At 67.1% G+C, this 111,307-nt stretch carries 111 protein-coding genes and 1 pseudogene (2 of these 112 cut by a window edge); 50 read left to right on the forward strand and 62 right to left on the reverse strand.

Annotated elements, in window-relative coordinates; all coding sequences use genetic code 11:
- From J3A72_RS12455 to J3A72_RS12465, 3 genes are all read left to right on the forward strand, one after another.
- On the forward strand, positions 1–121 hold the end of the coding sequence (locus J3A72_RS12455) for a hypothetical protein (protein ID WP_075076992.1). It extends 626 nt beyond the left edge of the window; only the last 121 of its 747 coding nucleotides appear in the window; its start codon lies off the left edge, out of view; it ends in the stop codon at positions 119–121.
- Between the two features lie 150 nt (positions 122–271).
- The gene (locus J3A72_RS12460; RefSeq protein WP_075076991.1) at positions 272–1,804 is read left to right on the forward strand and encodes an MFS transporter; all 1,533 of its coding nucleotides are present in this window, start codon (positions 272–274) and stop codon (positions 1,802–1,804) included.
- 4 nt (positions 1,805–1,808) lie between these two features.
- Complete coding sequence (locus J3A72_RS12465; protein WP_032962647.1) at positions 1,809–2,366, forward strand: TetR family transcriptional regulator; 558 nt, start codon at positions 1,809–1,811, stop codon at positions 2,364–2,366.
- Positions 2,367–2,683: 317 nt separating this feature from the next.
- On the opposite strand, the gene J3A72_RS12470 is transcribed toward J3A72_RS12465, so the two are convergent.
- The gene (locus J3A72_RS12470) at positions 2,684–3,565 is read right to left on the reverse strand and encodes an AraC family transcriptional regulator (RefSeq protein ID WP_075076990.1); all 882 of its coding nucleotides are present in this window, start codon (positions 3,563–3,565) and stop codon (positions 2,684–2,686) included.
- A 106-nt stretch (positions 3,566–3,671) separates the two neighbouring features.
- On the opposite strand from J3A72_RS12470, the gene J3A72_RS12475 reads away from it, so the two are divergent.
- A complete protein-coding gene (locus J3A72_RS12475; protein WP_075076989.1) occupies positions 3,672–4,208 on the forward strand; it encodes a peroxidase-related enzyme in 537 nt (178 codons plus the stop codon).
- Positions 4,209–4,247: 39 nt separating this feature from the next.
- Here J3A72_RS12475 and fdhD read toward each other — a convergent pair whose 3' ends face one another.
- Complete coding sequence (fdhD, locus tag J3A72_RS12480) at positions 4,248–5,096, reverse strand: formate dehydrogenase accessory sulfurtransferase FdhD (RefSeq protein WP_075076988.1); 849 nt, start codon at positions 5,094–5,096, stop codon at positions 4,248–4,250.
- 244 nt (positions 5,097–5,340) lie between these two features.
- On the opposite strand from fdhD, the gene J3A72_RS12485 reads away from it, so the two are divergent.
- Positions 5,341–7,626 (forward strand): FdhF/YdeP family oxidoreductase, encoded by a 2,286-nt coding sequence (locus J3A72_RS12485; RefSeq protein ID WP_209572024.1) that lies wholly within the window; start codon positions 5,341–5,343, stop codon positions 7,624–7,626.
- 481 nt (positions 7,627–8,107) lie between these two features.
- Positions 8,108–8,647, forward strand: coding sequence for a DUF411 domain-containing protein (locus J3A72_RS12490; RefSeq protein ID WP_080469301.1), 540 nt, complete (start codon positions 8,108–8,110; stop codon positions 8,645–8,647).
- Between the two features lie 116 nt (positions 8,648–8,763).
- Here the strand turns inward: J3A72_RS12490 and blaL1 are convergent, their stop codons facing one another.
- Positions 8,764–9,633 (reverse strand): L1 family subclass B3 metallo-beta-lactamase, encoded by an 870-nt coding sequence (gene blaL1 / locus J3A72_RS12495; RefSeq protein WP_075076986.1) that lies wholly within the window; start codon positions 9,631–9,633, stop codon positions 8,764–8,766.
- Positions 9,634–9,836: 203 nt separating this feature from the next.
- Here blaL1 and J3A72_RS12500 point away from each other — a divergent pair, with 203 nt between their 5' ends.
- Together J3A72_RS12500 and J3A72_RS12505 are read left to right on the forward strand one after the other, a co-directional pair.
- A complete protein-coding gene (locus J3A72_RS12500) occupies positions 9,837–10,103 on the forward strand; it encodes a hypothetical protein (RefSeq protein ID WP_014647303.1) in 267 nt (88 codons plus the stop codon).
- A gap of 9 nt (positions 10,104–10,112) precedes the next feature.
- Positions 10,113–11,291: a low temperature requirement protein A gene (locus tag J3A72_RS12505; protein WP_046430856.1), complete on the forward strand. Its 1,179-nt coding sequence runs from the start codon at positions 10,113–10,115 to the stop codon at positions 11,289–11,291.
- On the opposite strand, the gene J3A72_RS12510 is transcribed toward J3A72_RS12505, so the two are convergent.
- From J3A72_RS12510 to J3A72_RS12520, 3 genes are read right to left on the reverse strand one after another with little or no spacing between them, the layout of a single operon-like run.
- Complete coding sequence (locus tag J3A72_RS12510) at positions 11,288–12,715, reverse strand: hypothetical protein (protein WP_140222848.1); 1,428 nt, start codon at positions 12,713–12,715, stop codon at positions 11,288–11,290. The two genes, J3A72_RS12505 and J3A72_RS12510, sit on opposite strands and share 4 nt — an antisense overlap.
- A 16-nt stretch (positions 12,716–12,731) precedes the next feature.
- A complete protein-coding gene (locus tag J3A72_RS12515; RefSeq protein WP_075076983.1) occupies positions 12,732–14,219 on the reverse strand; it encodes a DUF6384 family protein in 1,488 nt (495 codons plus the stop codon).
- A 13-nt stretch (positions 14,220–14,232) separates the two neighbouring features.
- Entirely contained in the window at positions 14,233–15,429 is a 1,197-nt protein-coding gene (locus J3A72_RS12520) for a cell surface protein (RefSeq protein ID WP_075076982.1), read from the reverse strand.
- Between the two features lie 303 nt (positions 15,430–15,732).
- Here J3A72_RS12520 and J3A72_RS12525 point away from each other — a divergent pair, with 303 nt between their 5' ends.
- Positions 15,733–16,167, forward strand: coding sequence for an EamA family transporter (locus J3A72_RS12525; RefSeq protein ID WP_075076981.1), 435 nt, complete (start codon positions 15,733–15,735; stop codon positions 16,165–16,167).
- A gap of 31 nt (positions 16,168–16,198) precedes the next feature.
- On the forward strand, positions 16,199–16,591 hold the full coding sequence (locus J3A72_RS12530; RefSeq protein ID WP_075076980.1) for a DUF3224 domain-containing protein: 393 nt from the start codon (positions 16,199–16,201) through the stop codon (positions 16,589–16,591).
- Here J3A72_RS12530 and J3A72_RS12535 read toward each other — a convergent pair.
- The 7 genes from J3A72_RS12535 to J3A72_RS12565 all read right to left on the reverse strand — a co-directional run bounded on the left by J3A72_RS12535 (position 16,588) and on the right by J3A72_RS12565 (position 23,568).
- Positions 16,588–17,103, reverse strand: coding sequence for a DUF1697 domain-containing protein (locus J3A72_RS12535; protein WP_075076979.1), 516 nt, complete (start codon positions 17,101–17,103; stop codon positions 16,588–16,590). The genes J3A72_RS12530 and J3A72_RS12535 overlap by 4 nt on opposite strands.
- On the reverse strand, positions 17,100–17,741 hold the full coding sequence (locus tag J3A72_RS12540) for a response regulator (protein WP_075076978.1): 642 nt from the start codon (positions 17,739–17,741) through the stop codon (positions 17,100–17,102). The genes J3A72_RS12535 and J3A72_RS12540 overlap by 4 nt, the downstream gene beginning before the upstream one ends.
- Positions 17,734–18,789 carry an ATP-binding protein gene (locus tag J3A72_RS12545; RefSeq protein ID WP_075077016.1) on the reverse strand — a complete coding sequence of 352 codons (1,056 nt, stop codon included), beginning with the start codon at positions 18,787–18,789 and terminating at the stop codon, positions 17,734–17,736. Before J3A72_RS12545 ends, J3A72_RS12540 begins: the two co-directional genes overlap by 8 nt.
- Positions 18,790–19,083: 294 nt before the next feature.
- Positions 19,084–19,821: an MgtC/SapB family protein gene (locus J3A72_RS12550; RefSeq protein ID WP_075076977.1), complete on the reverse strand. Its 738-nt coding sequence runs from the start codon at positions 19,819–19,821 to the stop codon at positions 19,084–19,086.
- Positions 19,822–19,851: 30 nt separating this feature from the next.
- Entirely contained in the window at positions 19,852–22,611 is a 2,760-nt protein-coding gene (gene mgtA, locus J3A72_RS12555; RefSeq protein ID WP_075076976.1) for a magnesium-translocating P-type ATPase, read from the reverse strand.
- Positions 22,612–22,674: 63 nt separating this feature from the next.
- On the reverse strand, positions 22,675–22,974 hold the full coding sequence (locus J3A72_RS12560; protein ID WP_005413574.1) for a hypothetical protein: 300 nt from the start codon (positions 22,972–22,974) through the stop codon (positions 22,675–22,677).
- Between the two features lie 294 nt (positions 22,975–23,268).
- On the reverse strand, positions 23,269–23,568 hold the full coding sequence (locus tag J3A72_RS12565; RefSeq protein WP_075076975.1) for a hypothetical protein: 300 nt from the start codon (positions 23,566–23,568) through the stop codon (positions 23,269–23,271).
- Between the two features lie 355 nt (positions 23,569–23,923).
- Between J3A72_RS12565 and J3A72_RS12570 the strand changes: the two genes are divergently transcribed.
- From J3A72_RS12570 to J3A72_RS12585, 4 genes are all read left to right on the forward strand, one after another.
- Positions 23,924–24,658, forward strand: a complete 735-nt coding sequence (locus J3A72_RS12570) for a CS1 fimbrial subunit B flags: Precursor (RefSeq protein ID WP_075076974.1) — start codon at positions 23,924–23,926, stop codon at positions 24,656–24,658.
- A gap of 125 nt (positions 24,659–24,783) precedes the next feature.
- Positions 24,784–25,284 (forward strand): CS1 type fimbrial major subunit, encoded by a 501-nt coding sequence (locus J3A72_RS12575; RefSeq protein WP_049408751.1) that lies wholly within the window; start codon positions 24,784–24,786, stop codon positions 25,282–25,284.
- Between the two features lie 58 nt (positions 25,285–25,342).
- The gene (locus J3A72_RS12580; protein ID WP_075076973.1) at positions 25,343–27,862 is read left to right on the forward strand and encodes a TcfC E-set like domain-containing protein; all 2,520 of its coding nucleotides are present in this window, start codon (positions 25,343–25,345) and stop codon (positions 27,860–27,862) included.
- Entirely contained in the window at positions 27,859–29,061 is a 1,203-nt protein-coding gene (locus J3A72_RS12585) for a hypothetical protein (protein ID WP_140222849.1), read from the forward strand. The genes J3A72_RS12580 and J3A72_RS12585 overlap by 4 nt, the downstream gene beginning before the upstream one ends.
- Positions 29,062–29,119: 58 nt before the next feature.
- Here J3A72_RS12585 and pip read toward each other — a convergent pair whose 3' ends face one another.
- The gene (pip, locus tag J3A72_RS12590) at positions 29,120–30,067 is read right to left on the reverse strand and encodes a prolyl aminopeptidase (protein WP_075077015.1); all 948 of its coding nucleotides are present in this window, start codon (positions 30,065–30,067) and stop codon (positions 29,120–29,122) included.
- 114 nt (positions 30,068–30,181) lie between these two features.
- Here pip and J3A72_RS12595 point away from each other — a divergent pair, with 114 nt between their 5' ends.
- Positions 30,182–30,847: a TraX family protein gene (locus tag J3A72_RS12595; RefSeq protein ID WP_075076971.1), complete on the forward strand. Its 666-nt coding sequence runs from the start codon at positions 30,182–30,184 to the stop codon at positions 30,845–30,847.
- Between the two features lie 463 nt (positions 30,848–31,310).
- A complete protein-coding gene (locus J3A72_RS12600; protein WP_075076970.1) occupies positions 31,311–31,673 on the forward strand; it encodes a hypothetical protein in 363 nt (120 codons plus the stop codon).
- A 124-nt stretch (positions 31,674–31,797) separates the two neighbouring features.
- Here the strand turns inward: J3A72_RS12600 and J3A72_RS12605 are convergent, their stop codons facing one another.
- Positions 31,798–33,993, reverse strand: coding sequence for a TonB-dependent siderophore receptor (locus tag J3A72_RS12605; RefSeq protein ID WP_075076969.1), 2,196 nt, complete (start codon positions 33,991–33,993; stop codon positions 31,798–31,800).
- Positions 33,994–34,251: 258 nt separating this feature from the next.
- Between J3A72_RS12605 and J3A72_RS12610 the strand changes: the two genes are divergently transcribed.
- Positions 34,252–34,836, forward strand: a complete 585-nt coding sequence (locus J3A72_RS12610; protein ID WP_075076968.1) for a TetR/AcrR family transcriptional regulator — start codon at positions 34,252–34,254, stop codon at positions 34,834–34,836.
- A gap of 104 nt (positions 34,837–34,940) precedes the next feature.
- Complete coding sequence (locus tag J3A72_RS12615; RefSeq protein WP_075076967.1) at positions 34,941–36,029, forward strand: crosslink repair DNA glycosylase YcaQ family protein; 1,089 nt, start codon at positions 34,941–34,943, stop codon at positions 36,027–36,029.
- A gap of 842 nt (positions 36,030–36,871) precedes the next feature.
- Here the strand turns inward: J3A72_RS12615 and J3A72_RS12620 are convergent.
- The 4 genes from J3A72_RS12620 to J3A72_RS12635 form a co-directional block, all read right to left on the reverse strand.
- Positions 36,872–37,798 carry an ABC transporter six-transmembrane domain-containing protein gene (locus tag J3A72_RS12620; protein WP_075076966.1) on the reverse strand — a complete coding sequence of 309 codons (927 nt, stop codon included), beginning with the start codon at positions 37,796–37,798 and terminating at the stop codon, positions 36,872–36,874.
- Positions 37,799–37,988: 190 nt separating this feature from the next.
- A complete protein-coding gene (locus J3A72_RS12625; RefSeq protein ID WP_049406889.1) occupies positions 37,989–39,065 on the reverse strand; it encodes an ATP-binding protein in 1,077 nt (358 codons plus the stop codon).
- A gap of 3 nt (positions 39,066–39,068) precedes the next feature.
- Complete coding sequence (locus J3A72_RS12630) at positions 39,069–39,785, reverse strand: response regulator (protein ID WP_075076965.1); 717 nt, start codon at positions 39,783–39,785, stop codon at positions 39,069–39,071.
- Positions 39,786–39,837: 52 nt separating this feature from the next.
- Positions 39,838–40,404 carry a hypothetical protein gene (locus J3A72_RS12635; protein WP_080469300.1) on the reverse strand — a complete coding sequence of 189 codons (567 nt, stop codon included), beginning with the start codon at positions 40,402–40,404 and terminating at the stop codon, positions 39,838–39,840.
- A gap of 237 nt (positions 40,405–40,641) precedes the next feature.
- On the opposite strand from J3A72_RS12635, the gene J3A72_RS12640 reads away from it, so the two are divergent.
- On the forward strand, positions 40,642–41,823 hold the full coding sequence (locus J3A72_RS12640; protein ID WP_075076964.1) for an efflux RND transporter periplasmic adaptor subunit: 1,182 nt from the start codon (positions 40,642–40,644) through the stop codon (positions 41,821–41,823).
- A gap of 2 nt (positions 41,824–41,825) precedes the next feature.
- Positions 41,826–43,769 carry a MacB family efflux pump subunit gene (locus J3A72_RS12645; RefSeq protein ID WP_209572026.1) on the forward strand — a complete coding sequence of 648 codons (1,944 nt, stop codon included), beginning with the start codon at positions 41,826–41,828 and terminating at the stop codon, positions 43,767–43,769.
- Between the two features lie 116 nt (positions 43,770–43,885).
- Here J3A72_RS12645 and J3A72_RS12650 read toward each other — a convergent pair whose 3' ends face one another.
- The 3 genes from J3A72_RS12650 to J3A72_RS12660 form a co-directional block, all read right to left on the reverse strand.
- The gene (locus tag J3A72_RS12650; protein ID WP_230374608.1) at positions 43,886–44,389 is read right to left on the reverse strand and encodes a mechanosensitive ion channel family protein; all 504 of its coding nucleotides are present in this window, start codon (positions 44,387–44,389) and stop codon (positions 43,886–43,888) included.
- Positions 44,390–44,485: 96 nt separating this feature from the next.
- The gene (locus J3A72_RS12655; protein WP_012480369.1) at positions 44,486–45,352 is read right to left on the reverse strand and encodes a glucose 1-dehydrogenase; all 867 of its coding nucleotides are present in this window, start codon (positions 45,350–45,352) and stop codon (positions 44,486–44,488) included.
- A 101-nt stretch (positions 45,353–45,453) separates the two neighbouring features.
- A complete protein-coding gene (locus tag J3A72_RS12660; protein ID WP_014647273.1) occupies positions 45,454–45,837 on the reverse strand; it encodes a sensory rhodopsin transducer in 384 nt (127 codons plus the stop codon).
- 59 nt (positions 45,838–45,896) lie between these two features.
- On the opposite strand from J3A72_RS12660, the gene J3A72_RS12665 reads away from it, so the two are divergent.
- Positions 45,897–46,883, forward strand: coding sequence for a TIGR03885 family FMN-dependent LLM class oxidoreductase (locus J3A72_RS12665; protein ID WP_075076962.1), 987 nt, complete (start codon positions 45,897–45,899; stop codon positions 46,881–46,883).
- On the opposite strand, the gene J3A72_RS12670 is transcribed toward J3A72_RS12665, so the two are convergent.
- Complete coding sequence (locus tag J3A72_RS12670) at positions 46,853–48,439, reverse strand: alpha-amylase family protein (RefSeq protein WP_075076961.1); 1,587 nt, start codon at positions 48,437–48,439, stop codon at positions 46,853–46,855. The two genes, J3A72_RS12665 and J3A72_RS12670, sit on opposite strands and share 31 nt — an antisense overlap.
- A gap of 159 nt (positions 48,440–48,598) precedes the next feature.
- Between J3A72_RS12670 and xth the strand changes: the two genes are divergently transcribed.
- Entirely contained in the window at positions 48,599–49,390 is a 792-nt protein-coding gene (xth, locus tag J3A72_RS12675; protein WP_075076960.1) for an exodeoxyribonuclease III, read from the forward strand.
- On the opposite strand, the gene J3A72_RS12680 is transcribed toward xth, so the two are convergent.
- The 9 genes from J3A72_RS12680 to J3A72_RS12720 form a co-directional block, all read right to left on the reverse strand.
- Positions 49,391–51,109, reverse strand: coding sequence for a diguanylate cyclase (locus J3A72_RS12680; protein WP_209572027.1), 1,719 nt, complete (start codon positions 51,107–51,109; stop codon positions 49,391–49,393).
- A gap of 120 nt (positions 51,110–51,229) precedes the next feature.
- A complete protein-coding gene (locus J3A72_RS12685) occupies positions 51,230–51,424 on the reverse strand; it encodes a hypothetical protein (RefSeq protein ID WP_014647268.1) in 195 nt (64 codons plus the stop codon).
- A complete protein-coding gene (locus J3A72_RS12690) occupies positions 51,424–52,059 on the reverse strand; it encodes a DNA-3-methyladenine glycosylase (RefSeq protein WP_075077013.1) in 636 nt (211 codons plus the stop codon). The genes J3A72_RS12685 and J3A72_RS12690 overlap by 1 nt, the downstream gene beginning before the upstream one ends.
- 72 nt (positions 52,060–52,131) lie before the next feature.
- A complete protein-coding gene (locus J3A72_RS12695) occupies positions 52,132–53,091 on the reverse strand; it encodes a cation diffusion facilitator family transporter (protein WP_075076959.1) in 960 nt (319 codons plus the stop codon).
- A gap of 69 nt (positions 53,092–53,160) precedes the next feature.
- Positions 53,161–53,745 carry an AprI/Inh family metalloprotease inhibitor gene (locus tag J3A72_RS12700; RefSeq protein ID WP_075076958.1) on the reverse strand — a complete coding sequence of 195 codons (585 nt, stop codon included), beginning with the start codon at positions 53,743–53,745 and terminating at the stop codon, positions 53,161–53,163.
- Between the two features lie 189 nt (positions 53,746–53,934).
- On the reverse strand, positions 53,935–54,192 hold the full coding sequence (locus tag J3A72_RS12705; RefSeq protein WP_014647264.1) for a hypothetical protein: 258 nt from the start codon (positions 54,190–54,192) through the stop codon (positions 53,935–53,937).
- Complete coding sequence (locus J3A72_RS12710) at positions 54,189–55,541, reverse strand: hypothetical protein (protein ID WP_075076957.1); 1,353 nt, start codon at positions 55,539–55,541, stop codon at positions 54,189–54,191. The genes J3A72_RS12705 and J3A72_RS12710 overlap by 4 nt, the downstream gene beginning before the upstream one ends.
- A gap of 20 nt (positions 55,542–55,561) precedes the next feature.
- On the reverse strand, positions 55,562–56,701 hold the full coding sequence (locus J3A72_RS12715) for an SPFH domain-containing protein (protein ID WP_075076956.1): 1,140 nt from the start codon (positions 56,699–56,701) through the stop codon (positions 55,562–55,564).
- A gap of 132 nt (positions 56,702–56,833) precedes the next feature.
- Positions 56,834–57,097, reverse strand: coding sequence for a CD225/dispanin family protein (locus tag J3A72_RS12720; RefSeq protein ID WP_032956532.1), 264 nt, complete (start codon positions 57,095–57,097; stop codon positions 56,834–56,836).
- Positions 57,098–57,756: 659 nt separating this feature from the next.
- On the opposite strand from J3A72_RS12720, the gene J3A72_RS12725 reads away from it, so the two are divergent.
- The gene (locus tag J3A72_RS12725; protein ID WP_075076955.1) at positions 57,757–59,244 is read left to right on the forward strand and encodes an AraC family transcriptional regulator; all 1,488 of its coding nucleotides are present in this window, start codon (positions 57,757–57,759) and stop codon (positions 59,242–59,244) included.
- Between the two features lie 59 nt (positions 59,245–59,303).
- On the opposite strand, the gene J3A72_RS12730 is transcribed toward J3A72_RS12725, so the two are convergent.
- The 15 genes from J3A72_RS12730 to J3A72_RS12800 form a co-directional block, all read right to left on the reverse strand.
- Positions 59,304–59,750: a hypothetical protein gene (locus J3A72_RS12730; protein ID WP_229653700.1), complete on the reverse strand. Its 447-nt coding sequence runs from the start codon at positions 59,748–59,750 to the stop codon at positions 59,304–59,306.
- The gene (locus tag J3A72_RS12735; protein WP_075076954.1) at positions 59,747–60,826 is read right to left on the reverse strand and encodes a hypothetical protein; all 1,080 of its coding nucleotides are present in this window, start codon (positions 60,824–60,826) and stop codon (positions 59,747–59,749) included. Before J3A72_RS12735 ends, J3A72_RS12730 begins: the two co-directional genes overlap by 4 nt.
- A gap of 20 nt (positions 60,827–60,846) precedes the next feature.
- The gene (locus J3A72_RS12740) at positions 60,847–61,194 is read right to left on the reverse strand and encodes a hypothetical protein (RefSeq protein ID WP_014647257.1); all 348 of its coding nucleotides are present in this window, start codon (positions 61,192–61,194) and stop codon (positions 60,847–60,849) included.
- A 47-nt stretch (positions 61,195–61,241) separates the two neighbouring features.
- Entirely contained in the window at positions 61,242–61,832 is a 591-nt protein-coding gene (locus tag J3A72_RS12745; protein WP_075076953.1) for a RebB family R body protein, read from the reverse strand.
- Positions 61,829–62,065 carry a RebB family R body protein gene (locus tag J3A72_RS12750; protein WP_075076952.1) on the reverse strand — a complete coding sequence of 79 codons (237 nt, stop codon included), beginning with the start codon at positions 62,063–62,065 and terminating at the stop codon, positions 61,829–61,831. Before J3A72_RS12750 ends, J3A72_RS12745 begins: the two co-directional genes overlap by 4 nt.
- 70 nt (positions 62,066–62,135) lie before the next feature.
- Positions 62,136–62,408 carry a RebB family R body protein gene (locus J3A72_RS12755; RefSeq protein WP_005416651.1) on the reverse strand — a complete coding sequence of 91 codons (273 nt, stop codon included), beginning with the start codon at positions 62,406–62,408 and terminating at the stop codon, positions 62,136–62,138.
- Positions 62,409–62,468: 60 nt separating this feature from the next.
- The gene (locus J3A72_RS12760) at positions 62,469–62,735 is read right to left on the reverse strand and encodes a RebB family R body protein (protein WP_006446865.1); all 267 of its coding nucleotides are present in this window, start codon (positions 62,733–62,735) and stop codon (positions 62,469–62,471) included.
- Positions 62,736–62,761: 26 nt separating this feature from the next.
- Positions 62,762–63,031: a RebB family R body protein gene (locus J3A72_RS12765; protein ID WP_005416649.1), complete on the reverse strand. Its 270-nt coding sequence runs from the start codon at positions 63,029–63,031 to the stop codon at positions 62,762–62,764.
- A 43-nt stretch (positions 63,032–63,074) separates the two neighbouring features.
- A complete protein-coding gene (locus tag J3A72_RS12770; RefSeq protein WP_005416648.1) occupies positions 63,075–63,365 on the reverse strand; it encodes a RebB family R body protein in 291 nt (96 codons plus the stop codon).
- A gap of 301 nt (positions 63,366–63,666) precedes the next feature.
- The gene (locus J3A72_RS12775) at positions 63,667–64,959 is read right to left on the reverse strand and encodes a transporter (RefSeq protein ID WP_046430801.1); all 1,293 of its coding nucleotides are present in this window, start codon (positions 64,957–64,959) and stop codon (positions 63,667–63,669) included.
- A 49-nt stretch (positions 64,960–65,008) separates the two neighbouring features.
- Positions 65,009–65,758, reverse strand: a complete 750-nt coding sequence (locus J3A72_RS12780) for a hypothetical protein (RefSeq protein WP_075076951.1) — start codon at positions 65,756–65,758, stop codon at positions 65,009–65,011.
- A 13-nt stretch (positions 65,759–65,771) separates the two neighbouring features.
- Positions 65,772–66,476: a C39 family peptidase gene (locus tag J3A72_RS12785; RefSeq protein ID WP_014647252.1), complete on the reverse strand. Its 705-nt coding sequence runs from the start codon at positions 66,474–66,476 to the stop codon at positions 65,772–65,774.
- Between the two features lie 99 nt (positions 66,477–66,575).
- Positions 66,576–67,892 (reverse strand): adhesin, encoded by a 1,317-nt coding sequence (locus J3A72_RS12790; RefSeq protein WP_069116688.1) that lies wholly within the window; start codon positions 67,890–67,892, stop codon positions 66,576–66,578.
- Positions 67,893–67,935: 43 nt separating this feature from the next.
- Complete coding sequence (locus J3A72_RS12795; protein ID WP_075077012.1) at positions 67,936–68,505, reverse strand: hypothetical protein; 570 nt, start codon at positions 68,503–68,505, stop codon at positions 67,936–67,938.
- A 44-nt stretch (positions 68,506–68,549) separates the two neighbouring features.
- On the reverse strand, positions 68,550–69,080 hold the full coding sequence (locus tag J3A72_RS12800; RefSeq protein ID WP_075076950.1) for a hypothetical protein: 531 nt from the start codon (positions 69,078–69,080) through the stop codon (positions 68,550–68,552).
- 397 nt (positions 69,081–69,477) lie between these two features.
- On the opposite strand from J3A72_RS12800, the gene J3A72_RS12805 reads away from it, so the two are divergent.
- Entirely contained in the window at positions 69,478–70,833 is a 1,356-nt protein-coding gene (locus tag J3A72_RS12805) for a sigma-54 dependent transcriptional regulator (protein WP_075076949.1), read from the forward strand.
- On the opposite strand, the gene J3A72_RS12810 is transcribed toward J3A72_RS12805, so the two are convergent.
- The 4 genes from J3A72_RS12810 to J3A72_RS12825 form a co-directional block, all read right to left on the reverse strand.
- Positions 70,834–71,142, reverse strand: coding sequence for a hypothetical protein (locus tag J3A72_RS12810; RefSeq protein ID WP_075076948.1), 309 nt, complete (start codon positions 71,140–71,142; stop codon positions 70,834–70,836).
- Positions 71,135–71,545, reverse strand: coding sequence for a hypothetical protein (locus J3A72_RS12815; RefSeq protein WP_230374607.1), 411 nt, complete (start codon positions 71,543–71,545; stop codon positions 71,135–71,137). Before J3A72_RS12815 ends, J3A72_RS12810 begins: the two co-directional genes overlap by 8 nt.
- 194 nt (positions 71,546–71,739) lie before the next feature.
- A complete protein-coding gene (locus J3A72_RS12820; protein ID WP_075076946.1) occupies positions 71,740–72,621 on the reverse strand; it encodes a PD40 domain-containing protein in 882 nt (293 codons plus the stop codon).
- Positions 72,618–73,658, reverse strand: a complete 1,041-nt coding sequence (locus J3A72_RS12825) for a hypothetical protein (protein ID WP_046430789.1) — start codon at positions 73,656–73,658, stop codon at positions 72,618–72,620. Before J3A72_RS12825 ends, J3A72_RS12820 begins: the two co-directional genes overlap by 4 nt.
- Before the next feature lie 91 nt (positions 73,659–73,749).
- Between J3A72_RS12825 and J3A72_RS12830 the strand changes: the two genes are divergently transcribed.
- The 4 genes from J3A72_RS12830 to J3A72_RS12845 are packed head-to-tail and all read left to right on the forward strand — an operon-like array spanning position 73,750 to position 75,797.
- Entirely contained in the window at positions 73,750–74,676 is a 927-nt protein-coding gene (locus J3A72_RS12830) for a LysR substrate-binding domain-containing protein (protein ID WP_075076945.1), read from the forward strand.
- A complete protein-coding gene (locus J3A72_RS12835) occupies positions 74,673–75,134 on the forward strand; it encodes an AraC family transcriptional regulator (RefSeq protein ID WP_014647242.1) in 462 nt (153 codons plus the stop codon). The genes J3A72_RS12830 and J3A72_RS12835 overlap by 4 nt, the downstream gene beginning before the upstream one ends.
- Before the next feature lie 10 nt (positions 75,135–75,144).
- Entirely contained in the window at positions 75,145–75,570 is a 426-nt protein-coding gene (locus J3A72_RS12840) for a VOC family protein (RefSeq protein ID WP_075076944.1), read from the forward strand.
- Complete coding sequence (locus tag J3A72_RS12845; RefSeq protein ID WP_032957563.1) at positions 75,567–75,797, forward strand: hypothetical protein; 231 nt, start codon at positions 75,567–75,569, stop codon at positions 75,795–75,797. The genes J3A72_RS12840 and J3A72_RS12845 overlap by 4 nt, the downstream gene beginning before the upstream one ends.
- A 7-nt stretch (positions 75,798–75,804) precedes the next feature.
- On the opposite strand, the gene J3A72_RS12850 is transcribed toward J3A72_RS12845, so the two are convergent.
- Positions 75,805–76,500, reverse strand: a complete 696-nt coding sequence (locus J3A72_RS12850) for an HAD family phosphatase (RefSeq protein ID WP_075076943.1) — start codon at positions 76,498–76,500, stop codon at positions 75,805–75,807.
- 131 nt (positions 76,501–76,631) lie between these two features.
- Here J3A72_RS12850 and J3A72_RS12855 point away from each other — a divergent pair, with 131 nt between their 5' ends.
- A complete protein-coding gene (locus tag J3A72_RS12855) occupies positions 76,632–77,537 on the forward strand; it encodes a hypothetical protein (RefSeq protein ID WP_230374606.1) in 906 nt (301 codons plus the stop codon).
- A gap of 18 nt (positions 77,538–77,555) precedes the next feature.
- Here the strand turns inward: J3A72_RS12855 and J3A72_RS12860 are convergent, their stop codons facing one another.
- Complete coding sequence (locus J3A72_RS12860; RefSeq protein WP_032957559.1) at positions 77,556–78,296, reverse strand: DNA/RNA non-specific endonuclease; 741 nt, start codon at positions 78,294–78,296, stop codon at positions 77,556–77,558.
- Positions 78,297–78,630: 334 nt separating this feature from the next.
- On the reverse strand, positions 78,631–79,644 hold the full coding sequence (locus tag J3A72_RS12865) for a DUF4034 domain-containing protein (RefSeq protein ID WP_049406583.1): 1,014 nt from the start codon (positions 79,642–79,644) through the stop codon (positions 78,631–78,633).
- A gap of 160 nt (positions 79,645–79,804) precedes the next feature.
- Here J3A72_RS12865 and J3A72_RS12870 point away from each other — a divergent pair, with 160 nt between their 5' ends.
- Both J3A72_RS12870 and J3A72_RS23235 read left to right on the forward strand, forming a co-directional pair.
- Positions 79,805–81,379 carry a CocE/NonD family hydrolase gene (locus J3A72_RS12870; RefSeq protein WP_075076942.1) on the forward strand — a complete coding sequence of 525 codons (1,575 nt, stop codon included), beginning with the start codon at positions 79,805–79,807 and terminating at the stop codon, positions 81,377–81,379.
- Positions 81,380–81,466: 87 nt separating this feature from the next.
- A pseudogene (locus J3A72_RS23235) lies at positions 81,467–82,921 on the forward strand (S41 family peptidase).
- A 45-nt stretch (positions 82,922–82,966) separates the two neighbouring features.
- Here J3A72_RS23235 and J3A72_RS12880 read toward each other — a convergent pair.
- Both J3A72_RS12880 and J3A72_RS12885 read right to left on the reverse strand, forming a co-directional pair.
- On the reverse strand, positions 82,967–84,814 hold the full coding sequence (locus tag J3A72_RS12880) for a hypothetical protein (protein ID WP_075076941.1): 1,848 nt from the start codon (positions 84,812–84,814) through the stop codon (positions 82,967–82,969).
- 51 nt (positions 84,815–84,865) lie between these two features.
- The gene (locus tag J3A72_RS12885; protein ID WP_046430775.1) at positions 84,866–85,867 is read right to left on the reverse strand and encodes an NUDIX hydrolase; all 1,002 of its coding nucleotides are present in this window, start codon (positions 85,865–85,867) and stop codon (positions 84,866–84,868) included.
- A 528-nt stretch (positions 85,868–86,395) separates the two neighbouring features.
- Between J3A72_RS12885 and J3A72_RS23170 the strand changes: the two genes are divergently transcribed.
- The 3 genes from J3A72_RS23170 (at position 86,396) to J3A72_RS12900 (ending at position 88,359) form a co-directional block, all read left to right on the forward strand.
- On the forward strand, positions 86,396–86,707 hold the full coding sequence (locus J3A72_RS23170) for an excalibur calcium-binding domain-containing protein (RefSeq protein WP_075076940.1): 312 nt from the start codon (positions 86,396–86,398) through the stop codon (positions 86,705–86,707).
- 135 nt (positions 86,708–86,842) lie between these two features.
- Complete coding sequence (locus J3A72_RS12895; protein WP_075077010.1) at positions 86,843–87,658, forward strand: trypsin-like serine protease; 816 nt, start codon at positions 86,843–86,845, stop codon at positions 87,656–87,658.
- A gap of 65 nt (positions 87,659–87,723) precedes the next feature.
- Positions 87,724–88,359 carry a hypothetical protein gene (locus J3A72_RS12900; protein ID WP_075076939.1) on the forward strand — a complete coding sequence of 212 codons (636 nt, stop codon included), beginning with the start codon at positions 87,724–87,726 and terminating at the stop codon, positions 88,357–88,359.
- On the opposite strand, the gene J3A72_RS12905 is transcribed toward J3A72_RS12900, so the two are convergent.
- Genes J3A72_RS12905 through msuE form a run of 3 tightly spaced genes read right to left on the reverse strand, consistent with a single transcriptional unit; the run spans position 88,316 to position 91,007 of the window.
- Positions 88,316–89,350, reverse strand: coding sequence for a methionine synthase (locus J3A72_RS12905; protein WP_014647229.1), 1,035 nt, complete (start codon positions 89,348–89,350; stop codon positions 88,316–88,318). The two genes, J3A72_RS12900 and J3A72_RS12905, sit on opposite strands and share 44 nt — an antisense overlap.
- A gap of 38 nt (positions 89,351–89,388) precedes the next feature.
- Positions 89,389–90,366 (reverse strand): DUF1852 domain-containing protein, encoded by a 978-nt coding sequence (locus J3A72_RS12910; protein WP_014647228.1) that lies wholly within the window; start codon positions 90,364–90,366, stop codon positions 89,389–89,391.
- A 56-nt stretch (positions 90,367–90,422) separates the two neighbouring features.
- Complete coding sequence (gene msuE / locus J3A72_RS12915) at positions 90,423–91,007, reverse strand: FMN reductase (protein ID WP_041863466.1); 585 nt, start codon at positions 91,005–91,007, stop codon at positions 90,423–90,425.
- Between the two features lie 176 nt (positions 91,008–91,183).
- Between msuE and J3A72_RS12920 the strand changes: the two genes are divergently transcribed.
- Positions 91,184–92,098, forward strand: a complete 915-nt coding sequence (locus J3A72_RS12920) for a LysR family transcriptional regulator (RefSeq protein WP_014647226.1) — start codon at positions 91,184–91,186, stop codon at positions 92,096–92,098.
- Positions 92,098–92,970 (forward strand): methylenetetrahydrofolate reductase, encoded by an 873-nt coding sequence (locus J3A72_RS12925; protein ID WP_075076938.1) that lies wholly within the window; start codon positions 92,098–92,100, stop codon positions 92,968–92,970. The genes J3A72_RS12920 and J3A72_RS12925 overlap by 1 nt, the downstream gene beginning before the upstream one ends.
- Positions 92,971–92,976: 6 nt before the next feature.
- Here the strand turns inward: J3A72_RS12925 and J3A72_RS12930 are convergent, their stop codons facing one another.
- Entirely contained in the window at positions 92,977–94,128 is a 1,152-nt protein-coding gene (locus J3A72_RS12930) for a serine hydrolase domain-containing protein (RefSeq protein ID WP_075076937.1), read from the reverse strand.
- Between the two features lie 234 nt (positions 94,129–94,362).
- On the opposite strand from J3A72_RS12930, the gene J3A72_RS12935 reads away from it, so the two are divergent.
- The 3 genes from J3A72_RS12935 to J3A72_RS12945 all read left to right on the forward strand — a co-directional run bounded on the left by J3A72_RS12935 (position 94,363) and on the right by J3A72_RS12945 (position 96,124).
- Complete coding sequence (locus J3A72_RS12935) at positions 94,363–94,890, forward strand: DUF6622 family protein (protein ID WP_075076936.1); 528 nt, start codon at positions 94,363–94,365, stop codon at positions 94,888–94,890.
- Positions 94,891–95,019: 129 nt separating this feature from the next.
- Entirely contained in the window at positions 95,020–95,547 is a 528-nt protein-coding gene (locus J3A72_RS12940) for a hypothetical protein (protein ID WP_181160698.1), read from the forward strand.
- Positions 95,548–95,557: 10 nt separating this feature from the next.
- Complete coding sequence (locus J3A72_RS12945; protein ID WP_032958916.1) at positions 95,558–96,124, forward strand: hypothetical protein; 567 nt, start codon at positions 95,558–95,560, stop codon at positions 96,122–96,124.
- 13 nt (positions 96,125–96,137) lie between these two features.
- Here the strand turns inward: J3A72_RS12945 and J3A72_RS12950 are convergent, their stop codons facing one another.
- Positions 96,138–97,040 carry a LysR family transcriptional regulator gene (locus J3A72_RS12950; RefSeq protein ID WP_010485668.1) on the reverse strand — a complete coding sequence of 301 codons (903 nt, stop codon included), beginning with the start codon at positions 97,038–97,040 and terminating at the stop codon, positions 96,138–96,140.
- Positions 97,041–97,149: 109 nt separating this feature from the next.
- Here J3A72_RS12950 and J3A72_RS12955 point away from each other — a divergent pair, with 109 nt between their 5' ends.
- From J3A72_RS12955 to J3A72_RS12975, 5 genes are all read left to right on the forward strand, one after another.
- Positions 97,150–98,271 carry a 4-oxalomesaconate tautomerase gene (locus tag J3A72_RS12955; protein ID WP_075076935.1) on the forward strand — a complete coding sequence of 374 codons (1,122 nt, stop codon included), beginning with the start codon at positions 97,150–97,152 and terminating at the stop codon, positions 98,269–98,271.
- Between the two features lie 75 nt (positions 98,272–98,346).
- Positions 98,347–99,405, forward strand: coding sequence for an ABC transporter substrate-binding protein (locus tag J3A72_RS12960; RefSeq protein ID WP_041864185.1), 1,059 nt, complete (start codon positions 98,347–98,349; stop codon positions 99,403–99,405).
- A 13-nt stretch (positions 99,406–99,418) separates the two neighbouring features.
- Entirely contained in the window at positions 99,419–100,252 is an 834-nt protein-coding gene (locus J3A72_RS12965; protein WP_046430758.1) for an ABC transporter ATP-binding protein, read from the forward strand.
- Positions 100,236–101,012, forward strand: coding sequence for an ABC transporter permease (locus J3A72_RS12970; protein WP_005409726.1), 777 nt, complete (start codon positions 100,236–100,238; stop codon positions 101,010–101,012). The genes J3A72_RS12965 and J3A72_RS12970 overlap by 17 nt, the downstream gene beginning before the upstream one ends.
- A 132-nt stretch (positions 101,013–101,144) precedes the next feature.
- Positions 101,145–102,578, forward strand: a complete 1,434-nt coding sequence (locus tag J3A72_RS12975) for a porin (protein WP_075076934.1) — start codon at positions 101,145–101,147, stop codon at positions 102,576–102,578.
- 25 nt (positions 102,579–102,603) lie between these two features.
- On the opposite strand, the gene J3A72_RS12980 is transcribed toward J3A72_RS12975, so the two are convergent.
- Positions 102,604–103,851 carry an arsenic transporter gene (locus J3A72_RS12980; protein ID WP_075076933.1) on the reverse strand — a complete coding sequence of 416 codons (1,248 nt, stop codon included), beginning with the start codon at positions 103,849–103,851 and terminating at the stop codon, positions 102,604–102,606.
- Between the two features lie 275 nt (positions 103,852–104,126).
- On the opposite strand from J3A72_RS12980, the gene J3A72_RS12985 reads away from it, so the two are divergent.
- From J3A72_RS12985 to J3A72_RS13010, 6 genes are all read left to right on the forward strand, one after another.
- Positions 104,127–105,326 carry a serine hydrolase domain-containing protein gene (locus J3A72_RS12985; RefSeq protein ID WP_230374603.1) on the forward strand — a complete coding sequence of 400 codons (1,200 nt, stop codon included), beginning with the start codon at positions 104,127–104,129 and terminating at the stop codon, positions 105,324–105,326.
- 106 nt (positions 105,327–105,432) lie between these two features.
- Positions 105,433–105,645 (forward strand): hypothetical protein, encoded by a 213-nt coding sequence (locus tag J3A72_RS12990; RefSeq protein ID WP_032957243.1) that lies wholly within the window; start codon positions 105,433–105,435, stop codon positions 105,643–105,645.
- A gap of 575 nt (positions 105,646–106,220) precedes the next feature.
- Positions 106,221–109,349 carry a TonB-dependent receptor gene (locus J3A72_RS12995; RefSeq protein WP_014647213.1) on the forward strand — a complete coding sequence of 1,043 codons (3,129 nt, stop codon included), beginning with the start codon at positions 106,221–106,223 and terminating at the stop codon, positions 109,347–109,349.
- 130 nt (positions 109,350–109,479) lie between these two features.
- Entirely contained in the window at positions 109,480–110,238 is a 759-nt protein-coding gene (locus J3A72_RS13000) for a SapC family protein (protein ID WP_075076931.1), read from the forward strand.
- Positions 110,239–110,241: 3 nt separating this feature from the next.
- Positions 110,242–111,264, forward strand: a complete 1,023-nt coding sequence (locus tag J3A72_RS13005; protein ID WP_075076930.1) for a cupin-like domain-containing protein — start codon at positions 110,242–110,244, stop codon at positions 111,262–111,264.
- A gap of 11 nt (positions 111,265–111,275) precedes the next feature.
- Positions 111,276–111,307: the 5' end (the start) of a tryptophan halogenase family protein gene (locus J3A72_RS13010; protein ID WP_075076929.1), read on the forward strand. It continues 1,501 nt past the right edge of the window; 32 of the gene's 1,533 nt are visible here — the first part of the coding sequence; the start codon lies at positions 111,276–111,278; its stop codon lies beyond the right edge, outside the window.

Genomic DNA, 111,307 nt, shown 5'->3' on the forward strand with positions numbered 1-111,307 from the left:
CGAGGACGAGCTGCGGCGCCAGCACGGGGCAACGGGCGGGGAGCTGGACATGGCCGTGGGGCAGGGCATGCAGGCGGCGGTGGCAGCGGCGATTGCTGCGCTGCCGGAAGACTGCCGGTGATGATCCCGGACACCAGCCAAGACCCGGCATGAGGGGCACGGCAACATGAACATTGCCCGGACCGCAATCTGAGCCGCTGTCGCCGCCTTCATAACTATACAGGACATCCGGTATAGTTATGATCGTAATCCACCCCCATCAGGTTCTCCCATGGCTTTGTCCCAGCCCTTGGCCGGTGCTCCGGCCCTGTCGCGTGCCCGTCGCTGGGCACTGCTGTTCACTGTTGCCGCCGGCCTGCTGCTGGTCACGCTCGACAACTCCGTGCTCTACACCGCCCTGCCCACGCTGACCGAAGAACTCTCGGCCAGTGCCGGCCAGGCGCTGTGGATCATCAACGCCTATCCGCTGGTGATGGCCGGCCTGCTGCTGGGCGCGGGTACGCTGGGCGACCGCATCGGCCACCGCCGCATGTTCCTGATCGGCCTGGTGGTGTTCGGCGTGGCATCGTTGGCAGCGGCGTTCGCCGACACCGCAGGGCTGCTGATTGCCGCGCGCGCCTTGCTGGCGGTCGGCGCGGCCGCGATGATGCCGGCCACGCTGGCGCTGATCGGCCTGAGCTTCCACGAAGCGCGCGAACGCAACATCGCCATCGCGATCTGGGGTTCGGTGGCCATCGTCGGCGCGGCACTCGGCCCGATCATCGGTGGCTGGCTGCTGCAGCATTTCTGGTGGGGCTCGGTGTTCCTGATCAACGTGCCGGTGGTGGTGGTCGCGTTCGTGGCCACGCTGCTGCTGGCACCGGAAGGCCAGCGCGACACCTCGCGACCGTGGGACCTGATTTCGTCGCTGCTGGCTCTGGCTGCACTGTCCGGCCTGGTGCTGGCGATCAAGTCACTGATCGCTACGCCGCCGTCGTATGCGCTGGGTGCAGGCGCGCTGCTGCTGGCCGCCATCAGTGGTGCGGCGTTCGCGCGCCGCCAGCAGCAGCTGCCGTACCCGCTGCTGGACTTCGCGATCTTCCGCAATCCGGCGTTCCTGGCCGGCACGTTGTCGGCGGTGTTCACCCTGTTTGCGATGGCCGGCCTGCAGCTGGTCACCACCCAGCGCTTCCAGCTGGTGGCGGGCCTTTCGCCGCTGCAGGCGGGCCTGCTGGTGTCGGTGGCCGCGCTGGGCAGCCTGCCCAGTGCGCTGCTGGGCGGCAGCATCCTGCACCGGGTGGGCCTGCGCCCGCTGATCTGTGGCGGCCTGGCCGCAGGTGCGCTGGGTGTCGGCGTGGTGGCATTCGGCTTCCCGCACGGCCTCGGCTGGGTGGTCGCCGGCATGGCGATCACCGGCTTCGGCATGGGTTCGGCCATCTCGGTGGCGTCCACCGCCATCCTCAACAACGTACCGGCGCACCGTGCGGGCATGGCCTCGTCGGTGGAAGAGGTGTCCTACGAGTTCGGCGGCCTGCTGGCGGTGGCGATGCTGGGCAGCTTGAGCGCGGCGATGTATGGCGCATTCCTGCCGGTCTCGGCCGACATGCCCGCGCTTGCACGGGAAGGCTTCACCCAGGCGCTGCACGTGGCACGTGAAAGCGGGCAGGGCGAGTGGTTCGCACTGGCCACGGCCGCGTATGACCGCGGCTACCAGATCGTGCTGCTGGTGATCACGGTGGTGCTGGCGCTGGGCGCGTCGATCATCGCGCGCCTGCTGCGCGGGCGCGTCGGCAGCCGCGAGGGTGCGGCCGATCGCGTAAAATGACGCGATGAGAACCAGCAAGCGCGACCGCATCCTCGACGCCGCCGTCAACGTGATCAATCGTGATGGCGTGCGCGCAGTGACCTTCGAGTCGGTGGCGGCCGAGGCCAAGCTGACCCGCGGCGGCCTGCTGTACCACTTCCCGTCGCGCGAGGCGCTGCTGCGCGGCATCGACGAGCACCTGGTGCAGGCCTGGGAGACGTCGATGGAAACGCTGCTGGGCAAGCGTGCAGACGAAGCCTCGGCGCTGGAGCGTTACCAGACCTTCGTGCGCGTCTCGGCGCAGAGCGCTACCCGTGCCGAGCTGATGTTCATGCTCGAATCGGCCGACCCGGACGCCGATGAGCGCCCGTGGGGGCCGGCGGTACGGCGTTGGGCGCCGTTGCCGCCGTCGACCGGGCAGAGCGACCCGGCCGCGCTCGACAATTTCGTGGCACGGCTGGCCGCCGACGGCCTGTGGATCTACGAGGCGATGTACGAGGGGCAGCTGGATGAAAGCGTGCGCGCCCAGGTGGCCGAACGGATCGCCGGGCTGCTGGCGAAGCCCGATGGAACGTCCAGTTGAGCGGGCAGCCGGCGCGCCGACTTCGCCCGTGGTAGAGCCGACCGCCGGTCGGCTGTCCTTCGGTCAGGCCACGGAAATGCCGCTTCGATCGCCCGTGGTAGAGCCGACCGCTGGTCGGCTGCTCTTCGGTCAGGCCACGGAAATGCCGCTTCGATCGTCCGTGGTAGAGCCGACCGCTGGTCGGCTGCTCTTCGGTCAGATCACGAAAATGCCGCATCGGTAGAGTCGATCGTTAGTCGACTGCCCTTCGGTCGGACAACGAAAATCCCGCGCGTCGCGCGATAGTCGACCAGCGGTCGACTCTACCCCTCATCCATTTACCCAGCCTGCGCGGCGCCCGCGGCCAGCCACGCCCTCGGCGAAGCCCCCAACCGCTTGCGGAACGCCTTCGACAACGATGCGGTATCGGCAAACCCCACCTCGATCGCCACCTGCTTGACCGCCACGCCGGCCCTCAGCTGCGCGCAGGCCAGGCTCAGCCGCCAGTCCAGCAGGTAGCTGGCTGGCGTTGCCTGCATCACGTCCTTGAACACGGCCGCGAACGCGCTGCGCGACATGCCGGCGGTCGCGGCCATGCGCGGCAGCGTCCATTCGTCCTGCGGTGCCTGGTGCATCGCCACCAGCGTGCGTGCCAGCCGCGCATCGGACAGCCCCCGCATCAACCCGTGGCTGACGCCGGCTGCATCCGGGTGGTCGACCACCCAGCGCAGGATCTGGATCAGCGCCACCTCGAACAGGCGGTTGGTCAGCAGCCGTGACCCGCAGCGCTGGCGATCGGCTTCGGCGAACAGCAGCTGCAGGGTGTCATCTAGTTCGGTGATCGCGGCCAGCGGCACCACCATCACCGGTGGCAGCGACTGCACGATCGGATTGCGCGCGCCGCCATCGAAGTCCAGCGTGGCGCAGGTGAAATCCGGGCCATCCAGCGGTGCGTTGAAGAACACATGGTGCAGCGGCTGCGGATACAGCAGCAGGCTGGGTGTGTCGATCTTCAACCGGGGCAGCGCGATATCACCCCCGGGATGACGGACCTCCATTTCACCCTGGCGCAGGATGTGCAGGAAGGCACGACCGGGCTGCGGCTCGAAGACGTGGCGCCCGCACAGCGGACCACTGTGGAACAGCGCGGCCTGCACCCGGAAGCGTTCAAGCAGGGAGGAGAGGCGGTCGGGTGCGGAAGTGTCGGCGAACACGTTCATGGATGAATGGACAACATGTGTGGTTTATTGCGCCTGATTCGTCCGGGGAGTCTACCTAGGATGAGCGGGTCGTCCAATTCCGGGCGCTTTCCCAAGGAGATCCACCATGTCCCGTGTCCCACTGATCGATGCCGCCAACACCACCGCCGACCGTCAGGCCCTGCTGGGCCAGGTCCACGCCGCCTTCGGCGCCACCCCGGCCATGTTCCGCGCCGTGGCCAACTCGCCGGCTGCCCTGCAGAGCATGTGGGGTTCGTTCGGCGCGCTGGGCGGCGGTCGCGTGTCGCCGCTGCTGGGCGAGCAGATCGCCGTGGCCATCGCCAACCGCAACGCCTGCGAGTACTGCCTGGCCGCGCACACGGCATTGGGCCGCAAGGCCGGCGCCAGCGGTGAGCAGATGGCTGCCGCGCAGATCGGCCAGTCCAGCGACCCGGCCACTGCGGCGGCGCTCGACTTCGCGTTGAAGGTGGTCGAGCAGCGTGCGCAGATCGCCGACGGCGACGTGCAGGCGCTGCGCGCGGCCGGCTTCGATGATGAGCAGGTCGTCGAGATCCTCGCGCATGTGGCGCTCAACCTGTTCACCAACTACGTCAACGTGGCGTTCGACGTGCCGGTGGACTTCCCGAAGGTCGCGCTGCGCTGAGGCGTACCGGGCCGGGGGACGCAGTGCTCCCGGCCATCCTCAGCGGGCGTGGCCGTCGTGCGCCTGCAGCCGCTCTGGATGCGTATACACATTGAACCCGCTTTCCCGCGCGAACCCGACCAGGCACAGGCCGGCGCTGCGGGCCAGATCGATCGCCAGCGCGGTCGGCGCGGACACTGCCGCCAGCACGCTGGCGCCGGCGCGCACTGCCTTGCTCACCATCTCGTAGCTGGCCCGGCTGGAAATCACCAGCAGGCCGCCTTCGATGGCGTGTTCGTTGTGGTGCAGGGCGCCGATCAGCTTGTCCAGTGCATTGTGGCGGCCGACGTCCTCGCGTACCCAGCCGATGCGCCCACTGGCGTCGGCCCAGGCCGCGGCATGGATCGAGCCGCTTGCCGCATTCATCGGCTGGTGCTGCGCCAGGCTGGCCAACGCCCGCTGCAGGGCGGTGGCGGAATAGCTGCGGCGTTCGCGGATCTGCGGCAGTGGGCGCAGCACTTCTTCCAGCTGGCGCGTGCCGCACAGGCCACAGCCACCACGGCCGGGCAGCAGGCGCCCCTTGTCGGGGTCGAGGTTTGCGCCGGGCGCAGCCTCGTCCACGGTCATCTGCAGCTCGATGCCTTCCAGCTGTGGGTGGATATCGATCGACAGCAGCTGCGAGGGCGCGCTGATCAGGCCTTCGCTGAGCGAAAATCCGAGTGCGAAGTCCTCCAGATCACAGGGTGTGGCCATCATCACGGCAAAGGCGGCACCGTTGTAGCGCAGCGCCACCGGCACTTCCTCGGCCACCACGTCGACCTGCTGCTGTTGCGTGCCGCCGCACCAGCGCTGCAACGGGCGTTGGGCGGTGCCGGCAGGCGGGGTGTGCGGCGGGATCGAATCAGGCATGCAGCGCGTCCGGACAAGGGAGAAACGCGGGCGGGCCACCGCCTGCGGTTTCGAGGATAGCGCAGTGGTCGCGCGCAGACGCGGCTGTAACCGTTGCCATGGCAGGTTGTGCTGAAATCAGCCTGTGCCCTCTGGCGAAGCGCCGTGGGCCGTGCTTGACTGTGCGGCTGGTCGTGCCACTGAATGCACCGCCGGACCGCGTTGTGCCGTTCGTTGCTGCGTTCCTTCCGCCAGGTTCCCGAACATGTCCGAGCAGAAACCGCCGCGTTACAAGCCCTACAACCAGCCCGCCGGAGGCTGGGGTGCCGCCGGCGCCACGGCCAAGGTGCTGCTGCAGCAGAGTGTGATCGGCAAGGGATCGAAGGCATTGCTGGCGATGAACCAGCCCGGTGGCTTCAAGTGCCCCAGCTGCGCGTTCCCCGATGCCGACGAACGCAAGAAGCTGGAGTTCTGCGAGAACGGCGCGAAGGCACTGGCCTGGGAAGCCACCCAGTTCCGCGCCGGCCGCGAACTGTTCGCCCGGTACACCGTGACCGAACTGATGGCGCAGACCGACTACTGGCTGGAGATGCAGGGCCGGCTGACCGAGCCGATGCGCTACGACGCAGCCACCGACCACTACGTGCCGTGCAGCTGGGACGATGCCTTCGCGCTGATCGGCCGCCACCTGCAGGCGCTGGACAGCCCGCACCAGGCCGAGTTCTATACCTCCGGACGCACGCCCAACGAAGCGGCGTTTCTGTATTCGATCTTCGTGCGCGAGTTCGGCACCAATAATTTTCCGGACTGCTCGAACATGTGCCACGAGCCGACCAGCCGGGGCCTGCCGCCGGCCATCGGGGTGGGCAAGGGCACCATCGTGCTGCAGGACTTCGAGCACGCCGAGGCGATCTTCGTGATTGGCCAGAACACCGGCACCAATTCACCGCGGATGATGAGCAACCTGGTCGAGGCGCGCAAACGTGGCATTCCGATCGTGGCGGTCAACCCGATGCCCGAGCGTGCGCTGATCCGCTTCGCCGAGCCGCAGGACGTGGTGCAGATGGCCACGTTCGGTTCGACCGAGATCACCAGCGAGTTCGTGCATATCCGCATCGGCGGCGACCTGGCCCTGATCAAGGGCATGATGAAGGTGATGTTCGAGCGTGAGGCACAGGGCGAGCGCGTGCTCGACCATGATTTCCTGTCGGAACACACGGTGGGCCTGGAGGCGCTGCGCGAAGACGTGATGGCGCAGGACTGGGAGCAGATCGTGCAGGTGTCCGGCATTTCGCAGGCGCAGATCCGCCGCTGTGCGGAGATCTACATCCGTTCCAAGGCCACCGTGATCTGCTACGGCATGGGGCTGACCCAGCACCAGTACGGCTCGCGCCTGCTGCAGCAGGTCGCCAACCTGCTGTTGCTGCGTGGCAACTTCGGCAAGCCCGGCGCCGGCATCGGACCGATCCGTGGGCATTCCAATGTGCAGGGCGACCGCACCGTCGGCATCGACGAGAAGCCCAAGCCGGCCTATCTGGACCGCGTGCAGCAGGTGTTCGGTTTCGACCCGCCGCGTGAGCACGGCCATCACGTGGTCGAATCCATCGAGGCGATGCTGGACGGCAGCGCCAAGGTGTTCATCGGCCTGGGTGGCAACTTCATCCATGCCGTGCCCGATACGCCGCGTGCGTATGAGGCGATGCGCGGCCTGGAGCTCACCGTGGGCATCGCCACCAAGCTCAACCGCGGGCATCTGGTCCATGGCCGCGATGCACTGATCCTGCCGGTGGTGGCGCGCTCGGAACGCATCGTTACGCCGGCCGGCGAGCAGTTCGTCACCATCGAAGACGCGATGTCGAATGTCACCGCGTCGCGCGGGGTACTGGAGCCGGTCAGTGCCGAGGTGTTGCCCGAGGTAGAGATCGTCTGCCGGATGGCACTGGCCACGCTGCCGGACAGCAGGGTTGACTGGGCCGGCTGCATGCACGACTACGCGCCCATCCGCGAGCTGATTGCCGCGGTGTATCCGGAGATCTACACCGGCTTCAACGAGCGCATCCAGCAGCCACACGGTTTCCATCTGGACATTCCGCCGCGCCGCCAGGTGTGGCCCACGCCCAATGGCAAGGCCAACATCCTGGTGATGCCTGGCCTGGACGTGGACGATCCGGTGCACGATCCGGACATGCTGCGGTTGGCCACGGTACGCTCGCATGATCAGTACAACACCACCATCTACAGCTACAACGACCGCTATCGCGGCGTGTACAACGATCGCATGGTGCTGTTCATGAACATCGAGGACCGGCTGGCGCGCGGGCTGGAGAAGGAGGCGCTGGTCAGCCTGGAGACGATCAGCGGCGATGGCGTGCAGCGCCGCATCGAGGGCCTGACGGTGCTGGACTACCCGATGCCGCGCGGCGCGCTGGCCGGTTACTACCCGGAACTGAACCCGTTGCTGCCGCTGGACTACTACGACAGGATCAGCGGCACACCCGCAGCGAAGTCGATCCCGGTGCGGATGCGGGCAATGGCGGCGGCGATTGCGTGACGCGCATCGGCTATCATCGGCGGGTGAACCTGCCTGGCCTGCTGCTGCGATGGATGCTGCTCGTTGCCCTGGTGCTGAATGCACCGGCGCTGGCGCTTGCCTCGTCTTCGTACGGCGGGTCGGCCAACCAGGATCACTGCGCTCCACCGCACGCGGCTGCGCTGGCGGCAGCCGGCTGCTGCGATGATGCGGCCCGGGCGGCCTGCCAGAGCGGTGAGTGCGAATGCCCGCCGGCCTGCCTTGGCATGCTGGCCACGTTGAGTGGAACGCCCGCCTCGCCGTGGCGTGAGGCGCCTGTAGCTGCCCGTTCCCAGCAACGCGCATTGCCGCCGATGCCGGACCCGTTGCGTCCCCCCATCGTGTGATGTCCTGCAGGCGCTCAAGCGCCTGCCATGACTGTTCGGCTCTTTCTCGCCTCTGCCTGCGCCTTCGATGCGCGGGCGGCGGGCCGCGTTGCCCGCCTCAGCAAAGGAATCACTCAATGAACCGTTCTCTCTCCCTCGGCCTGCTGCTGGGCACCGTGCTGGCCACCACCGCCTGTGCACGTGCCGCCGAAGAATCCGCCGCCGCACCGGTCGCCAGCAAGGCTCCGGTGGCACCGATCCAGGCCAGCCCGGCCAAGGTCGATCCGGCCCTGCCGGTGGCCATCGTGCACAAGACCGCCAGCTGTGGCTGTTGCGGTATCTGGGTCGACCATCTGAAGGCCGCGGGCTTCCAGGTGGACGTGCGCGATACCGATGACATGAATCCGATCAAGGTCCGCCTGGGCGTGCCGGTCGGCAAGGCCTCCTGCCATACCGCCGAGATCGGCGGTTATGTGGTCGAAGGCCACATCCCGGCCGAGGACATCAAGCGACTGCTGGCCGAACTCCCGGCCGCACGCGGGCTGGTGCTGCCCGGCATGCCGGCCGGTTCGCCGGGCATGGAAATGCCGGATGGTTACGTGCAGCCGTACACCGTCGAGCTGGTGCGGACCGACGGCAGCACCGAGCCGTTTGCCCAGCACGGGCAGGGTGGCTGATGGAAGGCGGGTGCCGGTCGTCCTGACCGGCACCCTTCGACGCGTCTTGTGTAGGGCTGAGCCTATGCTCGGCTGTGTTTGGCCGGCAAGCCGAGCATGGGCTCGGCTCTACAGGATCAGCGTGCCGTGGCTGTTTCCCTGGCCAGCTGTGCGTCGAACTTCTTCTCGGCCGCATCCGCGTAGGCCTTGCAGGTCAGGGCGTTGGCTCCGGCCTCTGCACCCGCGGCATAGTTCCAGTTGCTGGCGCCCGGATGCGGCGTCAGCAGCAGGTCGCAGGGCAGGGCGCGCACCGTAGCGAAGCTGCGCCGGTAGTCCTCGACCAGGCGTGGATAACGGGCGTTGCCCTGCAGCTGGTAGCCCGGCGCACTCAGGCTGTCGGCGTAGGCGATGCGCACCGGCTGGCCATCGCGGGTATCGGTCCAGGTCCAGGCGGTGCTGCCTGGGGTGTGCCCCGGCATGAAGTGCGCGGTGAACGCGATGCCGCCTACGGTGACCCCTTCGCCATCCATGAGGATGCGGTCGGCGCTGGCCGGCGGAAAGGTGATGCTGTCGCCAAAGTGCAGGTCGTTGCTGCCGCCGCGCGCCAGCAGCACCGCCGATTCGGCGTTGGCCGCTACGCTGGCGCCGGTACGGCGCTTCAGCTCCGCCACCGGGCCGGCATGGTCGGCATGCGCATGGCTGAGCAGGATCAGCCGTAGATCCTGTGCTGCCACCCCGCGTGCCTTCATGTTGTCCAGCAGGTGACCGGCCATCTGCGGCATGCCGCCGTCGAGCAGTACCGCACCGTCGGCGGTCTGCACCAGCAGCGCGGTCAGGTCCTCGGTGCCGATCTGCCAGGTGTGGTCGGCAATCTGCAGCGGTGCCATCGGCTGCAGCCATGAGGCGTCCACGGTGTAGGCCTGCAGCTGCGGCAGCGGTGCGTCGGCGGCAGTCACATCAAAGGCAAGTGTGGCAGTCAGGGCAAGGGTCGTCAGGCAAAGGCGCATGGCGGAGAGGTGTCTGGGCAGGGTCGGATGAAACTAGCACGCGGGCGGGGCGGACCGTTTCGCGAATAATTCATGGCTGCAATAAGGTGCGCCGCAGCCTGCCCAGGGATTGTTCGCTGGCCATGGATTGTGAATCCACCTCCACGGGCTGGAGCGCAGAATCGGCCGGGGCTAGCCTGCTACCAGGCTCAAGGAGGTGGACCATGCACGTGCTCATGGTGATGCTGGGTGGCGTACTGCTGCTGGGGGTATTCGTGCTGTTTGGCCATCTCTGGAGCACGGGCACCTCGCAGCTGCCCACGGCGCTGATCGCCTTCATCGCCACCTGGCTGCTGGTGGCCGTGGCCAACATGTGGGTAGGGGTCAGCAAGGCCGGCTACGCGGTACGCGAGGAGCTGCCGATCCTGTTGCTGGTATTCGCCGTGCCGGCGCTACTTGCCGGTTTCCTGTACTGGCGCCTGGCGCGCTGAAGGAGTTCCATGAGTACCCGACTGCGCCTGCCCGCGCTGCGCCACCGCGATGGCCATCATGCCCGCGTGACCTACGAAGAACTGTTCTTCGACCTGGTCTACGTGTTTGCGGTCACCCAGCTCAGCCACCATCTGCTGCACCACCTGGACCTGGCCGGCGTGCTGCAGACCCTGGTGCTGTGGTTCGCGGTCTGGCTCGGCTGGCAGTACGCGTGCTGGGTCAGCAACTGGTTCGACCCGGAGGCGCCGCGCATCCGGGGCCTGATGTTCGCCACCATGCTGCTGGCGTTGTTGATGTCCTCGTCCATTCCCGAGGCGTTCGCCGATCGTGCGTGGATCTTCGCCGGGGCGTACGCCACGATGCAGGTCGGACGCACCGCGTTCGTGCTGCTGGAAGTCGGCCGCAACCATACGTTGGCGCCGAACTTCCGCCGCATGCTGGCCTGGGTCAGCGTGTCGGCCTGCTTCTGGCTGGCCGGCGCGGCGGCCGAGGGCCACCTGCGGCTGGCACTGTGGGCGATGGCGGCGGCCTGCGAATACATCTCGCCGATGTTCGGCTTCGCGTTCCCGGGCATGGGCCGGTCGCACACCCGCGACTGGACCATCGAGGGCGGTCACCTGGCCGAACGCTGCCAGCTGTTCGTCATCGTCGCACTGGGCGAGACGTTGCTGGCCACCGGGGGCGTGCTAAGCGATGTCGAGCACTGGAGCCTGCAGGTGATCTCGGCGGTGCTGGCCACCTTCGCTGGCACGATTGCCATGTGGTGGCTGTACTTCGGCATCTCCAGCCGCGATGCCACAGAGGCCATCACCCACGCCGAAGACCCGGGCCGGATGGGCGCCAATTTCCATTACGTGCATGCCCTGCTGATCGCCGGCATCATCGCCACCGCGGTGGGCAACGATCTGGTCATGGACCATCCGGCGGCGGCCGTCACCACGGTGTACGCCACGGTGATGGTGGCGGGCCCGCTGATCTATCTGCTGGGCAGTGCCCTGTACAAGCACGTGGTCTATGGGCGCGCGCCGCGCTCGCACCTGCTGGGCGCCGCCGCACTACTGATGCTGGGCCTGGTGTTGCCCTGGATGCACCTGCTGGCCGCCGGATGGCTGACCAGCCTGGTGCTGCTGGGCGTGGGGTTGCTGGATGCGCGGCTGAAGCGGCGCACCCGGCCGTTGCCGGGCTAGAACCCGCCGCCGGTCTTGAAGTCACCGCCGCCGCTGATACCACCGCCGCTGTGGAAGCTGCTGCCGCTGGAACTGGAGCTGGAGCTGGAGCTGGAGCTCGAACTGGAGCTCGAACCCGAGCCGGAACTGCTGGAACCGCCCGAAAGCAGGTCGAACAGGCCGCCAGAGGAGCGGGTGGTGCTTCGGCTGCTGGTGGTGCTGAAGAAGGATGCGGCGACGGTGGCCGGCGCGGCGGCCCGGTAGCTCGGCGCCTCGTAGGCCTGGCGCTCGATGTCTGCTGCCGCCTGGTAGCTCCTCCGCGCCGCCTGCAGGCTGTCCAAGCGCTTTTTCAGCACGGCCATTTCGCGGGTGTGCTCGCCTACCATCCCATCGATCTCGCCCAGGCGCAGGCGACTGCGATGGATGCGCTCGAGCACGGCATCGTCCTCGCCGGAGGCGGTGGCGGCCACGCGCCGGTACAGGTCGTCCATGCTCTTGGCCGACAGCGTGCGCGCCAGCGCGGTGAGCAGGGCGCTGCCTTCGGCATCGGTCCAACTGCGGAAGCCGTCGATCTGTGCCTGCTTGGCATCCACGGTCTGACGATGCAGCTGCTCGGCCAGCAGCGCCTGCGCTACTGCGCCCTGTGCCGTCTGCAGCTGCTGGCGCAGCGGGTCGCCACCGGCGCGGGCGAGGGCGGCATCGCGGGCCTGCTGTACCGGTTGGCGGGCCGCCTCCAGGTCGTCGCGGGCGCGTCGGGCATGTTCCTGCAGATAGGGCGGAAGCTCGACCAGCGTGGCGTACTCGCGACGGGCACGGTCAAAGCCGCACAGTTCGGCCAGCCAGCCGTCGACGGTGCGCACCAGTGGCCAGCCGCGGTAGGCCGTGCTGCCGTAGCTGCGCCGGTGCAGGTACATGAAGATCGGGTCGGCCTGATAGGCGCCGGCCTTGGCGTCATGCTCCGATTGGGCAGAGGAAGCCATGCGCTCGACCGTGTCGGCGCGTGCCACGGCCAGCTGCAGGTCGTCCTGCAGCACCCTGTAGGTGGGTTCCGCTTCCAGCGTGGTGTCCACCTGGTCCTGCAGGGCCTGCCAGCGTTCGCCGGCGGCGTCGCGTGCGGCAACGGCCTCCTGCGACCGCTGCTGCAAGGACTGCTCGATGTCCAGCAGCGCCTGCAGTTCGTCGTCCAGTACCGCCGCTTTGCGGTCACGGCGCTGCAGATCGGCGCTGGACTGCTGCAGCAGGTCCCGGGCCAGCATCGGCGGCGCATCGTTTGCGGCCTCGGCCTGCAGGCGCGCCAGGGCGTTGAAGTCGTCGCGGACCCGCCCGTGCAGCGCTTCCTGTTCCTTGATCAGCTCCCGGCACTGGTCGCCACGCGCGGCCAGTTGTGCCTGCACCTGGCCGATATCGGTTTCGACATCGGCAATCGCGTCGTTCAGGTCTCTCATGTCAGTTCCTTACCCATCACCATTGGGTGATGTAGCCACCGGTGGCGGGCATGCGGAACCGCGGCGACAGGCTGCCGCGCGGCTTGCTGCCGATCTGGTCGTCTTCGATGATGCCGTTGTCCTGCTTGTCGGCGGCAACCCGGTTGTAGGTGGCCTCGGGCACGCGTACGGCAAACACCGAGACCCGTTCCTCCTTGCCGGTTTCCTCGTTGCGGATCGGCAGTTCGGCAGCATTGCCGGCCTCGTCCAGCGCTTCGGTCACCAGATAGTAGTTGCGGCCACCATTGGCCTTCTCGTTGTAGCGCCAGACGCCGGTGCGTTCATCGTCACGGTTGACGATGCGGTAGACCAGGGTCTGCGACAGCAGCCCCACCAGCTGGCTGACCTCGTCCAGGGCCGGCCCGGCTTCGGCCAGCGTCTCGACCCGGATCAGGCGGGCGGCCTGCTCCAGCGCACGTTCGAAGCGCTTGCGGTCTTCGCCGGCGACACCGGTGGCGAGGCCGTCGGCCTTGAGCTGGGCCAACCGCTCGTTGAGCGCGGCCAGCGTGTCGGCGCTGCCGATCAGCTCCTTCAGGGTCGCTACCGCCTGGCCGGCCGCGGCGATGTCGCCCGCGCGCAGTGCCACGTCGCCGCCGGTGTAGGCGCGTGCGCGCGCCTGCTCTGCATCCGGCGCGAGGCGTGCCGCCTTTGCGGCGGCGTTGGTGGTATCCAGCAGCTCGCTGGCCTCGATCGCCTGGCCGAGAATGTTCACCCGCTCGGTCAGCGGCGGCAGGGTTTCCCTGGCATTCGCCAGCAGCTGCGCGGCGGCCTGCCGATGCTGCTCAACCTGCGCGGCCGCCTGCTCGCCGGTGGCACTGCCACCACTGCTGAGCCGGGTGAGCTTGTCCTTGCGCACAAGGGTCGGCTGTGCGGCCAGTGCGGCGGGAACCCCGGCGAAGCGCCGCTGTGCTTCGGCCAGCGCGGCCTGTGCGCCTTCGGCCAGTGGCTGCAGGCGCCCACCGCTGGCCGTGGCACGTGGCAGCAGCCCCTGCAGGGCCTGTTCCTGTGCCGCCAGCAGGGCGCGCGCTGCAGCAGCCTCCTGTTGCTGCGCGGCCACCTTGTCGTTCAGCACCTGCACGTTCTTCTGCACGTTGCTCTCGTGCACGAACGCTCCGAAGCTGCGCGCCATGACCAGCAGCATGCCGAGCACCAGCAGCAGGAAGGCCGCCAGCAGCGCCCACTTCAACAGGCGGGCCCGATCGATCCAGCGCCGCGCCAGCCACGCCTTCCAGCCACGCGGCGCGGTGTAGAGGTAGCGCTGCTCGCGCTGGGCCTGGATGCCGGCCTCAAGGATCTCGTCGGAGACCTCGATACCCTGCGAGCGGTACAGCTCAAGCAGGCGCTGCTTCAGCGTCGCCTTGTCGTGGCCGCTGTCGGCCAGCGCCTTCATTTCGGCGTTGCGGTAGCGCAGCTGGTCGACCACATCCATGGTCAGCAGCGCATCCTGCAGCTCGGCAGGGGCCATCGTCGCACTCACCTCAGCGCGGCTCCGGGCTCGGCGGCGCCTGCAGCAGGGCGGCGAAGCGCTGCTTGCCCTGTTCGACATACTCGGCGATCTCGGCCGAGTCGCGGGTCGCCTGGCCGCGCAGCTGCTCGATCTCCTGCAGCGAGGTCTCCTGGAAGCGCACCACCGCATCGACCAGCTTGCGCACCGAATCGACGCCGATGGTGGCGCCGTAGCCGGCCTTCAGGCCCTCGTGCAGCACGTCATCGCCGATGTTGGCCACCGCTTCCAGGCCCTTGGAGGTGCCCTCGGTCATCGCATTGAGCGCCTGCGTGGACTCATGCAGGCCCATCTGCGTGGTGAAGGCCAGGTTCAAGGCGGTGAAGCTGGTTTCATTGGTGGAGAAGAACACCACCGAGCGCTCGTTGACGCGGCGCTTGATCTCGTGCGACTGGTGCACGCGCAGCATGATCGCCTCGGAGGTGGCGTAATTCACCTGCAGGTTCTCGGCCAGGTCCTTGGCCAGCTGGTAGCGCGACTCCTCGGCCTGGTTGTTGCGCAGGGCCTCATCGCGGGCCATGACCAGGCGGCCGGTGTCGGCGGCATCGGCGGCCGGATCGGCCGACTCCACGCGCTGCTGCGCCTGCTTCAGCGCCTCGCGGGCATCGGCCAGCGCCTGCTCCTGCAGCTTCAAGAGCTCATGGGCCTGGATCTCGGCATCCTTGATCGACAGGCGGAAGTCGCCGTACATCTCCAGCACGCGCGACTCGCGCTGCAGCTGCTCGGCCGAATCGCGGCTGACTTCCAGAAATGTGCGGCGGATCTTCTCGAACCGGCTCGGGATGTCGCCGCGGGTGACCTTCATCCACAGGTTTTGCAGGCGCTCGCCCATGTCGATCCTGCCGTCGCGCACCTGTTCGACCATGGTGCTGGCATCGTCACGAATGCTGTCGAAGGCGCGGATGATCTCGGTATAGCGGTCGGACACCTTCGCCGAGCTGATTTCATCACGCATCACGGCATTGAAATGCCCGGACTGCTGCAGCACGCGGGCAATGGCCACCACGCGGCCCTGGTCAAGGGTGGACAGCTGCGAGACCAGCGCGATGGCCGGTGCGTTGTTGTCCTGGGGAGCGGCCAGGCCCAGGCTGCGCAGCGTGGCCATGGCGCGGTCGAGGTACTTGATCGGCGCGGTAGCAGCCGGCGTGGCAAGGAGGGTGTTCTCGGACATTTCGACGGCTCCGGTCAGGGCAGGCAATGAGGAACCTGCCGCGCGGAACGGGCAGGTTGCTGCGAAACGAAGGGGAAGGGGAGCGACAGCCGTGCGCTGCACGGCAGACGGGCCCGGTAAAGGGCCGACGGCCCGGTATGGGCGAGGGTGGTGTCCTGTTCAAGCATGGCGCATTCCCTGCAGATCGCCCCCCTGGCGATTCCGTCCCCATTGTAGCGGCGGTGATGGGCAGGTGAAGCCCCACCGATGGCAGGGTGGAGTAGCGTTGGCGCACGCTCATCGGTTCCGGCAAGCGAGGGCTTCGTGCAGAACGTACCGCAATGGTTGCTCTGGGCTGGACTGTCCGCCGTGTTCGCAGCGCTGACCGCGCTGTTCGCCAAGGTCGGCGTCAAGGGCGTCGACCCGGACCTGGCCATGGCCATCCGTACCCTGGTGGTGGCGGCGGTGATCCTGCCGCTGGTGATGGTCACCGGCAAATGGTCCAATCCATTGCTGCTGCCGGGGCGGACCCAGCTGTTCCTGGTGTTGTCGGCGCTGGCCACCGGTGCGTCGTGGCTGTTCTACTTCCGCGCACTACAGAGCGGTGAGCTGGCCAAGGTGGCCGTGGTGGACAAGTTCAGCGTGGTGCTGGTGATCGTGCTGGCCTATCTTCTGCTGGGCGAGCGGCCCAGCCTGCGGGAGTGGAGCGGCATCGGCCTGGTGCTGGCCGGGGTGATCGTGCTGGCCACGAAGAAGTAGCAGCGTTGAACCGACCAGAGGGGAGAGCAGGATGCAGGGCGAAGCACACGGTACGTTTGAAGTGGATCTGCGGCCGATCGGTGGCAATGATGGCCCGATTGCGGTGATGTCGATCAACAAGACCTTCGCCGGCGACCTGCACGGCAGCAGCGTCGGCCAGATGCTGGCCTTCCGCACGCCGGTGCAGGGCTCGGCCGGCTACGTGGCGATGGAGCGGGTAGCGGCCACGCTGGCCGGGCGCCAGGGTGGGTTCACCCTGCAGCACAACGGGTTGATGACCCGTGGCACGCCGCAGCTGAGCGTGGTGGTGGTGCCCGATTCGGGCAGTGAAGGACTGCTCGGCCTGAGCGGCACGCTGGAGATCACCATCAGCGAGGGCCGCCATGACTACCGGCTGGTCTACAGCCTGCCGGAAGAACCCTAGCGGAGTTCCGCTGCCATCGCCGCTAGCCTAGCGACGGTGTTGAGGTTGCGCGCCGTGCCCTGTGCCGAGCCGGGAATGCGCAGGCGCGAGTCGGCCATGCCGGCGCCGTAGTGGATGAAGATCTCGCGCGTGCCGAGTGCAAGCTGTTCGTCGCGCCGGCCGGTCACGCCATCAAGCGGGTCGGCAGGCAGGCTGCCGTCGAGGAACAGGGCGACCGCACGGTTGCCGACGGCCTGCGGAAACGGATTGCGTGCCACCACGCCTGCGATCTCGCTGGCCGAGCGCACCAGTACGCCTACCGGCTTGCCGGCATATTCCTGGAGCCGCTGGCCGAGGGCCTGGCGCACGCCCGCCTCGTCGAGCGAGCTGCGCAACACCACGTTGCCGCTGGCGATGTACGTGCGGACATCGGCGAAGCCTGCGTCCTCGCACATCGCCACCAGTTCGCGCATCGGCAGCCTGCCGGTGCCGCCGACGTTGACCGCGCGCAGCAAGGCGACGTGGATGTTCATGGCGTCCCCGCCTGCAGGCGGTCGTACATGCGCACCAGGTCGACCAGGGTGCGCGCGCCCATCTTGCGCATCACCTGTGCGCGGCGCACCTTCACCGTGATCTCACTGACGCCGAGGTCGCCGGCGATCTGCTTGTTGAGGCGGCCACGCACCACGCCATCGACCACCTCGCGCTCACCCGCGTTGAGCGTGTTCCAGCGCTGCTGCAGGGCATCGAGCGCCTCGCCGTCGCGGCGGCGCTGGCGGTCGATCTCGATGCCCTTGTGGATCGCATCCAGCAGTTCCTGGTCGCGAAAGGGCTTGGTCAGGAATTCGATGGCACCGTCCTTGATCGCGTTGACACCCATCGCGATGTCGCCGTGGCCGGTGATGAACACCACGGGGAGCTGCAGGCCATGGCTGCCCATCGTGCGATGGAATTCAAGACCGCTCTGGCCGGGCATGCGCACGTCCAGCACCAGGCAGGCCGGCGCGTCTTCCAGGTCGTGTTCGAGGAAGGCCTGGGTGGAGGCGAAGGCCCGCACCTGCTGGCCCATCGAGGCCAGCAGGTCTTCCAGCGCCGCGCGCACCGACGGATCGTCGTCGACCACATAGACAATGGGCGCCGGATCGGCGATGGGTGCAGTGGGCTTACGCATGGCGGACATCCGTGGCGACGGGCAGGTCGAAGACGAAGCAGGCACCGCCGCCTGCCGGTCGTTCGGCGCGGATCTGGCCGTCGTTGGCCTCGATCATGGAGCGGCTCAGGCTGAGGCCCAGCCCCAACCCGTGTGACTTGGTGGTCCAGAACGCGTCGAACACGCGCTCGGGATGCTCGGCGGGCAGGCCGACGCCACGATCGCGTACGCTGAGGCTGACCCGTTGGCCCTCACGCCGGGTCAGCAGCGACAGACGCCGGTCGCCTGCGGGTACGGCTTCCATTGCATCCACCGCATTGAGGATCAGGTTGCCGATCACCTGCTGCACCTGTACGCGATCGGCCTGCACCGGCGGCAGGTCGGCGTCCAGCAGCAGGGCCACGGCCACGCCATGCTGGTCCAGTTCGCTGCGCGACAACGCCAGCATTTCCTCCACCGCCTGGTTCAGGTCGAAGGCGCGCCGTTCCGGTGCCGCGCCCTGGGTCAGGCCGCGGATGCGGGCGATCACGTCACCGGCGCGGTGCGCGTCTGCCAGGATGCGGGCTACGGTCTGCCGGGCCTTGTCCACGTTCGGCGGGTCCTGCGCCAGCCAGCGTTGGCAGGCTTCGGCGCTGCTGGCGATGGCCGCCAGCGGCTGGTTCACTTCGTGGGCGATGGAGGTGGTCAGCTCGCCTACGGTGGAGGCGCGCGCTACCCGCAGCAGACGGCCCTGTGCTTCCTGCACGGCGGCCTTGGCCGCTTCCATGTTCAGGGCGAGGTAGGTGGTGATGCCGATCACCAGCATGCCGATCACCGAATTGACCAGGCCGATGCGGTAGGTGCCGAAGCGGGTCAGGAAGAAACTCAGCCCGGTCAGCGCGATGCAGGCGATGGCCAGCGTGATCAGGCCGCGGGCGGCCAGCACGCGCGATGCCGCGAGGATGACCGCTGCGTAGAAGCAGGCAGCAGCAACCGCGTAATCGGTGACGGTGTCGATCAGGAAGATCGCGGCCATCACGACGATCAGGGCCAGCAGCACCAGCGGGCGGCGGGGCGACAGCGATGGCATCGGGACGGCTCCCTGGCGTGGGGTGAAAGGATAGCAAAGCCGCCATCGGCAGATGCCGATCTTGGTCGGCAGGCTCTTTTGCTGTGGGTGCCGACCGTTGGTCGGCACAAGCCAGAACGATGCCTGGTAGTGCCGGCCGCTGGCCGGCAACTGCACGGTGTTGCCGGAGCTCATGAGGTTGCCGGCCAGCGGCCGGCACTACCGCAGGGATGGACACGGTCTCTGAAGGTTCTCTGCCGACCAAGGTCGGCACCTACCAAAGCGGTGCACGGTGTTGCCGGCCAGCGGCCGGCACTACTCCTCCAGGCTGGCGTTCCAGAATCCCTGCAGCACACCGGGCGTGGTCGCCAGCGTCGCAAGTACGGCGTCCAGTTCGCCGGCATCCACCGTGGTGGCATACAGCACCGCTTCGATCTCCACATCGCGCTCACCGAACGGGCGCTGGTCCACCGCGCGCACCGGGTACTGCGCCTGCTCAAGCAGCAGCAACAGCTGGTCCAGCACCTCGGCCTGCTGCTCGCGCTGGCAGACCACGTTGATCGCATAGGTCGCCTCGCTGAACGCTTCCGACAGCGGCTGCCGCTGGATGCGGTTCACCACCGGCCGCAGCAGGGTATTGGCGGCCAGCACGAACACCGCTGCGAGCACTGCTTCGGGCAGCAGCTTGATACCCGCGCAGGCTCCCACCGCTGCCGATCCCCACAGGGTGGCGGCGGTGTTCAGGCCGGACACCTGGGCGCCGTCCTTCATGATCGCGCCGGCGCCGAGGAAGCCGACGCCGGAGATCACATAGGCCACCACATGCAGCGGCGAGGGTGGTCCGCCGTACAGGTCATGGAAGCGCACCGCCAGATCGACGAACACTGCCGCACCCACCGCCACCAGCGTATTGGTACGCAGGCCGGCGGTGCGTTGCCGCAGCTGCCGCTCCAGGCCGATGACCGTGCCCAGCACGAATGCCACCGACAGGCTGATCAGCGAGCTGAGCGTGGCGCCGGCGTTGAACGCCGGCAGGTTCGGATTGATGTCCATTGCGTTTCTCCCTGGACAAGCGGCGGGTGCTTACTGCCAGCCGTAACGACGGATGTAGAACTTCTTCAGCGCGGTGGTCAGCACCGCATAGCCGAACAGGATCGCCACCAGGAACGGCCAATAGCCAACCGGCAGCGCCTGCAGCTTGAAGTAGCCGGCCAGCGGGCTCATCGGCAGGGCCACGCCGATGGCCATGATCAGGCCGGTCATCAGCAGCAGTGGCGGCGCGGCGATGCTCTGCAGGAACGGCACCTTTGGCGTGCGGATCATGTGCACGATCAGGGTCTGGGTCAGCAGGCCGACCACGAACCAGCCGGACTGGAACAGGCCCTGGTCGGCCGGCGTGCGTGCATCGAACACGTACCACATCAGCGCGAAACAGCTCAGGTCGAAGAGCGAGCTGATCGGCCCGAAGAACACCATGAAGCGGCCGATGTCCGCCGGGTTCCACTTCAGCGGCTTGCGTACCAGTTCCTCATCCACGTTGTCGAACGGAATGGCGATCTGCGAGATGTCATACAGCAGGTTCTGCACCAGCAGCTGCAGCGGCAGCATCGGCAGGAACGGCAGGAAGGCCGAGGCCACCAGCACCGAGAACACATTGCCGAAGTTGGAGCTGGCGGTCATGCGGATGTACTTCAGCATGTTGTTGAACGTACGCCGGCCCTGGATGACGCCTTCTTCCAGCACCATCAGGTTCTTTTCCAGCAGGATGATGTCGGCCGCCTCCTTGGCGATGTCCACCGCGCTGTCCACGCTGATGCCGATATCGGCTGCGCGCAGCGCCGGCGCATCGTTGATGCCGTCACCGAGGAAGCCGACCACCTTGCCCTGCGCCCGCAGCTCGCGTACCAGCCGCTCCTTGTGCAGCGGCGTCAGCCGGGCAAACACGCGATGGTGGTGCAGCGCCCGCGACAGCGCGCCGTCGTCCATGCGCTCGATCTGCGGGCCGGTCAGGATGGTGTCCGCGTCCAGCCCCACCTGTGCGCAGACACGGGCGGTCACCAGTTCGTTGTCGCCAGTGAAGACCTTGACCTCGACACCGTGTGCGGCCAGCGCCTGCAGCGCCTGCGCAGCCGACTCCTTCGGCGGGTCCAGGAAGGCCACGTAGCCGACCAGGGTCAACCCGCACTCGTCCGCTTGCGAGTAGGCGCTCTGACTGGCCGCGGTCTCCTTCATCGCCACCGCCACCACGCGCAGGCCCTGTTCGTTCAGTTCCTCGGTGGTCTGCCGCACCCGCGCCAGGCGGCGCTCGTCCAGTGGCATGTCCTGGCCGTTCTCGCGCACGGTGCTGCACACCGCCAGCATCTCTTCCACCGCGCCCTTGCAGATCAGCTCATGGTGGTCCTCGCGCTCGGACACCACCACCGACATGCGGCGGCGCTCGAAGTCGAACGGAATCTCGTCCACCTTGTGGTAGTCCTGCGACAGCCGCAGCGAACTCTGCAGCTCCACGTGCTCCAGCACCGCGCGGTCCAGCAGGTTGATCAGCCCGGTCTGGAAGTGGCTGTTGAGGTAAGCGAACTTCAGCACGTCTTCCGAATCGTGACCGAACACATCGGTGTGGCGCTCCAGCGCGATCCTGTCCTGGGTGAGCGTGCCGGTCTTGTCGGTGCACAGCACTTCCATCGCGCCGAAGTTCTGGATCGCATCCAGGCGCTTGACGATCACCTTGCGCCGCGACAGCAGCACCGCGCCCTTGGCCAGGGTGGAGGTGACGATCATCGGCAGCATCTCCGGCGTCAAGCCCACCGCCACCGACAGCGCGAACAGGAACGCCTCGGTCCAGTCACCCTTGGTCCAGCCGTTGATCAGCAGCACGAACGGCACCATCACCAGCGCGAAGCGGATCAGCAGCCAGCTGACACTGTTGACGCCGGCCTGGAACGCGGTGGGCGCACGGTCGGTGGCGGTGCTGCGCTGGGCCAGCGTGCCGAAGTAGGTGCGGTTGCCGGTGGCCAGCACCACGGCGGTGGCGGTGCCTGACACCACGTTGGTGCCCATGAACAGCAGGTTGTGCTGCTCCAGCAGGCCAGCCAGGCCGTCGCCGGGGTGCGCGAACTTTTCCACCGGCAGCGACTCGCCGGTCATTGCGGCCTGCGCCACGAACAGGTCCTTGGCGGTCAGTACGCGGCAATCGGCCGGAATCATGTCGCCGGCCGACAGCACGATGTGGTCACCGGGCACCAGCTCACGGATCGGCAGGTCCAGCAGGCGAGCCGGACGACGGCTGTGCAGGTGCGCGCCGAAGTACTGGTCGGCCACATCGGCGGCCTCGGTGCCCGGATTGCGGCGCAGCACGCGCGCGGTGTTGCCGACCAGCGCCTTCAGCCGCTCGGCGGCACGGTTGGAGCGGCCTTCCTGCACGAAGCGGATCAGCGTGGACAGCAGCACCATCGCACCAATCACGATCGTGGCCTTGATGTCCTCGGTCAGCCAGGACACCGCGGCCAGTACGGTCAGCAGCAGGTTGAACGGATTGCGGTAGCACTGCCACAGGTGCCGCCACCACGGCAGCGGCTTTTCGTGATCCACCTCGTTGGGGCCGAGCGTGGCCAGCCGCGCCTCGGCTTCATGCGGGCTCAGGCCATCGGCATGCGACTCCAGCGTTGCAAGCAGCTCGGCTTCTTCCTGCTGGGCAAGGGTGACCAGACCGGTGGTAAGCGCGAACGGCGCCGCTTCGGCGCTGCCCGGGCCAAAGCCGGCTTCGGGCATCGCACGACGGCGGAACAGGTTGCCTGCGCGACGGCTGCGCAGGAAGGCGTTGAACCAGGCGTTGAGCAGGCTCATGGGACGCTCCTCGAATGTCAGAGCCGGCCGCAGCCGGAACACGAACGGAATGGGTGAGACAGATCAGGCGTGGCGCATCGCCAGCACCGCCGGCGACCACGGCTGCATGTGCAGGCGCTGGCTGCCGCCGATGCATAGCGGCTTCATCGCATCGCGCAGCGGGTAGGGCAGATGGCGCAGCACGGTGATCCGCTCGCTGATCGGCAGCAGCGACAGCGCGTCGGCCACCACGCGCGGCGAACCGAGCGACAGCGAACGGGCGAACATGACCGGGCCGTGCTGCAGCAGCTGGCTGCGGAGGGCGGCAACATCGCGCTCGCCAATCAGGCGGCGCAGGGTGATGTAGAGGATCTTGTAGGACATGGGGGTGATCTCCAGGCAGGCGGCACCTGGCGGTCCCCCCGTCACTCAGGCAGGCAGGGACCGGCGGGCAGGCGCCAGGAACAGGCAACAAGCGGGCATCCGGGGCGCGGTGCGCCCGGCAGGGTCGGGGTCCATCTGCGTCTCCATGAGGGGAGGGGGCCGGCCAGGGTTGCCCTGGCCAGTGGCGCTATTGTCCGCCCCTGAATGGGGTAGTCCTAGAGGCCCGTGGGTTAGCCCGGCTATACCTAGGTATAGCCGGGCGTATGCGGTGCCGATCGAGGGTTCAGTGGTGGGTCAATGCGCGCCGCTGGTCTGCTTGCAGACGTCGTACTCGCCACGGGTCAACGTCTTGTCACGGTCGGTATCGCAGGCATGCAGGCGCTCGGCCCAGTCGGGTGCCACGGCATCCACTTCGGCCAGCGTGACGATGCCGTCCTTGTCCTTGTCCAGCGACTCATACGGCGGTATCAGCTTCACTTCGGTGACGTCCTCGGCGGCGGTGGCCTTGCTCGCCTCCTGGGTTCTGGAACAGGCGCCCAGCAGCAGGCCGATGGTGATGAGGAGGACAGCAGGAACGCAGCGAATACCGGTCATGACAGGCTCCAGAAGTGGGGGCGCGGGCCATGGGGGTGGATGGCCACGGCCGGATCTTCGGCCCGGGGCCGTAAGCGAGCTGCGAAGAACCGGCGGGGTCGCCATGCAGCGGTGGGCGCCCGTTCACCCGCACACCCCATGCGTGTGCCAGCCGCCGATGCTGATCCAGGGCGTGCCGTCGCGATGTGCAACGGGCCAGACCGCCGCGGCCGAGTGCGCGGACAGGATTTCCGGGTTGACCTGGGCGGAGCCACTTTGCGAGGTCGGAAATATCTGACCTTTTTGCAAGTTGTTGCATGGCCTGATTGTAAAGATGCCGTGAAACTAATCGCTCGCCTCTCCCCGCGGGTTCGTCATGCAACGCGCACTCCTTCTCCTCCTGCTGGCCCTGTTCGCCAGCAGTGCCCAAGCCACGACACCACAGATCAATGTGGGCCTCCTGTTCGATCATCTTGCGCCAGCGCACAGCAACCTGCTCAAGCGCATACGCAATACCGGTGGTGTGACCGCATACCTGCGCGTTGAGGTCACCGAGATGCACTTCGATGCAGACGGCAAGGTTGTCGAAACGCCAGTGGACACCGTGGCGCTGGTACGCAATGCACCTGGCGCGCACGGGGTGATCGCCAGCCCCAGCCGCCTGATCATTGCCGCCAATGGCCAACAGGCGACGCGCCTGGTCTATCGCGGTGACCGCGATGAGGAGCGCTACTACCGACTGCGCTTCATTCCGGTGGTGCCGAGCGCCGAGGAGTTTTCGCTCAGTGATGCGCAGGTGCAGGAGATCACCGGGCTGACTTCGGCAGTTCGCGTGTTCACCGGCTACGGCACCATCCTGTTCGTGGCACCGCGGAACACGCGCTATGACACCCGTGTGCAGGACGGTCACGTGCACAACGGTGGCAACGCCACGGTGGTGCTGGACAACCTGCGTTACTGCGAGCGAAGCAGTCCGGATGCCTGCACGCCCGGCATCATCGTCCATGTCCGGCCCGGGCGAACCTATGCGCTGCAGGCCGACGACAGCCGGTTCGCCCGCTACGACCTGAGGGAGGGCGACGACCGCCGCAGCATCGACTCGCGCCGCTGATCGTCCGCCCATCTCCCCTTTCTGCAACGTCCCCACCGGGTTCGCCAGGCGCCCGGCGGGGAGGCTGTGTCTTCGTCCTGGCGTCGTATCCCATCGTATCCATCCACCGATCCCGGAGCATTTCCATGTCCCTGAAGAAGTACGCCCTGGCTGCAGCCGCTGCAGCCCTCATCGCACCGGCTGTCAGCCTGGCAGCCACCGAATCCAAGTCGATCACCGTCAACGTGACCGCCGACGTCCCGAACACCGCTGGCCTGCAGGTGTCCACGCCTGACGGCTGGGAAGGCCTGCCGCAGAACCTGCCGTGGGACACCGCGCGCGAAACGCTGGGCGAACTGACCGGGCGCGTCATCAACATCAAGTCGCCGGCTGCCATCACCGCCTACCTGACGTCGCCGGCACAGATGGCGTCGGCCGCAGACGTCGTGGACCTGGTGGTGAAGCTGGACAACGTGGAGGTTCCGGCAACCGCCGCCGCCAAGATCACCGTTGCCAACGCGGCCCAGGCCGCCGCGGGCAAGTCGCTGGCCTTCGCCATTGCGCCGACTGCGCCGACGGGCGGCTACAAGCAGGGCAGCTACGGCGGCCAGTTCCACATGATCTTCGAAAGCGACATCACCCCCTGAGTCCTTTCAGGCGCCCCGTCGCATCCAATGATGCGGCGGGGACGCCGGAACAGCGCCCATGCTCTCGTCCTCCAACCACCGTCGATTCCGACTGGCCCGGCTCGCGACCGCGATCGGTGCCGTGGTCCTTGCCACCTCAGCGCATGCGGCCGGCCTCGCGCCGGGCGAGCTGCCCAGCCTGCTGCAGCAGCGCGAACGCATGCCGGCCGAGTTCCGCGAGCACCTGTTTGGCAACCCGCTCACCGTGCGCGCGGAGCTGGACGGCCAGTATCTGGGTGACGCCGAGGTTCTGCTGCACGAAGACAACCGGGTGCAGGTGATCGGCTTTGGTGACAGCCACGAAAGCCGGCTGGCACAGACCGAGCGTGCCCGTTGGGGCGAGCAGCTCGCTGAACCGATGGCGCTGGGCGTATGCAGGCAGCAGTGCCGGGGCATGGCAGCGCTGCACTACAGTCTGTCCAACTCGCTGCTGAGCGTGCTGACGCCTGCCGGCGCGCAGAAGGAGGGGCGCCACATCGCCTTGCCGGACGCGGGCAGCCGGGGGCTGATCGTGCGTAACAGTCTTGCCGTGCACGGTGGCCAGGAACAGCAGGCCACTGTGCGCTACAGCGCTGAACTGCGCGGCAGTGCCGGCCACTGGAGCACGGTTGGCAGCTACCAGTACTACGCCCAGCCCGGCAGCAGCGAGCACTACCTCAGTGCCCTGTATGCCCAGCGCGAACTGGGCGATCACTTCGTTCGCGCCGGCTACTTCCTGCCCACCTTCGAGGGCATTGTGCGCCAGCCCCGCGCGCCGGGTACGCAGAACGATACGGCGCTGGGCCTGATGTTCGGATCCTCGGACGTGCTGCTGGCCGATACGCGAAGCCCCAGTGTCTATCCCGTCTATGTCACCGCCAGCGGCGAAGGCGTGGTGGAGATCTATCGCGACGGGAACCTGCTGTCCACGCAGGCCGTCAAGCCCGGCATCCAGGAAGTCGATACGCGCCGGCTACCCGGCGGGATCTACGATGTGGAACTGCGGGTGGTCCAGGACGGCCGCGAAGCGTCCCGCGAAAGCGCGTCCATCCACAAGCCCAGCCGCTGGCAGGATCCCAGCCGCCGCTGGCGCTACAGCGCATTCGCAGGGCAGCAGCGCGGGCTGCTGGCCAGCGCCGGAAGCACCCGCGAGGGCGGTGCCGCGGCGGGTGCCGTGGTCAATTACCTGTTGCATTCCCGTGCGGTGGCCGGGGCCACCGTGCAGCGGATCGGCGCGCGGCATGCGGCGGGTGTGTCGATGGACTGGCAGGCCAGTGACCGCCTCAGCACCTACACCAATGTCTATACCTCCAGCGACGCCGGGCGCGGCGTGGACCTGCAGGGCCTGTACCGCTATCGTGCCGGCTCGGTGGTGGCCAACCATGCGCGCGGTTGGGTGGAACAGCGCGAGCGCGTCGTGGCGGATGCCGGCAGCGCACCACGCTGGGAGACCCGCGGCGGCTGGCAGGACACAACGGCCGTCTCGATCACGCATCGTTTCGGGCACCGTGATACCGCCAGCGTGCGCGTGGCCCGCAGTTCGGGCTTCACGCGCGGGACCGGCATCGATGTCTCTTACGGGCGCCGGGAGACGGTGTTCGGCAAGCACGATGTCAACTGGCGCGTTTCCGCCTATGACCGCCCTGGCGCCCGCTACACAGGCTACCGGCGGCAACGCGGCATCGACCTGACGGTGAGCGTCTCGCTGGGCAGCGATCAACGCAGCTACAGCGGCAGCCTGGGCAGCCGCACCGGCGATGCCGGTCGCCGCGATACCTATGTGACCGCCTCCTCCACACAGCGCGTGGACGGCGCCGTACTGCAGAGCGTGAATGGCACGGTCACCGCCGAACGGGGCGGGCTGGGCGCAGGCGCGGGTGCCTCGCTGCAGAGCGCGTTTGTGGAGGGTGACATGCAGGTCTACCGCGGCGCGGCGTCGGGCCGCATCAGCGGCACCGCCAACCTCGACAGCACCGTGGTCATTGGCGGTGGGCGCGCCACCGTGCTGGGGCAGGGGCGCGGCAGAAGCGCCGACACCGGGCTGATTGTCGATGTCCGCAGCGATTATCCCGATCTTGCCCTGCGTGCGGACGACAGCCACGGCGGCGGCGTTGCGCTGCGCCCGGGCCGCAACTTCGTTCCGGTGGCCGCGTATCGCGCAGGCCACGTGCAGTTCGACTTCCAGGGGCGGCATGCGCCGTCGGCAACGCTGCAGCCCTCGGTCGTCAGCTATCACCTCAACAAGGGGGGCGTGATGCATGCCACGCTGGACGTGCTGCGCACCTTCACCGTCATGGGCCAGGTACTGGATGCAGACGGCAACGGTGTGCGCGGCGTGCAGGTGATCAACCACGCCGGCCGCAGCGTCAGCCAGGAGGATGGCTTCTTTACCCTGGAACTGAGCGCCCGTGCCCCGGTGGTGGAGTTGCGTTACCCCAAGATGGTCAGCTGCACGCTGACGATGGAGGAGGGGCGCTACCCCACGGAAGGGGATGTGTTGATGGTGGGGGCGACGGGATGCCCGCCGTCGATCGCGAGAACCGAGGAGCCTGCGAAATGAGAATCCGCTCGCTGATGGCGGCGCTGCGAGGCGCGGCGCTGGTCGCGCTTGGGATGGGGTCAGCAACGCAGGCGCCTGCGGCAGAAGTGCTGGTCACGGCAGAGTTTGCCCCGTCAGCCCTGGACCCGGGCCGGATGGTCTTCCGGAATACGACGCCGCGCGGCACCTACTGCTCGTGGCGCCCAGAGTTCTGCACTGACGATGGTGCCTACTCTGTCGATGTTCCGCTGCAGTGGAGCAAGACCTACGTGCACAATGGTGACGTTCGTCAGCGCTTCTATCTTGGATTGCCCGCTGCTCGGTCGGTCATGCTACGGAACACCACCACGGGTTCTGAAGCTGAAGTACGAATCGCGATAGCCACCGTCAGCGGTCATATGACGCCTGGGGGTGGAACCAATCCCGTATACACACGATCAGTACGCGGAGGCTGTCGCTACGTTTATACGGCTGGCGTCGGATCATTTGTCAGGTTCGGATGGATCGTCAGCAATCCAGAGACGCCGGTGCCGTGCAACTCGCAAGGAGATGCAGCACTTCCACACCCGGCCGATTATGCGATGTCTTGGTTCGGCTTGGGTCTTCTCATAACTGCACCTTCGCCCCTGTCCCTGAGCGATGGTATCTATGAAGGTGCGTTGACCTACACTGCAGGAGGCGCGGGCAGCGACATCGACTTTGGCGATGATGTCACCACCGAGCCGATCACGTTGAAGTTCCGCTTCACGGTATCCCACCAGTTCCAGGTACGTTTCCCCAGCGACAATCCGCAGGTGCACCTGGCGCCGGAGGACGGTTGGGCGCAGTGGACCGATCAGGGCCGTGCCCCGGCACGCCTCTTTCAGGAGCTGCCATTCCATCTGACCAGCTCGATGGACTTCAGCATGAAGCTGCGCTGTGAGCACGACGCAGGCAATCGCTGCGGCATTCGCAACCACGCGCTTGGGGAGGTTGTACCGGTGGATGTGGACGTCACCCTGCCCGGCATGCGCAATCTGCGCGATGGGCGCCCGGCGCAGGATACACCGCTGTCGCCCGACGACGCACAGGCGCCGCGCTTCACACCGGATGGCTATCTGATGCAGCGGCGGTCGACCTTGCGGTTCACCGCAGGACGGGACGCCGTAACAGAGATGCTGAAGGCGCCAGGCTCGCATTGGGAAGGCAACATGACCGTGGTGTTTGACGCCAACCCGTAGTCGCACGCAGGAGTGTGTTGCGGGGGTGCCGGCCAGCGGCCGGCACTACCCCAGGCGTTCAGAACCGGTCGGCAAAGGCATCCGTCGCCCGCACCAGCGCATCGACCGTGGCCGGCTCGTTGGCGCTGTGGCCGGAGGTCACCATCTCCAGGCGCGCTTCCGGCCAGGCCTTCGCCAGGTCCCACGCGCTGCGCGGCGGGCAGATGATGTCGTAGCGCCCCTGCACGATCACGCCGGGCAGGTGGCGGATGCGATCGATGTTGCGCAGCAGCTGGTCCGGCTCCAGGAAGATGCCGTTGCGGAAGTAGTGCGCTTCGATGCGGGCCTTCGCCAGGGTATCCAGCGGATCATCGGTGGATTCGGCATCCACGTCGTGCTGCAGGGTGGCCGCATTGTCTTCCCAGCCCAACCAGGCCTGCGCGGCTTCGATGCGGGTTGATTGATCCGGGCCATCCATGCGCGTCCAGTAGGCGGCGATCATGTCGCCACGCTCGGCTTCCGGGATATAGGCCTCGTAGCGGTCCCAGCGCTCCGGGAAGATCCAGCGCGCACCGCCATCGGCCTCGGCGAACCAGCGGTTCTCGATCTCACGACCGAGGAACACGCCACGCACGATCAGGCCGGTGGCGCGTTCCGGATGCGCCTGCGCGTAGGCCAGCGACAGCGTGGAGCCCCAGGAGCCGCCATAGACCAGCCAGCGCTCGATGCCCAGGTGCTCACGCACCTTTTCGATGTCCGCCACCAGGTCCTGCGTGGTGTTGTCGCGCAGCTCGCCGAACGGCGTGGAACGGCCGCTGCCGCGCTGGTCGATCAGCACGATGCGGTAGCGCGCCGGGGCGAAGAAGCGCCGATGGGTCGGCGAGATACCGGCGCCCGGGCCACCGTGCAGGTACACCACCGGAATGCCCTCCGGCGTGCCGCACTCTTCGATATGCAGCGTGTGCAGATCGCTCACCGGCAGGGTGAATTCGCGGTAGGGCTCGATGGCCGGGTACAGGGTGCGCATGGCGGGTGACTCACAGGCAGGGGCGGCCAGCATAGCGCCGCCATCTACGGCTTGCAGTGGCGGGCTCCTGCGCGGCGCTGGAAATGCGCTGGCCGATGCGCATAAGCTTCCGCGATGCAAGCGACCACGACCGGGACGTCCACGTTCAACCTCAGCCTCGGCAGCGGCGCGCGCGAGCTGTTGAAGTGGATCGCGCTGCTGGCCATGACCGGCGACCACGTGGCCAAGGTGGTTTTCGGGGGCTACGTGCCGGTGGTCAGCGAACTGGGGCGTATCGCCTTCCCGCTGTTCGCGCTGGTGATGGCCTGCAACCTGGCCCAGCCGGGCGCCGACCTGCGCAAATCGATGCGCCGGCTCGCGCTATGGGGGCTGATCGCGCAGCCGTTGCACGCACTTGCGTTCGGTTCCTGGCTGCCGCTCAACATCCTGCTCACCTTCACCCTGGCGGCGGTGGCCGTGCATGCGCTTGCGAGCCATCGGCCTGTGCTGCTGTTGCTGGCTGCCGGCGTGCTGCCGATGTTCGTGGACTACCAGTGGGCCGGCGTTGGCGCCGTGCTGCTGGCCTGGATCGCGTTCCGGCATCGGGCGTGGTGGCCGCTGCTGGTCGCGCTTGCGGCGGTGTGCTGGGCCAACCACAACGGCTGGGCACTGCTGGCCGTTCCGGTGGTCGTGCTGGCGACGCGGGTGCCGTGGCAACTGCCGCGCTGGCGCTGGATGTTCTATGGGTACTACGTGGGACATCTGGCGGTGCTGGCGTTGATTGCCCATCTGCTTGTGTAATGTCGGAACTGGCGTGTCGCGCGTCTTGAAAGCCGGATGCGGTCAAGGAACGCGTGGTGCCGATGCGGGCGGGGAACGCCGCCGTTGGCGTGGCGCAAGTTGTTGAATCTTCGGCTCGATTGTCGATATGCGACAATGCGGGCACTGCGTGAACGTTGCTGTCTTTGCACTTGGGTTGTTGGCGCCTGCCACCCCGTTGTGCACATGATGGGGTGCCGCCGAAAAAGGGTGGCCGGGGCCTGGAAACCCCGTTGAGTAAGTGCTGTTTACGCTTGCCAGCCGGCGTCGCCTTGCGCGGCGTCGGCTGGCATTCCGTTCGTGTTCCATGGCGGGCGGTGCGTGGAGGTGGGCGCAAGCCCACCGCCCGGGTATAGCACTGACTCACGGGATTTCCAGCCACGCACCGTCCGCCGCCTTGATTGTTAAGGGTGGTGGTCCCGCATGCCTTGCACGGAGACCTGCCATGAACGCATCGGAGTTTCCCCATCAGCGCGCCCCGGCCAATGCCGATGAGGGGCACGACATCCCGCCCGATCCCAACAACCTGACGGCCCTGCTGCATCGCATCGGGTTGGGCGCGGCTGCCGACGGCCAGCCCTGGCCCGAGCGCCATCAGCTGCCGGGCCGGTGCCTGGCGTTGGCCGACGCCGACGGTGCACTGGCCGGGCTGCGTATCGTGCAGGAGATCCTGCTGGCGGCCGAACGCGCCCGCCAGAAAGGCGGCCCGGAACAGTACGTGGGCGATCGCGTAATGGAAGGGCTGAAGCTGGCGGCATTGGCGTTGACCAGCCACGCCATCTATCGCCTGCATCCGAATGACACGTAGATCCACGCCATGCGTGGATGCCGTTCGCGGATTGCCCGACGTCCTGTAGAGCCGAGCCTATGCTCGGCTCAGCGGACGAAACGGAGCCGAGCATGGCTCGGCTCTACAGGGGTTCCACGCCAGCTTAGAAATCCATCGTTGCCGACACCAGCACCGTCCTCGGTGCACCCAGCGCCAGGCTCGACAACAACGGCATGCCCCAATACGACTTGTTGGTCACGTTGTTCACGCTGGCCCGCAGCGCAAGCGGTCGACCCGCCACGGTGGTGCTGTAGCGCGCCCCCACGTCGAACAACGTACGCCCCGGCACCGACAGGCTATTGTCGGTACTGATGTACTGCCTCGACATCGCCGTGGCATTGCCGGTCAGGGTCAGGCCCTGCAAGGTCGGCACATCCCATTCCACGCCCAGCTTGGCCTGCCGCTGCGCCACGGCGGTGGCGATGCGTCCTTCATTCACGCCACCGGCCGTGCGGGCCAGCTTCGGCTGCACATAGGCCACTCCACCGAGCAGGCGCACGCCGTCCATTGGTGCGCCGAAGAAGCCCCATTCCACGCCCCGGTTACGTTGCTCGCCGCCAAACGAGAAGATATTCGTGACCGGGTCGGTGTAGCTGTTCGGTCGCTTGATCTCGTACACGCTGAAGGTGTGCGCGAAGCTGCCCAGGTCCAGCTTCAGGCCCAGCTCCTTCTGCCTGGTGCGGAACGGTGCGAACACATCGCCGGCATTGGCGGCGGTCATCGGCGCGGTGGCGCCCTGGCTGAGGCCTTCGATGTAGTTGGTGTAGAGGGAGATCGCGTCGGTGGCTTTCACCAGCAGGGCCGCTGCCGGCGTGGTGGCGCTCTCGTCGTAGCGCGAGGTGCGTGCACCCGTGGACACGTTGAAGGTCTCGCTGACCACCTGCTGGCGGCGCACGCCCAGCGTCAGCTGCACGCGGTCATCGGCGAAGGCGAGGGTGTCGGCGAAGCCGAGGCTGTCCAGCGTCAGCTCGGTATGCGAGATGTGCGGTGCCACGAACGGCGCCGCCGGGCCCCACACTGGGTTGTACAGATTGGTGGTCCAGTCCCAGCCGGGTACGCTGCGCCGGCCGTAGTCGTTCTGGGTGTGCTGGTAGTGGGTCACGTTGGCGGCCCACTGGTGGCCGACGTTGCCGGTGTGGAACGAACCGCGCAGGCCGGCATCTGCGGACTGCTTCTTGATATCGAAGGCGAGCTGGCCGATCACCGTGGTGAAGTCGCCGGCTGGATTGAGGATCTGCGCGCTGATCGAACCGTTGTAGCGGTAGTCGGTCCTGCTGGTGCCGTACGCGAGGTAGGCCATCAGGCTATCGTTGACATCCAGCTCGCCGCGCACCATCGCGCCCTTGTCCTGGCTGTCCACGTAGGCCCAATCCGGGTTGATCAGCGTATCCCCGCGTGGCGGGCGTGGAATGGCCACACCCGGTGCCAGGCCGACGCCACGCGCCGGGCCGTCAACGCGGTCGTCGGCGCCGTACAGATCGGCCGACAGCCGCATACGTTCGCCGCGCCAGTCCAGTGCCAGCGAACCGAGCTGTACCTTCTTGCGCTGCTTGCCGACGGCGCCGTCACCATCACGGTAGGCACCGTTGAAGCGGATGCCGAACTGCCTGTCGGCGCCGAGGCGACGGCCCATATCCACGTGGGTGCCGAACTGCGCATCGGAGGCGAAGTTGGCACTGACCCGCAGCAGCGGTTGCTCGCTTGCGCGCTTGGGCACCAGGTTGACGCTGCCACCGACCGAGCCGCCCGGCGGCATGCCGTTGAGCAGCGCAGACGGTCCCTTCAGCACCTCGATGCGCTCGAACATTTCCGGCGAGGTGCGGTAGTAGGGCGCCATGCCGCTGAGGCCATTGAACGTGGTGTCGCTGGTGTTGGAGGCAAAGCCGCGGATCGCGTAGTTCTCGCTCCATGCACCGGTGACGCCGTTGCTGAACACCGTGGGGTCGGTGGCGGCAATGACGTCGGTCAGGTCCTTGGCCTGGCGATCGCGGATGAAGGACTCGGTGTAGCTGATCGTATTGAACGGCGTGTCCATGAAATCCTTGTCGCCGAGCAGGCCGACGCGGCTGCCGGCAGCCACTTGCCCGCCCGCATAGTCTGCAGTGACCCGGCGTTGTTCCTGCACCTGTACCGACGGAAGGGTGGACGGCGCGGCGTCGGCCAGCGCGGCGAACGAGGCCAGCAGCCCCAGCGCGAGGGCGGACACCCGGTAGCGCCGGACCATGCCCGGCGAATACATCAGGCCGGAGGATGCGGCGGCAGCGCGATGCTGTGCAGAAGTGAAGTTGAAAACGGTCATGCCAGAGTCCTGTGAATCGCAGGCGCGAGCGCGCCTGGCGCGCTGCCGACGGCAAGCACGGGGAAAGGGCGCAGCGCAGGGTTGTTGGCTGGGTGGGGACCTGGCGGGAGGTGAGCCATGGGCTCGGTTACGGGTGCGCGGCGGACGCATTCCGAATTAGTTGAGTAAAGTAAACTAAATCAGTCGAAGCGGACAAGAGGGTCCCTTTGCTGGCACCCTCAGCAGGGTATGGACGCGCACCGTAAGAGCAGGCACCGTATGAGCACGCACCCCGATCCAACGGCGCCGACCCGTGGCCGCCCGCCCACCATCACCCCGGAGCGTCTGGCCGACATCGGCATCCGCCTGGGCCTGCCCAACCTGACCATGGCCAACGTGGCCGCCGAACTGGCGGTGACCCAGGCAGCGCTGTACAAGCGCGTGGCCAACCTGGAGGCGTTGAAGCGCCTGGTGGCGGAGGCGGTGTTCCAGCGCTGGCAGATTCCGCGCGCGTCGGTCGACGCACCGAGTGGGCTGGAGGCCTATCTGATGGGGTTCGTGGAGTCGCTGTGCGAAGTGGTGAAGGCGCATCCCGGGCTACCGCCCTACCTGCTGCGGCGCACGGTGGCGACCGCGCCGATGCTGGAAAAGATCGCCTCGCACCAGGCGCACGTGGCCGAGGTGTTCGGCCTGCCGGTGGACAAGGCGCGCTGGCTGCTGGCCACGATCGCGTTCTACTGCATCGCCGGTGCCGACACCATCTACGCGATTGCGGATGACGAAGAAGGGCAGGTGATCACCGAGTTCAAGCAGGGCATGCGGGCCCTGGTGATCGGTTCGCTGGAGGTATCGCGGCTTCGGTAGATGCACGCCATGCGTGGATGATCGCGGCCGTTCACCATGACGCCAGCCAGGCGTGGCCTGGCTCTACTGGACGGATCGCGTAGTGTCGAGAATACAATGCGGCCATGCCTGCCACGCCCACTCTCGATGACCTTCGCCGCTACGCGGTGGCGCGCACCCTGTTCAAGCCGACCACGCTGCTGACCGCGATCCGGCGGTTGGGCTTCGTGCAGGCCGACCCGATCCGCGCACCCGCTCGCGCGCAGGACCTGACCCTGCGCCACCGGGTGAAGGACTACCGCGCGGGCGATCTTGAGCGCCGCTACACGCGTCTGCCGGTGGAAGAGGATTGCCTGGTGAACTACGGCTTCCTGCCGCGCGAGCATCTGGCGCTGATGCACCCACGGGTTTCCAAGCGCGAGTGGGATGCCGAGACCCATCGCCGTGCGGCCGATGTGCTGGCCTTTGTGCGCGAGCGTGGCAGCGTGCACCCGCGCGAGGTCGACCAGGCGTTCGCGCATGGGCGGGTGACCAACTACTGGGGCGGCACCAGCAACGCCAGCACGCATCTGCTGGATGGCATGCACTACCGCGGCCTGCTGCGGGTGCAGCGGCGCGACAGCGGTACGCGCATCTATGCGGTGGCCGATCATGCCGAGCCCGACTCCAGCGAACAGGCGCAGATCGAACGTGCCGCCGCCCTGATCGACCTGGTGGTGCGCAAGTACGCGCCGCTGCCCTCGGCCAGCCTGACCTATCTGGTGCGCCTGCTGGGCTATGGCGCGCCGCACCTGGCCGAGCAGACCCGCAAGGCATTGGCGCTGGCCAAGCAACAACTGGCCAGCTGCACGCTGGAAGGCACCACCTGGTACTGGCCGGCGGACGAGAATCCGCGCTCGCGCCGCCATGCACCGGATGAGCAGGTGCGCCTGCTCGCGCCGTTCGACCCGGTGGTGTGGGACCGCCGCCGCTTCGAGCTGTTGTGGGATTGGGTGTACAAGTTCGAGGCGTACACGCCTGCACCGAAACGCCAGTATGGCTACTACGCACTGCCGGTGTTGTGGGATGAGCAGGTGGTGGGCTGGGCCAACTTGAGCGTGCGCGAGGGTGAGTTGGTGTCGAGCGTGGGCTATGCCGGCAAGTCGCTGGCCCGCGACAAGGTATTTCTTGGCGCGCTGGACGACGAGCTGCAGCGCATGGCGGAGTTCCTGTAGCGCCAAGCGGCGCATAGGTATCTATCGATCCCGGCAGCCGCCAACCTCGGTGGGCGCTGGCTTCCATCGGTGCCCACCAAGGTGGGCAGCTACCAGAGCAACGCTGCTCAGGCCCGGCAGCCGCCAACCTTGGTTGGCGCGGGCTTCCATCGGTGCCCACCAAGGAGGGCAGCTACCAGAGCAACACCGCTCAGGCCCGGTAGCCGCCAACCTGGGTTGGCGCTGGCTTCCGTCGGTGCCCACCAAGGTGGGCAGCTACCAGAGCAACACCGCTCAGGCCTGGTAGCCGCCAACCTCGGTTGGCGCTGGCTTCCATCGGTGCCCACCAAGGTGGGCAGCTACCAGAGCAACGCCGCTCAGGCCCGGTAGCCGCCAACCTTGGTTGGCGCTGGCTTCCGTCGGTGCCCACCAGGGTGGGCAGCTACCAGAGCAACACCGCTCAGGCCCGGTAGCCGCCCACCTTGGTTGGCGCTGGCTTCCATCGGTGCCCACCAGGGTGGGCAGCTACCAGGGCAACACCGCTCAGGCCTGGTAGCCGCCAACCTTGGTTGGCGCTGCTCTCGTCGGTGCCCACCAAGGTGGGCAGCTACCAGGGCAACACTGCTCAGGCCTGGTAGCCGCCAACCTTGGTTGGCGCTGGCTTCCATCGGTGCCCACCAAGGTGGGCAGCTACCAGAGCAACACCGCTCAGGCCCGGTAGCCGCCAACCTTGGTTGGCGCTGGCTTCCGTCGGTGCCCACCAAGGTGGGCAGCTACCAGAGCAACGCTGCTCAGGCCCGGTAGCAGCCAACCTTGGTTGGCGCTGGCTTCCATCGGTGCCCACCAAGGTGGGCAGCGACCGGTCAAGCGGCGCCCTTGTGGTCCGCATCGTCCATGCCGGGGCTGACACGGCGGCCGATATCCTTCAGCCGCGCAAGCTGATCCACCATTGACGGCGCATCGTCCAGGCTGCCGACGAAGGTCCACAGGTAGGTCATCACCGCGTAGACGTGGCCCGGTGTAACGCCTTCACTGGTGGCAAGGCGACCGATGGTCAGCGCGAACAATGCCGCGGCAGCCAGGCCGATCACCACATAGGCGCCGGCTTCGCGGTCGGACAGCAGGATGCGCAGGCGCGACAGCGTGGTGTAGTGGCGGCGCAGCACCGAGGGGCTGACCCGGTCGACCAGCCGGATTTCGTGTTCCAGGCGGTTGTTCAGTCGGCCGTGCAACTGCTCGTTGCGGCGTGCGAACGAGGGCAGCACCAGCAGGGCGCCGAGCAGGGTGGCCAGGCCAGCGGCACCGACCATCGGCTCGATCGCCAGCAGCATGGCCACTGCACCGAACATCGATGCCAGCGCGGTGGCGATGATCGGCACGTGCTTTTCAAAGAAGTCGACGAACTCGCGGGCCAGCACCACGCGTGCCGCCGAAGTGGACGTCGCCTGGCCCAACCGGCGCTGCGCCTGCACCACGCTCACTGCCAGATCGGCATAGATGCGGGTGAAGGTGCGCGTATCCACCGCCCGACGGGCGGCACCCACCAGCCAGAACAGCAGTACCACGCCGGCATAGGAGATGGCATGGCCGATGTTGCCGCTGATGATCGCGTCTACCGCGAAGCCGGCGAACAACGGATAGGCCAGCAACAGGGTGTTCTCCAGCGCCACCAGCGAGAACGTGCCGGTCAGCTGCCAGGGGTAGGTGCGCAGGATGGACTTGAGCGTGGCGGCCGCATTCTGCTGGCCGATGCTGCCGGCGGCGGCCGCCGGATCGTGGGGGAGTTCCATGGGATGCCTGGGGGGGTCGGGGACAGGGCAGGGGACGGATGCCTGCCATCTGCCGGGTCGCGCCCAGTATCTGCAGCCCTTTGGAGCGGGCATGGAGGGATGATGGAGATTGCGTGGAGAAATCGGCGGCGTTCAGCCACGCGCGTGGTGCCCACCAAGGTGGGCCGCTACCAGGGCAGCGTCTACCGCCTCAACGGCGCACGTGCACCGGCCAGCGGATCTCGAACGAACTGCCGCCACGCTCGGTAGCTCGGCACTGCGCCGTTCCGTGATGTGCCACGGCAATCGCACGCACGACCGCCAGGCCGAGACCTGAGCCCCCACTCTGCCGTGAGCGCGACACATCGGTGCGCTGGAAGGCTTCGAAAATGCTGTCGCGCAGGTCGTCCGGCACGCCGGGGCCACCATCTTCCACGGCCACCGCGCAGTGCCCCTCAGCGAGGGTGACGCGCACCCGCAGCGGGCAGGGGATGGCATGGCGACGGGCGTTCTCCAGCAATGCCAGCACCGCCTGGCGGATGCGGGCCGGATCGCAGTCCGCCAGGGACGGCCGCGCGTCCAGGCTCACCGAGAAGCCACTTTCGGTCAGCGCCTCGGACATCGCCTCCACCACCGCCGCCACCTGCACGCTGACGTCGCTGCGTTGCAGGCGCAGATCCAGGTGGCCACTCTCGGCCAGGCTGACCACGCGCAGGTCCTCGATGATGCGGGTCAGTCCCTCCAGCTGGGTGAGCATGCTGTTGAACTGCTCGGGGCCCGGCTCGAATACACCTTCGGCGATGCCTTGCAGGCGGCCACGCAGGATGGTCATCGGCGTGCGCAGTTCGTGTGCGATGGCCGCGTTCCAGAACACGCGGTTCTCGGACATCCGGCTGAGCCGCTCGGCCATGGAATTGAAGTCGTTGACCAGCGTGGCGGCCTCGGCCATCGAGGTGTCGCCGCCGCGTGCGCGCGCCTCCAGGTCACCGCTGGCCACGCGACGCAGGCTTGCGGCCACCGAATTCAACGGGGTGATGATGCGCCGGGTCAGGCGAGACGCGATCAGGGTGGCCAACGCCACCACAACGGTGGCGGTCAGGCCGATCCACAGCCACTCCAGCCCGGACGGCATCATGGACTTCGGCTCGTCATACCAGCGCGGATAGAACACCTCCAGCAGGTAGTAGAACAGGTAGAAGCCGCTGATCGACAGCACCGTCGAACACAGCGAGGCCACGGTGATCGACAGGCTGATCTGGCGGCCGATGCTCTTGCCTTTCGCAGTCATCATTCAGTTCAGGAAGCGGTAGCCGACGCCACGGATGGTGGCGGGAATGCCGATCACGCCGACATCCTCGAGCTTGCGCCGCAGCTTGCTGACATGGCTGTCGACGGTGCGCTCCTGCGCATCGCCCTCGGGCAGGCAGGCGTGCAGCAGGTCCACCCGCGCATGCACCTGGCGCGGCGCGCGCGCCATGTGCACCAACAGCCGGAATTCGGTGAGGGTGAAGTTCAGTGCGTGCGCCTGCTCGCCGTTGCGGACCGTCACTTCGTGGCTGCGCAGGTCGATCTCGAATGGGCCCTGGCGGATCAGCCCGGTGGGTTCTTCGGCCACGCTGCGGGCACTGCGGCGCAGCACGGCCTGGATGCGCGCAACGATCTCAGCGGGATTGAATGGTTTGGCCACGTAGTCGTCAGCGCCCACGCGCAGGCCGGTCAGCTTGTCCACGTCCTGGTCGAGCGCGGTGAGCATGATCACCGGCGTGTTGCCGCGACGCCGCAGTTCGCTCAGCACCTGCCAGCCATCCAGCTTGGGCATCTGCACATCCAGCAGTACCAGGTCCGGGCGCAGCTGGCGATGGCTGGCAAGCGCCGCCTCGCCGTCGGCGGCGCGTGCGCTGCGCAGGCCCGAACGGGCCAGGTAGGCACCGAGGATGTCGGCGATCTCGCCCTCATCTTCGGCAATCAGCACCAAGGGCGGCTGTCGGTTACGGAGTTGGTGTTTCATTGCGAGCGGCAGGTTCGAGGCCAAGGGCGGGCAGGGCGGGACAGGGGCGGGGTCATCGTCGGCGTTCCCTGGCCTGCGCCTCTTCGTTGGCCGCCCAGGCCAGCGTGGCCAGCACCAGCGAGCGCTGCAGGCTGGGGTCCACCGAACCCGCGCTGCGCAGCTGCCGCAGCGTCAGGGTAGACACCGCGGCAGGCAGCGCGTTCCAGCGCGAGGCCATGGGGGTGGCGTTCACCCGGGCCTGCAGCCGCGAGGCCATGCCCACGATGGCGCGCAGGCGCACTGCCAGCAGGGCGGCGACCACGGCGGTGGCGGGCGCAAGCAGCAGATGCAGGTTGACGTTGGCGGCCGGAGGTGTTGCCGACCAGAACGCCAGGCCGATCAAGGCCAGCGATGCGAGCGACCCGGAGCGGCGGGTGCGTCCGGGCCCGTCACTGCGGAACCCCAGCAGGGCGGCGGCCCCGAAGCCGGCCAGCAACGGCAGTAGCGGAGACGGTGCGACCCACATCCATGTGCTGGTCGATGCCAGCACCAGTGCGATCAACCACGGCGAAGGCGCGCACCACGCCAGGTAGGCACGGCGCACATCGAGGGGTGGCAGGTCCGGGTAGGAAAGGGGCACGGCAGGCTGGCAGTCGGCGAGGCCGCCGAGGCTAGCGACCGTTGATGGAGACTTGGTCGAGATTGTGTCGAGATTGCGTGGAGCCGCGCCATGGATTCAGCGGCCGACGCGGTGCCTGAACGGCGGTCGCGTCTCCATCCAATCTCCACAGCCGCTCCAAGAAACATCCACCTGGGGCTTCCAGACTGCGGCCCTGGCGGTCGCACCGGGCGACTGCACGCACCCCCGGAAGTTTCGATGAACAACCGCAGGACCTGGATCATTGCCGCAACGCTGGCCGTTCTTGCCGGCGGCGGTTGCTGGTGGGCGTTTGCCGATGGCGAGGATGCCGCGTTGATCACCGCACCGGCAAGGGTCGCCCGTCTGGAAAAGACCGTGCAGGCGGTCGGTCGGGTCAATCCGAAAGAACTGGTGGCCGTGGGCGCGCAGGTCTCCGGGCAGGTCACGCGCCTGCATGTGGTGCTGGGCCAGCACGTGCAGGCCGGCGACCTGATTGCCGAAGTGGATTCACAACCGCAGCGCATTGCCCTGCGCAGTGCCGAAGCCGCCGCCAACGCGCTGCGTGCGCAACATGCGGCCAGCCAGGCGCGCTACCGCCAGGCCCTTCGCACGTACGATCGCCAATCGCAGCTGGTGGCGTCGCGGCTGGTCTCGCAGGAAGGCTTCGAAGCGGTACGTGTGGCGCGCGATGCGGCGCGCGCGGATGCCGCTGCGTTGCAGGCGCAGATCGACCAGGCGGTGACCCAGGTGGAAACCGCCCGCATCAACCTGGGCTACACCCGTATCGTGTCGCCGTCCGAGGGCTACATCGTGGCCATCGTCACCAAGGCGGGGCAGACGCTGAACTCGATGCAGACCACGCCGACCATCGTGATGCTGGCACAGATGGACACGATGACGGTGCGCGCCGAGATCGCCGAGGCTGACGTGGAACTGATCGCACCCGGCCAACCGTTGTGGTTCTCGACGCTGGGACCGAGCGGGCGCCGCTATGAATCGCACCTGCAGCAGCTTGAGCCAGCGCCGTCGTCGATTGCCGACGCGTCCAGCGGCAACAGCGGCGGATCGGCGCAGACGCCGAAAGCGGTGTACTACGCGGGGCTGTTCGACGTGGCCAATCCGGGCTTGATGCTGAAGCCCTCGATGACGGTGAAGGTGACGATCCAGCTGGCACGCGTGGCCAATGCACTGCAGGTGCCGCTGACCGCCCTGAGCGAGTCCGACGACAAGAACGGCAACGCCGCAACCGTGCGGGTGGTCGATGCGAAAGGCCGCGCCCACGAGCGCGCTGTGACCACCGGCCTGCGCACCGCCACCGCGGTGCAGATCCTCTCTGGCCTGGAAGCGGGCGAGAACGTGGTGGTCGGCCAGGCGCCCAGCGGTGGCGATGCCGAACCCACCAGCCTGCTGGGGATGTGAGCATGGCCGACGCACTGCTGGAATTGAAGGGCGTATCGCGCGCCTATCGCTCGGCCGCCGGCGAGGTGGTGGTGCTGAAGGAGGTCTCGTTGCGCATCGATGCCGGCGAGTTCATCGCCATCATCGGCCCCTCGGGTTCGGGCAAGTCCACGCTGATGAACATCCTGGGCTGCCTGGATCGGCCGACCGAAGGCAGCTACCGCGTGGAGGGGGCTGCGACCGAGCAGATGTCGCCTGACCAGCTGGCGCGCCTGCGCCGCGAGCACTTCGGCTTCATCTTCCAGCGCTACAACCTGATGGAGAACCTCAGTGCCACCGAGAACGTGGCCTTGCCCGCCGTCTATGCCGGGGTGGAGGCCCATGCGCGCACCACGCGTGCCCGCCTGCTGCTGGAAACGCTCGGCCTGGGCGAGCGGACCGCGAACCGGCCCAGCCAGTTGTCCGGCGGCCAGCAGCAGCGCGTCTCCATCGCACGCTCGCTGATGAACGGCGGCGCGATCGTGCTGGCCGATGAGCCGACCGGCGCGCTGGATCATGCCAGTGGCAGGCAGGTGATGGCGGAGCTCAAGCGCCTGCATGCGCAGGGCCATACCGTGATCCTGGTCACCCATGATGCGGCGATTGCTGCCCACGCGTCACGGGTGATCGAGATCGCCGATGGGCGTGTGGTGGCGGATCGCCAGGAGCGAGGCCCTTCGGTGCGGCAGCGTTCGGACGCACCGGCGCGCACATCCACGGCGGCTACCGAGCGGCGCGCCCGCATCGATGCCGTGCGCGAGGCGACGCGCATGGCAGTGCGTTCGATGCTGGCCCATCGCCTGCGCACCCTGCTGACCATGCTCGGCATCATCATCGGCGTGGCCGCGGTGGTGACCGTGGTTGCGCTGGGCAAAGGCGCGCAGGCGCAGGTCGAGGCGCAGATAAACGAGCTGGGCGCCAGCACGCTGGAGATCTTCCCGGGCGCCGATTTCGGTGACCCGCGCTCGGCGGAGATCGAGACGCTGGTGGTAGGCGATGCCGATCACCTGGCCGCCCTGAGTTACGTGGACAGTGTCAGCCCCAACCTCAGCGGTTCGGTAGCAGCACTGCAGGGCGGCCGACGAGCCAATACGCAGGTGCTGGGCGCCGGTGCCGATCTGCCGCGCGTGCGCGGGCTGCGCCTGAAGGCCGGCCGGTTTTTCACCGATGCCGAGGTGGAGGCGCATCGGGCAGTGGGCGTGGTCGACCAGAAGGCAGCGAAGGCACTGTTCACTGGCAACCCCGTCGGCAGCACGGTGCTGCTGGGCGGCATGCCGGTCGAGGTGATCGGCGTGGTGGGTGCCAATGCATTCGCCGGTGGGGCCACGCCAACCGTCTACGTTCCCTATACGTCGGCTGCCTCCCGGCTGCTGGGCAGCCAGCGCCTGGAGAGCATCACCGTGCGCGTACGCGACAACGTACCCACCAATGCCGCCGAGGCCTCGCTGGGCGCCGAGCTGGAGCGCCTGCATGGTCGTCGCGATTTCTTCATCTACAACTCGGACCAGATCCGCAAGGCGGTGATGAAATCCAGCCAGACCATGGCGGCGCTGGTTTCGGCGATCGCGGCGGTGGCGCTGGTGGTTGGCGGCGTGGGCGTGATGAACATCATGCTGGTGTCGGTGAAGGAGCGCGTGCGCGAGATCGGCGTGCGGCTGGCGGTGGGGGCGAGGCAGGGCGACATCCTGCGCGAGTTCCTGATCGAGGCGGTGCTGATCTGCCTGTCCGGTGGCGTGCTGGGCGTACTGCTGGCCTTCGCCGTGGGTGCGCTGTCCAGCCTGCTGTCGCTGGGGGTGCCGTTCCTGTTCACGCCAGGGCCGGTGCTCGCCGCGCTGGCATGTTCGTCTGCGATCGGGCTCGGTTTCGGCTACTTCCCGGCACGCAATGCCGCACAGTTGGACCCGATCCAGGCATTGGCAGCGGAGTAGGGTCGCCCGCTGTGGCACCTGTTGAGCCGAGCCCACGCTCGGCTGCGCTCCGTTCGGCCGCGACGCACCCTGCGCTGCGCGCAGCGAGCCGAGCATGGGCTCGGCTCTACAGCTGCTCAGCGCACCTTGCCCTTTATCGGCAGGCTGCCCGGCAGCTGCGAATAGCCGCTGTCACCCCAGTGCCGGGTGATGCGCTGGAAGAACAACGAGTTCGGCACGCGCAGCAGGCAACCGCGCGCGCCTTCGCCACGGTCACTCAGCGTGGTGTAGATCAGGTTGATGTCCACCACCTGGCCGCACAGGCCCGGCTTGTCCACGCTTTCCAGCACTTCGATCGTGTCGTTGATGCGGAACGGGCGCGTAGCCACGATCAGGAACGAACAGAACAGGTTGGACAACACGCTCCATGCGGCGAAGAACGCCACCGCACCGACCGCCATGAACCCGGTCAGCGCGGTCCACAGCACCGAGCGCGAAACGCCAAGTCGCTCCAGTATCAGCAGCGCAGCCGCCAGATACAGCAGCAAAGCACCGCCGCGGCGCAGGCCCACATGAAGCTCTGGAGCCAGCCTGCCGCGCTGCCGGGCCTGCACGAGCAGCCACGCCAGTGCACGCACCATCAGTCAGGCCACCCCGAGAATGACCAGCACCTCGGCCACCGGTACCACCACCAGCAGCCAATCCGCGATCCGGGCAGGCATTCCGGCCATGGGCGGTCACAGCGTTGCCGCGCCGCCGGAGATGGTCAGCAAGGCACCGGAGGTATAACTGGCGCTGTCCGAAGCCAGCATCACGTAGGCCGAGGCCAGTTCCGCGGGCTGCCCGGGGCGGCCAAACGGCGTCTGCGAGCCGAATTGCTCGACCTCTTCGGCGGCCATGCCTGCCGGAATGAACGGTGTCCAGATCGGGCCGGGCAGCACGGCGTTGACGCGTATCTGGTGCTCGGCCAGCAGGCCCGCCAGCCCCAGCGTCAGGTTGGCGACGGCGCCCTTGGTCGCAGAGTACGGAAGGATGTTCGGGGTCGGTCGCTTGGAATTGACCGATGCGGTGTTGATGATCGCGCCGCCACCGCGCAGGTGTGGCACGCACAACCGCGTCAGATTGAACACGGCATGGACATTGGTATCGAACGTCCGCTTCCAGTCATCCAGGGTGATGTCGTCGAAGTGCTCGTAGTAGCGCTGGTAGGCCGCGTTGTTGACCAGGATGTCGAGACCGTCCAGCTCGCTGGCCACGCGGTCGACGAGCGAGCGCGCCTGCGCCGGGTCGCTGATGTCACAGGGTACCAGCACGGCCTTGCGCCCGGCCTGTTCGATCTGCTGCTGCACATGGCGGGCGTCGTCCTGCTCGCCATCAAGAAAGGCGATGGCGACGTCGGCACCCTCGCGCGCGAAAGCGATGGCCACCGCTGCGCCGATGCCGCTGTCACCGCCGGTGATCAGTGCCTTCTTGCCCTGCAGCAGGCCATGGCCGCGGTAGCTGTCCTCGCCGTGGTCCGGCCGCGGCTGCATCTGCGCGGTCTTGCCGGGGAAGGATTGCTGCTGCGCCGGGAAGGGCGGACGTGGGTAGTCGGGCAGGGCCATCGTCACTCTCCGAAAGGGAACCTGGCGGCAGTCTCGCTCGGAGCGGGTAAACGGCCGGAGGGCGCGGTGTCGTGGCAGCGTGGACGACTGCGCACGGTGCTTCACAACGGATGGGCGATCGTGGTCATGATGCTGTTGGCCGGCTGCCGTGAATCCAGCCGCGTGTGCTGCACGATGATCGGCTGGTCGGATTCGATGAGGGTGGCGAAGCCGGTGCCGCGTGGTACCGGCGCCGGATCCTGCAGGTCGTTGAAGCGCAGGTGGCAGGTGCGTCGTGCTGGCACGGTGATCCGGTAGGGACCGACAGGATCGCGGTCCTCGAAGTAGAGGGTCAGCGTGACATGCGCGTCCTCGTTGCCCGCATTGAGGACGCAGCAGGTCTCGTGACTCTGCATCTCCGGCGACGGGCCGTTGCTCCAGGCTGGAATGTAGCCTTCGGCGATAGCCCAGCGTCGATGCCCGATGCAGGAAGTGTTCGTTTCCATGACGCCGTTTTAGCTGGAGGGGTGTTGCCATCGTGTCCAGTCCCCGCACGGAATCCGTGATGACCATCGGCTACCACGCATCGCATGAGCAGTTCCCGCCCGCCACCTTGCTGGGCCTGGCGCTGCGCGCCGAACAGGCGGGATTCGAGGCTTTGATGTGCTCGGACCATTTCCACCCGTGGACGGCCGCGCAAGGGCAGTCCGGCCACAGCTGGGTATGGGCCGGCGCGCTGGCGGTGCAGAGCGCATTGACCTTGGGCATGGTGACCTGCCCGATGCTGCGCCAGCACCCGGCATTGGTGGCACAGGCAGCGGCGACGCTGGAGCAGTTGGCGCCGGGCCGGATCTGGCTGGCGCTGGGTACCGGCGAGGCCCTGAACGAGCGCATCACCGGCCAGCCGTGGCCAGCCAAGCGCGAGCGGCAGAAGGCATTACGCGATGCGGCCGAGGTGATGCGGCGGCTGTGGGGCGGCGAGCAGGTCGACCACGACGGTGGCTTCCGGGTGCGCCAGGCACGGCTCTACAGTCGCCCGGCGCTTCCCCTGCCGCTGCTGGGGGCGGCCGTCACCGAGGAAACCGCACGCTGGATGGGGGGCTGGGCCGATGGCCTGATCACCATCAGCCAGCCACTGGCGCAGTTGCGGCGTGTGGTGGCGGCGTTCGAGGACGGCGGCGGCAGGGGCAAGCCGATGTACCTGCAGGCCAAGCTCTCCTACGCGCGCGCCGAACAGGCGGCGCTGGAAGGCGCGATGGAGCAGTGGAGCGCCAACGTGCTGCCGCCGGAACTGGCCGAAGGCCTGGACCAGCCCGAACAGTTCGAAGCACAGGCCCGATCGGTCGGCGCCGAGGTGGTGCGCGAGCACGTGCATGTCTCGGCAGACCTGGGCCAGCATCGGGCCTGGCTGCAGGAGCTGCAGTCCCTGGGGTTCGATCGCATCTACCTGCACAACGTGAACCGCGAGCAGGAACGCTTCATCGACGACTTCGCCGAACACGTACTGCCCGCGCTGCGCACTCAGGCACCCTCGGCAGCCAGCCACGTATAGCCATGGCCCTGCAGGTAACAGCGGCGATCCTGCAGCCTGGCGCCGTGGCCCACCAGCGTGTGCAGCGGGCCGTGCAGGGGTACGTCCACCTCAACCGGGTTGTCGCCGAAGTTGATCAGTGCCAGTGCCTGATGGGGTGCCTCACCGAAGCGGAGCATCAGCAGCGCGGGTGAGGGTGGGTCGAGCGTGTGTGGCCCCTGCTGCAGCACGGGATGGGCATTGCGTTGCTGCAGCAGCTCGCGCACCCGCAGCAGCAGTGAGCCCGGCGTCGCGCGTTGCGCCTCGACATTCACCGTGCGGTAACCGTAGGGGCCGTCCGCCGGTGGCGCGCGCCACGCATGCCGCGGTTGGTCGGTGAACCCAGCCCCTGGGCCGTCATGCCAGTGCATCGGCATGCGCACAGCATTGCGTTCGGGCAGCTCCAGGCAATCACCGAGGCCGATCTCTTCGCCATAGCGGATCACCGGCACCTGGCCCAGCGACAGCAGCGCCGCCCAGGCCATTGCCTGCCATGCGATGTCGCCGTCCAGCATCGGTGCCAGGCGGCGGCGGACGCCACGGCCATAGATGCGCATGCCACGCTCAGGAGCGAAGCGTTCCATCACCGCTTCGCGCTCATCCGGCTCCAGCTGCTCCAGGTCCAGTTCATCATTGTTGCGCAGCCAGGCAATGCGTGTGTCCGGCGGCGCGTGCGAGCCGTACTCGGCCATGACCCGCGCCACTTCGCTGGCATCGCCGCGTGCCAGTGCCAGGAAGAAGTGATTGTTGAGGTGGAAATCGAGCAGGTGCGAAAGCCGCCGCCCGTGGCACAGGAAGTCACCGTAGTGGGACGCGCGGACATCCGCTTCGCCGATCAGTGGCAGCCCTGGTTGCTGCGCGTCTGCCGTGGCGCGCATCGCCTCCAGCAGCCACAGCCCGTCGTCGCGCGGGTCCGCGTGGCGCGCGCGCTCGACCATGTACGGAACGGCGTCCACGCGGAAGCCGGCCACGCCGCGCTGCAGCCAGAACGTCATTAACCGCAGCAGTTCCTCGCGTACCGGCGCATGGGCCAGGTCGAGGTCTGGCTCGTGCCGGTAGAACATGTGCCGGTTGAACGCGCCGGCCTCGGCATCCCAGGTCCAGACAGAGGCCTCGATCGGCGGGAACATCGGCTGCAGGCCGTCGTCAGGCATGTGGTCGCTCCACAGGTACCAGCGGCGCCAGGCCGGGTCACCCTGCTGCGCGGCGACGAACCACGGGTGCGCGCTGGCGGTGTGCTGCATCACCAGTTCGACGATGATGCCGATGCCACGTGCGTCGGCGGCATCGACCAGGCGCTGGAACGCGGCCTGGTCGCCCAGGCGTGGATCGATACGGTAGTGATCGGTGACATCGTAGCCACCATCGCGGCCGGCGTTGCAGTAGAACGGCAGCAGCCAGACATGGCTGATGCCAAGCCCCTGCAGGTAGTCCAGCTTTTCCGTGATGCCATCCAGCGTGCCCCAGCCGCGGCCGTCGCTGTCGCGGAACAGGTAGGGGTCGATCTGGTAGATGGCGCGCAGCGGACGCACCGCCATGGGCTTCTCCGGCACTGTTCACGGGTGACCAGCCTGCTGTCGCGCGTGGCAGCGGTTCGTGAAACGAATGGCACCGCATCATGACGTGGCATCCACGGCCCGTGCATGCCCGGGCGCGCAGAGTGAATGCTCATTCCCGGCACCGAGGAGGCTTCCTGCATGGCCCGACGCAAGACGCTTCGTATTGCCACGTTCAACGTCAACGGCATCGGCACGCGCCTGCCACAGCTGCTGGACTGGCTGCACAGGGAATCGCCGGACGTGGTTGCCCTGCAGGAACTGAAGGCGACCGACGCGGCGTTTCCGGCTGCGTCATTGGAGGAGGCTGGGTACGGTGCGCTCTGGCAAGGTGAGGCGCGCTGGAACGGCGTGGCGCTGCTGGCCCGGGGGACCATGCCGGTCGAGAGCCGCCGCCGATTGCCGGGCGAACCCAAGGATACGCAGAGTCGCTACCTGGAGGCGGCGGTGCACGGCGTCATCGTGGGTGCCCTCTACCTGCCCAACGGCAACCCGCAGCCCGGACCCAAGTTCGACTACAAGCTGCGCTGGATGGAACGCCTGATCCGGCATGCACGCAGCCTGGTCGAGCTGCCGCACCCGGCGCTGCTGCTGGGTGATTTCAACGTGATTCCCACAGACGCCGATGTCTATGATCCCAAGGCCTGGCGGCGCGATGCGCTGTTCCAGCCCGAGGTTCGCGATGCCTTCGAGCGGCTGCTCGCGCAGGGCTGGACCGATGCGCTGCGGAAGGTGCACGGCGATGCCACGATCTATACCTTCTGGGACTATTTCCGCCAGCACGCCGAGCGCGACCGTGGGCTGCGCATCGATCATCTGCTGTTGAATCCCGTACTGGCGGAGCGACTGAAGGATGCGGGCGTCGACCGTTGGGTGCGGCTGCAGGAAAAGGCCAGCGACCACGCGCCGACGTGGGTGACGGTGCGGGCTTGATCAACGCGCGGCAGGGTCTTCGCGTCGCTCCCGACGCACGCGCGCGCGGGTCCGGTAGAGGCGGCTGTCGGCCTTCTGGATGGTGTCGGCCACGGGCTCACCGGCCGTGTTGATGGCTGCACCCATCGAGAATGCGCTGGGCGACAGCGCAGCGTGGTCCTGGTACCAGTGCTCCAGTTCGCTCAACCGGCCATCCGCGGGCGCGACCAGTACCACCATGAATTCGTCGCCGCCCAGCCGCACCACCGTCTCCTCCTTGCCCAGCGGCGAGCGCAGGAAGGTGGCGAACTCGACCAGGACGGCGTCGCCGCGGCGGTGGCCCTGGGTGTCGTTGATGTGCTTGAAGTGGTCCAGATCGAACATCACGCAGGCCCAGCGCTCATCAATCAGTTCATCCAGCCGGTGCAGGTAACGCCGGTTGTAGCACTGCGTGAGCGGATCCTTGAAGGACATTTCGCGCAGCTGCTGCTCCTGCATCCTCAGCGCGGTGACGTCCTGTGCATGCCCCAGCACGTAGGGCGGGCTGGCCTCGCTGTCGAGCACGTTGTGGTACGCCCAGTAGTGGCGCGTACCGTCGGCGGCAATCAGCTCGATCACGCCAGCGTCGGTGTGGTTTGCCTGGATCCGAGCGAGGTAGGCCTTGAAGCCCTCGCGTTTTTCCGGTGGCATCAGGTCGCACAGGCTGCGCCCGACCATCTGGCTTTCCTCGAAGCCCAGCGACTGCACCGCCGCGGGATTCACCGAGGTCAATGTCCCGTCCAGCGTGTGGGAGCAGATCAGGCCCAGGCTGTAGTGGAACAGCCGCCGGTAGCGGGTCTCGCTCGCTTCCAGCGCGTCGAGCGCGGCTCGCTCGTCCGTGATGTCCTGGATCGCCCCGACCAGGCGCGGATGGCCGTCGACCTGTTGCCGGCTGCCGACCACCCGGGTCCAGATCGCGCGCCCGTCGGCGGTGGTCATTGGCAGCTGCACCTCCCAGGACGTGCCTTCGTCGATGCAACGCTGCACGGCCGCGCGGATGATGTTGCGGCTGTCTTCGCGGTAGAACGACAGCGCGGTGTCGAGCGTCGGTTCAAAGTTGCTGCGCACGCCGTGCAGCTGCTTGGTCTCGCGGGTCCAGCGCACTTCGTTGGTGACCAGGTCCATCTCCCAGCCGCCCACCCGGGCGGCGCGGTTGGTCCGCTCCAGGAAGTCTTCGCTGCGTTTCAGCTCGCGATGCAGCGCTTTCGCCTGGCCAACCTGCGCCATCAGGGTACTGCGCTGTTCCAGCACCTGGGTGGTGACCCGCGCCAGATGCACCATCAGTTCGCGCTGGGAGGGGGACAGCACGCCGGGCATCGGGTCGAGCAGGCACAGCGTGCCAATGCGTGCACCATGGGCCGAGCCCAGCGGGATGCCGGCGTAATGCCGGATGCGCGGCCCGGCGGTCACCAGGGGATTGGTCGAGAAGCGAGGGTCCTGGCGCGCGTCGGGTATCTCGAACAGCTCGTCGTGGCGGATCGCATGCGTGCAGAAGGAGATCTCGCGGGCCGTTTCGGTGACGCCCTCCAGCCCGATATTGGCCTTGAACCACTGCCGGTCTTCGGCCACCACGGTGATCAGTCCCATGGTCATGCCGGTCGCGGCACGGGCGGCGGCGACGATGGCATCGAACACCGGCTCGGGGGGCGTATCCAGCAGGTGCAGTCGTTCGATTTCGAGCAGACGTTCGGCTTCGTCCATGGCGCTTTTCAGGGCTGGGTGGCGAGGGCGGTTGCGGCGGCTGGCTGGCGCTACGCTAGTGCGCACGGCGTTATGTATCGCCATGGCGGAGTGATGCCGATGTGAGGTGGCCGCGCCCGCTCAGTGTTGCTGGAGCGATGCCTGCAGGGCGGTGGCCAGTGCGGCATCACCGGATACCAGGTCCTGCCAGCGTAGCGTGATGCCCTTGCGTCGCCCCTTTTCGACCAGCTTGAGGCCTTCGGGGTCCACGGTGAGGGTATGGGGCCGGCCATCGATGTCCAGTTCGCGTCGCAGTGGTTTGTCGAGCGGGGTCATCATCGTTTCCTCGCAGGGGCGGCAGTACGACGTGGCTGAATCGATACGTGACGATTGTCACGGATGTGCCAGCGCCAAGGGAAATCGACAGCGCGGGTGATGCCGATGCGTGGACCAATTACCGGGTCGGACGGAGGTGGGGTCCCATCGCTTGCGATCACGATGCCATGGCTGCCAGTCACCAGGTCGGCGCCGTCGAAACTGCGGTCCAGCCCGAATGCCTGCGAGAGCTTGCCGGGGCCGCTGGCCAGGTCGTGGTCCCGGCGCGCGGCGGGGCGCAGCTCGTGCATGCGCTCAAGGCCCGCCAATGGCTCGACAGCCCGCAGCAGCACCGCCACGCCTTCACCGACCTCTCCGCAGACCACGTTGCTGCCCCAGTGCATGCCGTAGGTGAAGTAGACATACAGGTGGCCGGCCTCACCGAACATGCTGGCCGTGCGCGGCGTCTGCCCGCGATAGGAGTGCGCCGCCGGATCGACGCTGCCCGCGTACGCTTCGACTTCAACGATGCGACCCGTTCGGCCATCGTCATGGACCAGAAGTTTGTTGAGCAGCTCGGGCGCAACCTCGACGGGCGGGCGCCGGTAGAAGCTGCGCGGGAGGATCTGAAGAGAGGCGGGCAACCAATCCGGCACGGTAGAGGCAGGCTCGGGCAGATGTTGGTGGCACTGTGGCATTGGACTGGTGAAACGGGCGCAGACGCAGCGTCATTCCGGCGCGGACGGTGCCGCCAGCGTGGCGCGCCGGGCGGCGTAGACCTCGGGCGTCTGCGGCTTGATGAACAGTGCCACCAGCTCCGGATACTCGCGCTTTACCGCCGTTTCGATGCGGGTGATGCAGGCTTCAATCTGTGGGGTCTGCCGATCGTCCTCGAACTCGGCGCTGAGCATGGCCACGACCTGTTCCGGTCCCATCTGCATGGTGGTCACGCCGTTCGCGCGACGCAGGTCCGGATCGGTTTCGGCCACCGCCATGATCCGCTCGGCCACCGCAGGGTGGGCAGGCTCTCCAACCAGCAGGCCCTTGGTTTCACGGGCCAGGAGGAAGGCGGTTGCGGCCAGCACGCCGGCGATGCACAGCGACGCCACGCCATCAAGCACCGGCATATCCAGCACCTGCGCGGCCACCAGGCCGATCAACGCGAAGCCCAGCCCGAGCAACGCAGCGCTGTCTTCCAGCAGTACGGTGAAGGTGGACGGATCCTTGCTGCGGCGGAAGGCTTCGAAGTAGCCAAGTTTGCCTTTGGTACGCCGGAACTCGCGCAGCGCCACCCACCAGGAGGCCCCCTCGAACAGGATGGAAATGCCCAGCACGCTGTAGCTCAACGCGTGGTTGGTAGCCGGTTCCGGCCGGCGGATGTGCTGGATGCCCTCGTACGCCGAGACGCCGGCGCCAGCGGCGAACACCAGCAGGGCGACGATGAAGCTCCAGAAGTACAGCTCGCGGCCATAGCCGAATGGATGTACCGGGTCTGGCGCCTTGCCGGCACGGCGCAGCCCGTACAGCAGCAGGAGTTCATTCAATGTGTCGACCAGCGAATGCACGCCCTCACTGAGCATGGCCGAGCTGCCGGAGATGCCGGCAGCGATGAACTTGGCGATGGCAATGGCCAGGTTGCCCGCGAGGGCGGCATAGATGACCAGACGGGAACCGGTGGGAGCGGACATTTCGGCGGCGGGGCGGGGCGGACGCCTGATCTTCCCGATCAGCGCGTGCCCATTGCGTGCACGGCGCGATCAGTGCCCCTTGGGATTGAGGTACAAACGCGCCCCATCCGATTCACGGTAGCCCGTCCAGCGCCCACCGCCTGACGCGCGGAAGCGCCCGAACACGGTGTTGCTGGTGTCGGTGAGCAGCAGCTGGTTGCCCGACAGTACCCAACGGTTGGCCGAGAAGCAGCCATCCGGGCAGCCGGCGGGCACGTAGGCACTGTAGCCGCCGAACCACTCGATGTTCTTCAGCTCGATGGAGCAGGTGTTGCCGTTCTCCTGGCCCAGCGTCCAGCTGCCGAACAGATCGCTGTCGCGCACATCGCGGCCGCCACGGTGGCGGTCGTGGCCCCAGTCGTCGTTGTCGTCGTGGAAACCGAAGCCCACGTCGATCTCTTTGCTTTCGCTGCGTGACCCGGACTGCGAGCTCCCGCTGGTGGTGGTCTGGGTGGTCACCGCGCCACTGCTCTGGGTCCGGGTGCTGCTGGATTGCGTGGTCTGGTCGGTGTGGGTGGTCTGTTCGCCGAAGCCGAACGAGGCGTCCTGGGCCAGGGCGGGCAGGGCCAGGCAGCACAACGCGGACAGGCAGGTACGGCCGAGCACGGCAGCCATTGCAGCATCCTCGGAAGGGTGGACCGCGCGAGTATCGAACCGGTGGGGCGGGAGACGGTGTGAGGGTGTGCGCTGGGGCAGCCCAGCGAAGGGTAGTGCCGGCCGCTGGCCGGCTCCCTCTTGGCGCCCAGGAACCGAAGGAATGCCGGCCAGTGGCCGGCACTACCCGCAGCCAGGCAGGGCCTGGCGCTACGGGTCGGGCTTTACCCGCACCACCCGTTTCCGGTACTCATACACATTGTCACCGCGGATACGCTTTTCCTCGGTGCCGGTAACCCGGCCTACCTGCTGGTCCGAGCCGGTGACCGGCTTGGCCTCGATGGCGGTCTCGTGCTCGAAGGAGTGCGATTTGTCGGTGTTGCGGTAATAGCGGTACAGCGCCCAGTACAGCGCGGTTGCGCCGGCCGGACCTGCCGCCAACAGCCAGAGGCCACTGTCGTCGCTCATGTCGATGCCACCAGGAAGGCAATTGCGAGGGCTTCAATGACGGTGCCGGTGGCCAGTGCCGCCAGCAGCATCTTCCATTGCTGCACGGGCACGCTGCCCATGGTTTCGCCGGTACGGCCGTTCACCGCGATGTAGTGCAGCATGCCGCCGTTCTTGCCGGGCTGGTGGTAGGAGTACAACCACACCGGCAGGTACATCGACACCCAGCGGGTGCCATGCACCTCCAGCTGCTCCTGTTCCCAGCGCACGCCACGGTTGTAGCGCTTTACCGAACCTTCCAGCTGTGCGCGGGCGATCGACAGCAGCTGGTCTTCCAGCCGCGGCCGCAGCTTTTCCACATCCAGGTTGCGCTTTTCGGAGGTGAAGCCGGCCAGGTACGAGGCGTTCCATTTCACCGCGTTCTTGGTATCGAACGGCAGGATGGTGTTGATGATGTTGTTGGTGTTGGCGCGGGTATCGAGATTCCCGCGCTCGGCGGAGGATTCCAGTGGCAGGTCATCGACCGTGAAGTCGACCTGGCGCTCGACCTGGTAGACATCGGCGTCGTACAGGGTGCGCTTGTTCTTCTCGCTGCCCACGGTGTACTGCCGGGTCTGGATCTCACCCTTGCCGGCCACGGCCGCGCTGACATTGCTGTCGACGATCATGTAGGGCAGGAACACGCCCACCACGTTTTCCGGGGTGAACTGGTCCTTGAATGCCTTCAGCGCGAACATGCGGCGCTTGTCGACGAACTGGCGGATGCGCGCGACCGCATCGTCCTTCCTGATATGGAAGGGCAGCACTGCATCGGGCACCGCGCCGTTGGCGATCTGCTCGTTGACGCCGAACACATGGCGGCACCAGTGGCAGCGCGCCGTCATCGTACTCTCGGTATTGACCGTGACTTCAGCGCCGCACCCGGTGCATTTGAACGTCATCAGTGCCGAGGTGTCGGCGTCGATGTCACGTGCGCCCGAGGCAATGACCGTACCGCGCAGCTGGTCGATGGCCTCGCCCAGGCCGAATTCTTCCTCGACGCGTGCGCCATGCCATTCGTGACGGCAGTACAGGCAGACCAGGATGTCGGTGCCGGCCTTGGGCCGGATGTCGGTGGCACCGCACTTCGGGCAGCGGTTGAGGCCGTCCTTCAGCTCGCTGGCCGACGTATCGATGGCCACCGGGTCGGGCGCTTCCACTTCATCACGGATGGCCTGTGGCAGTTTCGAGGTGTCCAGCGGGAAGCTGCCGGGCAGGGGAGGGACGTCCTGCGGCGAACCGGGCCCATCCAACGACGCCGCCGGCAAGGGCGGCGGCGTCGCGGGCGCGGATCCGGGCAGCGGCGGCGGGCCGTTTCGGGGATCGGACATGTTCGTTGTGCGTCCCGCTGTTACAGGCCCAGTGCCTTGGCCTTCAGGGCGTCATAGTCGCCCTGGGTGATCAGGCCCAGATCCAGCATTTCCTTGGCCTTCTTCAGCTTGGCCACCGGGTCGTCGGCAGCCGGGGCGACCGGCTGCTGCATGCCGCCGACACCGAACATGCCCGAGGCCATGCCGACACCGACCAGGCCAGCCGCTCCGCCGTTCTCGCCGGCGGACTGGATGCCCTGGGCGACGCTGGCCTGCAGGTTGGAATTGCCGCGCGAACCCGACAGGGCATCGGCGCGCTGCACGGTCTTCAGCAGTTCGCGGGTGTTGGCGTCGTACTCGATCGAGACGATGGCGGTCTTGACGATGGCCAGGCCGCGGTCGGACTTCCACTGGTAGCCCTGCTCGACGGCGGCAGACAGGCTCTGTGCAAAGCCCAGCGAATCCTGCTGCAGCTTGGTGATGCGGTTGCCCTTGCCCGGGTCGTTCGTGTACAGGCTGAAGGCCGGGGCCAGCGAACCGACCACTTCATTGAACAGCTGGCTGGCGGCGGCGTTGTCCAGGTCGGTGAAGTCGAACACCTGGCCCGCCTGCAGGTAGCTGGCCGGCACGAAGTTCTTCACGAACAGGATCGGGTCGACGATCTTCAGCGTGTACGAGCCACGCGTGACCGCACCGACCTGGGTATTGAGGAAGCCGTCGTCCCAGTAGATTTCCGACTGGGTACCGAAGCGGTTGTCCGGCAGTTCCTTCAGCGACACGAAATACGCCGCCTGCTGCGAACCCGGCTGGCCGCCGAACTTGAAGCGCTCCCAGCTCTGCTTGATGAAGGTGCTGACCAGGCCGTCGCCGGCGAAGATCGACTGCGAGTTCAGATCATCCGAACGCCACTCGTAGCCACCCGGTTCGGCGACGAACGCGGTGATCGCGCCGTCCTGGAACAGCAGCAGGCCGTAGCCCTCCGGCACGATGATCTTCGAGCCGTTGGTGATGATGTTGGACGAGCCGCTGGTATTGGAGCCGCGGCCGGCATTGGTGCCGCGCGGTACCGCCGCGAACAGGGCCGCCGTCGAGGGCAGGCCCGTGGGCACGGTGTAGAAGTCCTTCCACTGGTCGGCCAGCACACCACCCACCGCACCCTTCACCGCCTGTACCAGACCCATGTCCAACTCCCTGTGATTCGAGGGCAGGCACCATGCCTGCCGAGCTGGACTGACTATAGAGGAGCGGGATGGGCCGCCGCCACCGCCGCGCGCGCCTGCCATTCATCATGGCGCGACGGCGGCGGCAGGCGATCAGGCCATGCCGCGCGCGATCAGGGCATAGCCGATCATCAGTGCCAGGCACAGTGGCAGGGTGACGAAGGAGGCGATCATCCAGCGCAGCGCCTTGCGCGAAGCCTCGGTGGCCGCGCCGATCTGGCCGCTGGCGACCAGTGACGTGCTGCGGTTGGCGTAGACGGTGGCGACGATGCCGAACGGCCAGAAGCCGGCGATGATGCTCAGGATGGCCCACATCAGGTAGTTCCTGGGGGGCACGGGTGGCGGGGTGCGGTCCATGCGGTCGATCTCCTTGATCGTGCTGCGGTCGGGAGCGCGAGTATGCGGACAGGCCAGTTGCAGCGGAAGGCATGCCACCCGTGCGTGGTGCGCAATCTTCTGCTGGTCGAGGGGTCATTGATCGGGGGCGGCGGCGCGGCAGGCAGGCGCGGTGGCCTGCGGGCCTGGGCGAGCAGGCGGTGCAGCCGTCACGGCGGCGCAATACGTGCCCGCCCCTGGATCGCTCAGACGCGTTGATCATCAGCGTGGATGGAATCCCGGCGCCTTGCCTTCACCTGCTTTGCGGTGCGCGGCGCACGGAAACGCGGCGACAAATATCCGGCGCGGATATTCACGTCATTATCATGCTTATTTTCTGGAAACTCGTTTCCCATAATCCAGGGACGCGATGGCCGGAACACAGGGAGCGCCGCGTCACAGGAAGTGCCGCCCTGTGGCGCACGCCCCCGGCCTGGACGACGTCCGCCTTGCCGACCTCCAGCAGCGATGGCAGTTCCCGGCACTGCGGGAGCGGACAGCGTGCACGGCACCAGCGGTGCGACCAGCGGGTACGGCATGCGGCGTGGACGTCGCAGCATCCCGCGATGATGCCGGAGGGCCTGCATCGCGAGATCGCCCGTTGCAGATGCATCGGGTCGCCATTCCAAAGGGGAGTTTCGATGCACAGGCAAGTCAGTGAGATGCTGCAGCGCGCTTATCGGCCCTATCCGTCATTGCCCGAGCTGCTGGGCGCGTTCGTGAAGGAGCTGTCCCAGCACAAGGTGATGCGGGGTGGCCGAGTGCGGTTGCGTGGTGCGGTGGCAGGGACGGCTGCGGGGTTGCCAGCTGCGTCCGAGGAAGAGGTTTCCTTGCAGCGGGTTCCCATCCGCTATGGCGGCGAGGTGTTGGGTGAGCTGCACCTGGAAGGCGAGAAGGGCCGGCTGGATGGCAGTGCCCTGGCGCTGGGGGAGCAGTTTGCCCAGCGTTGCGCGCATCTGATCAAGCGCTACGAAGCCAAGGCCTGGGCCGAACAGGCATTGAGCCGGCCGCTGTTGCTGGTCGGCGCCGGCGAGGCGCTGAAGCAGATGGATGAATTCGTGGAACGCGCGGCGGCCAGCCCGTTGCCGGTCCTGCTGCGCGGCGAGTTTGGTACCGAGAAGATGGAGCTGGCCGCCGCCCTGCACAGTGGCGGCCCTTCCCGGCAGGGCCCGTTTGTCGAAGTGAACTGTGTTCACCCGCTGGGCGAAGCCAGCGACTGGTTCGCGCGCGCACAGGGCGGCACGCTGTACTTCCACGAAGTCGACGAACTGCCGGTGCCGCTGCAGGGGCAGCTGTCACATCGCATGCGTGGGCTGCCTGCCGCTCATGCTGAAGCGCTGGCGGCCGGCCCGATACGGGTGATCGCGTCGACCAGCGCGGACCTGGAACAACGGGTGAGAGAGAAGCAGTTCTCGCGCGCCCTGCTGGCCGGGCTGGAGTTCCTGACCGTGGATATTCCACCGCTGCGCGAACGGGTGGAGGACATCGGCGCGCTGGCGGCGCGTTCGCTGGAGCTGCATGGATTCAATCCCCGCGTGCTGGGCGACGATGTGCTGGAAGCCCTGTGCGCGCACGACTGGCCCGGCAATCTGCTGGAAATGGAGCGGGTGGTGGTCCGGCTGGCGGTGATGACCGGTGGCCGATGCATCCGTCGTGAGGATCTTGCACGCCACGCGCCGGATCTGGCTGCAGGCCACGTTGCCAGCGATGCCGGGCGCGCCCCGCAACGGCTGCCCGCGGTTGAGCAGACCGTCGGTCCTGCGCCCGCGCAGCCGGATACGCCGCGGGCAGCGCATGAAGGCCTGCACGACGGCCTGAAACGCGCCCTGGCCTACCTGAAGGACCATGCCGCGGAGCCGCTCACGCTGGGCGACCTTGCCCGTCAGGCCCATGTGAGCCAGTCACACCTGGGATTCCTGTTCCGCAGCGAGCTGGGCACGACGTTCAAGCTGCTGCTGCAGCAACTGCGCATCGAGCACGCCAAGCAGCTGCTGCGGGATGGGCAGCGCCTGCGCATTACCGATGTCGCACTGCAGGTCGGCTTCGGTGACCTGAGCCACTTCGAAAAGAGCTTCCGGCGCGCGGTAGGGGTCAGCCCGCGCAGCTACCGGCGAAGCCCGCACCAGTAAAAGCAACGCCCCGGTGCAGGCGCGGGCCTGCCCGGGGCGTTGGGATGGCAGATGCGGCGTCAGCGCGCGTTGGCTTCGGCAGCGCGCTGCACGGCCTGTTCGGCGGCTTCGTCCGCGCGTCGCGCGGCCTCGGCGGCGGCCTCGACCGCGCGTTGCGAAACCTTCATCGCGGCGCGGATGCCTTCTTCACTGGCAGCCATTGCGGCGTCCGCCAGTTCCTGGGCGATCTCCATCGGGGTTCTGCCCGCCGGATGGGCGGGAGTGGGCTTGCCGGGAAGCGGGGTCGGGAAGGTCATCGTCGGTGCTCCTGCTGGGGATGAGGGGGGAACACCGTCGCTGCGCTCCCCCAGGATGTGGCGCAATGCCGCCTGGGCATCGGCCAGGATCTTCTGCGCCTGTTGCCGGGCCGCCAGGCGTCCGGCAGCAACGGCCGCGCCGGCTGCCGAAGCAAAGGCCTCTGTTGCTGCCTGCACGCCATCGCCATCTGGCGCCGGAGCCGGGTTCACACTGCATCCTTCTGATAATCCACCCGCGCTTCATCGCCCAGGCAGCGGCGGGTTCGGCGGTAATCCTGCAGGGTGATCACATTGTCCTCCACCTGTATCAGCGCCTTCGCTCTGGAACCATCGATCGCGAACTGCACGCTGGCACCGTCCTGGCCGAGCCGGCCACGGGAAACCGGATGTTCGTTGAGGAATTCCTGCGCATCGCGCAGCTGCCACCGCGCGGCCTCGCGCAACCGGCTGTCATCCTGCAGCAGGTCGGGTTCGTCGTCGAAGCAGGCCGCCATCTGCTGGGCGGCCAGCGAGATGCGGGCATAGCCGATCTGCCGGTTCGCGGCCAGGCTTGCGTCGATCGCCTCGCGCACCTGCTCTGGCGACGGCAACTGTGGCAGCTGCGGCCCGTCCAGGAAGCCGAACAGGATCGGCAGCACCTGTTGCAACGCACGGGTGGCACGCGTCAGCCGATGCTCGCGGCTGCCACCTCCTGCGCTCACCCGCTGGTAGAAGCGGAAGTAGTCGGCAAACTCGATGGGCCTGCGTGCGTGCAGCAGCGCGAAGCCGGCAGCGTCGGCCAGATCGTCGCGCCCTGCGGCGGACATGCCCACCTCACCCGCCAGCTGGTGGAGCGCCACCGATTCGCGAAAGTCCAGCTGCTGCAGCAGGGGTGCGTCGGCCGCGCCGATCGAAGCCAGGAACGCGCGCGAGGCGCCGAGCTCGGCGTTGGTCAGCAGCCGGTGTTTTTCCAGCACTCGCTGTGCCTCGATGTGCGACAGGCGTGTCTCGTCATCAAACTCCATGTTGCGCAGGGCACCGAGGTCGCTGGCACCCAGGCTGAGCAGCTTGACCGGGCCGATCTGCAACCCGGTGCGCGGCAACCATGTCATGCGCGAACCGTGCAGGCCCTGTTGCACCCCATCGAGCATCGTGCCCTCGTCGGAGAAGGCGTAGCGGTGCTCGTGCGATTCCATGGCCCACTTCAACCAGTGCTCGCCGCCGTCGATGAACTGAAGGACATGCCTGCAGGATTGACTGATCAGGTTGGCCTGGGGGATGGAACGGCCGGCAATGAAAATGCTCATGCGTGGATCTCCTGGCGGCCTCACTGGGCCGGAAATTCCTTGAGGACGGTCGCAGCGGCATTGCCGACGCGGTTGAAGTCGGCGGTGGCCCCCTGCATCATGTTCTGCGCCTGCGTGAGTACCCTCGCGTACTTTTCGTCCCCCGTCGCCAGGTACTGGGCCATGGCCACGCCGGCCGCGGTGGTCGCGATGGTTGAGACATTGCGCAGGGCGTCGGCGGCATCCTGTACGGCGATCGCCGCAGACTGGGCCACCGACTGGTAGGCCTTGCCGGCACCACTGGTCGTCACGACGGTCGCTGACATGGTGGCCGTCTGCACCTGGTTGATCACATCGATGATCTGGGCGTTGACGTTCCTCGGGTCCATACGGGCTCCTTGATGGGCGGGTGGGGCCGCAGGCGGCCTGCAGTCTGTCAGGCCCCGGCGTCAGCGTCGTCTGCCGGGGAAGGGGAAGGGGAAGGGGAGTCTGGCGCGGGATCCTGGGCGGGACCTGCGTCCGGATCCGGACCGGACGCGGGGTCGGGCGCAGGACCGGGCGCGGGCGCTGCCGCATTGCCTGCAAGCGTTTGGAGTGCATGCAGGCTGCTGGTAGCGGCCGCAGCGTCGGCAGTGGCACCGTGGGTCTGTGCCTGCAGGACGCTGATGGCGGTCTTTCCTTCTGCGGTGGCCGCGGCGATCACCGCCGCAGGCGAAGGGGGCGCCGGCACCGGGCCGGGCAGGGGGATGACCTGCGGTGGTGGCGGCGGAGGGGGTTCCAGAGCGGGTGGCGGCACCGGCCAGGGAGCGTTGATCATCTTCGCGCAGGTGGCGGTCACCGCTGCGTTGCTGACCATGCCTGCACCCTGCTGGCGCGCGACGGCGTTGTGCATGGCGGTGCCCAGCGTCTCCAGCATCACCATGTCCAGCATGCTGAAGGACTGCGCCGGACCCTGGGCCACCAGCAACGTCGAGGCGGCGCTGACGCTGTCGACGATCTGGCTGTTGACGGTGTTCTCACTGCTCATGACGGAACGGCTCCCTTCTGGATGATCAGGGCCAGGATCTGGGCCAGGCTTGCGCCGGCGGTCACCTGGCCGCGTTGCTGGTTGGCCACCGCGTTCTGCATTGCCAGGCCGAGGCTGTCGGCCATCGCCAGGTAGGTGGCGGACATCGCGAACGAGGGGGCAAGGGCGATCGCCACACCGGATCCGGCGCTGGTGGTTGCCAGCAGGTAGCCGGTGGCGGGCGATGCGGCCATCGATCAGGGGCCCGACGTGACGCCGCCCTGGGCGGGGGCGCGGTGGTTGGCGTCACGCCGGGCCGACACGTCAGCGCAGGCCCAGGATTTCGCGGGTGGCCACGCCGTTGGAGGCGGTGTCGATCGCATACAGCGTGGACACCCCCTGGGTGGTCGACGCCTGCATGGTCACGTAGGACTGCTGCTGGTTGTTGGTGGCGTTGTGCGCGGCGTTGGACAGCGCCTGGCTGGTGGCCACGAACAGGTTGCCCATTGCGATGGCCGGCGCATCGCCAAGCACCTTGGTGTTGACCTGCGAGACCGAATCGGTGATCTGGCTGTTGACGGCGGTGGGAAATGCCATGGTGGAAGCTCCTAGGGTGGACAGCACTACAGGAACGGAGATTGCCGGCACTCAATGGAATCAGCCGAGAATCTTCCGGGTGGCGGCGCCGGTGGCGCCGGTATCGACGGCGTAGAGCAGCGCGACGCCCATCGTGGTCGCGGCCTGCGCCGTGACATACATCTGCTGCTGGGCGAGCGTCGCGTTGTGGGCGGCATTGGCCAGCGCCTGCGCGGTGGCCTGGTACAGCGTGCCCATTGCCGTGGCAGGCGCCACGCCCAGCACCTGCAGGTTGGCCTGGCTGACCGAGTCGGTGATCTGGTCGTTGACGGCCGTGGGAAATGCCATGGCTCAGCTCCTTGCCTGCCGGCGCATCATGCGCCGAGGATCTGCTTGGTGGCCACGCCGGTGGTGGCGGTGTCGATCGAGTACAGCGTAGCCACGCCCATGGTGGTGGCCGCCTGCGCCGTCACATAGGACTGCTGCTGCGCATTGGTGGCATTGTGGGCGGCGTTGGCCAGCGCCTGCGCAGTGGCCTGGTACAGATTGCCCATGGCCACGGCGGGCGCGTCGCCCAGCACCTTGGTGTTGGCCTGGGTGACCGAATCGGTGATCTGGTCGTTTACAGCGGTCGGGAATGCCATGTCGATCTCCTTGAGGTTGGCGGGTCAGCGATGGAACGACAGATCAGGAGCCCAGGCCGCGGACGCGGGTGCTGAGGATTTCCTTGCTCGCTACCGCCGTGGTGGCGGTATCGATCGAGTACAGAGTGGCCACGCCCATGGTGGTGGCCGACTGCGCGGTGACGTAGGACTGCTGCTGCGCGTTGGTGGCGTTGTGGGCGGCATTGGCCAGCGCCTGTGCGGTGGCCTGGTACAGATTGCCCACTGCCACGGCGGGCGCGTCGCCCAGCACCTTGGTGTTGGCCTGGGTGACCGAGTCGGTGATCTGGTCGTTTACCGCGGTTGGAAATGCCATGTCCTGCTCCTGCGAAAGGGTGGAAGTGCGTGGTATCCAGTGTCACGGTGCGTTGCCTGCAGCGGCCTGGGCTTCACCGTGGGGCCAGAGTAGGAAATGGCGCCGCCGCCGGATTGGCGGAATCGACGGAGAATGCGGTGGGATCACCGTGAAGGTGCGGCGTGAATACGGCGGAACTGATGATCATCGCCGTCGTCGCCAGCGCTGGCGCGTTGCCCTGGAGCACACACAGGGCCTGCGCGTGGGCAGCGCGATCCGGCGGCGAGGGGCTGTCGGCCACAGCGTCGCCGGATCGGGCGGGTCAGAGCATGTAAGGGATCTTGAACGCCAGCGTGAAGTCCGGTGCATCCGGGGTCAGCCCGATGCCCAGCAGGGTCACCAGCGTGGTGTGCTGGTTGAGCGCATACGTCACACCCAGATTCAGTGACGCCGCGTTGGCGTCGCTGCCAATCACTTTCATCCACTTCCCGCCCTGGAAACGGGTGGAAGCGCGGGCGCTGATGCGGTCGCTGAAGGACAGGCTGAGACTGGTGCGCTCGTTGAACGCAAAGGCCACGCCGGCGCCGAAGTAGACCGAGCCGCCGAGCTTCACGTCACCCGGGTTGACCGTGTCGGGGTTGCTGTCGATGTCACTGAAACCACGCGGGAACGAATGCACGTAGCCGAGGTTGGCGAACAGGATCGCCGGATCGGCTGTCTTGACCATCGACAGCCCGACGTTGGCCTGCCACACGCCATTGCCGGTCGGTTGTTCCTTGGGCACGGCGAAGCGGATGTAGTCATCGTCATCGCGCTCGATCACTTTCCAGTCCAGGCCGTAAGGCGCACGCCCGGTGGGCGCGGTCACTCCGGCGGTGAGTACGGCTTCCGGGCGCCAGCCGCGCTCGCCGAACAAGCGGTAATTCGCACTCAGGCCGATATCGCCCAGGCCGTTGCCATTGGTTTCTTCCTGCGCGATCGCGGCCGCCGCACCGCCGGCACCGCCCTTCTGGTAGACGGTGCGCCGCGCCAGGTATGGCACGTCCAGGTTGAGCGTCAGGTTCGGGCTGACGCCCCAGCGCGCGGCCAGATTGTAGGTGAGCGAATCGGACTCGACGTTCTCGATGGCGATGTTGCCGAGGAAGATCGCATCCAGCGCCAGGAAGCCATTGAGGGTGAGCTGCTTGCGGTCGTAGCGGGCGTAGGTGAGGCTGTTCTCGACGGTGAAGCGGCGCGAGAACAGCGCCGACTGCTGCTGTTTCACATCATCCACGCTGCGCCGCGATTCCTGCTTTGCCTGCTGCGCCTCGGCGGCACTGCTGGCATAGCCTTCGCTGCCCGGTGACGTCTGCAGGGTCGAGCCATGCTCGACGGGCGCAGTCGTAGACGGGGCCATCGGGCCAACCTTCCCACTCAGGCGCGCCTGCATCGCCTGCACCTGCATGTCCAGTTCGCGCAGCCGCCGCACTTCCTGCGCGTAGTTGGATTTGAGCTGCTCCAGCTGGTTGGCCAGCGCCTGCACGTCGGCGCCATCATCCGCCGCGGGTGGCGCGGCGAAGGCGGTGCCCGCCAGCGCCGCCAGCGCCAACGGGGTGATCCTCATCAGGGTGTGCATGTTCGTGTCCTGCGTTGTGGAACGCTTCCCCCAACGCCGTGCCGTGGTACTACCGGCCCGGCCCCATGCCGCGGTTCATCGCAATCGCCTGGGCCACGTTCTGGCTCAACGGCAGGTTGCCGCCCGCGGTATCCCGCACCAGCTCCAGCCGCAGCTGGTTGCTGGCGATCTGGCCGTCACCGGCCAGGGCGATGCCCTGGCCGACGCTGCCGTTGCGTATCCATTGCTGAACCAGGCCCTGGCCATCTACCTGCAACAGCAGGCGTGCCTGGTTGCCGTCGAGCACCGCGGAGGCCGAGACGCCTTCGGCCTGTGCGCTGATCGAATGGGCACCGTCACCCGGCAGGGCCGGCACCGCGCCATTGCGTACCACCAGCGTGGTCGCATTGCGGGCGACGTTGCCATCGCCGGCCACCTGCACGCTCTGCACCACGCCGCTGGCGTTGGCCAGGCCGCTGCTGTCGATGTGGCGACCCTGCGTGTCCGGCAGCGGCGCATCTGCGGCGGTGACGTGCACGCTGGGCTGGAAGCTCATTTTCGGGCTGCCCCCGCCGCGGAAGTCCATGCCCAGGGTCAACGCACCCTGCAACACGCTTCCGTTGCTGGCCTGCCACTGCGAGACCATCGTCACCCCGAACCAGGCGACGGTATTGCCGCCCACGGTGTAACGGCCCCGCATCAGGTTCAGTTCGGGATCCGGGATTTCCTTCAGGCCGCGCCCGGGCGCCGCGTCCGCCGCCTGCAGGGGCAGGGCGGGGCAGGCCAGCAGCAGGACCATCAACAGGCGGTGACGGAACATGGCGGAACCTCCTTCAGAACAGGTCGGCGTGGCTGAAGCCGAAGTCGACCAGTTCGGCATCGGTGATCGGCCCCTGTCGCGCGTAGAGCGCGCGGGCACTGGGCCGTTCGCTGGGTTGCAGCAGAACCGTGTTGCGATCGAAATCGCTGCCGATCACCACGAAGACGGCACGCGATGGCCACGCAGCGAGGAATTCAGGCAGCGCCAGGCTGCGGTTGCCGAGGATGGGATCAGCCACCTCGACCACACCGTCGCGCACCTGCTTGAGCACCACGAAGTGGCGGAAGCCGCGCACGTCCATCAGCACAAGACCGGGAACGCGAAGCGTGCGCAGGCGTGTTTCATCGATACGATAGCCGCGCCCGCGCATGCCCAGCGATTCCACGTAGCGCTTGATGTCGAGCAGCGAGAAACCACGCTCGGCCACCAGCGCTGGATCGGACACCCCCATCATTCCTTCGATCACCGTCGCTTCGTCGGTCTGCAGGTGATAGGCATGGCGCAGGATGGTTGCCAGTGCGGCCGCCCCGCAGCTGTAATCGGTGTGCTGCCGCACCACGTTGCGGTAGCGCCGTTCCTGCATGCTTTCCACCTTCTGCTGCAGCAGTGCGCCATTGGGCAGCACGGCGGCGAAGCCGACGTCGCCCGCCCGCGCCGATGCACCGCCCAGCAACAGCAGGCAGGCCAGCAGGCATATCGACAGACGGTGGCCGATCATCACGTTCTCCAGCAGCAGGAGGGAGCCCCTGCCCCAAGGGGGAGGAGGAACAGGGGCTCCCGGGAACCCGGCCATTGGCGGACGGCCGGGGTGGTGCACTTACTCGCCGTTGCCGCCACCACCGCCGGTGCTGGGCTGGGCTACGGCCAGAGCCAGGCTGTTGGCCTGCAGGTTGCCGGTGCCCGCCGCCACGTTCACGCCGATGTTGCCGGAGGCGCCGGAGAAGGCACTGCCGGACAAGGCCGACGTGTTGGTGGCGTTGACGTTCACCCAGCGCGTGGTGCTGACCGTGCCGCTCAGGCTGGCGTACAGATCGGCCACGCCCAGTTCGACGAACTGGCTGGTGCCGCTTTCACGCGTATCGAAGCCCAGGCCGCCCACCCCCGGCCGGTTGGGGTTCATCGTGGCGTTCTGGATCTCGTTGTCCAGGTCGATGTGGCCGGTACTGTTGCCACCCGGGTGCGGCAGTGCGCCGTTCCACGTATCCAGGTAATAGTTGGCCATCTGGTAGGCATTGCCGGTGCCGCGGTAGGTGCCGGCGCCATAGCCCCACGTCAGGCCGCTGACGCCGCCATGCAGGCCGACCTGCACGGTATCGGTGTAGGACTGCACGAAGCCGGCATTGCTGACCGTGTTGCCGGTGGAGACCTGGTTGGAGCTGATGCTCGACTGCGCCACCGCCGTGGTTGCGACCGAGGCCGCGAGCGCGTTCTTCTGCTCGTTGTTGTTGCCCGAAGCAATGTTGACACCGATGTTGCCTGACGCACCGCCGAAGGCATTGCCACCGAGACCTGCGGCATTGGTGACGCCGGAGTTCATGGTCGCGTTGCCGAAGCCGGCCTGGTTGACGAACACCTCGGCGTCGGCCATGCCGAAGCTGAAGGACGCATCGGCAGCGGACAATGACGCGGCATTGTCCTGGGCGTTGTTGTCCCCCGATACCACGTTGAAGCCGAGGTTGCCGGAGGCGCCGGCACCCACGCTGTCACCGATGGAGGCACTGTTGGTGACCAGGCTGTTGCTGGTGGCGTTGCTGCTGATCGACTGGCGGTTGTCGATCACCGCAATGGCCGCCGAGTCGAGGTCGATGTCGCCGGTTATGGTGGGGTCGCCGGAGAAATTGACGTCGGTGCTGAGGCGCAGGTCCTTCTCCAGGTTCACGTCGACGCCGTGGTTGTTCTTTTCCTTGCGCTCGTCGGCCTGGATGGTGCTGTGCTTCTGCACATTGACGTTGACGGTGCGGTTGCGTACGTCGTTGTCGGTGTGGTTGTGGGTGTCGTTGCGGGTCTCGCTGACGGTGTGGTTGTGGTTGATGTTCGCGTTGGCGTTCTGGTTGTCCCAGCCATTGGCCGCAGCGGCGGTCGAGGCAGTGGCAATCGCCATGGCGAGCATGGTCCGTTTGACGGTCGCTTTCATGGTGCCCTCTCTCTCATCGGGTGGTGCATCGGTTGGGTGGTTGTCACGGGCGGTCCTGCACGACCAGGCCCAGCACATTGGCCGTGTCGTTGCCGCTGCCCGCGATCTGATTGAGTTGCAGGACCCCGTCGAATCCCCGCAGCGCGGTGCTGGTGACACCGGCGCTGCGGGTGCCGGTCGCGACGCCGCGACCGGCGTCGTCCCGCCCCCCTGCCAACGCGGAACCTTCGGCGGCCAAGGCCGTATCGTCGGATTCGCGTATGCCCTGTCTGGCCAGCGTCGCGCTGACGACGTTGAGCGTCGTGTTGGCGATGCCGCTGGCCTGGTTGATGGATGCGATGCCACTGGCGCCTGCCAGTGCGTTGCCGCCGATGGCGGCGGTGGCGTGCGCCGGTGCGCTCAGCACGCGGTTGCCGGCCCGCAGTTGCCGGTTGCCGATCGACACGTCGGCGCGTTCGCCGGTGGCGATGCCATGCAGGTTGGCCTGCAGGTTGAGGTCACCGGCCGCCTGGTTCACCGCGATGGCGCCGTTTGCACCCGCCAGGGCGTGACCGTCGATGCGGGCCACGTCGAGGTAGGCGAGCATGCCGCTGTAGTCGTCGGCCTGCGCCATCAACGGCGTGGCAAACAGGACCAGCAGCAGCCAACGTGCCCGCTTCACTTGCCACCTGCCGGGGCCGGGCCCTGCAACGGGAACTGGGCGAGCGCGCCGCGCACGGTATCGCCGATGCCGCGGGTGCTGTTCCCGACCGCGCCCAGTGGGCCACCCAGTGCGCCACCGAGGCTGCTGCCGAGCATGCCGTCACTGCTGCGTCCCAGCGTGCCGCCTAGGGCCTGCTGGGCGACCCGTTCGACGGTGGTGCCAGTGGGGGTCGCGGTCGCAGCCGTGTGCCCCGCCCCCATGCCGGCATAGTCCTCATCGCTCAGCTCATCCATCGCGTTTGCCGGGGTACCCGCACCGAGCGCCAACGCAATCTCGCGCTGCGGTTTCGGATCGGCGATCAGCGCCATGCCCGGGGGCGCCATGCGATAGGCCGGTCGCGCGGCCACATCCCGCAACAGGACGATTTCGCCCGGTTGTGCCTTCACGCCCTGGCGGGCACCGGAGGCAGAGGCGCCCGCGGCTGCCGACAGCAGGGCCACGGCCAGCATTGCCAGCAGGCCGCGAATGGGGGTGATGCCGTCCATGCCGATCTCCCGTGATGGGTGCGGCGGAACCACGCATCATCCGTGCCAACCCTGAAAGGCTTGGCCGCCAGGGGGGCGGGCACTGGCGGGCGTGGGGCGTTGCTGCTGCACTGATACAGCCGTGTGGAAAAAATGTTGGGATTGCGCAGCGCCAAGCGCCGCAGGGCAAGGCAGGCGCCCGACTGTCGCACGGGTGTTACAGGTGCCGCCGCGGACTGTAACGATGCCGCTTCAGCCAGTGCTTTCTTGACGCGCCGCTCATTGCGCCGCCGTTTAGCGCAGCGCTAGGATCCGCGCAACAAAGGCCGCCGCGGTGGCCGTAGAGGTCCCGGCGGAGGGGCGGCACGCCGGTGATTGCCTGACAGTCCGCCGACGGTGTCCGGATGCTGGGGGAAGCATGGCAGCGGTCCCGGAGGCTTCTGCGTCACGATGCGTGCTCTGGTTCGGCGAGCCGCTGGCGAACGAGCGCAGCGCGCTGGCGGCCGCAGGCTGGTACGTGCGTCGCATCCATCCCGACCCGGCGATGGCCATCGGCCTGCGCGGGCGCGACCGGCTGCTCGCCGTGCTGGATCTTCGCCATCTGGATGCGCCAGCCCAGCAATTGCTGGCGCCGTGGATCGAACAGCACGCGCATCTGACCTGGCTGGCGGTGCTGCCGCCTGGCGCAGGGCCCACGCCTGCAGCGTGGCTGCCCTTGTTGCAGCGTTGCATCTCGCGGTTCACGCTGCCTTTCGGCCTGCAGGACCTGGTGGCGGCGATGCGCCAGCAGTTCGACGCGGAGGATACGTCTGCCGACGAAGTGTGCGGCGGGCAGGGGCCGCGCGCATTGATCGGCGAGAGTCCTGCGCTGCATGCGGTGCGCACCGTACTGCACAAGTTCGCGCCGGTCGATCTGCCGGTGCTGGTCACCGGCGAGACCGGCACCGGCAAGGAGTTGGCGGCACATGCACTGCACGCGTTGTCCGGCCGTGCAGGCAAGCCGTTCATCGCGGTCAACTGCGGTGCCATTCCGGCCAACCTGGTGCAGTCGGAGCTGTTCGGCCACGAGCGTGGCTCGTTCACCGGTGCCGACAAGCGCCAGATCGGCGTATTCGAGGCCGCATCCGGCGGCACCGTGTTCCTTGACGAGGTGGGTGACCTGCCGGCCGAAGCGCAGACCAGCCTGCTGCGCGTGCTGCAGGAGGGCACGTTCGAGCGCGTGGGCAGCAGCCAGCCGCTGCGGGCGGACGTGCGGGTGCTCGCGGCCACCCACGTCGAACTGGAGCACGCGGTGGCGCAGGGGCGGTTCCGCAGTGATCTCTACTATCGCCTCAACGTGCTGCGCCTGCTGATGCCGCCATTGCGCGAGCGCGGCGCTGATGTGCAGCTGCTGGCCGAGCATTTCCTGCGCTGCTTCCGCCTGCGCCACAGCGTGCGTGCACGTGGCTTTGCACCCGCTGCGCTGCAGGCGATGCGGCGTTTCGAATGGCCCGGCAACGTGCGCGAACTGCTGAACCGGGTGCAGCGGGCGGCGATCATGGCCGAAGGCGAGCTGATCAGCGAGCGTGACCTCGAACTGGGAGGGCCCGTGCATGCGCCGCCGGGGGCGATGCTGCACGATGCCCGCGGCCAGGCCGAACGTGATGTGCTGCTGCAGACGCTGCGGCAGACCGGCTACAACGTCTCCGAGTGCGCGCGGCAGATGCAGATCTCGCGGGTGACCGTGTATCGGCTGTGCCGCAAGCATCGGCTGGAGCTGCCGGCGCAGCGCTGATCAGCCGGCCGGCACGTGCTTGAACAGGCGCAGTGGCGTGCCTGGAAGACGCTCGATCACGCCCTTGGCCTCCATGTCCAGCTGCACGGCTTTCAGCCACCAACCGGCCGTGGCGCCTTGCGGAAACAGCGATGCGGGCAGGTGCGGCAACAGCGCCTGCTTCGCCTGCGCCACCGTCATCCCGGGAGGTTGCCTGGGCAAGGCACGCAGCAGGGCCGCGCGCATGGCCATGTACTTGGCGCGATCCACGCGCTGGATGTGCCCGGGCGTGGTGATGCTCTCGATCTCGATCCGCTCGGGCTCAGGCATGGCTGTCTCCCGTGATCTCGATGCGTGGGCTGCGGAAGCCCATGGAGATCCACGCCTTCAACAGCCGGGCATGGAACCGCAGCGAGTGGGTCTTCAGGTTGGGCACATCGCCGGGAAGGACAGACGCGTCGGGAAGATCGTTGACCATCGTCCGCATCTCCACGGCGGGGCGTATCGCGTCCGGCCACAACAGCCCATACAGGCTCAGCCAATGGCCACCGCTGAACTCCAGGAAGAGCGGCGTATTGCAGCAGCCCGCCACGACGCGGCGGCTGCCGGCCGTGCTGGACAACCGCCACGCGTGCAGCCGGGAATGCCCGGCTTCGATGCGGATGCGATCCTTGCGCTGCATTACGAAATGCGTCTGGCCCTGCGGCCCCAGCACCTGCGGTGCGCCGGGCATCGCCTGCATCCGGGCGCCGGCCCTGCGGCAGCTGTCGCAGCAGCATTCGACGCTGGCGATGGGGCTGCCGGTGGTGGTCAGGCGGACCTGGCCGCAGGCGCAGGCAAGGGACTGTTGGGAAGGCATCTGCATTTTCTCCTGGGGTACTCAACCTCTCGACGAACGGGCGTGTGGGAAATCGACACCCACTGCCTTCAGCGCGGCATCATCCGGTAGCGGACGCGGTACAGGTCCAGTCCCTCACCACCGGCGCGTCGCGCCGAGTAGGTCAGCGTGTCACGGCGCGAGCCATCCAGCATCGCGCCGTAGCTGTCGCCGCTGGGCGCGTTCAAGGGCGATGGCAATGCATGGCCTGCGTCATAGCGGCCTCCACGTTCGTAGGCAATGAACTGGCGCACCGGTGCGCTGCCGAAGTCCTGGGCGCGGGCAAATACCACCGTTCGGCCGTCGCCCAGGAAGGTGGCATCGAACTCCTGCGCTGCGGTATTGAGCTCTCCCGCCAGCGGCCGTGCCGGCTGCGCGACGCCGCCGATCATCGCCGCGCTGTAGAGGTCATGGCCGCCAGCACCGCCCGCACGATCGCTGGAGAACAACAGCGTACGACCGTCGGGCGAGAGCATCGGCGCGAACTCATCGGCCGCGCTGTTCACTGCGGGGCCAAGATTGACTGGCTCCCCGAATCGACCGTCGCTCCCCATGCTGACCCGATACAGATCGTCACCGCCCTGGCCGCCTGCGCGGTCCGAGCAGAAATACACCACGCGCCCATCTGCGGAAAATGCGGGATCGAAGTCGCGCCCCGGCGTGTTGAACGGCACTGGCGTGGCCGGCCGCCAGCGGTCACCTTCGCGGTGCGAGATCCAGATGTCGTAGCCCCCAGGCCCCCCCGGCCGGTTGCGGCTGAACCACAGGGCGGTATTGCCGTCCGGACTCAGGGTCAGCCGGATCTCGTCATGCTGTGTGGAGGCAATGCCGGGGGCGAAGCGCTCGGCGGGGCCGATGATCCGCAGCACCACGGGCGGGGAGGGCACGGGCAATGCCGATGCCAGCAGCATCACTGCCAGAAGCGCCTTCATGCCTGTCGCTCGAAGTCGCTGACCCAGTTGGTTTCCCAACTGCGTCCACCATCGGCGGAGGCCGCCTGTTCCCAGCGCGCCGAACGCGGGGTGATGCGTGACCAGATCACCCGCGTCTGGATCGCCCGTCCCTCGTGCTGGTCCTCGCCGAAGAAGCGGCCGACACCGGCCTCGAACCCCCCGCGCAGTGGCGCGCCGATCCGGGTCGGCGCGCGGCCATCCAGCCACCAGCTGAGCCAGTGCCGCTCGGCCGCATTCCAGGCGCGGATGCCCATGCCGCGCAGCGGTGCTCCAGGCACGTCCATCAGGTTGTCGCCCACGTTGCCGAATCCGCCCAGTACCGGCCAGTTGTGCAGGGTGCCATTGAACGCGTCCCACGCATCGCTGCCTGCCAGCCGAGCTCGCAGGCGGCGATGGCGCACGTTCCAATGGCCCACCAGGAAATCAAAATCGCCCGGTGCATCCGGCAGCTTCGGAAGCGGAGTGGGGATCGCAGCAGTGCGCCGGAACCAGTTGCGCCAGTTCACTTCCCAATGGGCACCGGCATCGTCGGAGAACGCCTGCTCCCACCACGGCTCATCGCCGTGGATGTCATGCCAGCGGAACCAGACCTCGATGGGGCGTCCCTTGAAGTCATCGCGACCACGGAAGCTGCCGCCATCGCCTGCGAAGGCGCCGCGCACGGGCGCTTCGATATGGGCAGGGGTGCGCCCATCGATCCACCAGATCGACCAGGTGGAAGACACCGGATCGAAGGCACGCACGCCCAGGCCCCTGTAGGGGCCCGAAGGCAGTGCCATGACGTTGTCATCGATGGTGCCGAGCCCGCCCAGGGTGAGCCAGACCGCGCTGGCGCCGGTGAAGGCGTCCCAGCGGGTATCGCCCACCAGGCGCTCCTTCAGGCGTTGGTGCCGGACCTGCCAGTTGCCCTGCAACCATTTCCAGTCTGCGCTGGGGCTGGCCAGGGCCCACCCGGAGGGCAGGGCGGTGGACGCTGCCGTGGCGGCCAGGGTGGCCAGGAACTGCCGTCGATCCATGTGCGTGATCCCGTGCCGGAGGTGCCTCCATCGTTGCGCGTGCGAGGGGGATTGACCACGCGGAAATCGGGGCTCAGGCTAAGCCACACTTATGGTGACCCAACGCCAGCTGCCATCGCTTGTCGCCATCCGCGCCTTCGAGGCGGCGGCACGGCTGGGCAGTTTCGCCCGCGCCGCCGAGGAGCTCGACACCAGTGCGGCATCGGTGAGTTACCACGTGCGCCGGCTGGAGGCCCAGACCGGTACCTGCCTGTTCCTGCGCCACGCCCAGCATGTGGAATTGACCGCCGCCGGTGCGAGCGTCGCAGTGGAGGCCACCCGGGCCTTCGACGCGCTGCGCGCCAGTTTCATGCGCGCCGCTGACATGGATGCGGCACGACTGCGCCTGTCCGTTCTGCCGACGCTGGGCACCAGCTGGTTGACGCCGAGCCTGGGCAGTTTCCGCGCGCGCCATCCAAGCATCGTGCTGGAACTGGACCTGTCGGCAGAGCCGCAGGACCTGGCCGCCGGGCGTTTCGATGCCGCCATCCGCAACGGGCATGGTGCGTGGCCCGGGCTGCAGGCCACGCCCCTGTTCCCCAGCATTTTCACTCCGCTGTGCGCGCCAGCGCTGCTGCCGGCGGCAGACGGGCTCGGTCGGCGGGCGTTGGAGGTTCCACTGCTCGGCAGGCCTGACTGGTGGGCACTGTGGTTTTCCGCACATGGTGCTGTTCGGCCACCGGACCCGGAGAGCTTCGTCACCCCCTTTGCGATGGAGCATCTGGATGTCGGTGCTGCCATTGCCGGGCAGGGCATCGCCATCGGCTCGCCGATCCTGTTCCAGGCCGAACTGGACAGTGGGCGCCTGGTGCAGGCACATCCCGGTGTGGCCAGCGACGGGCGTGGTTTCTGGTTCGTGGCACCGACGGCGCGCAGCCGCAGCACCAAGGTCATCGCATTCGGTGACTGGCTGGGCGAGCAGGCCGCGCAGGCCAGGCGTGCGTCGCGACATCATCTGGCACGCGCGGTGACGCCATGAACCAGAGCCCGGAACTGTTGCGGCGCCTGCTGCGTGCCAAGGACCGGATGGACCACGCCAGTCACGAGGACTGGCCGGTGGCCCGCCTGGCCGAGGTCAGTGCGGTATCGCCTGCGCATTTCGCGCGTTCGTTCAAGCAGGCATTCGGCCTGCCGCCGCACCGCTACCTGCTCAGCCGCCGCATCGAACGGGCCGTGGCGATGCTGCGTGACACCGAGCTGCCGGTCACCGAGATCGCCGCGCAGACCGGCTGGAGCAGCCTGGGCACCTTCGGGCGCATCTTTCGTGACATCACCGGCGACAGCCCGGGCAATGTGCGCCAGCGCGAGCGCGCCGGCGAGGCGACGCCGGCCAGCGTGCCGGAATGCCACGCACGTGCCGCGCAGCGACCGGACTTGAACATCGCAGTTTTGGAGAAGCGCCGCCGCGAGGCGGTTGCTAACGTGGATCCCACCTGAGGGAGGTCCCATGACAAACACTGTGAACACGGTCGGCCTGTATGTGCGCGACCAGGATGAGGCGCTCGCGTTCTACGTCGGCACGCTCGGCTTCGAAGTGCATACCGACGTGCGCAATGGCAGCTACCGCTGGCTGACGGTGCGCAGCCCCGGCCAGGACGGATTCCAGCTGGGCCTGTTCGTGCCCGGTCCGCCCACCCACGATGCGGCCACCGCGCAGGCGCTGCAGCAGCTGGTGGCCAAGGGCGCAATGCCGCCGCTGGTGCTGGCCGTGGATGACTGCCAGGCGCGCTACACGCAATGGCTGGCGCAGGGCGTGGAGTTCACCCAGGCGCCGGTCGAACGCTACGGCGCCATCGATGCGGGGTTCCGCGACCCGTCCGGCAATGGCTGGAAGATGATCGAAGCGCGCTCCGAAGCGAGGCGCCGTCAATGAGCCGCGGTGGCTGGGCGCGGCCCGTACATCGCTGGACCTCGATCGTCTTCACCCTGGCGGTGATCGCCAACTTCGTCGTCCGCGGGCTGGGGCAGGGCGAGCCTGCAGCGTGGATCACCTATTCGCCGTTGCCGCCACTGTTCCTGCAGCTGTTCACCGGCCTGTACCTGTTCGTGCTGCATTACGCCGGGAAACGCCGCGGCGCCGCACTGGGCGCTGCGGGCTGAGGCCGCCTCAGGCGGCTGCGTCGGCGGCGTAGGCCGCCAGCACTGCCGGCAGCTGCTCCATGCGCTGGAAGATCACCTTCGCGCCCGCAGCGCGCAGGGCCTCCGGCGTGCTGTGGTGCGGGCCGCCCTCGCTGAAACCAAACACGGTCGCACCTGCCGCGACGCCGGCGGTGGCGCCGGTCACGGTGTCTTCGATCACCGCGCAGCGCTTCGGGTCCACGCCCAGCGCTGCGGCGGCGGCCAGATAGACATCCGGGTGAGGCTTGGTGTTCGGCATGTCCTGGCCACTGAACACATGGACACCGAAGGCATCAAGGATGCCGACCTTGCCCAGCTGCAGTTTCACCTTGAACAGATCGGCACCGGAGGCGCAGGCAATCCGCCCGCCGGTGGCCGCGGCAATCGCACGCACGGCCTCGGGCGCCCCCTGGATCGCCTCTAGGTCCTGCTCCAGCGCACGGTTGCGCTGCTGGCGGAATTCCTCCAGCCATTGCTCGGTGAACGGCTTGCCGGTGCGCTCTGCGATCAGCCCGGCCAGATGAGCCACGGATTGGCCGAGGAAGACCTCGCCCGCCTGCGCAGGGGTCAGCGGCCAGCCGCGTGCGGTCAGCATTTCCGAGAGCACACGGGCCACCAGCGGCTCGGAATCGACCAGTACGCCGTCGCAGTCGAACAGCACGGCATCGAAGGGGAAACGGGACATCTACTACTCCGGGAACAGCCAAAGGGGCGACGTGCCCGCCATTTTCCCATAGCGGGTCGGGCGGGGCACGCGGGCCACAGGAACGCTAGACTGCCAGGTCAGCCCGCCCAGCGCCTGCACGGGAATACGCCTTGAACCGATTGCGATCATTCTTCAGTGCGTACCCCATCCATTTCGCGATGGCCGCCAAGCTTTATGTGCTCTGCCTGTATCTGCCCGTAGCCCTCCGCCTGGTCGAATTCGGGCGCCGTCTGGGCCCGCCCGAGGCCTCACGTGAAATCGGCTACGCGCTGGCGGAGCTCGGTTTCCACCTGAGTCTGTCTGCCGGAGCGGCGGTACTGGTGTCGATGCTGCTGTTCGGGCGTCGCGGCGCGCTGCGGATCCGGCATCCGGTGATCGCTTCGGTCGCCTTTTTCGGGTTGCTGATCGTGCTTGATCGCGCCATGCGCATTCCACTGGCGCAGGCGCAGTTTCCCGTCTACAGCGTCGCCGCCATCAGTCTGGGCATGCTTGCGCATGCACTGCTCCTCACGCTGCTGGCCTTGGTGCCGGCGCTGCTGATGCAGCGGCGCATCCCTGCCGAGGGCGGGCACCATCACCTCATCAGTGCCAGCATCGCCGGCGCGGTGACGCTGGTGGCCGGCAGCTGCCTGCTTCCCATCCTGGTGGCGCAGCTGCCGGTGGGATTCTCGCCCGGCGAGTTCATCATGCCCGTTGCCGACGGCGCCGCGCAGCTGCAGATTACGAGCCTGATCCTGCTGGTGGCCTGCGCGCTGGCCACGTTTGCCGGCCTATGGGCCGGCGCGCCGTCGCCGGAACCCGCATCGACGGCGCGCACGATGGTGGTGTCGCTGATCCTGCTTGCCACGGCGCTGCTGATCATCCTGGCCAGCATGGCTTATCTTCTGCGAGCGCTGTCCGCTGGGGCGCCGACGACAGGTCGCGGGCTTGTCGTTGCCACCGTCGTCGGCGCCGCAGTGCAGTTCCTGCTGGCCAGAGTGCTGGCGTCACGATGGCTGCGCGCACAGGCATCGTGACGTTCCTCTGCCCCCCGATCAGCCCAGGTCACACCCGGCCGGCTGCGGCCAGGTGGTGGCCGGCAGCATGTTTTTCAGCGAGGCCGGCGCGTTGATCGCCACGTAGCTGGCGCCCAGCAGTTCCTCCAGATCCGCAATCGTCACCAGGTAGTTGTCCAGGCTGCCCAGGTTGGCCTCGTTGGGGATGATCCAGCTGATCGCCTTGGCGGTTCCGGTGTTCGGGTCGCGGGTGATGATCGTCTTCCAGAAGAACTCCGGCGTCGGAATGCCATGGCTGGCCAGGAAATAATCGTTGGCGGCATCGCCGTAGACCACGCCACCGTAGACGTCCACCGGCGCGATGTCGCGGTAGCACTCGGCCACGTTCTCGGCCTTCACCCAGATGCCCTGGTTGAAGCTGGACACCTGCGGCACGATGTTGGTCATGTAGTTGGCGCGACGGATGTAGGTCGCGTCGTAATCCATGTGGTTGGACGTGACCAGATGGCCACGGTCATAGCCGGATTTGATGCTGGCGTAGGACGCGGTGCTGGTCTGGCCCAGGCAACCGGCCGGCAGGTCCGGGTCCTTGTAGAAGCTGGACGGCCGTGCGGCCGAACCGGTATCGGCGGTGAGCGTGTACTCGTAGCGGGTGGCACTGTGGATGCCGCAGTCGTAGGTGAGCACGAAGCCGCCCTTGTTGAGGGTGACTACCTGGGCCTGGGCTGCGCCGGCAAAGGCGCTGAGGACGAAGGCAAAGACGAAGCTTGCAAGGCGCATTGCGATTCTCCAGCAAAGAGTTCAGGACGCAGCTGCCCGCCACGACCAGGCCGGGCCTGTGTCATGTGAAGGCGTTGCGGATACGGGTGATGCGGAGTGCAGTAGAGCGAGGCCGCGATGAGGAGGCCCGGAGGGCCGCGCGGTGTCGCAAGCGTCACAAGCTGTCGTCTTTTGGTCAACGACGAGAACGCGAAGCTGTGACCGGGTGCAAGCACTGGTGATGTGTCAGATCACGCGGTCCGTGGCTGACATGCGTACGTGCTAAGCACCCTGCAGGTGTGAAGTGCATGCTGGACCGCGCATCCTCCGCGGCCCGGTTCCGCACCGATTGGCTCTACAAGGAAGCCTCTTGCCCAGCATCCGGCGCCAGGCAGGCGGCCCTGCTTTGCTCGCTCGAGTCCGCAATGACCGCCTCGCTGAAACCACTTCGGCTCAAGTACAGGCGATTCCACCGATCCAGGGCATCGCCGTCACGCGCCCAACAGGCGTAGCGTGTAATGGTCTCCAGATTGTCGATGGTCGGGTAGCGCTGTGCGATTTCGTCCAGCCCCTGGCGCATCAGCGGCCAATCGGGTGTCGCCGCGCGGAAGTGATCGGCCGAATACGCGGTGGCTGACCAGTACAGCCGTGCGTAGCGCATGGCCCGCTTTTTCTTCGCGATACTGGCCATCGAGCGCCGTGCGAAGGCTTCCATCTTCTGTGCGCTGCCGCCCCAGGCCGGCGTGAAGTGCTGCAGGGCAATGAAGTGCAGCGGCTCGTAGTCGGGGAAGGCCTTCGCTGCACGGTCGACGAGCCTCAGTAGTTCTTCGTCATCCGCGCCCTCGCGCAGCGCGATCAGCACGCTCATCTCGTGCCAGAACGGGTCGCCGCCGGCAACGCCCTCATGCGATTGCAGGTAGGCCTGCGAAGCCGCGTTGTACTCATGGAACTGAGCCCAGTCTTCGGCATTGACGGTGTTGGCGTAACCATTTCCGCGGTAGCTCCAGGCCAGGTTGAGCGGAATCCGTGCAGTCATCAGGTGGGCTGCCGGCGACTTTGGCGCATGCTGAACCCAGCGCGCCGCCCAGGCCGACCAGCGGTTCCAGGCCTCCACCTCCTGCCGCGCCGTGCCGATTGCACGCGACATGCAGAGGTAGAAACGGCCCAGCCGGGATTCGCCGGCGGCGTTGAGCTCGCCCGTGCGGAGGCGCGCGGCCATCGCGTCCAGTGCCGGAAAGTCGTCGTTGGACATCAACTGCGCGATTTCGCTGCAGTCATCCGTGACGTCGGGGTCCCGGGCCGCCACGGCTGAAGGGGCGAACAGACTGGCCACGCTCAAGAGCGTGCCGACGAAGAGCGTCCTGCGCATCGGGGGGGCATCCTTGCATTGATGGGAGCCTGCGGAGGACCGCAGTGCCGCGAAGCATACCAAGGTGCGCTTTGCGCCATGCTGCGTCGCAAGGTGCCAGCCACCATTCGCACTGGTACGGTCCGACCCGTTGCACCACCACCGACGGGGAGAGACGACGATGCGCAAGCTTTTGCTGCTGTTGATCCTGCTGACCGGCCTGGCGCCCACTGCCTGGGCCGCCACGGTCAAGACCACCCATCGCAGCATTCCCAGCTGGGATGGCACGCCTCTCGGGGCCTTCGTCATCGAACCGCAGGATGCCGGCAGCGGGCGCTATCCGCTGCTGGTCATGCCCAGCAGCTGGGCGGTGCCCAGCGTTGAGTACGTGGGCGTGGCACAGTCGCTGGCGCAGCGCGGCTATGTGGTCATCAGCTACAGCTCGCGCGGCTTCTGGGAGTCGGGTGGCAGCATCGACATCGCCGGGCCCGCCACGGTCGAGGATGTCAGCGCGCTGATCGACTGGGCGCTGGACAACACCCGTGCCGATCCGGCCAGGATCGGGGTCTCGGGCATCTCCTATGGCGCCGGCACCAGCCTGCTGGCGGCGGCGCGCGACCCCCGCATCAAGGCCGTTGCTGCACTCAGTGGCTGGGCCGACCTGCAGGCGTCGCTGTACAGCCATGACACACCTAGCGCCCAGGGCATCGCCCTGCTGGTGGCGGCGGGTCTGGCCACCGGCCGCCCCGGCGCGGAGCTGGCCACCATCAACCGCAATGTGCTGGTCGGCAATTACCAGGGGGCGGTGGACTCGCTGCTGCCGGTGGCCGCACAGCGCAGCCCGGCCAGCAGCCTTGAAGAGATCAACGCCAACCAGCCGGCAGTATTCCTCGCCAATGCCTTCAATGACAGCCTGTTCCCGCCGGGGCAGCTGGTCGATTTCTTCAACCGCCTGAAGGGGCCCAAGCAGCTGCAGTTGCGCCACGGCGACCATGCCCTCAACGAGGCCTTCGGTGCGTTCGGCATTCCCAATGAGGTCTATGCCGCCGTGGGCGACTGGTTCGACCACTACCTGAAGGGCGTGGACAATGGCATCGATCGCCAGGCAGCGGTGCAGCTGAAGTCGCAGAAGGGCAGCTGGAGCCGCTATCCGGACTGGCAGGCCACCAATGCGGGCGCCGTCAGCTACGGCCTGACCGCACCCTCCGGTTTGTTGCTTCCCACCGGCGGCCTGGCGGAGAACGGTGGCGCTACCGGCTGGAGCTACCGCATCGGCAGCGGGCTGCTGACGGCTGCCAGTTCCGGCGTGGTGATGGCCTCCGGTGCACTGCAGATGATCAACCTGCCGCCCGGCGCCTATGTACCGTTCGTCGGCCGCAACGCCGCCGGCGTCTGGCAGGGCCCGATCTACTGGAGCGCACGTCGCCTGGATGGCGCACCGGAAGTGCGGGTGACGGTGACGCCCAGCCGCGCCAATACCACGCTGTATGCCTACCTGTATGCCGAAGACGCGCTGGGCAACGGCCAGCTGGTCAGCCACAAGCCCTACACCCTGCGCGGGGCCGCGCCCGGCCAGCCGAAAACAATCGATCTCCGCCTGGAAGCCAGCAGCTGGAACCTCCCGGCCGGCAGCCGCCTGACCCTGGTGGTCGATACCGTGGACCTGCGCTATGCAGGCATCAGCCAGCTGGGCGGTGCGGTGACCTTCAGCTCACCGGCCAACGCGCCTTCGGTGCTGAAGGTGCCCCTGCATTGACGTGGCGCCGCGCCCGTTGCGGCGGGCGCGGCACGACAGACCTGAAAGTTGCCAGACTGGAGCGCAATCCAGTCGAGAGGTGAATCGATGGCGCTCGCATCGTTGCTGGTCGGCGCGGTACTGGCAGCAGGCACCCAAGGCTCTGCCACAGATTGGCCGAGCACGCTGTTGATGGATCTGGAGGCTGCTGACGCGGCCCTGCGCGACAGCCATCCCGGGATGGTTGACCCGCACAATCCCGGCTTCGTCGCCCAGATGGACGGCGCCCTGTCACTTGCACGGTCGCGCGCGCGCCAAGTCGACAGTTTCGCCGGCTACTGGTGGGCGATGAAGGGCTATGCGGCCACGTTCAACGATGGCCACGTGAGTCTCAATCCATTGGCGGGCGCCCCCATGCTGCCGGCCCGATGGTCCGGGTTCCTGACGGGCTTCGAAGGTGACGCGCAGGTGGTGATGGTCGTGGATGGACGCCCCGGTCGGCCGCCCATGGGCGCGCGATTGCTGTCCTGTGATGGCGTCGATGCACAGGCACTGGCTGAGTGGCGCGTGGGCGACTTCAACGGGCGCTGGAACCTGCAGGCGAGCCGTATCCACGCTGGCGGCGAGGTGCTGCTTGAACAGGGCAACCCGTTCGTGCCGACGTTGCACAGCTGCGTTTTCTGGGTGGATGGGCGCCAGAGCGCCTACACGCTGCAATGGCTTCCGATTGATACGGCAACACGCGAAGCGCGACTGGCCGATACCCGTCGCAGCTTCCGCCCAGCCAATGGCTGGCACACATTGGCCGGTGGCGGCTACTGGATCACCACCAGCAGCTTCAATGCCGATCCAGCCACGCGCAATGCCCAGCAGCTGACCGAGCTTTTGCAGCAACTCACCCCGGTGGCCGACGCACTGAAGCAGGCACCGCGGGTGGTGCTGGACGTGCGCGGCAATACCGGAGGTGCGTCGCACTGGAGCATCGCGCTGGCCCGTTTGATCTGGGGGCCTGCAGCGGTGGATGCATTGCGTGACGAGAGTTGGGCGGAATGACGGACGTCGGAGGCCAACGTCGCGCAGCTGCGCGGCTTCCTGCAGAAGCTGAAGGCAGCACACGACGCGTCGCCCGAACTGCTGCACATGCTGGAAACGGTCACCGCAGGGATGGCCCGTGCCGGTGCGAACGGTGAGGCGCTGTGGCGCGAACCGGCGGACGCGCCGGTTGGGCCGATGCGTCCGCCCGCTGCAGCCGTTCCGGATCGCAGCGGCAGGGTGGTGATCGTGGCGGACGCCTCCTGCGGCTCAGCCTGCCTGGATGCACTGGATCTATGGAAGCGGCTGGGCGCTCTGCAGGTGGGGGTCGAGACGTCCGCCGACAGTGTCTACATGGATATCAGGCCTCAGCCATTGCCCAGTGGGCTGAGCCGGATTTCGGTGCCCATGAAGGTCTACCGCGGTCGCGGGCGCGGTTCGAACGAGCCCTACGTGCCGGATCGCCGCTACGCGGGGGACATGCGGGACACGCAGGCGCTGGAGGCATGGATCCTGGAGGGCAGGGACTGATCGGACCTGATCGGAACCCGCCGCCCGCGCTGCGCTGATGGAGGATCATTCCCCCTGTGGCAACAGCACCCGGATCATCTCGTGCTGCCTGGACAGATTCGCCCGTTGCACGAAACCCTGGACGATCGAGGCTGCCACCTTGCGCTGGTTGTCCATGTCCAGCAACGGTGCGATGGCCTGCCCGGAACCGTCGGGGCTGTCCCGGAACGGGCAACCGACCGGGCCAGCCGTGGTGAATGTCAGGATCGCCTTGGCCACGCGCGCCGACGGCGAACGCGGCGCATCGAAGATCACCAGCGTTCGCTCGTAACTGATACCCGTCGCACGTACGGTCGAGTGCAGGGAATCCTCGATGGTCATGTGCGCGCCGAGATCCTCGGCAAGCGCATTCAAGCAGTTGGCCGCCGTCGCCCTGCGCAGCGTTGCAGGGTCGGTGCGGATGATCATCGCGCAGTCGACGTCGGAGATCGGTACCTGGGTGACATCCAGGTAGGGGTTCTGTGCCAGCGTCCCGATCAACGCCAGATCGTCGCTGTAGCCACAGGATGCGGCAGATGTCTGCAGGCGTTGCAGCAGCGTTGCGACCCGCTGCGCGACCCACTGCCGCCCCTGCCGCAGGCGATGCGTGTGGGTGGCCGACAGGGCGCCGTGATCGAATCCCGAAGATGACGCCTGCATGCGCATTTTGACCTCACGCATGCAGGCATCGACCTGCTGCATGCAGTCCCTGTCATCGGCGAACACCGGCGCCGCCGAGATGCCATCGATCACCCTGCCGAACGTCGCCAGGTCGCCCTGCTGGTCGCGGTACCAGTCGTGGATGCGCTGCACATTGCGGCGACGCTTCTCCAGCTTGTCCGCACCCGGCCAGCCGGGATAGGCGGCGATCTCGCACAGCATGGTCAGGCCTTCCCACAGGTGGTACTCCATGCTGGGCAGGGGCAGCCGCCAGCGCTCTTCCGCGCCGGCATCCTCGGCAATCACCAGATGGTTGCGGATGATGTCCGACCACACTGTCACGGCCTCCACGGTATCGCGGCGCGGCGTGGTCACATCGATCAGTTCCATCAGGATCGGCCGCGGCGTCACCGGGTCGTCGCCGGCAGGCGCCTTCGGATCCTTCACCCATCGCGCGTGCCAGGTGTAGCCCATGCGGTACAGCACGAACGGCTTGATGCCGTCGTTGAGGATGATGCCGGGTGGCGGCGGAGGGGCAGGTGGCGGCTGCACGGGCAGTGGCGGCTGCGGCGGGGGCAGCACGGACGGGCTTGTCACCGGCGCGGGCGTGCCGATGCCCTTCAATGGCTCGCTGGTGAACAGATGCAGGCCCGCGCGGTCACGCTGGTAGACCTTCCGGAACGTCTGCGGAGTGTCACAGATCACCAGGCACTGCTGGCCGGGCGGCACATGGATGTCCACCGGTGCAAGATCCACCACTTGGCCGGCCAGCGGATTCTGGTTGGGTGGGAAGACGCTGATCTCCAATGCGATATTGAGGCCGGCGCCGAGCATCACCTCGATCACGATGTCCTCCACGCCGCCGTGCAGGGCGTCCTGGGCCGGGATCGGAATCCAGGGATTGATCACCACCTGCGTATCCCAGTCGGACCGGCCGAAATCGAACAGCGTCGGTGGCGGCTGGGCCGGGCGTTCAAGCAGTGCGTCCAGTGCGTTGCCGCCCTTGACGTAGAAGAACATCAGCGGCTCGTCAGGCTTCAGGCTGTAGTCGCGCCGTACCTTGCTGGACAGGCTGCGCAGCTGGTCCTTGATGTCCGACAGGGCCTTGACCACGACCGAGCGGACGTCGGGATACGCCTGCGCGTTGTTGATCTGCGCGGTGAGCTGCTTGCTGATGTGGCGCCGGGCCTCGCGCTCGGGCGTGCTCTCTTTCATGGAGGGGCCTCGCTGGGGTTGCAGGGGATCACACGGGTTCGCGCTGGAGGCTCAGGCGGGTGACAGCAGAGCGGCGATCTCCCGGTACCAGTCGATCTCCTGGCTACCGGGCCTGGCGCTGGCCAGGGCCTCGTCAACCTCCAGTGTTCCTTCGCCCGGAACCTCCACACGTGCCCCGAGGACATTGCGCAGATTGGCCACCGGCACCCGTCCGATGCTCGCCACCTCCCAGTCGGTCACCAGGCAGGACTGGGGGCGCACAGGGCTGCTGGCACTGGCCTGGACGTTGTTCTCGGCCTCCTGCGCCATCCGCAGGAGCTCCTCGGCCGTGGTGCGGAAGCGAACCAGGGAGAAGCTGCCTCCCCCATCCGGAAACAGCCGGGCACGCAGATCGCATGCGGCGCGTCCCTGCCCAAGCCAGATGCCAAGCTCCTCCTCGAACTCGCGGCGCGCGGCGCGCTCCTTGCGTTCGTTGTTCAGGCGGCCGCCGCCGGGCAGGGCCCATTGCCCCGCCTGGTTCACCAGCGCCGGGGGCAGGCCATCCGACCACGCTCCGACTTCCGCCACCAGGCGTTGTGCCAGTATCAACGCAGCGGCCCAGTTCGGCGCACCCCGGGTGGGCGGCGGCAACGCGATGGAGAGCTCCCGCAAGGTCGTACGCGCAGCGCTGAACGGGGGAGGGGTTCTTGCGTCCTCGCGGAACAGGCTCTGCAGAGCGGCCAGCGTCTCCATGGCGATGTCATCGGTTTGCGGATGCGCGCGTTCGGCGCTTTCAAGCGCCCGGTCCAGTGCGTCCATGGTGCGGGGCAGCGTGCGTTCGCCGCGGTAGGCGACTGACCCAGCGGCGCGCCAGGCGCCGGAAAGCAGCTTCTTCACCAGATCCCAGTCCTGCTCTGTGCCACCACCGGACGCGTTGCGGATGGCCAGCACAGCGGCCATCGCCTCGGCAGAAAGTACGACAACGGAATTGCTGCCCCACCAGCTGTTGAGCACCCGTTTGCGGACGACCAGATAGTGGGCTCCATCCCAGACTGCGACGTAGACCTGGTTCATGGTGCACCCCTCCGTTCAACCTGCGTGGAGGGGGCCGGGCGCATTGCCGGTGTGCCAGCGGTAGTCCGGGAAAGGCGTGCCATGTCTCGCTCCTGTGGGCTCGAAAAGTGGGGGTTTGGCGGCGTTGCCATCGGGGCGCAGGCCGTGCGTCGCCGCGAATCCACTGTAGGAGCGAGGGGCGAGGGAGGATCGGCGCCAGCCACGATGTATGCGGCGGAACCGACGGAACAGGAGCGCGGGTGCATTGATTTCCCCGCATTGGCGCAGAGCCCGTGGCCGCCCAGGGATCAGCGACTGCCGGCGCCTGCCTCCGGGGCGTGCAGCACGCGCAGCTTCTTCTTGTTGATCTTGCCGACGCTGATCACCTGGCTGTTCCTGAAGCACTACCTGCGTTGAGTGGCAGCCGCTGCAGCGTCAAGCCTGGCGGTCGAGACACCATGCTAGCCTTCCCCTTGGCAGAGGAGTGCCTGACAGGGGGAAGGCATGGACACACGACGCCGCGTTTGCAGCGTATTGACTGCATCCGGCATGCTCGCACTGGCACTGTCCGCCAATGCGCTCGCGCATCCGGGCGGGCTCGACAAGCAGGGGTGCCACACCAACCGGAAAACGGGTGAGTATCACTGTCATCGAGGCGCTCCAGCGGCACCTCGATACGTCGACACTCCGCGCAGCAGTTTCGCCCCCGCGCCCGCGCGCAGTTCCCGGGTGTTTGCCAACTGCGCGGAGGCCCGCGCCGCCGGGGCTGCGCCGGTACGGCGTGGTGATCCGGGCTATGGCCCGCACCTCGATCGTGACAATGATGGCGTGGGCTGCGAACCCTATCGCGGCCGCAGGTAGGGCATGGCCCGCCTGGCTTCAACTCCCGTTTCCCCGCATTCGTCGGCCATCGCCGGGGATCGGTCGCACGATCTCCCCGTATGGCAGGGCCATGCCCTAGGCTGTTGTGATTGAACTGCTGGGATGCAAGCAACCATGAACCGCTGGATTTTCCTGGCATTGGCCACGCTCCCGTTCACTGCCGGTGCCGTGGTCATCCGTGATGATGTGGACGACACCCGGTATCAGATCGATGCATCGGTGTTCCCGGCACTGGCCGACATGCGGGGCGAGGGGCACGGCGTCCTGATCGCGCCGCGCTGGGTGCTTACCGCCGCGCATGCCGCGCCGATGGAAGGGAGGGGCGCCACCATCACCATCAATGGGAACGGCTACGGCGTCGAGCGTGTCTTCCTGCACCCCGGCTACCGGAGGATGCCCGAGGCGCTGGGCAAGGAAGCGATGGCAACCGGGAGCGCGTCGAAAATCCACGCGTTCCTGGCAGCATCGGATGACATTGCACTGATCAAACTCGCCGCACCGGTGAGCGATGTGCCGCCGGTCGCACTCTACCGTGGCGCCGACGAGGTCACGCAGGTTGCCGCCCTGATAGGGAGAGGCGCCACCGGCAATGGTGCGACTGGCCTGGTGCCCGGCGGGCCGCATCGTACGACGCTGCGGCGGGCCTGCAACGCGATCACAGGCGGCAACACGCGCTATCTCTGGTACCGGTTTGATCCGCCTCCGCAGGGCCTTCCCCTTGAAGGCGTGCTCGGCAACGGCGACAGCGGCGGCCCGCTGGTGATCGAGAAAGATGGGGCCTGGCAGCTGGTGGGCCTCGGTTCCTGGATCACCGCCGTACCCGAGCATGCGCTGGAAGCGGGTTTCTATGGGCAGGTGGTCTACAACGTGCGTGTGTCCCGCTACATCGACTGGATCGAAAGCATCATCGAGCGTGACGCGTCACTTTAATTCTTGTTCCCGTAGCCCGGCGGTGCGGAGCAGGCGTAGCGGAAGCAAGCGCGCCTTAACGATTCATGGTCTCGAACAAGCGCACGGTGCGGATCTCAGCCGGTGCGACGGGCGCTCGTATCCTTCCCGACATGAGTCCTCCCTTCGATCTTCCAGAGTTCATGACGGTCACCCGGCCCTCCGGCTGGGTACGGAGCGGCGAGCGCTGGGACCTGTGGTGGAACGGGCGCTCGGTGGCCAACATCGTGCCGCATGCCGAACTTGGCTTCCGGGTCTACCTGGATGCACGCAGGATGTCCCAGACCAAGGTGGTGGCCGCCACGAATGTGCGGCAGGCCAAGCGCTACGCCGAGCGCTGGTGTGCTGCGCGGCTCTGCCCACAGCTGCGGCTGCGCGAGGCAGTGGCACGCCTGGTGGACGTAGCGCCGGAAACATGCGCTGCGCCGTTGCCCGCGCTTTCGCGGGAACAACGGCAGCAGGCCCGCCGCCTGGCCGAGGCCGGGGCGGGGGAGGTGGTACGGATCAAGCAGGCACTGGCGCCGCGACAGCCCGCGATGAAGACCCGACCGGAAGTGCAGGGGCGGGGTGGAGCCTGGTCGATACCCGGCCAGGCTCCGTCAAACCGACATTCGAACAACAATTCCTCCCCAGCCAGGGTTATGCCGAGAGTTCTTCGCGAACGATCCTCGCTCCCGCGCTGAGTGCGCGCAGCTTGCCCCTGGCCACGTCGCGCGCCAGTGGCGCCATGCCACAGTTGGTGCTCGGGTAGAGCTTGTCGGCGTCCACGAACTGCAGCGCCCTGCGCAGGGTGTTGGCCACGTCCTCCGGGGTTTCCACCGTGGTGGAGGCCACGTCGATGGCACCGACCATCACCTTCTTGCCGCGCACCAGCTCGATCAGGTCGATCGGCACATGGGAGTTGTGGCATTCCAGCGAGATGATGTCGAGGCTGGAGGTCTGCAGCTTCGGGAACGACTCCTCGTACTGGCGCCATTCCGAACCCAGCGTCTGCTTCCAGTCGGTGTTGGCCTTGATGCCGTAGCCGTAGCAGATGTGCACCGCCGTCTCGCACTTCAGCCCTTCGATCGCACGCTCCAGGGCGGCCACGCCCCAGTCGTTCACCTCGTCGAAGAACACATTGAAGGCCGGCTCATCGAACTGGATGATGTCAACGCCGGCGGCCTCCAGTTCCTTCGCTTCCTCATTGAGGATCTTCGCGAACTCCCAGGCCAGCTTCTCGCGGCTCCTGTAGTGCGCGTCGTACAGCGTGTCGATCATCGTCATCGGGCCCGGCAGCGCCCACTTGATCGGCTGCGTGGTCTGGCGGCGCAGGAACTTCGCATCCTCCACGAACACCGGCTTCGGGCGGCTCACCGCGCCAACCACGGTCGGCACGCTGGCGTCGTAGCGGTTGCGGATGCGCACGGTTTCGCGCTTCTCGAAGTCGACGCCGCTGAGATGCTCGATGAAGGTGGTGACGAAATGCTGCCGGGTCTGCTCGCCGTCGCTGACGATATCAATGCCGGCGTGCTGCTGTTCCTGCAGGGACAGGCGCAGGGCGTCCTGCTTGCCTTCAAGCAGGGCTTCGTCCTGCAGCTTCCAGGGTGACCAGAGTGTTTCGGGCTCTGCCAGCCAGGAGGGTTTGGGCAGGCTGCCTGCGGTGGAGGTGGGGAGCAGCGTCTTCGTCGGCATTGTGTCGTGTGTCCTGGGGCGGTTGGTAAATCGATGGATCAGCGGGCGGCCCACTGCTCAAGCACGGCGCGGTACGGCTTGATGAAGTGCTCTTCGGTGAACCTGCCCTGCTTGACCGCCAGCTGGCTGCGCTCTTCGCGGTCGTAGACGATGCGGGTGGAGGAGTAGTCCTGGTGCTTCAGGCTGGGCTGGTAGACCTTGCCGGCCACGGAATTGGCGTTGTAGATCTCCGGGCGGTAGATCTTCTGGAAGGCTTCCATGGTGCTGATGGTGCCGATCAGTTCCAGGTTCGAGTAATCGCCCAGCAGGTCGCCCTGGAAGTAGAACGCCAGCGGCGCGACGCTGCCCGGTGGCATGAAATAGCGCACCTGCAGGCCCATCTTGTCGAAGTACTGGTCGGTGGGGGAGAACTCACCCTGGCGGTATTCCACGCCCAGGATCGGGTGATGGTTCTCGGTGCGGTGGTAGGTCCTGCTGCTGGAAACACTGATGCAGATCACCGGCCCCTTGCTGAAGTTGGCGCGGTAGGCGTCCGAGCGCAGGAAGTGCTGGAACAGCTTGCCGTGCAGGTCGCCAAAGCCCTCCGGAATGCCGAAGGTGTCCTTGCCCTCGTTGCTGGCCGGCAGCACGACGCTGAAGTCGTAGTCGCGTACGTAGGACGAGAAGTTGTTGCCAACGATGCCCTCGCTACGCACGCCGGTCTGCGTATCGACGATGGTCGGCCGCAGCACTTCGATCAACGGGAACGGATCGCTGCCGTCGGCGCCGTCGATGTGCATCTCCACGGTGATGATGTCCAGCTCGACCGCATAGCGGTCCGCATTCGGGTTGTCCCAATGTGCCAGGTCGTTGAAGCGGTTGTTGATCATGCTGATCGTGTTGCGCAGGTTCTCCCGCCGCGACGCGCCACGGGCCAGGTTGGCGAAGTTGGTGGTGATGCGCGTGCCCTCGGCCGGCTGGTAATCCTCGTTGAAGGGGATGTGCGTGATGCTGAAGGTGAAGGTATCGGTCGTCATGGCGGCGTTCCGGGTTGCGGGGTGACATCCAGATGCAGGTCGGCGGCGTCTGGCATTCAAAGCGTTGCGGTGGCCTCTGCGGTAGCGGGAGGCGCGGCGCGATGGGACAGCGCCAGCAGGGGCATCGCCCGCTGCACGGCCAGTCGCGCACGCTGGATCAGTGCGTCGTTGTGCACGCGGCCCTCGGCGAAATCGCGGTCGGTGGCGTAGACGCCCAGGGGCAGGGTGCGGGCCTGGAAGAAGCTGAAGAGCGGGCGCAGCTGGTGGTCGATCACAAGGGCGTGGCGCTCGCTGCCGCCGGTGGCGGCCAGCAGGATCGGGGTGTCGACCAGCGCATCCTGGTCGATGAAGTCGAAGAAGTGCTTGAACAGGCCGGTGTAGGAGCCGCGGTAGACCGGCGTGGCCACCACCAGGACGTCGGCCTGTTCAACCGCAACCAGCTGCCGCTCCACGGCCTCGGGCAGCTGCGAGCGCCACAGCGCACCGGCCAGCTGCGGTGCCAGCTCACCGAGTTCGATCAGCTGCTGTTCGCTGTGGATGTCCTCGCCGATCAGGTCCAGCAGATGCTCGGCCAGGGCGGCGGCCCGGGAGGGGCGTTGCAGTCCGCCGGAAACGGCGACGATACGGAGGGGGCGGGTCATCTGTTCGCTATCAGCGGGGGAGGGGAGCGCCTTCGGGCATCTGCAGGTGCGCAGCCCTGCAGGCCGGCTGGGTCAGCAGGCTGGCAGGCAACCGAAGGCATGACCCGATCCTAGCCATGCCCTTCCATGACGTAAAATGGTATTACTTCACCAATCCATGAATGAGATTCATCGTCATGTTGGAACGGATCCACCTCAGCATCGTGCAGCAGGTCGAACAGCAGGGCTCGCTCACCGCGGCCGCCGGCGTGCTCAACCTGACCCAGTCGGCGCTCAGCCACAGCATGAAAAAGCTGGAGCAGCAGCTGGGCACCGATGTCTGGCTGCGCGAGGGCCGCAGCCTGCGCCTGACCCAGGCCGGGCAGTACCTGCTGGCGGTCGCCAACCGGGTACTGCCGCAGCTGGACCTGGCCGAGGAGCGGTTGGGCCAGTTCGCGCAGGGCGAGCGCGGCGCGCTGCGCATCGGCATGGAATGCCATCCGTGCTACCAGTGGCTGCTGAAGATCGTCTCTCCCTACCTGGCGGCGTGGCCGGACGTGGATGTGGACGTCAAGCAGAAGTTCCAGTTCGGTGGCATCGGCGCATTGTTCGGTTACGAGATCGACCTGCTGGTCACGCCCGATCCACTGCTGAAGCCGGGCCTGAAGTTCATCCCCGTGTTCGATTACGAGCAGGTGCTGGTGGTCGCCAGCAACCACGCCCTGGCCAAGGTGGACCACGTAAAGCCGCGCCAGCTCGGCCAGGAAGTGCTGATCAGCTACCCGGTGCCGTTCGAGCGCCTGGACATCTACAACCAGTTCCTGCTGCCGGCCGGCATCACCCCGCGGCGCCACAAGGCCATCGAAACCACCGACATCATGATGCAGATGGTGGCCAGCGGCCGCGGCGTGGCTGCCATGCCGCGCTGGCTGGTGGAGGAGTACGCCACGCGCATGGACGTGGTGCCCGTACGGCTGGGCGCCAAGGGCATCCCCAAGCAGATCTACCTGGGTGCGCGCGAGGCCGATACCGGTATCGACTACCTGCAGGCCTTCATCGAACTGGCCCGCAACAGCTCGCCGCTTGCCGGCAATGCACGCGAGGCGCGCTGATGCCGGCCGGTACCTCAGCGCACGCGGAAGCCTTCATCAACGCCTTTTCACTGGAAGTCAGCGCGAAGGCCATGCCTGCGCTGCGCGCCGAGGCGGATCGGATCCCGCGCGGTACGGTCATCTCCATTCCCTGGCTGGCCAGCGAGGATGACGACGCCCGCCTGGCCGCCGTGCGCACCGTGCGCGCGCTCGGATTCGAGCCGATGCCGCATCTCTCTGCCCGCCGCATCCGGTCAGCCGCATCGCTTGCGCGCTTCCTGGAGCGTGCGGCCGGCGACGCCGGGGTCGCGCGTTGCCTGCTGATCGCGGGCGACCTGGCCACGCCCGCCGGACCGTTTGCCGACAGTGCTTCGATCATCCAGACCGGTCTTCTGGAGCACTCCGGGATCAAGGTCGTTGGTATCGGCGGACACCCGGAAGGGCATCCGGTAATGAGCAGTGACGAACGCTGGCAGGCGCTTGAGCGTAAATGCCAGAGCATCGAAGCGCGCGGCATGGCCCCCTTGATCGTCACCCAGTTCGCCTTCGATGCCGATGCCGTGCTGGCCTGGCTGGATGCACTGCGCGCGCGTGGCATCAGCGTCCCGGTGCTGGTCGGCGTGCCGGGCCCGGCCAGCGTCTCTCGCCTGCTGCGCTACGCCGCGATGTGCGGCGTGGGCGCCAGTGCATCGATGCTGGCCCGGTATGGCATCTCGATCGGCCGGCTGCTCGGCACGGCAGGGCCGGAGGTGTTCGTCGATTGCCTGGTGAAGGGGCTGACCCGCGCCCATGGCCAGGTCAGCCCGCATTTCTTCCCGTTCGGCGGTATTGCGCCGTCGCTGGAGTGGGTGGCGCAGTACCGGCGGCGCATTTCCATCAGCCAGCGCCGATGATCTGCATCATGGCACGGATCGCGTTGTCCGGGTGCCGGGTTGATCCAGCGAAGGCGCCGGCCTGGAAAGCCTCCCATTGCAGCCACGCATGCCCAGGTCGAGGCGCTCTGCAATGCCCTGCGGGTTGATATCTCCGGCGCGATTGATCAGCACGACGAGCGTTCTTCGATCGGTGGGACGGTGCCGGAGATACCCGGTAAAGCCTGCGGTCCCGCCGCCATGGCCGACTACCTTTCCGCCATCGGAAACTTCCCAGCCGGCCCCCCAGCCCGCCTTGCTACCATTGGCGAGGAGTGTGTCGCACCACATCCGCTTCAGGGCCGACTCGGGCAACAGTCGATGCTGGTCCAGCGCCACAGCAAAGCGCGCCATGTCGTCGATGCTGGCGAGCAGGCCGCCAGCGGCCCATGCCGAGCCCGGAGCAGTGGGTGGCGGTGCGCGCCAGTGGCCATCCTGGAACAGATGCCCCTGGGCAACACGGCGCCGATCGTCGGCACGACGCGGTCCCGCATCGCGCATGCCCAGCGGCGACAGTATCTCCTCCTGCAGAACCCCCCAGTAGTCCATGCCGGTTGCATGCTCGATGGCCAGGCCGAGCAGGATGTAGTTCGTATTGGAATAGGCGTGCCGCGCACCGGGCGCAAACGCCAGCGGCCGCTCGGCCACCTCTGCGAGCAATTCACGGGGGGCTGGATTCGTCGGCATCAACCGCAGGAAGTTGTCTTCATTCAGATAGTTGGGAATGCCTGAGGTATGGCTCAGCAGCTGCAGCAGCGAAGTGGATGCCCATACGGAAGGCAACCCTTCCACGTACTCGCCGATGGGCGCGGTGACGTCGAGCAGATGCCGCTGCTGGAGCCGGAATATCAGCAGGGCCGTGAACAGCTTGGTGATCGACCCCAGTTCGAACACGGTATGGCGATCAATCGGTGCAGGCCGGGTGTCATTGAGCCGCCCGGTCGTGGACAGCGCGGCAATGCGCCCGTGATCGACCAGAACGGCCGCCATGCCAGGCTGCCGTTCGGCCTGCAGCAATGCGGTCAGCGAACCGCATCCCGCCAACGTCGCCCGGCTCGCCAGCGCCGATGGTGCTGACAGGCCGCAGCCGGTAGCCAGCAGCGCCGCACACAGGCGGCGTCGAACAGGGTCGTGGTACATGCACGTGGCTCGCAGCGGCGTCGTGGTGATGGTAGCGCGGACCGAGGGCCGGCCCGCTCAGGGTGAACCGGGTGAATTCACCCCGACAGCTGCCGGGGACGCGCAGCATGCCGGCGGGTCATCCGCGATGGCTGACAGCTGTCACTGGCTGCAACCCGGGCGGAAGCGAATAGTGAGCGCCAAGGCGAGGACACCTCGCCACCACTCAGCCACCACTCACCAGGGGGACCGCTCATGAACATGCTCCAGCAACTCGCCTCGCAGACGCCGATCTGGGTCTGGCTGCTCCTGGCCTTCCTGGTCACCCGTGGCATTGCCGCCATGAAGCCGGCCCAGACCTCGCTGCAGAAGCTGGCGATCGTGCCCGGCCTGTTTGCCGTCTGGGGCGCGTGGTCGATCAGCCATCGTTTCGGCGCGTCGCTGATCGCCTGGAGCGAGTGGCTGGCCGGCATCGCCACGGGGGCCGCGCTTGCCTGGCTGCTGTTGAGTCGATTGAAGCTGACGCTGGACCGCAGCACCGGCAAGCTCTGGCGCAGCGCGGACTTCAGCCTGCTGCCGCTGCTGCTGGTCACCTTCCTGGTGAAGTACGGCTTCGAGGTCGCATTTGCGGTGTCGCCGACGCTGACCGCCAGTGCCGGCTTCAGCGCCGCCTACCTGCTGCTGACCGGCGGGTTCACTGGCGTCTTCGTGGGCAAGTACTGTCGCTACCTGGCCTCGCTGCGGATGGATGCGGCGGGGAAGGGACTGGAAACCGCAGGTTGATTGACCTGGTAGTGCCGGTCGCTGGAGGCTCCGCAGGTCATCGGCAATCGAGTTTGGCGTTACCATCGGAGCGGCTGCACCTCCCGTGAGAGCCCGGGATGGATGGAACCATCTGAGCAGGAATCGATAGTGGAAGCGATATATCCGGTCGGCGTTGCAGGGGGAATGCGGATCATCTGGTTTGCCTGGGTATCAGGTGACCATGATCGGGTGATGTCCAGCAATGGAAGGCCTGTCTGCGATAGCAGCAAGGAAGGGCTGGAGGGTCAGGTTGCCGCGCGCGGCCGAGTCCTGGACTGGGAAGGAGAGTCCGTCATTGACCTCGACTCGCTGATCTCGTCTGTAGATTCAGGGCGGGAGGTCGACCCCGGGGAGGTCGTGGATGCATGGAATTTCATGACGGACCTCTCCAGGGTGATCGACAACGCCCCCAATCAGCTGTTTCATGCCGAGTTGATGGAGACCTATGACATCTTCTTTTCGCAGTGCGAGGTCGCTCAATCGCTTGGTCTGAGATCGATTTCCATTGCAAGGCGCGATCTGGATCGAGCCCTTGTTGTCCTGCGCGACGGAAGGCGAATGGTGCAGGGCATCCAGTTGAACATCGAACGTCCTGCGTCCTCGCCAACCGTCGGGCGCACGCATGAGATCCATTGATCTGTGGACAATGAAACGGAACGCCAGGAAGGCTGGGTTGCGGGTGGTTGGCAACTTTCTGATTGTTTCGTACACGCGCGATGTGATCTCCGGGTTTGCCATGGACCCAGCGCCGTCCTCCATCTATGTATGGACCTTCGCACTTCCGGTCTATGACGGCCTGCCACACCTGCATATGTCTCTCGGCCAGAGGGTCGCTTGCCCGGAAGATCCAAAGGACTTTTTCCGCGGCACGCACGAGGCTCACCTCGCAATGCTCGAAGGGGTGAGAACAGCTGCGGACCTTCTGATGTATGTTGAAGAGGCCGGTTTCGAGGGCGATTACTGCCAATGGGTGAAGTACCTGTCCACCATTCGCCTGGGCGATTTCCCGGCCGCAGACGCTGCACTGAAGAATCTGCTCGCACTGCCGGTGTCCAGCGCGATCCGCGGAAGACTGGACAGGATGCTGGAGGCAATCGGGCGAGGTGGCGAATCAGGCGCGCGGCAGCTTCTGCAGGAATGGTCGATGCAGACGGCCCGATTGATGGGTGGCAGCAGCACATTCGCCTGGAGTCAGGACAGCACAAGCGCGTGAACCGCGCGGTTGCTCACGCCTCCCCACGCCACTGGCTCATCAGCATCTGAAGGAATCGCTCTGCGGTGGGCGAGAGCAGGGCACCCCGTCGGCGGACGATGCCGATCGTGCGCGACACCACCGGGTTGCCGATCGCGCGCGTCACCAGGGTGGGGTGATCCCCGTCCGGCGTGGCCATCTTCGGTAGCACCGACACGCCGATGCCGGCCTCGACCATGCCCAGTGACGTCGACAGGTGCGTCACCTCGTAGTGCCAGCTCAACTTGAGGTTCTCGCGCGCCAGCGCGCCGTCCAGCAGCGTGCGGTTACCGCTGGTGCGATGCACGGTGATCAGCTGGTGCTCGGCCAGATCAGCCCATTCCACTTTGCGCTTGCGGGCCAGCGGATGATCGCGCCGGCAGGCGAGGACGAAGGGATCCTCGGCCAGCACGTCGAAGTCGAGATTCGGATCGTTGGCGCCCATGAAGTTGATGCCGAACTCGACTTCACCACGTTCCACTGCCTGCAGACCCTCCGTGGCCGGGATATCCAGAATGCGGAAGCGCACGTTCGGGTGTGCTTCGTGGAAACGCGCCATCACGCTGGGCAGGAAGTAGAACGCCGCCGTCGGCAGGCACGCGATGGTCACGGTGGCGCCGCGGGTGTCTTCGCGGCCGCGCAGCGAGAACAGCGAGCCATCGAATTCCTCCAGCATGCGGCGCACCAGTGGCAGCAGGTTCTCGCCGACAGCGGTGGTACTGACGCTGCGCGTGGTGCGCTCCAGCAGCGGCGAACCCACGGCCTGCTCCAGCTTCTGTATCCGTCGGCTGAGCGCCGGCTGGGAGACGTGCAGGATTTCAGCGGCGCGATGGAAGCTGCGTGTCTCCGATACCAGCAGGAACGCGCGTAGATCCAGGATTTCGCAATTGATGCTCATTGGGTATCAATCATCCAAAAATCAGCAATTCACAGATCAATTAGGGTCATGCCAGTATCGAATCACAGAGGGGTCATTCATCCCCTATACGCATCAATCTAGCACACGTATGTCCAACGATCTGCTCAGCATTCCCTGCGTGCTCATGCGCGGCGGCACCTCCAAGGGCCCGTTCTTCCTGGCCAGCGACCTGCCGGCGGACACCGCCGAACGGGATCGCCTGCTGCTGGAAGTGATGGGCTCGGGCCATCCGTTGCAGATCGACGGCATCGGCGGTGGCAACGCACTGACCAGCAAGGTGGCGATCATCGACTGCTCGAGCCGGGCGGACGCCGACGTGGACTACCTGTTCGCCCAGGTCCGGGTGGAGCAGCAGGTGGTGGATACCTCGCCCAACTGCGGCAACATGCTGGCGGCCGTGGGCCCGTATGCCATCGAGCGTGGGCTGGTGCAGGCGCAGGATCCGCAGACCGAGGTGCGCATCCACAACGTCAACACCGGCAAGCTGATCATCGCCACGGTGGAAACGCCGGGCGGCACTGTGGCCTACCGCGGTGATACGCGCATTGCCGGCGCGCCGGGCGCAGCCGCGCCGGTCAGGCTGTCCTTCCTTGATGCGGCAGGCGCCCGCACCGGCAAGCTGCTGCCCAGCGGGCATGCGCAGGAAACCATCAATGGCGTGCCGGCCAGCCTGGTGGACTGCGCCATGCCGATGATGCTGGTGCGTGCCGAAGACCTGGGCGTGCGCGGTGATGCCTCGCCCGCCGAACTGAACGCGGACGCGGCGTTCATGCGCCGGCTGGAAGCGCTGCGCATCGAGGCGGGCGCCCGCATGGGCATCGCCGACGCCGGCAACAAGGTCATTCCCAAGCCGGTGCTGCTGTCGGCGCCGCAACAGGGCGGCGATCTGCAGGTGCGCTATTTCATGCCGCACCAATGCCACACCGCACTGGCCATTACCGGTGCGGTCGGCCTGGCCACCGCCGCCGTCACGCCGGGCACGCTGGCCCACACTTTGGTCGGATGCCGGTCCGTTCCCGGCAGCATTACCCTCGAACATCCGAGTGGGGCCCTGGAGGTGGGCCTCAGTCGCAGCTCGGGCGATTCGCCGGTGATTGCCAGCGTGGTCCGCACCGCACGCCGCTTGTTCGAGGGGCGCGTGTACGCGACTTCGCCCGCGCCCGCCACGGCCAGTGCCACCCAAGCCCGCCAATGGACGTCAGCGGCATGATCTGAACCCGGACGGGCCTGCGTAGACGCGCATGCCCGCCATTACAACGTAGATGCTTCACTCCTGGGAGGGATGATGTACAAGCAGTTCTTCTTGGCCGCGCTGTGCGCGGCCGGTCTGGCCGCGGCCGGATGCAGCAACAGCGGGCGCAGCGAAGGCGCATCCGCCGGCGGTGGCGACAATGCCCCGGTACGCATCAGCGTCGGCTCCTACAACCTCAACAACCTGCCGTTCTTCATCGCCGACGCCAAGGGGTACTTCAAGGACGTCGGCCTGCAGGTGAAGACCGAGAACTTCGCCCAGGGCGGCTCCAAGGTATTGCAGGCGCTGGTGGCCAATTCCACCGACGTGGCCGTCGGCTTCTACGACCACACCATCCAGATGCAGGCCAAGGGCAAGGACGTGGTGGCCTTCGTACTGCTCTCGCGCAACTCCGGCCTGGTGATGGCCGGCCGCGAGGATGCCACCTTCGATCCGGCGCGCCCGGAGACCATCAAGGGCCAGAAGGTCGGGATCACCGCGCCGGGCTCCTCGTCCGACTTCTTCGTCCGTCACTTCCTCGCCCAGCACGATATTCCGGCCGACAGCATCTCGTTGATCGGCGTCGGCTCGGGCGCCGCAGCGGTGGCCGCGCTCGAGCAGGGCAAGATCGACCTGCTCGTCAACTATGATCCTGCCGCCACCCTGATCACCGAGCGCAAGGTCGGCAGGATCATCCTCGACGCGCGCAGCGACGACGGCGCCCGCCAGGTCTATGGCGGCCTGTACCCGACCTCGGTGATGTACGCCAACCAGAGCTTCCTGGACACGCGACCCGAAGCGGCCGAGAAGATCGCCCGCGCCGAGCAGATGGCCTTGAAGTTCATCGCCGACAACAGTGCTGAAGACATCGTGGCCGCGCTGCCGGACAGCTACGTCTCCGGTGACCGCGCCACCTATGCCCGCGCGGTGGAGAACGCGCGCGCGATCTTCACCCGGGACGGTCACTTCACGCCTGCCGATCTGGAAACACCGCTGAAGGTGCTGCGTGAGTTCAACACGGATGTCGCCAAGGCCGATATCGATCTGTCCCGGACCTATACCAATGCCTTCGTCGAGCGTGCCAACGCTGCGGCGCCGGCTGCCCAACCGTAAGCGGAGGTAAACCATGGCCCTCAATGCCACCGTGCGCCAGTTCAATGGCGCGCCGCAGCTGGAGCCTGCACAGACCATGGTCGCCATCAACAAGGTGACCATGTCCTTCGGCGAATTCACCGCCGTACGCGATGTCGACATCCAGGTGGGTGACGGCGAGTTCCTTGCCATCGTCGGACCCACTGGCTGCGGCAAGAGCACCATCCTCAATTCCGTGGCGGGCCTGCTGAAGCCGTCGTCGGGCCAGGTCAGCATCGATGGCCGTGCCGTCAGCGGCGTGCAGGAGTCGGTCGGCTACCTGTTCCAGCAGGACGCGTTGCTGCCGTGGAAGACCGCGTACCAGAATGTTGAACTCGGCCTGCGCTTCCGTGGTGTGCCCGAGGCCGAACGCAAGGCCAAGGCCGACGCGTGGCTGGCCAAGGTCGGCCTGGCCGGCTTCGAGCATCGCTACCCGCACCAGCTGTCCGGTGGCCAGCGCAAGCGTGTGCAGATGGCCCAGGCGTTGATCGTCGAGCCGAAGGTGATCCTGATGGATGAGCCGTTCTCGGCGCTGGACATCCATACCCGCCACCTCATGCAGAACGAGCTGCTGAGGTTGTGGCAGGAAGACCGGCGCTCGGTGATCCTGATCACCCACGATCTGGAAGAAGCGATCGCCCTGGGCGACCGCGTGGTGGTGCTGTCCTCCGGCCCGGCCAGCCGCGTGGTGCGCAGTTTCGATGTGGATCTGGAACGGCCGAGGAACGTGGCCGAAATCAAGCTGGATGACCGTTTCACCGACCTGTACCGCGACATCTGGGCCTGCCTGCGCGGCGAAGTGGAGAAGAGCTATGCACGCCAAGACTGACAAGTTCATCCAGCTCGCGCTGGTGGTCGCCGTGTTCGGTGGCTGGGAAGGCGGCATCGCGCTGGGCGTGATCGACCCGTTCTTCTTCCCATCGCCAACCGCCATCGTGCAGCAGGCCTGGACCTGGCTGTCCGATACGTCGTTCTATCAGCATGTCTACATCACGCTGACCGAAACCGCGCTGGGCTACATCATCGGCACCGGCCTGGGTGTGGCCGGCGGCGTCTGGCTCGGCCTGAGCCGCCGCTCGGCACGCATCCTCGATCCCTTCATCAAGGGCTTCAACGCGATTCCGCGCGTGGTGCTGGCGCCGATTTTCGTGCTGTGGCTGGGCCTGGGGCTGTGGTCGAAGGTGGCGCTGGCGGTCACGCTGGTGTTCTTCACCACGTTCTTCAATGCCATGCAGGGCGTGCGCGAGGTGAATCCGGTGGTGCTTGCCAATGCCCGCATCCTGGGGGCGAGCCGCAGTGACCTGCTGCGCCATGTCTACTTCCCCGCAGCGGCGAGCTGGATCCTGTCTTCGCTGCGTACTTCGGTCGGCTTTGCCGTGGTCGGTGCGATCATCGGCGAATACCTCGGCGCCTCGGCGGGCCTGGGCTACCTGATCGCGCAGGCAGAAGGCAACTTCAACGCTGTGGGTGTGTTCGCCGGCATCATCATCCTGGCCGCCTTCGTGCTGGTCATCGACGCGCTGCTGGACGTGGTCGAGAACAAGCTGATCACCTGGCGTCCCAACGCCCAGGCACAGGCCACCAGCTGACCCGGACGGGCTGAGCCCGCCTGCCGCGCCGCCGGGCCGATCCGGCGGCGCGTGCTTCCTTCCCCGATCTTCCCCCGCACCACCGCAACGGGCCAGCGCCAGGCCAGGGGGCCGGCTGGCCGGAGAGAGCCCATGAACCATTCCAACGTGCTGCCGCTGGCAGCGCTGTCGGTCGCGCTCGGCCTGCTGTTGGCCAGTGGCCATGCCGACGCACAGTCCACGTCGTCGCTGCCCGCGCCGCTGAGCCAGGCCGAGCTGTCACGCCTGGTGCAGCAGCAGGCACTGCAGATCCAGCAACTGGAAGCACGCCTCCGCGCCGTCGAAGGCGGGCAGGGCAGTGAGGGGGCACCGTCAACGCCGCCCGCGCCTGCGCTGGAAACGCGGGTGGCCGCACTGGAAACCAGCCAGTCCAGGCTGCCGAAGGTCTCCTGGGCCAAGGGTGCACCGGAGTTCAGCAGTGCCGACGGCACGACGGTGTTCCGCCCACGTGGCCGCCTGTTCGTCGATGCCTCCAGCACCGACGGTTCGGCGGTCGCCGGCCGCAACGTTTCGGGTACCGAGGTCCGTTCGGTGCGCCTGGGGGCCGAGGGGCGCTACGGCACCCTGGGCTGGGTCGTGGAGGGCGACTTCGCCGACAACGCGGTGGCGTGGAAGTCGGTCTACGCCACGCTGGACCACACGCTGTTCGGCCTGCCGGCCGATCTCACGATCGGCAACCGCTTGAACGATCGCGGTATCGATGGCTCAAGCAGCACCTCCAACACGCCGTTCCAGGAACGCAACGTGGTCGGCACGCTGCTGCTGCCGCAGCGCGGCCTGTTTGGTGTCGGGCTCACCGAGCGGGTGTATGGAAGGGGCTGGCATGCCAGCCTGTCGGTGGCCGGCAACGACCTCAACAACGCCGGCACCGACAACGACAGCCAGACCTGGGCCACCCGCGTCCACTGGAATCCGCTGGACACCGCCGACGCCACGGTGCATCTGGGCGCATGGGCCTTCCACGAGAAGATTCCCGCCGGGGCCAGCGGCGTGGTGCGCAGTTCGGCCATCGCGGGGCATTTCAACGATCTGGTCAGGATCACACCGGGCACGCTGGTGGGCGCCGAGCGCAGCACCGCCTACGGCGCGGAACTGGCCGGCTTCTTCGGCCCGGCGTGGGCAACCGGCGAGTGGGGTACGCGAAGCCTGCGCGGGGCCGATGCCAGCGGGCGCTATGATCGCGACCACGAAGCGTGGGCGATCTCGGCCGGCTGGTTCCTGGCGGGCGCGCTGCCGTCCTACTCGGGCAAGGCCGGCACGTGGGGCAAGGTGAAGGTGGCCGATCCGGTGACGCGCGGCGGCAGCGGTGCGTGGGAGCTGAAGGGCCGCTATGAGGACGTGGACTATGCCGAACTGCCCAGTGGTGGTACCGGTCACGCGTGGACACTGGGCGCGAACTGGTACCTCAACGATTTCAGCCGGGTGATGTTCGAAGCCGTGCGTTGGCAGACCCGCCACCGCAGCGGCAGTGCTGCGGGCAGGGATGAAGGCACCACCTTCAATACCCGTCTGCAGCTGGTCTTCTAGCGCCGGGCCGCCGCCTGCATTCTGGTCACAGCAGCAACAACGCAGCGATGAGTGCAGGCGGCATCACCAGCGCGCCGACGCGCAGGAAGCCGAGCGCGCTGACATGCTCGCCCTCGCGGCGCAGCGCCACCAGCCACAGCATCGTGGCCAGCGAGCCGGTCACCGACAGGTTCGGGCCCAGGTCCACGCCGATCAGCAGTGCGGCACGGGTCTGTGCGGGCAGTTCAGCCATCTGGCCCAGCGAACCGGCGGCCAGGCCGACCGGCAGGTTGTTGGCTACGTTGCTCAGCAGTGCAGCGGCGCCACCGGCCAGCCAGCTGGCCTGGTGGGGAGAAGCCTGCGCCATGGCCTGCAGCGCGCTTGCCGCAGTCTGGATGACGCCGGTCTGCGCCACCGCCTCCACCAGCACGAACAGACCGGCCACCAGCGGCAGCACGCCCCAGGCGACATGCCGCAGCAGCGGCAGCGGGCTATGGCGCTGGCGTATCACCACGACCGCCACGCTCAGCGCGCCGGCGCAGAACGTGGCCAGGCCCAGCGGTCCGTTCAGCGCGGACGTCACCAGCAGTACGCTGCCGGTGAACAGCACGCCCAATGCACTCAGTCGGCCACCCTCGGTCAGCGGGCGATGTTCCGGTGCGGCGACCAGCGGCTGCGCGATTTCGCGCCGGTGTACCCAGCGCAGCACCAGGTAGGTGGCACCGATCGCCGCCGCCGACGGCAGCGCGAACTGCGCCAGCCACTGCAGCAGTGGCGGCATGTGCTGGCCGTACACCACCAGGTTGGCCGGGTTGGAGATGGGCAGCACGAAGCTGGCCGCATTGGCAATGAAGGCGCAGACGAACAGGTAGGGCAGGGGATTGGCGCGCGCCGCCTTGCAGGCCGCGTAGACCGCCGGTGTCAGCACCACGGCCGTTGCATCGTTGGACAGGAACACCGTCACCAGCGTGCCGACCAGGAACACCAGGTCGAACAGGCGTCGCCCCGATCCGCCCGCATGCCGCACCGCGTACAACGCCAGCCAATCGAACAGGCCTTCGCGCCGCGCCAGTTCGGCCAGCACCATCATGCCGACCAGGAACAGGTAGACGTCGCGGCCTTCGACTACCGCGCCCCATGCGGTCTGCAGCGATACCGCGCCCAGCAGCGGCAACAGGGCGGCAGCACCCAGCGCCCACACATACTCGGGGATGCGGAAGGGACGGAACAGCAGGCCGATGGTGGCAACGGCGACCGCTGCCCAGATCACGAGGGGGGAATGGGGGGCGAGCATGGAGTGGGGGCTTCAGCGGCACCGGCAGCGACCCCGGCGCAGGTGCTCCTGGCGCACGCGATCAGCGGATGGGCGGCCGCTGCAATCATCGCAGGTTCCGGGATCGCCGCATCATACCGTGCGCACTGGCATGGCGACTGCTGGGGGGCCGGGCGCGTTGGTGACGAACCCGGCGTCCGGTGCGGATGGGCAATCAAGCGCGGCGTGACTTCAGGCACTGCAGCGTGACTACATATGTAGTCACACTGGGCGCACACTCACTGGAAGAGAACGCAATGCCAACGTCCTGCTGGTTGTCCTGCGCCCTGGCCCTCGTGATCGGCATCGCGGGGCCCACCCATGCGACGCCGCGTGCCGACGCCCTCGCCACGATCGAGCGCAACGCGCGTGCTTCGCATTCCGATGCGGTGCTCGTGATGCATGACCGGGACACGCTGCTTGAGCTGAAGCCCGCCCCAGCGCAGGAATCCGTGCACCTGATGTCGGCAACCAAGTCCGTCGTCGCGCTGGGCATTGCGTTGCTGCTGGACGAAGGCAAGCTGGCTTCGATCGACGTACCGGTCAGCCAGATCTATCCGGAATGGAAACAGGGCAGGAAGAGCCGCATCACCGTGCGCATGCTGCTGGACCACACCTCCGGCCTGCAGAACGAGGCCAACGCGGGCGCCGAACTGGAAGGGGCCCCGGACCTGGTCAAACTGGCACTGGCAGCCGAGCTGAGTGACGACCCGGGCGCCGTGTTTTCCTACAACAACAAGGCCACCAACCTGCTGCCCGGCATTGTCGAGCGCCTGGCGGGCGAGCCGCTGGATGCCTACCTGGATGCGCGCCTGTTCAAGCCGCTGGGCATTGCCCACCACACCTGGATGAAGGATGAGGCAGGCACTCCGCTGGGAATGGCGGGCCTGTCCCTGCGTGCCGCCGATCTTGCCGCCATCGGGCAACTGTTGCTGGATGGAGGCGTGGCGCCGGATGGCAAACGACTGTTGAGTGAACGGTCAGTGGCATTGATCACTGCTGAAAGTGCCCGTTCGCCTGACGTGGGCCTGTTGTGGTGGCGGATACCAGCGTGGGAACGCTATCAGCTCAACCCCCGGCTGGATGACCTGCTGGCCGGGCACGGCGTTGACGATGACGTGCGCCGCGCCGTGCAGGCCAGCGCGGGGCGCACATTCGACAGCCGGGGGCAGTTGATCGCATTCCTCACCGAACGGTTGGGCGCAGACGGGCCGCAGCGTTACGCCAGCCAGATCACCGCGCGCGGCCTGAAGCTCGCCGATCTCTACGACATCACACGGGGACCGGTCGTCGGCTTTGCCGCCAACGGCTACCTGGGCCAATACCTGATGATCGTTCCGGAACAACGCGTCGTCGCAGTGCGCCTGATCCATCGGCGCGAGAGCCACCGCGCCCCACAGGACGACTACGCGTCCTTCTTCGCCGATGTCCTGCAATTGGCGCGGGCACTGCAGTAGGTGCTGCCATCATCATGTCCACGCGCTCTGAACAACTTCCTGGAGCCTTCTTCACTGTCGTGCCGCCTAAGGTGGGATGACCCCTTGGCCGCCGGGATACTGAAGCATGTTTGATTACCAGGACTGGACCTTCCACGCCAATGGGCGCACGGTGGTGGCGCGCGTGGCGCTGGACGGCGACGGGGGCGGCACCATCAACCGATACCAGCTGATGCCCGGGCCGGCGCAGTCGGGGCTGTGCATCAAGGTCGCCTCCCAGGACGAGGCCGCGCAGAAACTGGAGGTCGAAGTGATGAAGCTGCTGGGACCGGAGTGGTAGCCCCTGCGTAGCACCACGGTGAGCGGCTCATCTGCTCCGTCCACGATCACGGCGTTGGCCGCGAAAACGGCGGAGCCGGACGGAACGAGTACGGCGAGCCGACTGCGGCGACGATGCGCTGGAGAGCGTTCACGGTGCGTTCCTTTCTGGATGACCCGCAGGCGCGGGCATCTTTCCTGCGGCGGGTGAGCGGTGACCGGATGCAGCAGCAGCCCGGTCATCAGTAGCGGGGTGATTCCAGCGCCGCTACGCGCGCTGCCGATTTGCTGCGCTGCATGGTGACAAGCGCGAACCCGGGTGATTACTCTCCGCTGCAACGCGATGGTAGCGCTACCAGTCGGACGGGGATCCAGGGTCCAAGGGGCTGCCTTCTTTGCCGCGTGTTTGTCCTGGCAGGCTTGAAAAGCAAGTGTAAGTCGCGGCGTGCTCCAGCAGCCGTGCTGTTCGGTTTGGAATGCGGGCCACGCCCGTGCGTGCCCCTGGGAGGGGGCGGTACATCCATTCGATCGTATGTCAGAGGGGACTTTCATGAGCACTTGCAGTTTCCGTGGCACCCCGGGCCCGAGGTCCGGTTCATGAGCCGCGCGTTGGCGAAGTTCCGGTCCCGGGCCATGTTCACCTTCGTGGGTGGCGCCCTGGTCATCAATCCTGCGTTTGCGCAGGACGCAGCAACGGCAACCGGGCAGCAGCCGCAGAGCCAGTCGCAGCCCACCCAGCTCGATGCAGTGCAGGTCACGGGCATACGCAACAGCCTGAGCCAGGCCATGGACATCAAGCGCGACTCGGCGGGCGTGGTCGATGCGATCAGCGCCGAGGACATCGGCAAGTTCCCCGATACCAATCTTGCCGAGTCGTTGCAGCGCATCACCGGCATCTCCATCGAGCGCCGTGACGGCGAGGGCGCGCAGGTGACCGCGCGTGGCTTTGGTCCGCAGTTCAACATGGTCACGCTCAATGGTCGCCAGATGCCCGGCGCCGATGCATTCGGTGCCTCCGGGCAGGTGGCCATCGGCGGTGTCGACGGCGGCACTCGCGCCTTCAATTTCGCGCAGCTGGCCGCCGAGGCCATCAATGGCATCGAGGTCTACAAGACCAGCCAGGCACAGGTGCCCAGCGGTGGCATCGGCGCGACGATCAACATCCTGACCTCGCGCCCGCTCGACCACGCCGGCATCGTGGCCAATGCCGGGGCAAAGCTGGTCTCCGACCAGAGCCAGCCGTTCGACAACGACCTGACGCCGGAGCTGTCGGGCATCTTCAGTTACAGCAATCCGGAAAAGACCTTTGGCGTCAGCCTCAGCGCGAGCCAGCAGAAGCGCAAGGGCGGCTCGGTGCAGGCCACGGAGAACTACTGGAACGTGCAGCCCTGGACGGGGTCGATGCCGGGCAACCCGACCGTGGTGAACGCCCCGGCCGTCGGCCAGCTCTATGCGCGGCCCAACGACCTGCGCTACGCGTTCTCCGAATTCGAGCGCGAGCGAGTCAATGGGCAGGCCGTGCTGCAGTTCGCACCGACGGACAGCCTGACCCTGACGATGGATTACACCTACTCGACCAACGAGATCACCGAGAATCGTGGCGAGCAGGGCATGTGGCTGCAGAACAGCAACTACACCAATGTCCAGTTCGACACCTCCGGTGCGGTCGCCACCCCGGTCTACATCCGCGAGATCGCCGGCACCAAGGACTTCGGGCTGGAACAGCAGCGCAGCATGCAGGAGTACAAGCTGGGCTCGCTGGGCTTCAACGCGGTGTGGAATGTCAGCGACCGTTTCAAGCTCAGCTTCGATGCGCACAATTCGAAGAATGAAAGCCGCCCCAATGACCCACTGACCGGCGGCGGCTCCATCTTCATGAGCATTGCCGGCACCAACAACTGCACCCGTGGCCCGCATTGCGGTGGCTCCTGGGTACAGGAGTTGAACTTCAACAATGGCCTGCCGGTCGGCACCCAGGTCTGGTATCCCAGTACTGCCGATGCGATCGCCGGGACCAATGGCGTGGTCAATCCGGGCTTCCAGGAAGGCGAGATCGGCACCCAGGTGCTGCGCGTCAACGCGCAGACCCAGATCAGCAAGATCAAGCAGGCGCGTGTCGACGGCGAATGGAACTTCGACCACGGCCGCTTCCAGTTCGGCGTGGATACGAACAAGTCCACCACCCACCGCATCCAGGCCGCCGAGGCCTATTCGACACTGGGCGACTGGGGCGTGGCCAACGTGGACCGGGATACCGCCGCCGGCCTGATGGACCTGCTGCAGCCGGTCAGCATCGTCGGCCTGTTCGATGACTACAGTGCCAACAGCTGGCCGGCCTGGCGCGGCAATGCCGGGCAGCTCGCGCAATGGGCGTCGCGCGAGTACGGCGTCGGCCTGGGCGTGGACCCGCAACGCGCTGCCGACAACTTCGTGGAAGAGAAGACCAAGGCGGCGTACTTCCAGGTGGAGCTGGACGGGGAGCTGGGCGGCATGCGCACCAATACCCGCCTGGGCGTGCGCTATGAAACCACCGACGTGGTGTCGACCTCGGTCATTGCCGTTCCCGAGTCCATCGAGTGGCAGGCCAACAACGATTTCCGCATCGTGCTGTCCGATGAGCAGCAGCCCTTCACCGAGAAGGCGCGGTACAGCTACATCCTGCCCAACCTTGATTTCAGCATCGACCTCACCGAGGAACTGAAGGGCCGCGTTTCGTTCGGCAAGAGCATCGCCCGCGCGCCGTACGGCAACCTGTATGCAGGGCCCGGTGCCCAGCAGCCGTTCGGCTCGGTGCTGATCGATCCCTCGTCGCGCGCCAGCGGCAATTCGCAGAACCCGAGCCTGAAGCCGCTGGAATCGGACAACCTCGACCTGGGGCTGGAGTGGTACTTCGCCGACGCCAGCTATGTGTCATTGACCTACTGGAACAAGTCGGTCAGCAACTTCATCGGCAACACGGTCGTCCAGGAGAGCCTGTACGGCCTCACCGACCCGACCTCCGGGCCGGATGCGCGGGCGGCGTTGGACTTCCTGACCAGCGGCGCCTGCGTGGCCCAGGTCGGGCCGGCCAATGCGGCCGCCTGCTCAGCCAACGACACCTCGCTGTTCACCGCACTGGCGCTGCTGCGCAACAATCCAGCTGGCCTGGGCGCCTACAACGGCACCGATGCGCAGGTACTGGCCACCGAAGCGGCCTACGATCTGTATGGGCAGGCCAACGACCCGCTTTACCAGTTCAACGTCAATCGCCCGATCAACCAGAACAAGTCCAAGCTGCATGGCTGGGAACTGGGCGGCCAGTACTTCTTCGGTGACACCGGCTTCGGCGTGCTGGCCAACTACACCGTGGTCAAAGGTGATGTCGGCTACAACAATGGCGGCGATCCGGGTATCGACCAGTTCTCGCTCACCGGCCTGAGCGACACTGCCAACGCCATGCTGATGTACGAGAAGTACGGGTGGTCGGTGCGCCTGGCATGGAACTGGCGCGACCAGTACCTGATCCTGGCCAACCAGGGTTCCAGCCGCAATCCGTACTACGTGGAGCCGTACGAGCAGTGGGATCTCAGCGTCAACTACGCGCTGGATGACCACTGGTCCTTCAGCCTGGAGGCGATCAACCTGACCGGCGAGGATGTGCGGTGGCGCTCGCGCACCTCGCAGATGATCGTCAAGCTGGCCGACCAGAGCCCGCGCTACATGCTGGGCGTCCGCTACAAGTTCTGAGCCTGGTTGCCGATGCGCCCGGCACGGCACCGCTGTCCGCGGCGGTGCCGCCCGGGGCCGAGTCGCCGCACCTGTCGCGCGCCTGCGCTACCCTGCTGGCCAGCCACCCCGCACTGGACTGGATACCTCGATGGCCCGCTATGAAATGCTCAACAACATCGCGCATCGGGACCTGAGGGTCGCCACCGGATTCGGGCCGCAGTTCGGCGATGCGGTGGGCATGGTGCCGGCCTATCCCAGCGAATTCGCCGAACTGCAGCGCGAGTATCCGATCTTCCTGCGCCGGGAGGCCGGGACCGGGGCGTGGCAGTCCGTGGCCCTGCTGGGTTTCGAGCAGCACGAGAACCTGTACCTGCAGGACGGACGCTGGAATGCCTCCTACCTGCCCGGCGCGGCCGCAAAAGGGCCGTTCCTGATCGGCTTCCAGGAGCACTACGTGGACGGCCTGCTCACCCAGGACGCGGTGATGCACGTCGACCTGGACCATCCGCGTGTCACCTCCGGCGCCGGTGAGCCGGTGTTCCTGCCGCAGGGTGGAAACACGCCTTACCTGGACCACATCGCCGGCGTGCTGCGCGGCATCCACGAGGGCAGTGCCTTCGCGGCCAGTATGTTCACGATGCTCGACGACTGTGGCCTCATCCAGCCGGTCACGCTTGATGTGCAGCTCGCGCCGCATCACCGCGTGGGCGTGAGCGGATTGCACGGCATCGACCGCGAGCGCCTGGCGGCGCTGGACAGTTCACGCCTGGCTGCGTTGAACCGCGCCGGTTACCTGGAAGGTGCGTACCTGATGCTTGCCTCGCTGCATAACATGCGCCGCCTGATCGCCGAGAAGCAGCGCCGTCTCCGCGTCCAGGACGGCAACGCGCAGGCGGTCAGGAACTGACCGGTGCAAGCCCGCCTGCCGATACGGATCCTGGAAGGCATCGATCCTGCTGCCTTGCCATTGGCCGCCCTGGTGGAGGCCGGTGAGCCGGTCGTACTGCGCGGCATCGCCAGCGGTTGGCCACTGGTCCAGGCCGGACTGGGCGGCGTGCGTGACGCGATGGCGTACCTGTGCAGCGTCGATGCGGGTGCGCCCATCCAGTACTCGTTCGGCGGCGCCGAGATCGCGGGCCGCCCGTTCTACAGCGCGGACTTCACCCGGCTGAACTTCGAAGTGCGGCGCGGTGTACTCGCCCAGGTGCTGGAAGAGATCGCCGCGACGCTGCATGCGCCGCGGCCGCCAACCTATTACGTGGCCTCGCTGCCGATCACGCGGGCACTGCTGCCGGCATTCGCGCAGGCCAACGATGCCGGGCTGGCGAAGCAGGGCATCGACGCCACCGCCAGCATCTGGATCGGCAACCGGGTGACGGCCTCGTGCCATTTCGACACACCCGACAACCTCGCCTTCTGCGCGGTGGGGCAGCGCGAGTTCACGCTGTTCCCGCCCGCCCAGGTCGACAACCTCTATCCGGGCCCGCTCGAACCCACGCCGGGGGGGCAGGTAGTGAGCGTGGTGGACTTCGAGCGCCCCGACTTCGAGCGGCATCCACGCTTCCGCGAGGCGCTGGCGCATGCACGCAGGGCGGTACTTGGGCCCGGCGATGCGATCTTCATTCCCAGCATGTGGTGGCACCATGTACGCAGCCTGGAACCGTTCAACGTGCTGGTGAACTACTGGTGGCGAAGCTCGCCGGCCTGGCTGGGGTCGCCGCTGGCGGCGATGCAGCACGCGATGTGGTCCGTGCGCGACCTGCCAGCGCGTGAGAAGCAGGCCTGGGAAGGGCTCTTCCGCTACTACGTATTCGGCCCCGGCGAGCGCGCCGGTCAGCACCTGCCTGAGACGGCGCGCGGGGATCTGGCACCGTTCGACGAGCAGCGCGCCCGCCGCATGCGCGCGATGCTGCTGGGCAGGCTCAACCGTTGAGAGAGGGCACCGTGTTGGATACCCAGAGCACGCCTGCAGGGCG

It is taken from the genome of Stenotrophomonas sp. PvP093, assembly GCF_017876915.1.
Taxonomy (GTDB): domain Bacteria; phylum Pseudomonadota; class Gammaproteobacteria; order Xanthomonadales; family Xanthomonadaceae; genus Stenotrophomonas; species Stenotrophomonas muris.

Bases quoted from the DNA above. Each gene is read 5' to 3' on its own strand.
- J3A72_RS12765 (WP_005416649.1), bottom strand. From the start codon at position 63,031: ATGGCATTCCCGACCGCTGTAAACGACCAGATCACCGATTCGGTCACC.
- J3A72_RS12930 (WP_075076937.1), bottom strand. From the start codon at position 94,128: ATGTACCACGACCCTGTTCGACGCCGCCTGTGTGCGGCGCTGCTGGCT.
- J3A72_RS12545 (WP_075077016.1), bottom strand. From the start codon at position 18,789: ATGCCATCGCTGTCGCCCCGCCGCCCGCTGGTGCTGCTGGCCCTGATC.
- J3A72_RS12995 (WP_014647213.1), top strand. From the start codon at position 106,221: ATGAGCCGCGCGTTGGCGAAGTTCCGGTCCCGGGCCATGTTCACCTTC.
- J3A72_RS12785 (WP_014647252.1), bottom strand. From the start codon at position 66,476: ATGATCGGCCACCGTCTGTCGATATGCCTGCTGGCCTGCCTGCTGTTG.
- J3A72_RS12845 (WP_032957563.1), top strand. From the start codon at position 75,567: ATGAGCCGCGGTGGCTGGGCGCGGCCCGTACATCGCTGGACCTCGATC.
- J3A72_RS12920 (WP_014647226.1), top strand. From the start codon at position 91,184: ATGTTGGAACGGATCCACCTCAGCATCGTGCAGCAGGTCGAACAGCAG.
- J3A72_RS12500 (WP_014647303.1), top strand. From the start codon at position 9,837: ATGCACGTGCTCATGGTGATGCTGGGTGGCGTACTGCTGCTGGGGGTA.
- J3A72_RS12505 (WP_046430856.1), top strand. From the start codon at position 10,113: ATGAGTACCCGACTGCGCCTGCCCGCGCTGCGCCACCGCGATGGCCAT.
- J3A72_RS12620 (WP_075076966.1), bottom strand. From the start codon at position 37,798: ATGGAACTCCCCCACGATCCGGCGGCCGCCGCCGGCAGCATCGGCCAG.
- J3A72_RS12740 (WP_014647257.1), bottom strand. From the start codon at position 61,194: ATGGACCCGAGGAACGTCAACGCCCAGATCATCGATGTGATCAACCAG.
- J3A72_RS12840 (WP_075076944.1), top strand. From the start codon at position 75,145: ATGACAAACACTGTGAACACGGTCGGCCTGTATGTGCGCGACCAGGAT.
- J3A72_RS12815 (WP_230374607.1), bottom strand. From the start codon at position 71,545: ATGCCCGGCGCACCGCAGGTGCTGGGGCCGCAGGGCCAGACGCATTTC.
- J3A72_RS12725 (WP_075076955.1), top strand. From the start codon at position 57,757: ATGCACAGGCAAGTCAGTGAGATGCTGCAGCGCGCTTATCGGCCCTAT.
- J3A72_RS12655 (WP_012480369.1), bottom strand. From the start codon at position 45,352: ATGGCCCTGCCCGACTACCCACGTCCGCCCTTCCCGGCGCAGCAGCAA.
- J3A72_RS12760 (WP_006446865.1), bottom strand. From the start codon at position 62,735: ATGGCATTTCCCACGGCCGTCAACGACCAGATCACCGACTCGGTCAGC.
- J3A72_RS12830 (WP_075076945.1), top strand. From the start codon at position 73,750: ATGGTGACCCAACGCCAGCTGCCATCGCTTGTCGCCATCCGCGCCTTC.
- J3A72_RS12610 (WP_075076968.1), top strand. From the start codon at position 34,252: ATGAGCACGCACCCCGATCCAACGGCGCCGACCCGTGGCCGCCCGCCC.
- J3A72_RS12980 (WP_075076933.1), bottom strand. From the start codon at position 103,851: ATGCTCGCCCCCCATTCCCCCCTCGTGATCTGGGCAGCGGTCGCCGTT.
- mgtA (WP_075076976.1), bottom strand. From the start codon at position 22,611: ATGAGCCTGCTCAACGCCTGGTTCAACGCCTTCCTGCGCAGCCGTCGC.
- J3A72_RS12575 (WP_049408751.1), top strand. From the start codon at position 24,784: ATGTCCCTGAAGAAGTACGCCCTGGCTGCAGCCGCTGCAGCCCTCATC.
- fdhD (WP_075076988.1), bottom strand. From the start codon at position 5,096: ATGCCTGATTCGATCCCGCCGCACACCCCGCCTGCCGGCACCGCCCAA.
- J3A72_RS12560 (WP_005413574.1), bottom strand. From the start codon at position 22,974: ATGTCCTACAAGATCCTCTACATCACCCTGCGCCGCCTGATTGGCGAG.
- J3A72_RS12925 (WP_075076938.1), top strand. From the start codon at position 92,098: ATGCCGGCCGGTACCTCAGCGCACGCGGAAGCCTTCATCAACGCCTTT.
- J3A72_RS12565 (WP_075076975.1), bottom strand. From the start codon at position 23,568: ATGACCGGTATTCGCTGCGTTCCTGCTGTCCTCCTCATCACCATCGGC.
- J3A72_RS12955 (WP_075076935.1), top strand. From the start codon at position 97,150: ATGTCCAACGATCTGCTCAGCATTCCCTGCGTGCTCATGCGCGGCGGC.
- J3A72_RS12860 (WP_032957559.1), bottom strand. From the start codon at position 78,296: ATGCGCCTTGCAAGCTTCGTCTTTGCCTTCGTCCTCAGCGCCTTTGCC.
- J3A72_RS12810 (WP_075076948.1), bottom strand. From the start codon at position 71,142: ATGCCTGAGCCCGAGCGGATCGAGATCGAGAGCATCACCACGCCCGGG.
- J3A72_RS12865 (WP_049406583.1), bottom strand. From the start codon at position 79,644: ATGCGCAGGACGCTCTTCGTCGGCACGCTCTTGAGCGTGGCCAGTCTG.
- J3A72_RS12705 (WP_014647264.1), bottom strand. From the start codon at position 54,192: ATGAGCGACGACAGTGGCCTCTGGCTGTTGGCGGCAGGTCCGGCCGGC.
- J3A72_RS12880 (WP_075076941.1), bottom strand. From the start codon at position 84,814: ATGAAAGAGAGCACGCCCGAGCGCGAGGCCCGGCGCCACATCAGCAAG.
- J3A72_RS12570 (WP_075076974.1), top strand. From the start codon at position 23,924: ATGCAACGCGCACTCCTTCTCCTCCTGCTGGCCCTGTTCGCCAGCAGT.
- J3A72_RS12745 (WP_075076953.1), bottom strand. From the start codon at position 61,832: ATGAGCAGTGAGAACACCGTCAACAGCCAGATCGTCGACAGCGTCAGC.
- J3A72_RS12470 (WP_075076990.1), bottom strand. From the start codon at position 3,565: ATGAACGTGTTCGCCGACACTTCCGCACCCGACCGCCTCTCCTCCCTG.
- J3A72_RS12755 (WP_005416651.1), bottom strand. From the start codon at position 62,408: ATGGCATTTCCCACCGCCGTCAACAGCCAGATCACCGATTCGGTCTCG.
- J3A72_RS12465 (WP_032962647.1), top strand. From the start codon at position 1,809: ATGAGAACCAGCAAGCGCGACCGCATCCTCGACGCCGCCGTCAACGTG.
- J3A72_RS12670 (WP_075076961.1), bottom strand. From the start codon at position 48,439: ATGGCGGTGCGTCCGCTGCGCGCCATCTACCAGATCGACCCCTACCTG.
- xth (WP_075076960.1), top strand. From the start codon at position 48,599: ATGGCCCGACGCAAGACGCTTCGTATTGCCACGTTCAACGTCAACGGC.
- J3A72_RS12990 (WP_032957243.1), top strand. From the start codon at position 105,433: ATGTTTGATTACCAGGACTGGACCTTCCACGCCAATGGGCGCACGGTG.
- J3A72_RS12850 (WP_075076943.1), bottom strand. From the start codon at position 76,500: ATGTCCCGTTTCCCCTTCGATGCCGTGCTGTTCGACTGCGACGGCGTA.
- J3A72_RS23170 (WP_075076940.1), top strand. From the start codon at position 86,396: ATGCTCGCACTGGCACTGTCCGCCAATGCGCTCGCGCATCCGGGCGGG.
- J3A72_RS12460 (WP_075076991.1), top strand. From the start codon at position 272: ATGGCTTTGTCCCAGCCCTTGGCCGGTGCTCCGGCCCTGTCGCGTGCC.
- J3A72_RS12550 (WP_075076977.1), bottom strand. From the start codon at position 19,821: ATGGACATCAATCCGAACCTGCCGGCGTTCAACGCCGGCGCCACGCTC.
- J3A72_RS12530 (WP_075076980.1), top strand. From the start codon at position 16,199: ATGCAGGGCGAAGCACACGGTACGTTTGAAGTGGATCTGCGGCCGATC.
- J3A72_RS12640 (WP_075076964.1), top strand. From the start codon at position 40,642: ATGAACAACCGCAGGACCTGGATCATTGCCGCAACGCTGGCCGTTCTT.
- J3A72_RS12935 (WP_075076936.1), top strand. From the start codon at position 94,363: ATGAACATGCTCCAGCAACTCGCCTCGCAGACGCCGATCTGGGTCTGG.
- J3A72_RS12535 (WP_075076979.1), bottom strand. From the start codon at position 17,103: ATGAACATCCACGTCGCCTTGCTGCGCGCGGTCAACGTCGGCGGCACC.
- J3A72_RS12945 (WP_032958916.1), top strand. From the start codon at position 95,558: ATGAAACGGAACGCCAGGAAGGCTGGGTTGCGGGTGGTTGGCAACTTT.
- J3A72_RS12885 (WP_046430775.1), bottom strand. From the start codon at position 85,867: ATGAACCAGGTCTACGTCGCAGTCTGGGATGGAGCCCACTATCTGGTC.
- J3A72_RS13000 (WP_075076931.1), top strand. From the start codon at position 109,480: ATGGCCCGCTATGAAATGCTCAACAACATCGCGCATCGGGACCTGAGG.
- J3A72_RS12630 (WP_075076965.1), bottom strand. From the start codon at position 39,785: ATGAAACACCAACTCCGTAACCGACAGCCGCCCTTGGTGCTGATTGCC.
- J3A72_RS12595 (WP_075076971.1), top strand. From the start codon at position 30,182: ATGCAAGCGACCACGACCGGGACGTCCACGTTCAACCTCAGCCTCGGC.
- pip (WP_075077015.1), bottom strand. From the start codon at position 30,067: ATGCGCACCCTGTACCCGGCCATCGAGCCCTACCGCGAATTCACCCTG.
- J3A72_RS12485 (WP_209572024.1), top strand. From the start codon at position 5,341: ATGTCCGAGCAGAAACCGCCGCGTTACAAGCCCTACAACCAGCCCGCC.
- J3A72_RS12720 (WP_032956532.1), bottom strand. From the start codon at position 57,097: ATGGACCGCACCCCGCCACCCGTGCCCCCCAGGAACTACCTGATGTGG.
- J3A72_RS12895 (WP_075077010.1), top strand. From the start codon at position 86,843: ATGAACCGCTGGATTTTCCTGGCATTGGCCACGCTCCCGTTCACTGCC.
- blaL1 (WP_075076986.1), bottom strand. From the start codon at position 9,633: ATGCGCCTTTGCCTGACGACCCTTGCCCTGACTGCCACACTTGCCTTT.
- J3A72_RS12680 (WP_209572027.1), bottom strand. From the start codon at position 51,109: ATGGACGAAGCCGAACGTCTGCTCGAAATCGAACGACTGCACCTGCTG.
- J3A72_RS12735 (WP_075076954.1), bottom strand. From the start codon at position 60,826: ATGAGCATTTTCATTGCCGGCCGTTCCATCCCCCAGGCCAACCTGATC.
- J3A72_RS12970 (WP_005409726.1), top strand. From the start codon at position 100,236: ATGCACGCCAAGACTGACAAGTTCATCCAGCTCGCGCTGGTGGTCGCC.
- J3A72_RS12645 (WP_209572026.1), top strand. From the start codon at position 41,826: ATGGCCGACGCACTGCTGGAATTGAAGGGCGTATCGCGCGCCTATCGC.
- J3A72_RS12520 (WP_075076982.1), bottom strand. From the start codon at position 15,429: ATGTCCGAGAACACCCTCCTTGCCACGCCGGCTGCTACCGCGCCGATC.
- J3A72_RS12650 (WP_230374608.1), bottom strand. From the start codon at position 44,389: ATGGTGCGTGCACTGGCGTGGCTGCTCGTGCAGGCCCGGCAGCGCGGC.
- J3A72_RS12750 (WP_075076952.1), bottom strand. From the start codon at position 62,065: ATGGCCGCATCGCCCGCCACCGGCTACCTGCTGGCAACCACCAGCGCC.
- J3A72_RS12910 (WP_014647228.1), bottom strand. From the start codon at position 90,366: ATGACGACCGATACCTTCACCTTCAGCATCACGCACATCCCCTTCAAC.
- J3A72_RS12900 (WP_075076939.1), top strand. From the start codon at position 87,724: ATGGTCTCGAACAAGCGCACGGTGCGGATCTCAGCCGGTGCGACGGGC.
- J3A72_RS12540 (WP_075076978.1), bottom strand. From the start codon at position 17,741: ATGCGTAAGCCCACTGCACCCATCGCCGATCCGGCGCCCATTGTCTAT.
- J3A72_RS12835 (WP_014647242.1), top strand. From the start codon at position 74,673: ATGAACCAGAGCCCGGAACTGTTGCGGCGCCTGCTGCGTGCCAAGGAC.
- J3A72_RS12905 (WP_014647229.1), bottom strand. From the start codon at position 89,350: ATGCCGACGAAGACGCTGCTCCCCACCTCCACCGCAGGCAGCCTGCCC.
- msuE (WP_041863466.1), bottom strand. From the start codon at position 91,007: ATGACCCGCCCCCTCCGTATCGTCGCCGTTTCCGGCGGACTGCAACGC.
- J3A72_RS12510 (WP_140222848.1), bottom strand. From the start codon at position 12,715: ATGAGAGACCTGAACGACGCGATTGCCGATGTCGAAACCGATATCGGC.
- J3A72_RS12965 (WP_046430758.1), top strand. From the start codon at position 99,419: ATGGCCCTCAATGCCACCGTGCGCCAGTTCAATGGCGCGCCGCAGCTG.
- J3A72_RS12600 (WP_075076970.1), top strand. From the start codon at position 31,311: ATGAACGCATCGGAGTTTCCCCATCAGCGCGCCCCGGCCAATGCCGAT.
- J3A72_RS12490 (WP_080469301.1), top strand. From the start codon at position 8,108: ATGAACCGTTCTCTCTCCCTCGGCCTGCTGCTGGGCACCGTGCTGGCC.
- J3A72_RS12975 (WP_075076934.1), top strand. From the start codon at position 101,145: ATGAACCATTCCAACGTGCTGCCGCTGGCAGCGCTGTCGGTCGCGCTC.
- J3A72_RS12870 (WP_075076942.1), top strand. From the start codon at position 79,805: ATGCGCAAGCTTTTGCTGCTGTTGATCCTGCTGACCGGCCTGGCGCCC.
- J3A72_RS12625 (WP_049406889.1), bottom strand. From the start codon at position 39,065: ATGACTGCGAAAGGCAAGAGCATCGGCCGCCAGATCAGCCTGTCGATC.
- J3A72_RS12825 (WP_046430789.1), bottom strand. From the start codon at position 73,658: ATGGATCGACGGCAGTTCCTGGCCACCCTGGCCGCCACGGCAGCGTCC.
- J3A72_RS12695 (WP_075076959.1), bottom strand. From the start codon at position 53,091: ATGTCCGCTCCCACCGGTTCCCGTCTGGTCATCTATGCCGCCCTCGCG.
- J3A72_RS12515 (WP_075076983.1), bottom strand. From the start codon at position 14,219: ATGGCCCCTGCCGAGCTGCAGGATGCGCTGCTGACCATGGATGTGGTC.
- J3A72_RS12715 (WP_075076956.1), bottom strand. From the start codon at position 56,701: ATGGGTCTGGTACAGGCGGTGAAGGGTGCGGTGGGTGGTGTGCTGGCC.
- J3A72_RS12700 (WP_075076958.1), bottom strand. From the start codon at position 53,745: ATGGCTGCCGTGCTCGGCCGTACCTGCCTGTCCGCGTTGTGCTGCCTG.
- J3A72_RS12580 (WP_075076973.1), top strand. From the start codon at position 25,343: ATGCTCTCGTCCTCCAACCACCGTCGATTCCGACTGGCCCGGCTCGCG.
- J3A72_RS12985 (WP_230374603.1), top strand. From the start codon at position 104,127: ATGCCAACGTCCTGCTGGTTGTCCTGCGCCCTGGCCCTCGTGATCGGC.
- J3A72_RS12475 (WP_075076989.1), top strand. From the start codon at position 3,672: ATGTCCCGTGTCCCACTGATCGATGCCGCCAACACCACCGCCGACCGT.
- J3A72_RS12795 (WP_075077012.1), bottom strand. From the start codon at position 68,505: ATGGCGCAGGCCGACGACTACAGCGGCATGCTCGCCTACCTCGACGTG.
- J3A72_RS12960 (WP_041864185.1), top strand. From the start codon at position 98,347: ATGTACAAGCAGTTCTTCTTGGCCGCGCTGTGCGCGGCCGGTCTGGCC.
- J3A72_RS12950 (WP_010485668.1), bottom strand. From the start codon at position 97,040: ATGAGCATCAATTGCGAAATCCTGGATCTACGCGCGTTCCTGCTGGTA.
- J3A72_RS12790 (WP_069116688.1), bottom strand. From the start codon at position 67,892: ATGAAAGCGACCGTCAAACGGACCATGCTCGCCATGGCGATTGCCACT.
- J3A72_RS12660 (WP_014647273.1), bottom strand. From the start codon at position 45,837: ATGGAAACGAACACTTCCTGCATCGGGCATCGACGCTGGGCTATCGCC.
- J3A72_RS12800 (WP_075076950.1), bottom strand. From the start codon at position 69,080: ATGGACGGCATCACCCCCATTCGCGGCCTGCTGGCAATGCTGGCCGTG.
- J3A72_RS12780 (WP_075076951.1), bottom strand. From the start codon at position 65,758: ATGTTCCGTCACCGCCTGTTGATGGTCCTGCTGCTGGCCTGCCCCGCC.
- J3A72_RS12775 (WP_046430801.1), bottom strand. From the start codon at position 64,959: ATGCACACCCTGATGAGGATCACCCCGTTGGCGCTGGCGGCGCTGGCG.
- J3A72_RS12710 (WP_075076957.1), bottom strand. From the start codon at position 55,541: ATGTCCGATCCCCGAAACGGCCCGCCGCCGCTGCCCGGATCCGCGCCC.
- J3A72_RS12685 (WP_014647268.1), bottom strand. From the start codon at position 51,424: ATGACCCCGCTCGACAAACCACTGCGACGCGAACTGGACATCGATGGC.
- J3A72_RS12605 (WP_075076969.1), bottom strand. From the start codon at position 33,993: ATGACCGTTTTCAACTTCACTTCTGCACAGCATCGCGCTGCCGCCGCA.
- J3A72_RS12820 (WP_075076946.1), bottom strand. From the start codon at position 72,621: ATGAAGGCGCTTCTGGCAGTGATGCTGCTGGCATCGGCATTGCCCGTG.
- J3A72_RS12805 (WP_075076949.1), top strand. From the start codon at position 69,478: ATGGCAGCGGTCCCGGAGGCTTCTGCGTCACGATGCGTGCTCTGGTTC.
- J3A72_RS12665 (WP_075076962.1), top strand. From the start codon at position 45,897: ATGACCATCGGCTACCACGCATCGCATGAGCAGTTCCCGCCCGCCACC.
- J3A72_RS12585 (WP_140222849.1), top strand. From the start codon at position 27,859: ATGAGAATCCGCTCGCTGATGGCGGCGCTGCGAGGCGCGGCGCTGGTC.
- J3A72_RS12770 (WP_005416648.1), bottom strand. From the start codon at position 63,365: ATGGCATTTCCAACCGCGGTAAACGACCAGATCACCGACTCGGTCACC.
- J3A72_RS12615 (WP_075076967.1), top strand. From the start codon at position 34,941: ATGCCTGCCACGCCCACTCTCGATGACCTTCGCCGCTACGCGGTGGCG.